105 protein-coding genes and 1 pseudogene (2 of these 106 running past the window's edge) are annotated in these 115,343 nt (G+C 49.0%); 43 read left to right on the forward strand and 63 right to left on the reverse strand.

What is annotated here, in order from left to right:
* The 9 genes from HQ393_RS06015 to HQ393_RS06055 form a co-directional block, all read left to right on the forward strand.
* Window positions 1-139, forward strand: partial view of an HDOD domain-containing protein gene (locus HQ393_RS06015; RefSeq protein WP_179357930.1) — the final stretch only. Its footprint begins 710 nt before the window's first position; only the last 139 of its 849 coding nucleotides appear in the window; the start codon falls outside the window, past its left edge; it ends in the stop codon at window positions 137-139.
* A 77-nt stretch (window positions 140-216) separates the two neighbouring features.
* Complete coding sequence (locus HQ393_RS06020; RefSeq protein WP_179357931.1) at window positions 217-2,658, forward strand: heavy metal translocating P-type ATPase; 2,442 nt, start codon at window positions 217-219, stop codon at window positions 2,656-2,658.
* A gap of 4 nt (window positions 2,659-2,662) precedes the next feature.
* A complete protein-coding gene (gene ccoS / locus HQ393_RS06025) occupies window positions 2,663-2,857 on the forward strand; it encodes a cbb3-type cytochrome oxidase assembly protein CcoS (RefSeq protein WP_179357932.1) in 195 nt (64 codons plus the stop codon).
* Window positions 2,858-3,102: 245 nt separating this feature from the next.
* Window positions 3,103-4,524 (forward strand): cytochrome-c oxidase, cbb3-type subunit I, encoded by a 1,422-nt coding sequence (gene ccoN / locus HQ393_RS06030; RefSeq protein WP_179357933.1) that lies wholly within the window; start codon window positions 3,103-3,105, stop codon window positions 4,522-4,524.
* Window positions 4,525-4,544: 20 nt separating this feature from the next.
* The gene (gene ccoO, locus HQ393_RS06035; protein WP_179357934.1) at window positions 4,545-5,159 is read left to right on the forward strand and encodes a cytochrome-c oxidase, cbb3-type subunit II; all 615 of its coding nucleotides are present in this window, start codon (window positions 4,545-4,547) and stop codon (window positions 5,157-5,159) included.
* Between the two features lie 5 nt (window positions 5,160-5,164).
* A complete protein-coding gene (locus tag HQ393_RS06040) occupies window positions 5,165-5,332 on the forward strand; it encodes a cbb3-type cytochrome oxidase subunit 3 (protein ID WP_179357935.1) in 168 nt (55 codons plus the stop codon).
* A 21-nt stretch (window positions 5,333-5,353) separates the two neighbouring features.
* Entirely contained in the window at window positions 5,354-6,265 is a 912-nt protein-coding gene (gene ccoP / locus HQ393_RS06045) for a cytochrome-c oxidase, cbb3-type subunit III (RefSeq protein WP_179357936.1), read from the forward strand.
* A gap of 112 nt (window positions 6,266-6,377) precedes the next feature.
* A complete protein-coding gene (gene ccoG / locus HQ393_RS06050; protein WP_179358414.1) occupies window positions 6,378-7,823 on the forward strand; it encodes a cytochrome c oxidase accessory protein CcoG in 1,446 nt (481 codons plus the stop codon).
* A complete protein-coding gene (locus HQ393_RS06055) occupies window positions 7,823-8,311 on the forward strand; it encodes a FixH family protein (protein ID WP_179357937.1) in 489 nt (162 codons plus the stop codon). Before ccoG ends, HQ393_RS06055 begins: the two co-directional genes overlap by 1 nt.
* Window positions 8,312-8,358: 47 nt before the next feature.
* Here the strand turns inward: HQ393_RS06055 and HQ393_RS06060 are convergent, their stop codons facing one another.
* Entirely contained in the window at window positions 8,359-8,544 is a 186-nt protein-coding gene (locus HQ393_RS06060) for a YjfB family protein (protein ID WP_179357938.1), read from the reverse strand.
* Between the two features lie 101 nt (window positions 8,545-8,645).
* Between HQ393_RS06060 and dnaE the strand changes: the two genes are divergently transcribed.
* Window positions 8,646-12,086 (forward strand): DNA polymerase III subunit alpha, encoded by a 3,441-nt coding sequence (gene dnaE / locus HQ393_RS06065; protein ID WP_179357939.1) that lies wholly within the window; start codon window positions 8,646-8,648, stop codon window positions 12,084-12,086.
* A gap of 33 nt (window positions 12,087-12,119) precedes the next feature.
* Here dnaE and HQ393_RS06070 read toward each other — a convergent pair whose 3' ends face one another.
* On the reverse strand, window positions 12,120-14,456 hold the full coding sequence (locus HQ393_RS06070; protein ID WP_179357940.1) for an EAL domain-containing protein: 2,337 nt from the start codon (window positions 14,454-14,456) through the stop codon (window positions 12,120-12,122).
* A 412-nt stretch (window positions 14,457-14,868) separates the two neighbouring features.
* On the opposite strand from HQ393_RS06070, the gene HQ393_RS06075 reads away from it, so the two are divergent.
* From HQ393_RS06075 to HQ393_RS06085, 3 genes are read left to right on the forward strand one after another with little or no spacing between them, the layout of a single operon-like run.
* Complete coding sequence (locus tag HQ393_RS06075; protein WP_179357941.1) at window positions 14,869-17,172, forward strand: heavy metal translocating P-type ATPase; 2,304 nt, start codon at window positions 14,869-14,871, stop codon at window positions 17,170-17,172.
* Window positions 17,173-17,180: 8 nt separating this feature from the next.
* Window positions 17,181-17,390, forward strand: a complete 210-nt coding sequence (locus HQ393_RS06080) for a heavy-metal-associated domain-containing protein (protein WP_179357942.1) — start codon at window positions 17,181-17,183, stop codon at window positions 17,388-17,390.
* Window positions 17,374-17,658, forward strand: a complete 285-nt coding sequence (locus tag HQ393_RS06085; RefSeq protein WP_179357943.1) for a metal-sensitive transcriptional regulator — start codon at window positions 17,374-17,376, stop codon at window positions 17,656-17,658. The genes HQ393_RS06080 and HQ393_RS06085 overlap by 17 nt, the downstream gene beginning before the upstream one ends.
* Before the next feature lie 107 nt (window positions 17,659-17,765).
* Here HQ393_RS06085 and bioB read toward each other — a convergent pair whose 3' ends face one another.
* On the reverse strand, window positions 17,766-18,749 hold the full coding sequence (gene bioB, locus HQ393_RS06090) for a biotin synthase BioB (protein WP_179357944.1): 984 nt from the start codon (window positions 18,747-18,749) through the stop codon (window positions 17,766-17,768).
* A gap of 56 nt (window positions 18,750-18,805) precedes the next feature.
* On the opposite strand from bioB, the pseudogene HQ393_RS18040 reads away from it, so the two are divergent.
* Together HQ393_RS18040 and HQ393_RS06095 are read left to right on the forward strand one after the other, a co-directional pair.
* Window positions 18,806-19,006 (forward strand): annotated as a pseudogene (locus HQ393_RS18040) (double zinc ribbon domain-containing protein); the annotation flags it as partial.
* Between the two features lie 9 nt (window positions 19,007-19,015).
* On the forward strand, window positions 19,016-19,531 hold the full coding sequence (locus tag HQ393_RS06095) for a ComF family protein (RefSeq protein WP_218871313.1): 516 nt from the start codon (window positions 19,016-19,018) through the stop codon (window positions 19,529-19,531).
* Here HQ393_RS06095 and HQ393_RS06100 read toward each other — a convergent pair.
* The 8 genes from HQ393_RS06100 to HQ393_RS06135 all read right to left on the reverse strand — a co-directional run bounded on the left by HQ393_RS06100 (window position 19,528) and on the right by HQ393_RS06135 (window position 34,834).
* Window positions 19,528-23,412, reverse strand: a complete 3,885-nt coding sequence (locus HQ393_RS06100; protein ID WP_179357946.1) for a translocation/assembly module TamB domain-containing protein — start codon at window positions 23,410-23,412, stop codon at window positions 19,528-19,530. The two genes, HQ393_RS06095 and HQ393_RS06100, sit on opposite strands and share 4 nt — an antisense overlap.
* Window positions 23,409-25,199: an autotransporter assembly complex protein TamA gene (locus HQ393_RS06105; protein ID WP_179357947.1), complete on the reverse strand. Its 1,791-nt coding sequence runs from the start codon at window positions 25,197-25,199 to the stop codon at window positions 23,409-23,411. The genes HQ393_RS06100 and HQ393_RS06105 overlap by 4 nt, the downstream gene beginning before the upstream one ends.
* A gap of 512 nt (window positions 25,200-25,711) precedes the next feature.
* Window positions 25,712-26,275, reverse strand: a complete 564-nt coding sequence (locus tag HQ393_RS06110; RefSeq protein WP_179357948.1) for a chalcone isomerase family protein — start codon at window positions 26,273-26,275, stop codon at window positions 25,712-25,714.
* Window positions 26,276-26,362: 87 nt separating this feature from the next.
* On the reverse strand, window positions 26,363-27,577 hold the full coding sequence (locus HQ393_RS06115) for an acetyl-CoA C-acyltransferase (protein ID WP_179357949.1): 1,215 nt from the start codon (window positions 27,575-27,577) through the stop codon (window positions 26,363-26,365).
* A 192-nt stretch (window positions 27,578-27,769) separates the two neighbouring features.
* Window positions 27,770-30,172: a 3-hydroxyacyl-CoA dehydrogenase/enoyl-CoA hydratase family protein gene (locus tag HQ393_RS06120; RefSeq protein WP_246307968.1), complete on the reverse strand. Its 2,403-nt coding sequence runs from the start codon at window positions 30,170-30,172 to the stop codon at window positions 27,770-27,772.
* 43 nt (window positions 30,173-30,215) lie between these two features.
* Window positions 30,216-31,646, reverse strand: a complete 1,431-nt coding sequence (locus tag HQ393_RS06125; protein WP_179357950.1) for an OmpP1/FadL family transporter — start codon at window positions 31,644-31,646, stop codon at window positions 30,216-30,218.
* Between the two features lie 71 nt (window positions 31,647-31,717).
* Entirely contained in the window at window positions 31,718-34,174 is a 2,457-nt protein-coding gene (locus HQ393_RS06130) for an acyl-CoA dehydrogenase (RefSeq protein ID WP_179357951.1), read from the reverse strand.
* A gap of 9 nt (window positions 34,175-34,183) precedes the next feature.
* Entirely contained in the window at window positions 34,184-34,834 is a 651-nt protein-coding gene (locus HQ393_RS06135) for a TetR/AcrR family transcriptional regulator (protein WP_179357952.1), read from the reverse strand.
* Between the two features lie 209 nt (window positions 34,835-35,043).
* Here HQ393_RS06135 and HQ393_RS06140 point away from each other — a divergent pair, with 209 nt between their 5' ends.
* From HQ393_RS06140 to lolD, 3 genes are all read left to right on the forward strand, one after another.
* Window positions 35,044-35,463 carry a DUF4124 domain-containing protein gene (locus tag HQ393_RS06140; protein ID WP_179357953.1) on the forward strand — a complete coding sequence of 140 codons (420 nt, stop codon included), beginning with the start codon at window positions 35,044-35,046 and terminating at the stop codon, window positions 35,461-35,463.
* 94 nt (window positions 35,464-35,557) lie between these two features.
* The gene (locus tag HQ393_RS06145; protein ID WP_179357954.1) at window positions 35,558-36,793 is read left to right on the forward strand and encodes a lipoprotein-releasing ABC transporter permease subunit; all 1,236 of its coding nucleotides are present in this window, start codon (window positions 35,558-35,560) and stop codon (window positions 36,791-36,793) included.
* Window positions 36,794-36,801: 8 nt separating this feature from the next.
* A complete protein-coding gene (gene lolD, locus HQ393_RS06150; RefSeq protein ID WP_179357955.1) occupies window positions 36,802-37,482 on the forward strand; it encodes a lipoprotein-releasing ABC transporter ATP-binding protein LolD in 681 nt (226 codons plus the stop codon).
* 59 nt (window positions 37,483-37,541) lie between these two features.
* Here lolD and HQ393_RS06155 read toward each other — a convergent pair whose 3' ends face one another.
* The 24 genes from HQ393_RS06155 to HQ393_RS06270 all read right to left on the reverse strand — a co-directional run bounded on the left by HQ393_RS06155 (window position 37,542) and on the right by HQ393_RS06270 (window position 59,858).
* Window positions 37,542-38,318, reverse strand: a complete 777-nt coding sequence (locus tag HQ393_RS06155; RefSeq protein WP_179357956.1) for a TrmH family RNA methyltransferase — start codon at window positions 38,316-38,318, stop codon at window positions 37,542-37,544.
* On the reverse strand, window positions 38,315-39,718 hold the full coding sequence (locus HQ393_RS06160; protein ID WP_179357957.1) for an HDOD domain-containing protein: 1,404 nt from the start codon (window positions 39,716-39,718) through the stop codon (window positions 38,315-38,317). Before HQ393_RS06160 ends, HQ393_RS06155 begins: the two co-directional genes overlap by 4 nt.
* The gene (locus HQ393_RS06165) at window positions 39,706-40,431 is read right to left on the reverse strand and encodes a class I SAM-dependent methyltransferase (RefSeq protein WP_179357958.1); all 726 of its coding nucleotides are present in this window, start codon (window positions 40,429-40,431) and stop codon (window positions 39,706-39,708) included. Before HQ393_RS06165 ends, HQ393_RS06160 begins: the two co-directional genes overlap by 13 nt.
* The gene (gene motB / locus HQ393_RS06170) at window positions 40,428-41,324 is read right to left on the reverse strand and encodes a flagellar motor protein MotB (protein ID WP_179357959.1); all 897 of its coding nucleotides are present in this window, start codon (window positions 41,322-41,324) and stop codon (window positions 40,428-40,430) included. Before motB ends, HQ393_RS06165 begins: the two co-directional genes overlap by 4 nt.
* 30 nt (window positions 41,325-41,354) lie before the next feature.
* Complete coding sequence (motA, locus tag HQ393_RS06175) at window positions 41,355-42,215, reverse strand: flagellar motor stator protein MotA (RefSeq protein WP_179357960.1); 861 nt, start codon at window positions 42,213-42,215, stop codon at window positions 41,355-41,357.
* A 96-nt stretch (window positions 42,216-42,311) separates the two neighbouring features.
* Window positions 42,312-42,893 (reverse strand): ribonuclease HII, encoded by a 582-nt coding sequence (gene rnhB, locus HQ393_RS06180; protein WP_179358416.1) that lies wholly within the window; start codon window positions 42,891-42,893, stop codon window positions 42,312-42,314.
* Window positions 42,881-44,062 carry a lipid-A-disaccharide synthase gene (lpxB, locus tag HQ393_RS06185; protein ID WP_179357961.1) on the reverse strand — a complete coding sequence of 394 codons (1,182 nt, stop codon included), beginning with the start codon at window positions 44,060-44,062 and terminating at the stop codon, window positions 42,881-42,883. The genes rnhB and lpxB overlap by 13 nt, the downstream gene beginning before the upstream one ends.
* 6 nt (window positions 44,063-44,068) lie before the next feature.
* Entirely contained in the window at window positions 44,069-44,845 is a 777-nt protein-coding gene (gene lpxA / locus HQ393_RS06190; protein ID WP_179357962.1) for an acyl-ACP--UDP-N-acetylglucosamine O-acyltransferase, read from the reverse strand.
* A 16-nt stretch (window positions 44,846-44,861) separates the two neighbouring features.
* Entirely contained in the window at window positions 44,862-45,278 is a 417-nt protein-coding gene (gene fabZ / locus HQ393_RS06195) for a 3-hydroxyacyl-ACP dehydratase FabZ (protein WP_246308001.1), read from the reverse strand.
* 13 nt (window positions 45,279-45,291) lie between these two features.
* Window positions 45,292-46,353, reverse strand: a complete 1,062-nt coding sequence (gene lpxD, locus HQ393_RS06200) for a UDP-3-O-(3-hydroxymyristoyl)glucosamine N-acyltransferase (protein ID WP_179357963.1) — start codon at window positions 46,351-46,353, stop codon at window positions 45,292-45,294.
* The gene (locus tag HQ393_RS06205; RefSeq protein ID WP_179357964.1) at window positions 46,354-46,845 is read right to left on the reverse strand and encodes an OmpH/Skp family outer membrane protein; all 492 of its coding nucleotides are present in this window, start codon (window positions 46,843-46,845) and stop codon (window positions 46,354-46,356) included.
* 12 nt (window positions 46,846-46,857) lie between these two features.
* Entirely contained in the window at window positions 46,858-49,149 is a 2,292-nt protein-coding gene (bamA, locus tag HQ393_RS06210) for an outer membrane protein assembly factor BamA (RefSeq protein WP_179357965.1), read from the reverse strand.
* A 27-nt stretch (window positions 49,150-49,176) separates the two neighbouring features.
* On the reverse strand, window positions 49,177-50,517 hold the full coding sequence (gene rseP, locus HQ393_RS06215; protein ID WP_179357966.1) for an RIP metalloprotease RseP: 1,341 nt from the start codon (window positions 50,515-50,517) through the stop codon (window positions 49,177-49,179).
* A gap of 8 nt (window positions 50,518-50,525) precedes the next feature.
* Window positions 50,526-51,731 (reverse strand): 1-deoxy-D-xylulose-5-phosphate reductoisomerase, encoded by a 1,206-nt coding sequence (gene ispC, locus HQ393_RS06220; protein ID WP_179357967.1) that lies wholly within the window; start codon window positions 51,729-51,731, stop codon window positions 50,526-50,528.
* 33 nt (window positions 51,732-51,764) lie between these two features.
* Window positions 51,765-52,586 carry a phosphatidate cytidylyltransferase gene (locus HQ393_RS06225; RefSeq protein ID WP_179357968.1) on the reverse strand — a complete coding sequence of 274 codons (822 nt, stop codon included), beginning with the start codon at window positions 52,584-52,586 and terminating at the stop codon, window positions 51,765-51,767.
* A gap of 3 nt (window positions 52,587-52,589) precedes the next feature.
* Window positions 52,590-53,291: a polyprenyl diphosphate synthase gene (uppS, locus tag HQ393_RS06230; RefSeq protein WP_179358418.1), complete on the reverse strand. Its 702-nt coding sequence runs from the start codon at window positions 53,289-53,291 to the stop codon at window positions 52,590-52,592.
* Between the two features lie 71 nt (window positions 53,292-53,362).
* Entirely contained in the window at window positions 53,363-53,920 is a 558-nt protein-coding gene (frr, locus tag HQ393_RS06235) for a ribosome recycling factor (protein WP_179357969.1), read from the reverse strand.
* Between the two features lie 112 nt (window positions 53,921-54,032).
* Window positions 54,033-54,752, reverse strand: a complete 720-nt coding sequence (gene pyrH / locus HQ393_RS06240) for a UMP kinase (protein WP_179357970.1) — start codon at window positions 54,750-54,752, stop codon at window positions 54,033-54,035.
* A 141-nt stretch (window positions 54,753-54,893) separates the two neighbouring features.
* Window positions 54,894-55,778 carry a translation elongation factor Ts gene (tsf, locus tag HQ393_RS06245; RefSeq protein ID WP_179357971.1) on the reverse strand — a complete coding sequence of 295 codons (885 nt, stop codon included), beginning with the start codon at window positions 55,776-55,778 and terminating at the stop codon, window positions 54,894-54,896.
* Window positions 55,779-55,872: 94 nt separating this feature from the next.
* Complete coding sequence (gene rpsB, locus HQ393_RS06250) at window positions 55,873-56,598, reverse strand: 30S ribosomal protein S2 (protein ID WP_179357972.1); 726 nt, start codon at window positions 56,596-56,598, stop codon at window positions 55,873-55,875.
* A 186-nt stretch (window positions 56,599-56,784) separates the two neighbouring features.
* Window positions 56,785-57,594, reverse strand: coding sequence for a tetratricopeptide repeat protein (locus HQ393_RS06255; protein ID WP_179357973.1), 810 nt, complete (start codon window positions 57,592-57,594; stop codon window positions 56,785-56,787).
* Complete coding sequence (locus HQ393_RS06260; protein WP_179357974.1) at window positions 57,591-58,565, reverse strand: MlaD family protein; 975 nt, start codon at window positions 58,563-58,565, stop codon at window positions 57,591-57,593. Before HQ393_RS06260 ends, HQ393_RS06255 begins: the two co-directional genes overlap by 4 nt.
* Complete coding sequence (locus HQ393_RS06265; protein WP_179357975.1) at window positions 58,562-59,158, reverse strand: P-loop NTPase family protein; 597 nt, start codon at window positions 59,156-59,158, stop codon at window positions 58,562-58,564. The genes HQ393_RS06260 and HQ393_RS06265 overlap by 4 nt, the downstream gene beginning before the upstream one ends.
* Window positions 59,159-59,162: 4 nt before the next feature.
* Entirely contained in the window at window positions 59,163-59,858 is a 696-nt protein-coding gene (locus HQ393_RS06270; RefSeq protein WP_179357976.1) for an ABC transporter permease, read from the reverse strand.
* Between the two features lie 181 nt (window positions 59,859-60,039).
* Here HQ393_RS06270 and trxB point away from each other — a divergent pair, with 181 nt between their 5' ends.
* From trxB to HQ393_RS06320, 10 genes are all read left to right on the forward strand, one after another.
* Window positions 60,040-60,993 (forward strand): thioredoxin-disulfide reductase, encoded by a 954-nt coding sequence (gene trxB, locus HQ393_RS06275; RefSeq protein WP_179357977.1) that lies wholly within the window; start codon window positions 60,040-60,042, stop codon window positions 60,991-60,993.
* A 308-nt stretch (window positions 60,994-61,301) separates the two neighbouring features.
* The gene (locus HQ393_RS06280; RefSeq protein WP_179357978.1) at window positions 61,302-61,493 is read left to right on the forward strand and encodes a hypothetical protein; all 192 of its coding nucleotides are present in this window, start codon (window positions 61,302-61,304) and stop codon (window positions 61,491-61,493) included.
* A gap of 237 nt (window positions 61,494-61,730) precedes the next feature.
* Window positions 61,731-63,584, forward strand: a complete 1,854-nt coding sequence (locus HQ393_RS06285; RefSeq protein ID WP_179357979.1) for an NAD(P)H-dependent oxidoreductase subunit E — start codon at window positions 61,731-61,733, stop codon at window positions 63,582-63,584.
* Window positions 63,581-64,318 carry a 2Fe-2S iron-sulfur cluster-binding protein gene (locus HQ393_RS06290; RefSeq protein ID WP_179357980.1) on the forward strand — a complete coding sequence of 246 codons (738 nt, stop codon included), beginning with the start codon at window positions 63,581-63,583 and terminating at the stop codon, window positions 64,316-64,318. The genes HQ393_RS06285 and HQ393_RS06290 overlap by 4 nt, the downstream gene beginning before the upstream one ends.
* The gene (locus tag HQ393_RS06295; RefSeq protein ID WP_179357981.1) at window positions 64,315-64,857 is read left to right on the forward strand and encodes an NADH-quinone oxidoreductase subunit B family protein; all 543 of its coding nucleotides are present in this window, start codon (window positions 64,315-64,317) and stop codon (window positions 64,855-64,857) included. Before HQ393_RS06290 ends, HQ393_RS06295 begins: the two co-directional genes overlap by 4 nt.
* A gap of 10 nt (window positions 64,858-64,867) precedes the next feature.
* A complete protein-coding gene (locus HQ393_RS06300) occupies window positions 64,868-66,379 on the forward strand; it encodes a Ni/Fe hydrogenase subunit alpha (protein WP_179357982.1) in 1,512 nt (503 codons plus the stop codon).
* 2 nt (window positions 66,380-66,381) lie between these two features.
* Complete coding sequence (locus HQ393_RS06305; RefSeq protein ID WP_179357983.1) at window positions 66,382-66,879, forward strand: hydrogenase maturation protease; 498 nt, start codon at window positions 66,382-66,384, stop codon at window positions 66,877-66,879.
* 143 nt (window positions 66,880-67,022) lie between these two features.
* The gene (locus HQ393_RS06310; protein ID WP_179357984.1) at window positions 67,023-68,063 is read left to right on the forward strand and encodes an efflux RND transporter periplasmic adaptor subunit; all 1,041 of its coding nucleotides are present in this window, start codon (window positions 67,023-67,025) and stop codon (window positions 68,061-68,063) included.
* The gene (locus HQ393_RS06315) at window positions 68,063-69,307 is read left to right on the forward strand and encodes an ABC transporter permease (protein ID WP_179357985.1); all 1,245 of its coding nucleotides are present in this window, start codon (window positions 68,063-68,065) and stop codon (window positions 69,305-69,307) included. Before HQ393_RS06310 ends, HQ393_RS06315 begins: the two co-directional genes overlap by 1 nt.
* The gene (locus HQ393_RS06320) at window positions 69,304-70,029 is read left to right on the forward strand and encodes an ABC transporter ATP-binding protein (protein ID WP_179357986.1); all 726 of its coding nucleotides are present in this window, start codon (window positions 69,304-69,306) and stop codon (window positions 70,027-70,029) included. Before HQ393_RS06315 ends, HQ393_RS06320 begins: the two co-directional genes overlap by 4 nt.
* 6 nt (window positions 70,030-70,035) lie before the next feature.
* Here the strand turns inward: HQ393_RS06320 and HQ393_RS06325 are convergent, their stop codons facing one another.
* Window positions 70,036-71,823 (reverse strand): ABCB family ABC transporter ATP-binding protein/permease, encoded by a 1,788-nt coding sequence (locus HQ393_RS06325; protein ID WP_179357987.1) that lies wholly within the window; start codon window positions 71,821-71,823, stop codon window positions 70,036-70,038.
* A complete protein-coding gene (gene apaG / locus HQ393_RS06330; RefSeq protein ID WP_179357988.1) occupies window positions 71,823-72,200 on the reverse strand; it encodes a Co2+/Mg2+ efflux facilitator ApaG/CorD in 378 nt (125 codons plus the stop codon). The genes HQ393_RS06325 and apaG overlap by 1 nt, the downstream gene beginning before the upstream one ends.
* A 137-nt stretch (window positions 72,201-72,337) precedes the next feature.
* Between apaG and rpe the strand changes: the two genes are divergently transcribed.
* From rpe to HQ393_RS06345, 3 genes are all read left to right on the forward strand, one after another.
* Window positions 72,338-73,012: a ribulose-phosphate 3-epimerase gene (rpe, locus tag HQ393_RS06335; protein ID WP_179357989.1), complete on the forward strand. Its 675-nt coding sequence runs from the start codon at window positions 72,338-72,340 to the stop codon at window positions 73,010-73,012.
* 13 nt (window positions 73,013-73,025) lie between these two features.
* Window positions 73,026-73,367 carry an arsenate reductase (glutaredoxin) gene (arsC, locus tag HQ393_RS06340; RefSeq protein WP_179357990.1) on the forward strand — a complete coding sequence of 114 codons (342 nt, stop codon included), beginning with the start codon at window positions 73,026-73,028 and terminating at the stop codon, window positions 73,365-73,367.
* A gap of 82 nt (window positions 73,368-73,449) precedes the next feature.
* Window positions 73,450-74,112: a phosphoglycolate phosphatase gene (locus HQ393_RS06345; protein WP_179357991.1), complete on the forward strand. Its 663-nt coding sequence runs from the start codon at window positions 73,450-73,452 to the stop codon at window positions 74,110-74,112.
* Between the two features lie 81 nt (window positions 74,113-74,193).
* On the opposite strand, the gene HQ393_RS06350 is transcribed toward HQ393_RS06345, so the two are convergent.
* The 16 genes from HQ393_RS06350 to ndk form a co-directional block, all read right to left on the reverse strand.
* Window positions 74,194-75,489: an adenylosuccinate synthase gene (locus HQ393_RS06350; protein ID WP_179357992.1), complete on the reverse strand. Its 1,296-nt coding sequence runs from the start codon at window positions 75,487-75,489 to the stop codon at window positions 74,194-74,196.
* Between the two features lie 124 nt (window positions 75,490-75,613).
* Window positions 75,614-76,756 (reverse strand): ATP phosphoribosyltransferase regulatory subunit, encoded by a 1,143-nt coding sequence (locus HQ393_RS06355; protein ID WP_179357993.1) that lies wholly within the window; start codon window positions 76,754-76,756, stop codon window positions 75,614-75,616.
* Between the two features lie 84 nt (window positions 76,757-76,840).
* The gene (locus HQ393_RS06360; protein WP_179357994.1) at window positions 76,841-77,026 is read right to left on the reverse strand and encodes a DUF2065 domain-containing protein; all 186 of its coding nucleotides are present in this window, start codon (window positions 77,024-77,026) and stop codon (window positions 76,841-76,843) included.
* Complete coding sequence (gene hflC, locus HQ393_RS06365) at window positions 77,023-77,901, reverse strand: protease modulator HflC (protein ID WP_179357995.1); 879 nt, start codon at window positions 77,899-77,901, stop codon at window positions 77,023-77,025. Before hflC ends, HQ393_RS06360 begins: the two co-directional genes overlap by 4 nt.
* A gap of 12 nt (window positions 77,902-77,913) precedes the next feature.
* The gene (hflK, locus tag HQ393_RS06370; protein ID WP_179357996.1) at window positions 77,914-79,107 is read right to left on the reverse strand and encodes an FtsH protease activity modulator HflK; all 1,194 of its coding nucleotides are present in this window, start codon (window positions 79,105-79,107) and stop codon (window positions 77,914-77,916) included.
* Window positions 79,108-80,211, reverse strand: a complete 1,104-nt coding sequence (gene hflX / locus HQ393_RS06375; RefSeq protein WP_179357997.1) for a GTPase HflX — start codon at window positions 80,209-80,211, stop codon at window positions 79,108-79,110.
* Between the two features lie 120 nt (window positions 80,212-80,331).
* Window positions 80,332-80,583: an RNA chaperone Hfq gene (gene hfq / locus HQ393_RS06380; RefSeq protein ID WP_179357998.1), complete on the reverse strand. Its 252-nt coding sequence runs from the start codon at window positions 80,581-80,583 to the stop codon at window positions 80,332-80,334.
* Between the two features lie 100 nt (window positions 80,584-80,683).
* A complete protein-coding gene (der, locus tag HQ393_RS06385; RefSeq protein ID WP_179357999.1) occupies window positions 80,684-82,036 on the reverse strand; it encodes a ribosome biogenesis GTPase Der in 1,353 nt (450 codons plus the stop codon).
* Window positions 82,037-82,045: 9 nt separating this feature from the next.
* Window positions 82,046-83,173, reverse strand: coding sequence for an outer membrane protein assembly factor BamB (gene bamB / locus HQ393_RS06390; protein ID WP_179358000.1), 1,128 nt, complete (start codon window positions 83,171-83,173; stop codon window positions 82,046-82,048).
* Window position 83,174: 1 nt separating this feature from the next.
* Window positions 83,175-83,804, reverse strand: coding sequence for a YfgM family protein (locus HQ393_RS06395; protein WP_179358001.1), 630 nt, complete (start codon window positions 83,802-83,804; stop codon window positions 83,175-83,177).
* A gap of 11 nt (window positions 83,805-83,815) precedes the next feature.
* The gene (gene hisS, locus HQ393_RS06400) at window positions 83,816-85,087 is read right to left on the reverse strand and encodes a histidine--tRNA ligase (RefSeq protein WP_179358002.1); all 1,272 of its coding nucleotides are present in this window, start codon (window positions 85,085-85,087) and stop codon (window positions 83,816-83,818) included.
* Window positions 85,088-85,114: 27 nt separating this feature from the next.
* Window positions 85,115-86,389, reverse strand: coding sequence for a flavodoxin-dependent (E)-4-hydroxy-3-methylbut-2-enyl-diphosphate synthase (gene ispG / locus HQ393_RS06405; protein ID WP_179358003.1), 1,275 nt, complete (start codon window positions 86,387-86,389; stop codon window positions 85,115-85,117).
* 3 nt (window positions 86,390-86,392) lie between these two features.
* A complete protein-coding gene (locus HQ393_RS06410; protein ID WP_179358004.1) occupies window positions 86,393-87,307 on the reverse strand; it encodes a helix-turn-helix domain-containing protein in 915 nt (304 codons plus the stop codon).
* Entirely contained in the window at window positions 87,300-88,046 is a 747-nt protein-coding gene (locus tag HQ393_RS06415; protein ID WP_179358005.1) for a tetratricopeptide repeat protein, read from the reverse strand. The genes HQ393_RS06410 and HQ393_RS06415 overlap by 8 nt, the downstream gene beginning before the upstream one ends.
* Before the next feature lie 9 nt (window positions 88,047-88,055).
* On the reverse strand, window positions 88,056-89,180 hold the full coding sequence (gene rlmN / locus HQ393_RS06420; RefSeq protein ID WP_179358006.1) for a dual-specificity RNA methyltransferase RlmN: 1,125 nt from the start codon (window positions 89,178-89,180) through the stop codon (window positions 88,056-88,058).
* A gap of 24 nt (window positions 89,181-89,204) precedes the next feature.
* A complete protein-coding gene (gene ndk, locus HQ393_RS06425) occupies window positions 89,205-89,630 on the reverse strand; it encodes a nucleoside-diphosphate kinase (RefSeq protein WP_179358007.1) in 426 nt (141 codons plus the stop codon).
* A 181-nt stretch (window positions 89,631-89,811) separates the two neighbouring features.
* On the opposite strand from ndk, the gene HQ393_RS06430 reads away from it, so the two are divergent.
* Window positions 89,812-90,570 (forward strand): SPOR domain-containing protein, encoded by a 759-nt coding sequence (locus tag HQ393_RS06430; protein ID WP_179358008.1) that lies wholly within the window; start codon window positions 89,812-89,814, stop codon window positions 90,568-90,570.
* 61 nt (window positions 90,571-90,631) lie between these two features.
* Here the strand turns inward: HQ393_RS06430 and cysS are convergent, their stop codons facing one another.
* Entirely contained in the window at window positions 90,632-92,026 is a 1,395-nt protein-coding gene (gene cysS / locus HQ393_RS06435) for a cysteine--tRNA ligase (RefSeq protein WP_179358009.1), read from the reverse strand.
* Window positions 92,027-92,301: 275 nt separating this feature from the next.
* On the opposite strand from cysS, the gene trpE reads away from it, so the two are divergent.
* From trpE to HQ393_RS06465, 6 genes are all read left to right on the forward strand, one after another.
* Entirely contained in the window at window positions 92,302-93,771 is a 1,470-nt protein-coding gene (gene trpE / locus HQ393_RS06440; RefSeq protein WP_179358010.1) for an anthranilate synthase component I, read from the forward strand.
* A 44-nt stretch (window positions 93,772-93,815) separates the two neighbouring features.
* Window positions 93,816-94,385, forward strand: a complete 570-nt coding sequence (locus HQ393_RS06445) for an anthranilate synthase component II (protein ID WP_179358011.1) — start codon at window positions 93,816-93,818, stop codon at window positions 94,383-94,385.
* A 66-nt stretch (window positions 94,386-94,451) separates the two neighbouring features.
* Window positions 94,452-95,486: an anthranilate phosphoribosyltransferase gene (gene trpD / locus HQ393_RS06450; protein ID WP_179358012.1), complete on the forward strand. Its 1,035-nt coding sequence runs from the start codon at window positions 94,452-94,454 to the stop codon at window positions 95,484-95,486.
* A complete protein-coding gene (locus tag HQ393_RS06455; RefSeq protein ID WP_179358013.1) occupies window positions 95,483-95,836 on the forward strand; it encodes a GFA family protein in 354 nt (117 codons plus the stop codon). Before trpD ends, HQ393_RS06455 begins: the two co-directional genes overlap by 4 nt.
* Window positions 95,837-95,856: 20 nt before the next feature.
* A complete protein-coding gene (gene trpC, locus HQ393_RS06460; protein ID WP_179358014.1) occupies window positions 95,857-96,660 on the forward strand; it encodes an indole-3-glycerol phosphate synthase TrpC in 804 nt (267 codons plus the stop codon).
* Window positions 96,661-96,760: 100 nt separating this feature from the next.
* The gene (locus tag HQ393_RS06465) at window positions 96,761-98,068 is read left to right on the forward strand and encodes an EAL and HDOD domain-containing protein (RefSeq protein WP_179358015.1); all 1,308 of its coding nucleotides are present in this window, start codon (window positions 96,761-96,763) and stop codon (window positions 98,066-98,068) included.
* A 53-nt stretch (window positions 98,069-98,121) separates the two neighbouring features.
* Here HQ393_RS06465 and HQ393_RS06470 read toward each other — a convergent pair whose 3' ends face one another.
* The 5 genes from HQ393_RS06470 to HQ393_RS06490 form a co-directional block, all read right to left on the reverse strand.
* Complete coding sequence (locus HQ393_RS06470; protein ID WP_179358016.1) at window positions 98,122-99,039, reverse strand: hypothetical protein; 918 nt, start codon at window positions 99,037-99,039, stop codon at window positions 98,122-98,124.
* A gap of 110 nt (window positions 99,040-99,149) precedes the next feature.
* Window positions 99,150-100,403 carry a tRNA adenosine(34) deaminase TadA gene (gene tadA / locus HQ393_RS06475; RefSeq protein ID WP_179358017.1) on the reverse strand — a complete coding sequence of 418 codons (1,254 nt, stop codon included), beginning with the start codon at window positions 100,401-100,403 and terminating at the stop codon, window positions 99,150-99,152.
* A gap of 92 nt (window positions 100,404-100,495) precedes the next feature.
* Window positions 100,496-102,148 (reverse strand): DNA repair protein RecN, encoded by a 1,653-nt coding sequence (gene recN / locus HQ393_RS06480; RefSeq protein WP_179358018.1) that lies wholly within the window; start codon window positions 102,146-102,148, stop codon window positions 100,496-100,498.
* Between the two features lie 223 nt (window positions 102,149-102,371).
* On the reverse strand, window positions 102,372-103,046 hold the full coding sequence (locus tag HQ393_RS06485; RefSeq protein WP_179358019.1) for a hypothetical protein: 675 nt from the start codon (window positions 103,044-103,046) through the stop codon (window positions 102,372-102,374).
* Window positions 103,047-103,106: 60 nt separating this feature from the next.
* Entirely contained in the window at window positions 103,107-103,982 is an 876-nt protein-coding gene (locus HQ393_RS06490; protein ID WP_179358419.1) for an NAD kinase, read from the reverse strand.
* Between the two features lie 217 nt (window positions 103,983-104,199).
* On the opposite strand from HQ393_RS06490, the gene hrcA reads away from it, so the two are divergent.
* A complete protein-coding gene (gene hrcA, locus HQ393_RS06495) occupies window positions 104,200-105,210 on the forward strand; it encodes a heat-inducible transcriptional repressor HrcA (RefSeq protein ID WP_179358020.1) in 1,011 nt (336 codons plus the stop codon).
* Between the two features lie 93 nt (window positions 105,211-105,303).
* On the forward strand, window positions 105,304-106,359 hold the full coding sequence (mltB, locus tag HQ393_RS06500) for a lytic murein transglycosylase B (RefSeq protein ID WP_179358021.1): 1,056 nt from the start codon (window positions 105,304-105,306) through the stop codon (window positions 106,357-106,359).
* A 106-nt stretch (window positions 106,360-106,465) separates the two neighbouring features.
* On the opposite strand, the gene HQ393_RS06505 is transcribed toward mltB, so the two are convergent.
* Window positions 106,466-106,654 (reverse strand): hypothetical protein, encoded by a 189-nt coding sequence (locus HQ393_RS06505; RefSeq protein ID WP_179358022.1) that lies wholly within the window; start codon window positions 106,652-106,654, stop codon window positions 106,466-106,468.
* A 97-nt stretch (window positions 106,655-106,751) separates the two neighbouring features.
* On the opposite strand from HQ393_RS06505, the gene HQ393_RS06510 reads away from it, so the two are divergent.
* Together HQ393_RS06510 and HQ393_RS06515 are read left to right on the forward strand one after the other, a co-directional pair.
* Window positions 106,752-107,666: a LysR family transcriptional regulator gene (locus HQ393_RS06510; protein ID WP_179358023.1), complete on the forward strand. Its 915-nt coding sequence runs from the start codon at window positions 106,752-106,754 to the stop codon at window positions 107,664-107,666.
* Window positions 107,667-108,002: 336 nt separating this feature from the next.
* Window positions 108,003-109,256, forward strand: a complete 1,254-nt coding sequence (locus tag HQ393_RS06515) for an IS4 family transposase (RefSeq protein ID WP_246307991.1) — start codon at window positions 108,003-108,005, stop codon at window positions 109,254-109,256.
* A gap of 606 nt (window positions 109,257-109,862) precedes the next feature.
* Here HQ393_RS06515 and HQ393_RS06520 read toward each other — a convergent pair.
* Together HQ393_RS06520 and uvrC are read right to left on the reverse strand one after the other, a co-directional pair.
* Window positions 109,863-111,185 (reverse strand): DUF6602 domain-containing protein, encoded by a 1,323-nt coding sequence (locus tag HQ393_RS06520; protein ID WP_179358024.1) that lies wholly within the window; start codon window positions 111,183-111,185, stop codon window positions 109,863-109,865.
* An 82-nt stretch (window positions 111,186-111,267) separates the two neighbouring features.
* Window positions 111,268-113,184, reverse strand: coding sequence for an excinuclease ABC subunit UvrC (uvrC, locus tag HQ393_RS06525; RefSeq protein ID WP_246307969.1), 1,917 nt, complete (start codon window positions 113,182-113,184; stop codon window positions 111,268-111,270).
* Window positions 113,185-113,360: 176 nt separating this feature from the next.
* Between uvrC and HQ393_RS06530 the strand changes: the two genes are divergently transcribed.
* Complete coding sequence (locus tag HQ393_RS06530) at window positions 113,361-114,716, forward strand: sodium-dependent transporter (RefSeq protein WP_179358025.1); 1,356 nt, start codon at window positions 113,361-113,363, stop codon at window positions 114,714-114,716.
* 133 nt (window positions 114,717-114,849) lie between these two features.
* On the opposite strand, the gene thiD is transcribed toward HQ393_RS06530, so the two are convergent.
* Window positions 114,850-115,343 carry the 3' portion of a bifunctional hydroxymethylpyrimidine kinase/phosphomethylpyrimidine kinase gene (gene thiD, locus HQ393_RS06535; RefSeq protein WP_179358026.1) on the reverse strand. It continues 313 nt past the right edge of the window, so only the last 494 of its 807 coding nucleotides appear in the window; the start codon falls outside the window, past its right edge — the gene reads right to left on this strand; the stop codon is at window positions 114,850-114,852.

A 115,343-nucleotide genomic window follows, 5' to 3' on the forward strand; every position in this document is an offset into this window, starting at 1 on the left:
CGAACATATTCTCAAAATGAATATCCAACAATATGAACATCCAGAATGGCGTGCGATTGAACCGCTCTTACTCAATCATCTGGCCCTCAAGCTAGAAGAGTATGAAGACATCGTCGATGAAGTTTCGACTCTTTTGTAGCTTAGTTAAATTACCCAAGTTAGTGCTAGCACTAGAAAATAGAACTTTACCGACGCAGTTTTAGTTAAAATAGCGGGATGACCGCACCTACTCCCTGTTTCCATTGCGCTAGCGACTGTCCAGACCCCATCGAATTCACGATACGCTATCGTGAGCATGATCAACCTGCGTGCTGCGCAGGATGCAAGGCAGTGGCCGACACTATTTTGGCCAGCGGCCTCGCCAGTTATTACGACCAAAGAACAGAAAGCGCTAGCCGCACCGAACCGCTACCTGCTGAAATTCGTGAGCAATTGCAGCTTTATGACGATTTTCAATTGCAATCTAGCTTCGTGCAGCAAGTATCAGACAATATCCGAGAAGCAGCTCTCATCCTTGAAGGGATTAGCTGCGCAGCGTGTATTTGGCTGAATGAACAACACCTTAGCAAATTACCCGGCGTTCTATCCGTCTCCATCAATTACAGCACGCACCGCGCTAGAGTTCGGTGGGACGATCAGCAAGTAAAACTATCGAGCATTTTGCAGCACATTGCCGCGATCGGTTATCGCGCACACCCATATGATCATGAGCGCAATGAAGCTCAATGGGAAAAACAGCGTAAATCGGCCTTGTTGCGCTTATGGGTTGCTGGATTATCCATGATGCAGGTGATGATGTTTGTCATCCCCATTTACATGGCGCCCACTGGTGAAATTGAAGATAACTGGCTCACCATGATGCACTGGGGTAGCGCCTTACTGACACTTCCAGTTGTGCTGTATTCATGCTGGCCGTTTTATGTGAATAGCTGGCGCGAGCTTCGGCATGGCCGAGCGGGCATGGATTTACCCGTGAGCATTGGGGTGGTTGCGGCTTTTATAGCCAGCCTATATTCATTGATTACCGCTCACGGAGAAATCTATTTCGATTCCGTATCCATGTTTGTGTTCTTGCTACTGGGCGGGCGATATTTAGAATTACAAGCACGCCGCCGCGCTGGCGCAGCGGCAGAAATGCTGGTCAAACTCGTACCTGCCTTTGCGCACAGGTTAAGTCACGACCATAGCCTGCATGAAACACCTGTTCATCGCTTAAAAGCGGGCGATCTCATTGTCAGTAAAGCGGGAGAAACAATCCCCGTTGATGGGGTCGTGCTCGATGGTCGCAGTGAAGTCAATGAGGCCATGTTAAGCGGAGAAAGCCGCCCAATCATCAAAGAATCCGGCTCAAGCGTAGTTGCAGGCAGTTTGAATCTGATCTCAGCTCTAACCATCGAAGTTAAATCGACGGGAAACAATACTCGCCTTGGCAGTATGGTGCGACTTCTCGATCAATCATTACAAGAAAAACCCTATCTTGCCCAATTAGCCGATCGCGTCGCTGGCTGGTTTATTTTTGCCTTACTACTAATTGCATCAGCGTGTTTTTTATACTGGTATCGACACGATCCAATTCATGCATTGCCACACACCGTCGCCGTGCTGGTCATCTCATGTCCATGTGCGCTTTCATTAGCAACCCCAGCGGCACTGACTGCAGCGACAGGGCATTTGGCACAAATTGGTCTTTTACTGACTCGCGGCAACAGCCTAGAAAACCTTGCGCGCGTCACAGATATTGTTTTTGACAAAACAGGTACCTTAACATTTGGCGAGCCGCGCTTAAGTCAAACCATAGCACTTGCAATGTTTGCCGATGAGGCCCTACCGATTGCAATCGCACTAGAAAACCGTTCCGAACATCCGATCGCGAAAGCCTTTCAAATGGACGGAAAAAGCAATGAGTTAATCGTTACGGACTTTTGCAATTACCCTGGCGGCGGTATCTACGGCAAAATTAATGGTGAAGATTACTGGCTGGGTTCAAGTAACTTCATAAGTAAGACACTAGGTCATCAAGAATTTGAACGAACAAAAGCGCACGAATCAGAAGGCACCATCATTTACTTGGCCGACAAAAATTCAATGCTCGCCGCATTTGTACTAGCAGATCAAATCCGGCCCGAAGCTAAAGCCGTCATAGACTACCTCAAGACTCAGCACTACCAATTGCACTTACTTTCTGGGGATCAACTCCCTATTGCCAATTTGGTTGGCGAGCAGCTTGGGATCCAGAACATTCGCGCAGCTGCCACTCCCGAAACCAAGGTCGCCTACATTAAAGCCCTGCAAGCCAAGGGACATCGCGTTTTGATGTTAGGTGACGGGGTAAACGATGCACCAGTGCTTGCGATGGCCAATGTATCGATCGCCATGGGTGAAGGTGTTGATATTGCCCAAGCCGCAGGCGATATGATTTTGCTGAATAGCCAACTTGAAACCTTACCCAAAGCACTATTACTTGCGAAAAAATGCCGCAAAATCATACGCCAAAACTTAATTTGGGCACTTGCATACAATTTAGCAGCGCTACCCATCGCGGTTGCAGGGCTTGTTACACCTTGGTTAGCAAGCCTTGGCATGGCGCTTAGTTCTTTGCTGGTTGTATTGAATGCACTCAGGCTGCTAGCTCCCGATCAATTGAAAAAAGCTAAATAATTCAATGGAAAGTCTTTATTTATTAATTCCATTATCGCTCTTAATTGCACTTGGAATTGGTTTGATATTTTGGTGGTTTATCCGCAGTGGGCAAACCGATGACCTAGAGGGACCCAGCTGGAGAATTCTTCAGGACGACGATACAACGATAGAATCAACCACGCCAGGACGCACACCACAGAAAAAAAACCCTGACTGACGCCACACAACAAGGTAAAATCGGGAAGATTGCCATTGGATTTGCTTGATGTTGATCAACATTGAGTGCAGCAAGTCTGCGTATAGTCCAGTAGGCACTTTTGTACCTGGATTGGGGATGCTCTCACCCTAATCCAATAACCGCAGATGAACTAAGCACTTAGTTTAAATGCGGCTATTTTTTTGTTTTTCAATCTTTATTTTAATTTTAATTCCAAGCAGTTGGAGATCAATCGGAGCGCTGTAATGGAAAACCAAGCCACATACAATTACAAAGTGGTGCGGCAATTTGCCATCATGACGGTCGTCTGGGGCATTGTCGGCATGCTGGTTGGCGTAATTTGCGCCGCCCAGATGTTCTGGCCAGAACTAAATATCGGGCCATACTTTCACTTTGGACGCCTTCGTCCATTGCACACTAATGCAGTTATTTTTGCTTTTGGTGGCTGTGGATTATTTGCGACCTCGTACTACGTCGTTCAACGTACCTGTAACGTACGCCTGTTCTGCGACAAATTAGCCGCTTTCACCTTCTGGGGTTGGCAGACAGTTATTTTGCTAGCTGCAATTACCTTGCCACTGGGGTATACCAGCGGCAAAGAATATGCAGAGTTGGAATGGCCAATTGATCTGCTGATCACCGTTGTATGGGTAGCGTACGCCGTTGTCTTCTTCGGTACCTTGGCAAAACGCAAAGTTAAGCACATCTATGTGGCCAACTGGTTCTACGGCGCCTTCATCCTTGCTGTTGCATTACTGCACTTGGTAAACAGTGCCGCCATGCCTGTTACAGCGATGAAATCGTACTCTGCCTATGCAGGTGCAGTAGATGCAATGGTTCAATGGTGGTACGGCCACAATGCGGTAGGTTTCTTCTTGACCGCAGGGTTCTTGGGCATGATGTACTACTTCGTTCCTAAGCAAGCAGGTCGCCCTGTGTATTCATACCGCCTGTCTGTGGTTCACTTCTGGGCATTGATTTTCACCTATATGTGGGCCGGCCCTCACCACTTGCACTACACAGCACTTCCCGATTGGACGCAATCTCTGGGCATGGTGTTCTCTTTGATTCTGCTAGCACCTAGCTGGGGCGGCATGATTAACGGCATTATGACCTTGTCTGGCGCATGGCATAAACTGCGCACAGATCCAATCTTGAAGTTCTTGGTTACCGCCCTCTCCTTCTACGGTATGTCTACGTTTGAAGGCCCAATGATGGCGATTAAATCTGTCAATGCACTGAGCCACTACACTGACTGGACTGTAGGTCACGTTCATTCTGGTGCTTTGGGTTGGGTTGCGATGATCACCATCGGTGCAATCTATTACCTCATCCCACGTCTGTTTGGTCGCGAACAAATGTGGTCGGTAAAATTGATCGAAGTGCACTTCTGGATTGCAACATTGGGGGTAGTACTTTACATCTCATCAATGTGGATTTCTGGTGTAACTCAAGGCCTGATGTGGCGCGCAATCAATACTGACGGCACATTAACTTACGCCTTCATTGATGCCGTTAAAGCGTCTTATCCGTACTACTTCATCCGCTTCTTGGGCGGCTTGATGTACCTACTTGGCATGTGCCTGATGCTTTACAACGTACTGCGTACTGTATTTGACGGCAAAGCCGTTGATGCAAAAATCCCAGCCGTTGCCGCACACGCCTGATTACGGAAGGACGAATAATAATGAATAAGATTCAAAAATTGATTGAGGAAAACGTAGTGGCCCTCATCATCCTCACGCTCCTGACAGTGAGCGTGGCGATGTTTGTCGAAATTTTGCCACTGATGTTTAGTAAATCCGTGACCCAACCCATCGCAGGCGTAAAGCCATACAGCGCACTGCGCTTGGAAGGTCGTGACATTTACATTCGTGAAGGCTGCTACAACTGTCACTCACAAATGATCCGTCCTTTCCGTTCAGAAACTGAACGCTATGGCCACTACTCAGTTGCGGGTGAATCAGTGTACGACCACCCATTCCAGTGGGGCTCAAAACGTACAGGCCCTGATCTGGCACGTGTTGGCGAGCGCTACTCTGACGAATGGCATCGCGCCCACCTGATGAATCCACGTGACGTGGTGCCAGAATCAAACATGCCTGCTTTTGCTTGGTTAGCCGTGAACAAAATTGATTCAACGGTTACACCGAAGAAAATGGAAGCACTGCGTAAACTGGGCGTTCCATACACGAACGAAGACATTGCCAACGCCAGCAAAGAAGTTGAAGGTAAAACCGAGATGGAAGCGGTTATTGCCTATCTTCAGGGCTTGGGTCTTGCATTGAAAAATAAAAGGTAAGCACGATGGATTTGCAGAACGACGTTCGTATCATAGTGACTGTATTGGGCTTTATTTTGTTTGTCGGCATTTGCTTTTGGGCCTACAGCAAATCAAGCAAGCAGCGCTTTGATGAAGCTGCGCAACAGCCGTTCCTCGACGACGACTTGCCGTCGTCGGGTAAGCAATCCTAATCGGCTAACGGAGAAAAGAGAATGACAGACTTTACGAGTGGTTTTTGGGGTCCGTTTATTGCCACAGTGGTAATTCTCGGCATTGTGTTTGTCTCTTATCTGCTTATCACGCAGATGAAAGTCAAACTCAAAAAAGGCGAGAAAGCTGAAGTTACTGGCCACAAATGGGATGGCGACTTGGAAGAGTATAACAATCCGCTACCAGGCTGGTGGGTTGGTATGTTTGTGCTGACCATTGTTTTTGCCATTGCTTACCTGTGGCTTTACCCTGGCTTGGTCGTTTTTGGTAATGCAAAAGGCTGGTCACAACAAGGTCAGCACCAAGAAGAAGTTGCAAAAGCCGATGCTAAATACCAAGCCCTGTACGACAAATATCTGGCCATGCCTATCCCTGCCGTAGCTCAAAACAAAGAAGCAAACGACATGGGTAAACGCCTGTTTCAGACTTATTGCGTTCAGTGTCACGGTGCGGATGCTCGCGGCGCGAAAGGTTTTCCAAACTTGACCGACAATGATTGGCTCTACGGTGGAAAACCTGAAAAAATCGAAGAAACAATTACTAAAGGGCGTCACGGTCAGATGCCTGCATTTGGTGCTGTTTTCGGCGAAGAAAAAGTTCGCGACGTAGCAAACTATGTGCTGAAAATTTCTGGCAACCCAGCATTTAACGATGTTCGTGCTGAACGTGGCGCTGAAACATTCAAACAAGTTTGTGTGGCATGTCACGGAGCAGAAGGCAAAGGGAACCAAGATATTGGCGCACCTAACCTGACAGACAAAACTTGGTTGTACGGTGGCTCAGAAGCTACCATCGTTGAGACCGTAACAAATGGCCGCAACAATGTCATGCCAGCCTGGAAAGAATTCCTAGGTGATGGCAAAGTACACTTGCTGTCTGCCTATGTTTACAGCCTGAGCCAAAACCAGAAGTAATACATACTAAGTAGTTCGCAAAATCGGGCAGCGTAAAAACTGCCCGATTTTCATATCAGAATCTTGATTCAATAGAGTGCTATTGAATGAATGTTTTGACCGGAGAATAAACATGAGCCAAAAGCTAAAAGACATCCCTGTCAATGTAGTCAACGTTAAAGACGATGGCGAACTCGAAGAAGTATTGCTGTATTCTGCGCATAAAAAAATCTACCCGCGATGGATTAATGGCTTCTGGAACAAATGGCGCATTTTTTTCGTTCTAGCGACTCAGCTTTTTTTCTACTGCATCCCTTGGATTCAAATCAATGGTCGTCAGGCCTTATTATTTGATTTGGTCGAACGTAAGTTCTATATTTTTGGACTTATTTTCCTGCCACAAGATTTTATTTATCTCACCGCCCTACTCTTACTTAGCGCCTTTGGGCTGTTCGCCTGGACCACAATTGGCGGCCGCTTATGGTGTGGCTACGCCTGCCCACAGACCGTATATACCGAAATTTTTCTATGGATGGAAAAATGGGTTGAAGGTGATCGCGCGGCACGCATCAAGCTCGATAACGGTCCTATCAGTGCACGAAAATTGCGCCTAAAAGCAACAAAACACGCACTTTGGATCGCTTTCGCACTTTGGACGGGGTTTACCTTCGTCGGCTATTTCACACCAATTCATGCATTATGGGCGGAGCTACTTGCCCTCACGATTACGAGCACTGAAGCCTTTTGGATATTGTTCTACGGTTTTGCAACCTATGGGAACGCGGGTTGGATGCGAGAGCAAGTCTGCAAATACATGTGTCCCTACGCGCGTTTTCAAAGCGCCATGTTTGATGCTGACACTCTGATTATCAGTTACGATAAAGAACGAGGTGAAAATCGGGGCACACGTAAAAAAGGTATAGACTACAAGTCGCAAGGTTTGGGCGACTGCATCGACTGCACCATTTGCGTACAAGTCTGCCCCGTTGGTATCGATATTCGTGATGGCTTGCAATACGAATGCATCGGCTGTGCGGCCTGCATTGATGCTTGCGACGAAGTTATGGATAAAATGCAATATCCACGTGGACTCATCCGCTACACCACGGAAAACGCACTGGAACACAAATACCCGGAAAAGGATATTCACAAACAATTACTGCGGCCACGAGTCATTATGTATGCGGTACTGCTCAGCGTAATTTTAGCGGTTACAGGGTATTCGCTCTTTCATCGTCAACCCGTTAAAGTAAATATTGAGCGTGATCGTGTCGCCTTAGTGCGTGAAGTCGAAGATGGCTGGCTTGAAAACACCTACCGAGTGCAAATTCAAAATGCCAGCGAAAAACGGCACACCTACGTCATAAGCGCCGATGGTCTTGACGGCATGAAAGTCATCGCTGAAGGTAACGGTCAATTTACACTTGAACCAACCGCAACAAGCGATGTCTCAGTTCGCTTGCAAGTCGCTCCTGAAAAAGCCAAAGCGGGCAGTCATGAAATTCACTTAATCGTTAAATCTCTCGACGACGCTGCTATTGCAGTACGCGAGAAAGCTACATTTATTGGAAGAAATTAATGGATGCAAAACCCTGGTACAAACACCCCCATGTTTGGCTTTTAATCACCTTCCCTGCGCTGGCCATCATTGGTGGCATTTACATGGCTTACCTGGCTTATACCAATAAAGATGGTTTAGTCAGTGATAACTATTATAAAGATGGGCAAAAAATCAATGAACGAATCGCACTCGATCAAAAGACGGCAGCGCAAGGCATCACAGCACAGCTACTGTTAGGAGATGATCAGCAGAGCATTCGGGTGATACTCAACCAAGCGGTTGAGGGCGAGTTGATTTTAAAAATAGCGCATCCAACCCGAGATGGATTTGATCAAACCATTGAACTCGAGCCTCAGGCCCCAATGATGTTTGCGGGTAAAGCCGACCATGTTATCGCCGTACAGCGCTGGCAAGTTGAGCTGGCTGACAAAAAAAATAACTGGCGGCTAGCCAAAGAATGGCAGGTATTACTCGGAGAGCCTTTATTAATGCAACCTTCAAAGTGATACCCAATAAAAAACCCACATTCTATGTGGGTTTTTTCTATTTCGTATCAAGCTTTTACATCGATGTTTTGCCCTAAATTCGGCGGATTATTACTTGCGGACACTTGGGGCACACTATCAAGCAGAGTCAGCACACTTTGCTCTTGAATATCCATTGCTTTTCGTAGTACTAACAAAGGCGCAATTTCCTTCGCCCCGGCGCCACTTGCGGCACTTACCAAACTTGCATCCATACTCACCTCCTACAACTTCTGTGATTCTACTCCAACTACCAGATTAGCCCGATGCGTGATTAATGCAGGCCACAAATTGAGCCAGATGTTAAAATATCGACATGAATGCTCCTTCCTTTATCCATTTACGCCTCCATTCCGAATTTTCAGTGACCGACGGTATCGTCCGGCTTGAAGATGCAGTTAAACGTGCCAAATCTGAGCACATGCCCGCCTTGGGTGTTTCAGATTTGATGAACTTGTTCGGGATGGTGAAGCATTACAAAGCTTGCCGCAACGCAGGGCTTAAACCAATTGTGGGCCTCGATGCTTGGGTAGAAAACCCAGACGATAAGGATAAGCCTTTCCGCATCCTACTCATTTGTAAAAACCGCGCTGGTTATGGGCGGCTTTGCGCTTTGCTCACACAAGCATACAAACATAATCAGTATCGAGGGCGTGCAGAGCTGCAAAAGCAATGGCTGATCGATGGTGATAATAGCGGTTTAATCTGCTTATCAGGCGCAGAGCTAGGGGAAGTTGGCCAGCATTTATTGGCCAAAAATGACGAAGCTGCATTGGATGCGGCCCAATGGTGGTCGGCGCAATTTCCAGCTAATTACTACCTAGAAATACAGCGCACAGGCCTGAGCAGCAGTGAACATAGCCTGCAAGGTCATTTAGATATTGCATCACAACTCTCACTACCTGTTGTGGCAACCCACCCGATACAGTTTATGAATCGGGAGCATTTCAAAGCACACGAAGCGCGCACCTGTATCGCAGAAGGCTATGTGATGGCGGATAAACGCCGGCCTAAGCGCTTTACTGAAGAGCAATACTTCAAATCTGTTGCCGAAATGCAGGAGTTATTTGCAGATCTGCCCGAAGCACTCGCCAACACTGTAGCGATCGCACAGGGATGCAATTTATCAATTGTCTTGGGCAAAAACTATCTTCCGCTGTTCCCAACACCAGACGGGATGACACTGGATGATTTTCTGGTGTATGAGGCTAAGCGCGGCTTAGAAATGCGCCTTGCACAGCTATACCCCGACGAGACCAAGCGTGAATCAGAGCGAGCTCGCTATTACGAGCGCCTAAAATTTGAAACGGATACCATCGTCCAGATGGGTTTCCCTGGTTACTTCCTGATCGTTGCCGACTTCATTGCTTGGGGCAAAGTCAATGGTTGCCCCGTAGGGCCAGGTCGTGGCTCGGGCGCAGGCTCTCTCGTTGCCTATAGCCTAGGCATTACCGACATTGACCCAACCGCCTACGCCCTACTGTTCGAACGCTTTTTGAACCCAGAACGGGTATCAATGCCCGACTTCGATATCGACTTCTGCCAGGAAAACCGCTGGCGCGTCATCGAATACGTGCGTGAAAAATACGGTGCTGAAGCTGTTAGCCAAATCGCCACCTTCGGTACGATGGCGGCTAAAGCGGTGGTCCGTGACGTAGGTCGTGTGCTAGATCTGCCCTATATGTTCTGTGATGGGGTTTCCAAGTTAATCCCAGCCGCACCAGGCAAGCAGTACAGCCTTGATGACGCGGTAGAAATGGTCCCTGAACTAGCTGAGCGGATCGAGCGAGAAGAAGAACTCCGTGAGCTTTGGGATCTAGCCAAAACACTTGAAGGCCTAACCCGCAATATTGGTATGCATGCAGGGGGGGTATTGATCGCTCCAGGGCAGATTACGGACTTTTGCCCGGTATACCAGGCCTCAGGTGAGGATTCATCCCCTGTTTCGATGCTCGACAAAGACGACGTCGAACAAGTCGGGCTGGTTAAATTTGACTTCTTGGGCTTGCGAAATCTAACGATTATTGAGTTGGCGCTGCAGTACATCAAAAACCAAACCGGCGAATACCTTGATCTCATGAGCCTTGGTTTTGATGACCAAGCCGCATATCAAGTTTTCCGCGATGCCAACACCACCGGCGTATTTCAGGTCGAGTCGGATGGGATGAAGCGGCTACTCGAAAAGCTCGCACCTGACCGTTTTGAAGACATTATTGCGGTATTGGCACTTTACCGTCCCGGCCCACTCGGCTCGGGGATGGTGGATACCTTTATTAACCGTAAAAAAGGCATCGAACAGCCTGATTACTTCCACCCTGACCTTGAGAAATGCCTAGAACCCACCTATGGCGTTATTGTTTATCAAGAGCAGGTGATGCAGATTTCGCAGATCATCGGCGGCTATACGCTCGGTGGCGCGGATATGTTACGTCGCGCCATGGGTAAGAAAAAACCTGAGGAAATGGCCAAGCACCGTGCGACGATCGCCGAAGGTGCTGCAAAAAAAGGGTACGACCCCGCCCTTGCCGAGCAATTGTTCGACCTGATGACCAAGTTTGCCGAGTACGGGTTTAACAAATCGCATACGGCTGCCTATGCTGTGGTTTCCTACCATACAGCATGGCTTAAAGCACATCACACTGCGGCATTTATGGCAGCAACGATGTCGTCTGAATTGGACAACACCGACCAGCTTAAAGTCTTTTACGATGATTGCATCGAAAAGAACAAGCTAGAACTACTGCCCCCAGATATCAATCAGAGCTTCTATCGCTTTGTGCCTGTGGGCAAACGGCAAATCCGCTATGCACTCGGTGCAATCAAGGGCGTCGGTGAAGGTGCGGTCAACATGATTGTGGCCGAACGCGAGAAGAATGGTCCTTTCACCTCGATTTACGATTTGTGCAGTCGTACAGATAAGAAAGAAGTTAACAAGCGCGTACTTGAAGCGCTCATTCGTGGTGGCGCATTCGATGCAATCGACGATCATCGAGCTCGTTTGATGGCCAATGTTGAGCAAGCCATGGCGGTGGCCGATGCCGAAGCCGCGAACGCGAATCAGATTAGCTTATTTGACCTGCTCGAGCCTGCCGCAGCACCTCAATTTGAAATGATTGAAGTGCAGCGCTGGGATGACAAAATCAAACTGGCGGAAGAAAAAACTGCAGTCGGATTTTACTTGTCAGGCCACCCATTCGATGCGCACGCCAAAGCCATCAAGGGCTTGATTAAAACACGCCTTGATCGGCTGCAAAATCAGCGTGAGCCCCAATTTATCGCTGGCATCGTCGCTGGCATGCGCGTCAAAAATGGTGAACGCGGACGGATGTGCTTTTTACAACTTGATGACGGTAACGGCAAAGTCGAAGTTTCGCTCTTTTCAGATTCTTTCGAAACCAACCGTACCAAACTCAAGGAAGATGCACTTCTCGTTATTGAAGCCAAAGTTTCCGAGGATCGTTTTTCGGGCGGTCAGCGCATTATTGCTGATCGCGTATTTGATGTAGCCGAAACGCGCAGCCACTTCGCCAGAGCATTAAAATTAAATTTTGGCAAAAACAACGACCACGAGAAATTTAAGCAGATATTGTCACCGCACTGCAGCGAAGAGGGTTGTGCCGTCGAAATTTCTTATCAAAATGAAATCGCACAATGCACTGTGAATCTAGGGTTTCAATGGCGGGCGCTACTGCGGGATGAATTGATCGCCGACTTAAAAGAGTGGCTTGGTCATTCAGCAGTAGAAATTAAGTTTTAATTTAGGGGGCTCTCGCCCCCTTTTTTTATTTCACTACACTAATGGTGCAGGCTTACCAAAATAAAAGCCCTGCGCATAATCGACACCAATTGCCGCCAGTTCATGCAAAATAGCCTCATTTTCAACAAACTCAGCGATGGTTTTACAGCCTAAACTATGCGCAATATCATTTACTGCAATGACCATCTGCCTACTCACCTTATCATCAGCAATATCGGTCACCAAGCTACCATCGATTTTTAGGAAATCAACAGGCAGGGTTTTTAAATAATTAAATGATGAAAAACCACTACCGAAATCATCAAGTGCAAATTTGCAACCGCGCGTACGCAAAGTTTCAATAAACACCGAAGATTCTTTCAGATTTGAAATGGCCGCAGTTTCGGTAATTTCAAAACAAATTGCATAAGGTGGCACCAGTGTCATATCCAGTTGCTGCAAAATAAAGGCCAGCGTTTGCTTATTTAGTGACTTACCGGATAAATTAATCGCCAATTGAGGCAGCGGGCTATTGCTATGCACACGGTCCGCCAAGTATTTAATACTATGCTCAATTACCCAGCGGTCAATTTGCGCCATCATATCGTAGCGCTCAGCAGCTGGAATAAATGCACCTGGCGTGATCACACGGCCGTTACTATCTATTAAGCGAATCAGTATTTCCAAATGTGGTATTTCGGCATCAATCCGATTCATTGGAGTAATAGCTTGAAAATACAGTTGGAAACGGTTTTGTTCGATGGCCTCTTTGAGTGTCGCTAAGAGTTGAATCTCATTATGACGCTCAAGCAGATCCTGATCATCACTGCTGTACCAACTCAATTGATTACGGCCAGCATCTTTGGCCGCAAAGCACGCCACGTCAGCCTGACTCATCGCCTCTTGCGGACTTGCGCAACGATGATCCAATTTCACCAAACCAATACTGACCGTGACACCATGAGGGCGGTCTTGCCAGACGAACCTAAATTGCGCCAGCGCATGCAACATCCGTTCGGCTAAGACCTGAGCTTCGGCATGGGTGGTATTTGATAATAAAACACCAAATTCATCGCCACCGAGACGCCCCAAAATTGAGCGCCCAGGCAACATCAAGCCTTGCAGCAAGGTCGTCACATGCCGCAGCAATTCATCGCCTGCCAAATGACCACAGGTATCATTGACCAGCTTAAACTGATCCAAATCGAGCAACATCAAGATGTGTGGCTGATGATCGAGTAACACCTGCTGATGCGCAATGACCAGTGCATTTTCAAAGCCGCGTCGGTTAGTAAGCCCAGTTAAATAATCATGATCCGCTTGATAAGCCAGCTTTTCAGTTAATGCTTGCGCCTCAGTCACATCATGCAATACCAAAACCAAGCCCACTACTTGTCCATCTTGATCGGTAATCGGTGCGGCGGCATATTCGACATTTAATTTTGCGCCATCACGATTGAGCAACATCGCCTTCTGTGCATTTTGCGCTTTGAGGTCATCTCGGGCACGGCCCAACACCTGATACAACTCATCCGGCGTCAAGTCACCACCCAAACACAGTAAATCAGCGACGAATCGGCCTCGTGCATCCTGTGTCGACCAGCCTGTTAGCTGCTCGGCGGCTGGATTGATCAGTTTAATTTTGAAGTCATGATCAGTGGTTAAAATCGCATCGGTAATCGAAATTAGCGTCACTTCAGCCAGCTCTTTCTCTACGTACAGCGCACGTTGCGTTTCTTCGCGCTCACGGTAGCCGCGCTGCAAATTGCCGCGCATTTCATTAATGGCATCAACTAAGGTCTGCATTTCATCGGGCTTATCCACCGTCCTTTGCAAATGCAGCGGGGACGACAACAAACCATAATTAAAATGGCGCGTGTATTCAGCGATATGGCTCAAATGCCGGGCAATCAGACGGTGATACAAGATCAAAAAGAATAAAGCCGCGGTCGCCATGCCTAAGCCTTCAAGCAGCAATAGGCGCAAAAACTGGGCATAGAGCCTAGACTCAAGCTCGCTTAAAGTTGTACTGAGTTTTAATTCCCCCAGCACGACCTCCTTATTAGTCAGCGGATGCAAATACACCACAGGAAAACTCTCTGTCACGACATCGTGGCCAATATTTAATTCTTGGCCCGAGGCATACTGCTGACCATCACTTTCCACGAGTAAAGCATGCTGAACCACTCGAGTTTGAAGCAAGGAATTGAGTTGACTATGAATTGATTCGGTATTAACCAGCCATAAATTACTGGCCAGTTGCGGTGTGGCTGTTTTGCCTAGTGTTTGTAGGTCGGAGCGAGTTTGCTGCAGGCTGCGATCATATTCGAGCTTAAGCAAGAAGAGCGTCATAGTGACGGTCACGACCAAGCCGGTCGCAAATACGGCCAAGATCAGTCTCCAAGCGAGTCGATTCGCTTGGTAGAATTGACGCAAACGCTGAAACAACGAAAAAATCACTGCGAAAATACCTGTTGCGTTTAGATTGTTTGATTGAGCATAAACGCTAGTCTGTAAGGAAACAAGCATTTGCTGATATTTGACAACCATAAAGCATCACAAATACTCGTACGTCATATTTCGGCCAGGGTTTGCAGCCCTCAAACTTACTTTTTTCTACCTTTTCAGCCTCTGTTTAGTCATTTTTTCCCTAAAGAATGCATGGACTGTTGTATCAACGATCGCCAGCGAGAGCAGCCAAATACCCCTTGCGGGTATTGGGTATTGAAGCTACTATACCCAGATGGGTACTCAATCAAACACTAATCATAGTGAAGCCTCCCTCTATATACCTATCGAGGGAATGACTTGTGCTGCCTGTGCTCAGCGGCTAGAAAAGGTACTCAACCGGCTCGAAAACGTCAGTGCGAGCGTTAATTTTGCGACCGAACAAGCGCAAATCACCGCCGGGGCTGAGCAATTCACTCTGATTGAGCAGGCCATTCATAAAGCGGGCTTTCAGATCCCCGAGCAATATTACGAATTCAATATCGCAGGGATGACCTGTGCCGCATGTGCCAATCGGCTAGAAAAAACCCTTAATCGCCAAGCGGGTATCCGTGCAACAGTTAACTTTGCCAATGAACATGCACAGATTTATACCATTGCCGGACAGTGGCAAACCGCACAGCTTATTTCACTGATTGAAAAGACGGGGTTTCAAGCGAGCGAACTAGCCCAGACTAGCAGCCAAGCTAAGCAACATACCCCTTGGACTTTATGGCTTGCCATCGCCTGCACCCTACCCTTCCTATATGAAATGGCAGGGATGCTCGCAGGACAACACGGCGTGTTAGCGCCGCTGTTGCAACTGGCACTCGCAACCATCGTGCAGTTTATCCCTGGCTGGCGCTTTTATCGTGGCGCATTTCTATCGTTGCGTGGCGGCGCAGCCAATATGGATGTACTGGTGGCGCTGGGCACTTCTGCCGCCTGGGCTTATAGCGTATGGGCTCTGCTTAGCCAGCATCACGCGCTCTATTTTGAAGCCAGCAGCAGTGTTATTACTTTGGTGCTACTCGGTAAATGGCTGGAGCTGCGCGCTAAACAACAAACTGGCGACGCATTAAAAGCACTGCTGCAATTGCAGCCGCAAACGGCCAAAGTGTTACGCAATGGGCAATGGCAAGAACTCAGTATTGCTGCAATTGCCTTGGGGGACCAGGTCCAATTGCGTGATGGCGAAACGGTGCCGGTGGATGGTGAAATTATTCAAGGCCAAATCGAGATCGACGAAGCCATGCTCACAGGCGAATCGGCCAGCATCAGCAAAGCCGTCGGCTCACCAGTCTTTGCTGGCACTCGCAATTTGGCAGGCAGCGCACAAATTAAAACGAGCGCCATCGGCAGCCAAACCCAATTGGCCGCCATTGTGAAATTGGTCAGTCAAGCTCAAGGCAGCAAAGCCCCCATACAAAAACTGGCCGATCGGATCTCAGCCATTTTTGTACCCGTTATTTTACTGGTCGCGCTCATCACCTTGCTCGCCACCTACTGGCTACAAGGCGATCTCAGCCTTGCCCTTATCCATGCGGTTGCGGTCTTGGTCATTGCATGTCCTTGTGCGCTTGGATTAGCGACACCCGCAGCGGTTATGGTGGGGGTTGGTCTGGGCGCACGGCATGGCATCTTATTTCGCAATGCCACCGCCCTAGAGCTCGCCAGCCAGATTGACACCTTGATTGTCGATAAAACCGGCACGCTGACCGTCGGCAAGCCACAAATTGCCCACATTCAGCGCTTTGACTCTAGCCCGTACACCGAGCAACAATTACTGCATTGGGCCGCCGGCATCGAAGCCAGCTCCCAGCATCCGCTCGCAGAAGCATTTCTTAAGGCGCACCAGCTTTCGTCTGGCGATCTGCCTTTGCTCAATGGCGCAGCAATCAGCACCGAAATTGGGATGGGGATTAGCGGGCAAATCGAATCGCATTTAATCCGCATTGGACGCCCTGATTGGGCTTTCTTAAGTGATACGAGCAAGTTTGATACCGCCCTTCAGTATCAGGAGCAAGGCTACACAGTCATTGGCATTAGCATCGATACCCTACCTTGCGCAGTATTTATGTTGCAGGATGAAATTCGCAGAAGCAGCTACGAAGCCATCCGCCATCTGCAAAAAATAGGCGTCAACGTCATCATGCTAACCGGTGACAACGAACATAGCGCGATACAAGTTGCTAGCCGTTTGGGCATTACCCAATATCAAGCGCAATGCAGCCCTCAGGATAAATTCCAGCAATTACTGCAATTGCAACAAGCAGGCAAAAAAGTTGCCATGGTGGGTGACGGTATTAATGATGCGCCAGCGCTGGCTGCTGCCGATGTCAGTTTTGCGATGAAAACAGGTGCCAGCGTAGCGCTGGAAACCGCCGACATTACCCTGATGCATAACGACATTAATCACATCAGCGCTGCGATTGCGCTATCTAAAGCAACGCTGCGCAAAATTCGCCAAAATCTATTTTTTGCATTCATTTACAACATTCTGGGCATTCCACTGGCCGCTGTTGGCTTACTAAACCCGATTGTCGCTGGCGCAGCGATGGCGCTGTCTTCGGTCTCTGTGATTAGCAATGCATTGTTATTAAAACGTTTTAAATGGTGAGGAAGAAGATGGAAACCATTGAAATTGGAATCGAAGGCATGAGTTGCGGCGGCTGTACCGCCTCTGTAACGCGTGTTTTAGAAGCGGTTGCGGGGGTCCAAAGTGCCACCGTCACCTTAAACCCCGGCAAAGCACAAATCGTGTTCGACGCCACGCAAACCAGCCGCGAAGTGCTGGAAACATCGATAGAGGAAGCTGGATATGACATCAACCGTTAAGCAAGATCGTCCAAACAAAGATCAACTCGTTAAACGTCTGAACCGTATTGTGGGTCAAGTGTCAGGCATTACCCGCATGATCGAAGAAGATCGCACGAGCAATGAAGTATTGAATCAAGTTGCTGCAGCGCGCTCTGCGCTTGACGCACTGGGCATGATCCTGCTCGAGCAACAAGCTCAAGATTGCATTGCACTAGGCATGAAATCTGGTAAAAGCGACGATGCTGTGGCGCAATTGCTGCAAGTCATCAAAAAAGTACGCGGCTAATCTCGCTGCCGCCCCAATTAAAAAGCCACGCTTTTATGCGTGGCTTTTTATTATGTATAGCCACCAAATCCATTCCAAGAATGGCTTTCAGCGACATACCCAAAGAATCACAAAGGCTGTAGGTTTAGTTTACGGAATAAGGCTTTATCGCCTTCAACCTCAGGGTTACCCGTAGTCAGCAGCTTATCACCGTAGAAGATCGAATTTGCCCCAGCCAAGAAACACAAAGCCTGCATCGCTTCCGGCATTTGTTGGCGACCTGCCGACAAGCGGACAAATGATTTCGGCATCGTAATCCGCGCCACCGCAATCGTACGCACAAACTCAGTCCAATCCACCTTCTCCGAGCCATCGAGTGGCGTGCCGTCAATCTGCACCAGATTATTAATCGGCACCGAATCGGGTTGCGGGTCAAGATTCGCTAACTGGCCAATCAAACCAATACGGTCAGCGCGCGTTTCACCCAAACCCACAATACCGCCCGAGCAGACATTCAAACCGGCTTTACGCGCTTTACCCAAGGTATCCAGACGATCGGCATAGCTGTGCGTGCTGACGATGTCGCTGTATTTTTCTTCCGAGGTATCAAGGTTGTGGTTGTAGTAGTCCAAACCCGCGTCTCGCAGCTGTTCAGCCTGTCCGTCTTTGAGCATACCGAAGGTCGCACAGGTCTCCAAACCTAAAGCCTTTACGCCGGCGATCATCTTTTTCACTTCATCCAGATCGCGGTTTTTCGGCCCGCGCCAAGCCGCGCCCATACAGAAACGTGAAGAGCCGTTTTCTTTGGCAATGGCCGCGGCGGCAATGACCTCATCAGCCCCCATCAGTTTTTGCTCTTCCAGACCGGTGTCGTAACGTTTGGATTGCGAACAATAGCCACAATCTTCGGAGCAGCCCCCAGTTTTCACCGACAGTAAAGTCGAAAGTTGTACGCGATTGGCATCAAAATGAGCACGGTGAACTTGTTGAGCTTGAAAAAGCAAATCATTAAATGGCAAATCGAACAGTGCTTGCACCGCGTCAGCCGACCATAACTCTTGTTCAGGATGTGGAGTATGGCGTTTAAATTCAATCGTTTGAGCTTGTGTCATGCAGCAGGATTTCCCAGTAGATTCTATGCTGCTAGTGATTGTCCGAATGGAGCGGGATGTTGTCAAATTTATTCAACGATTTTTTGAACAACTTATTACCCGTGCAATGCACCTTGTGCAGCACCATCTTGCCGAGCACTCGGTTTAGAGCGCCCTCTCAGCTCTTTTGTGCGGACTGCCAAGCGCACTTACCACGCTGGCTTGCTGCCGATAGTTGTCCGCAATGCGCCCGTCCCGGTACATATGGCCTACATTGCGGTGAATGCATGCGGCGCGCACCGGCTTTTGATCAAACCATCGCGCTCTATTTATTTGTCGAGCCGATCAAAGCATTGATACATGCAGCCAAATTTGGTGCTCAGTGGCAAATTCTGGGCAACTTGGCGCAGTTTGAATCCCTCCTAGCCCAGCTCAAGCAAGCCGACTGGATTATCCCCATGCCATTGCACGCCAATCGACTCAAAGAGCGTGGGTTTAATCAGGCAGGAGAGATTGCTCAACCTTTAAGTAGAGCAAGCGCAATTCCGATTCGACATGATGTACTGGCAAGGATCAGGGATACTGAACATCAAGCACGCCTCTCGGCCAAAGCACGCTGGAAAAATCTGCGTCGTGCATTTGCTTGTCAGTGCGATTGCACGGGAAAAACCATCTTACTTGTCGATGATGTCATGACCAGCGGCGCCAGCTTGCATGCGGCCGCGAAGGTATTAAAAGCAGCTGGGGCGGCGCGCATTATTAATGTGGTACTGGCCCGCACCCCATCACAACCCTATCCTTAATCAAAACTCAGGGTGTAATTGACATCCAAGCTGCTTTCATCAACGCCAATCCGTGAGATCACTGACCAGTGGCGCGACAATTGCAATGTAAAACTCACCGCATCGCTCAGTCCATTAAAGCTCTTTTCAACGGCTACTCGCAGATTCTTAGTGAGCCGTTTACTCACCGTCACCACCTGGGTCGTTGAACCATCATCTTCTTGTTTGGATTTATAACCGACTTCATCAATCCCAAAATTACCCAGAATCTCATCCGACAACCCTGTTCCACCACTCCCCGCCATGGCATTGAGCAATTGCAGCACCAGCGCGCTATCAGATTTTTCCATATTCTCGGAGCCATGCCCGAACAGTAGCCACGATATTTTTTCCGCATCAGGTACGCTGGGCTCGGAATAGAGGGTAACGCGGGGTGAATACGCCGAGCCCTGCACTTTCACGCCCGCCTCGACCGCCTGATTACGCCGTATTGCTAAAATATCAAGATTTGGGTTATCGATTGGCCCCTGAAAAGAAAGTATCCCGCGTTCAATTTCTAATTTTTGCCCATAGGCTTTATATTCACCGTCTTCGGTGTTCACAGTGCCTGTCACTTTCATCAGCTGCTTGGGCTGCGCACGCAAGCGCAATTTGCCAGCCAATCGGCTATCCAAACCATAACCCCGAAATTGGAAGTTATCGCCCAGATCAAAATCGAGTTGCATATGCAAATTGACGGGCTTGGCATCATTTGCCGCACTTTCACGCCCGACCACCCGAACATCAGAAGATAAGCTCGGCGTATCCGTCGCTTGAAATTGGATATCGCCTTCATCCGCCTTGAAATCGCCACTCACCTGCAGCGCGCCGTCTTTAATTTCTACGCCACCCTGCCCACTGAGAACTAGCAACATATCTGGCTTACTGATGAGAGTGAATTTATTGGCCACCAATTTCGCGCCGCCACTGGGGCTATTGCCATTAAATGCAATCAAACCAGAGCCTTTCAAATCGCCGCCACGCGGGCCTTTGACTTTGAATGTTTTCAATTCAATTTGCTGATTACTCAGCGCCAGCTCCATGACGCCTTCTTTCATTTGCACGCCAGCACTGGGGGCTGTCAAGCTAAAACCATCGACCAGCACATATCCACCCAATTGAGGCTTAACCAAAGGCCCACGCCGCTCGATATCGAGCTGCGCCTTCCCTGCCACCTTGACATCACCGCCCAGCAAGGGTCCCAATACACTCAGATCGGGCAAATTGCCTTTCAAGCTGGCATTGAGCGCAGCTTGATCGGCCAAGCCACCTTGTTCCAAATCGAGCATCGTATCGCCAGCAAAGGCCAACTGCCCAAACTTCTCAGTTTGTACTTGCGCCTTCAGTTGCAGCTTATTCATCACCACTTGGCCATTGAGGGCAAAGGTTTTCAGCGTCAAGGGCACCTTTGTTTGAGCGTCTTCACGCCATAGCACATCGCCGCTGACACGCTGCAAATTCAGTTGCGCATTGAGTACATCGGTTTTTTTAACTTGCCATTCCCCCGCCAGAATCAAATCGCTGGTCGGGTTTTTAATTTTGGCCAAATTGAGCCACTCGGCGACCAAGCCATTTTGCACTTGCCCCTGTGAATCGAGCACACCGTTTTTCCAGTGCGTATTTTTCAGCAGCAACTGACTTTGCCCAATACCTAGGGTACTGGCGCTCAGCAACACCTCATCCGCAGACAAGGTTAAATTAGGCGTGTTCTTCAAGCTAAACGGCAATCCGGCAGTGCCAGCTAGGTTGAGAATCTGCCCTTGCCAATGCGTATTGGCAATCAAGCCCCCTAGCGCGTGCAAATCAACTTGCAATGGCAAGACCTCATGCTTGCCGCTCAGTTTGAACGAGACATCATGCTGTTTCATCGTGCCTTTGACACTCAAATCGGCCTGATCGATTTGCGTCGTCCCCAAGGCCATTTTTTGCAGATGCCCCGCGATGACGATGGGGCCTTGCAGATCGCTGCTGGCTGAAATGTCGAGATGGCCCTGCTGTAATTTCACATCAAACGGCGTACTCAGTTGATTAATATCGAGCCGCGCACTTATTTTCGGCTGCGTCAGCGAGCCAGACAAGCTAGCTACGCCTTCGGCACGCCCCTGAAATTGCGGCCCAATCACGGATAAATTAGGCAGCATCAAATTCAAATCCAGCTGATCACTCGTGCGGCCCAAGCTACCTTTGGCGCTGATTTTATTAGCGCCCAAGCTTAGCCAGAAATCGCTTTTTGAAATGCGCTCGGCATCCAGTGTCAGTGCCCCCGCCCCTGCCAAGGGCTGATGATTGAATTCGCTTTGAGCCAGCTCATAGGCCAAATCAACTACAGGTATAGGCTTCAAAGCACCTTTCAAATTAGCTTTCCCAGATATACTACCCACAGGTACTTTGGAAAACTCAGCAGGATTGATTTTTTGCAGCTCCGCATCAATGGCAAATTTATTCTGACTTAATAAATCAAACTCACCTTTGGCCACTAAATGACTTTGGCCTCGGCTCAATTGCGCATGGCGGATCGCCAAACGTCGTTCCTTGTCGGGGTTGATCCAGCCCACATCCAGTTTCAGATTGGCCTTGCGCGCTAAATCGTTGATTTCGCCTTTGACACCCGGAGCCAACCACGGCCCAGCCAATTCCAGCTCACCATTCATATCACCCGCGGGCTGCGGCGACCAGAAACGCTGCGGGTCAAGATGGCTGGCCGCTACTTTTAAGGCCAACTGACCTTGGCTAATTTTGCCTTGAGCGCGAATGTCACCCGCTCCGTCAAATTGCAGCAGCAAATCATCGACATGCACCACTTGCTCATGCAGCGAAAACTGCAATTTGGCCGCTTTCAATGGCAACTTGTGCTGGTCGATTGGACCAAGCTGGTGATTTTGAATATTGATTTGACCTTCGAGGCCATTTTTGACGGGCTTAAATTGCGCAGCCAAATCCAGCGCAGCCTGCGGTGCGGCGGGATGCCATAGCGCAGGGTTCAAGCCTTTTACTTGAATCTCACCGTGGGAGATCATCTGATAGGAATAGGGTGCAAATACATCGGCCTGCAACTGCGTATGACCAGTCAGATGCGGGTGTTCAATGGTCGCCTCAACCATCAACTGCCGCAACGGCCCTTCTACTTTGCCAAAGGCGCGAATATCCTGCTCTTCGAGCTGACCGGCAAAGATAAAAGAACCGCCACTGTGAAAGGGGGCTTTTCCCGTAATATTGAGCGCGGCCGCAACATTGCCTTGCGGCAAACGCAATTGCTTGAGATTAAGTCGGTGAAAGCGCCCATTGCTGGAAATGCTGGCATCGATATCACGCAGCGCCATCCCATCGATGTCTAGAAGGGCAATTTTGAGCTGTTCGAGATGAATACCAAAAGGCAGCCGCAAACTATCAGGCGCAGTGGTGGGTGGTGCATTCGGTGGCGTTGGCGCGGTGGTAATTGCCAATTTACCCAGCGATACCAGGGGCAGGCTTAGATCCCGAAGCATTAAGGCATAAGGCTCCCAACGCAATACCCCATAGTCGAGATCTACCGTTACAGCATCGGTTTTGACGTGTAATTGTTTGATTTGCAGCTCGGACCAAAAAGAGCCCTCAATGGCAGCTAATTTGGCCACGCCACTGCGATTAATCGCATCGACCAGCCAATAACGCCCCGAATCCGAATCAAACCACGCCAAAGTGGCGGCTAAAATCGCCCCCAAGATTGAAAACGTGAGCAAAAAGCTCCAAAACACCGTACGCAATAATCGCCGCACAAAGCCATATTTTGGCTTAGGCTTAGCGATCACAGCGCCGGAATTAGCCTGATCTTCAGGCTGAGCTGGTGTGTCTGAGCTTAAATTGGGGTTTGAGTTTTCGGTCAAAATGCTAAACCCATTGCGAAATAAAAACGCACTTGTTTATATTCGATGCCATAAGCGACATCAAAGCCAATCTGCCCGACAGGGCTAAGCCAACGCCCACCCACGCCCACCCCCGTGACGGGATCGAGCGATCTCCAATCTGCAGCCGCGCCACCATAATCCACAAAGGCAGCAGCACGCCAATCTTTGAGCACGGCATACTGAAATTCCAGCGACCCCGTCGCTAACACCTGCCCCGGAAGCACCGAGCCATTACTCTTTACCCCGAGAGATTGATAGTCGTAACCACGGACACTGCCTGCACCACCGGTACGAAACAGCCAATCACTAGTAATGCCACTGGGGTTTTGAGAGAAAGTCTGGCCGAGATTAAATTGACCGAGGAACTGCCCGTCTTTGCCTAGGCGTTTATAGTAGGCTCCGCGTCCGGCCACGCGCAGGAAGGTGGCATCACTGAGAATTTGCTTGAGTGCGCCGCCCGTTTCAAGTTGAAACAAATAGCCATTACGAGGGTCGCGCTTACTATCGAGGTGGCGCTCTATCCAGTTGTAATTGAGCGTCAGAGATTGCGGATTATCTTCGGAACCGTCAGCATAGCTTCGCCGCTCAATCTGATATTGCAAATCAATCGCACGCTCGTTCTGATCCCATTTTTTCAGACGGGAGACGCCCACTTTATACAGGTGCGAATCCACACCTTCGTATTCGTTATGTAAATAAGAACCCCAAAATCGATGTTCACGCTCACTGCTCGATTTTGGAATGGTGACGCTTAAATCAACCGCTTGTTCAAGCTGCTCTAGTCGCAGCTTGCTATTAAAGATCCAGCCTTGATCGAGCAAATTCAGATAGCGATAACCCAATTCGGTTTTAAAGCGCGTATTGGTGCTATAGCCCAGACCTACATTGATGCGCTGCAACGGTGCTTCTTGCACATCGATTCGCAACGGCGCCACAAATGGCTCACTATCTGGCAAGTCCACGTCGACCAATGCAGAAGCAAATTGTGGCAAATCCTGAATGGACGCCTGCAGATCATTCAAGTCTGAACGACTATAGGGCTCACCCTCGGCAATTTTGATTTGGTCGGTAACCAATTTGGCGGGGTAACGCGACAATCCGTTAATCATATAGGGGCCAAACACATACTGCGGGCCACTATCGAGCACCAGCTTAAATTCGGCCTCATGGGTTTCTGGATTGATCGTAGCCTCACTCGAGACCATCGTCGCAGCGGGATAAGAGCGCGATTGCAGTGATAAAAGACTGCGTTTTTTGAAATCGTCCCAGGCGGCTTGAGTGAAAGGCAGATTTTCCAGCGCATCACCGCGCTGATTAAAACGCCGTGTCAAAGTTTCATAGCGTTCAATATCTTGGTTGATTGCGCCCTGCAATACCACCGAGGTATTGGTCACCATCACTTGCTGACCAAGGTCTACCGAAATATACACCACCGGGGTTTGGCCAGACTCATCCAGCCGAGTAGTGATTTTGGCGTCAAAATAACCCTGCGTCGCGAGTAAATCATGTGCATCATTGGGTAGCGAATTGAGCTCACGATGTAATAGCTCAACCGTTAGACGATTCTTTTTTTGCCACTTATAGATATTTAAGTGCTGCTCAAGCAAGCCACTCACGCTAGACGGCGCATCAAGCTCGATGCGATAACGGAAATCAGCCTCTGCAGCCCATGCTGGGCTGGCGATCACAATGGCACAAAACAGGGGCAAAGCACGCAAACTCATTCTCTGACGGGCAAAAACATAACTGTACCAAACTGCCGTCATGCCGTCGGCAATTACCACTAATTTTTGCGCAAAAAAAACCCGACTAGTTCCACATCTTGCGACATGGCACGTAATCGGGCACAGGAGGATAGAGTCGATAACGCAGCTTTCACTGCGAGGGCACTACAAAAAACAAACTACCTAGCTACTACTACTCAACAACCACTACTAACTTACAACTATTAACGTGGCAAAGTGAGTTGCCAACCGTATGATTTCACCAAGAACTGTTGGAAAGATTCGACAGTTTTTGAAAATTTAATCAGAGTACGCATGGTGTATCTCCTTAAAAACAGAGGCTCCGAATTGAGCCAACCTTGTTTTTCTTCCATGACTAAACTTTAACAAAACTACGAAATTAACGCAAGCATTTTAGTAGCATTACTACGTACATATTTGTAACAACACGCCACAAATACTACATTACGAGCCTATCAACACCTGTTTTATAAGGTTTTATATGTAGCAGACAGATATGCAAGCACCAGAAAAATGTAGTTAAAGTACATTATTTACATCCCCAGCAATTTCAGCTTCAAATGCTCTTGCACTGGTTTTTGCCCCAACCAAATACTCAAAAGTGCGCTTGAAAAATCATCACCCGCAATTTGCCCCAGCACTTTCGAGCGCAAAATCAAACGCGTTCCTTGACCTGGCAGACAATCCAAGGTAACCACATCACCCTTGTTGGCTACTTTGGCTTCGAGCAGGATTTTCTGCATTTCGGCAATCCGTGCGGTTTGGGCCGTGAATTCTGCGGCGCTCAGATTGTCTTTCAGCCCATCGACCAAGGCATCAACGAGTGTTTGCGCCTCCACATTGCGCAGCATCGTCAATTGCATACGGCGCGGCTGCTGACTCTTTATCACAGCCGCGGCATCGCTACTTTTGCCCGCCGTGTATAAAGCAGCGACATACACTTCGAACATCAACTTCTTTCGAATACCTGCGCCATTCAATTGCAGGCTTTTACCCGCCACTTCGCTTTGCTCAACAACATTTACCCCAGCCAAGTCCACCGCATGTGCCACTGGCAATGTCGCCGCCATAAGTAAGGCAATAAGAACCTGTTTCATTTGTGATTGCTCCACAAAATTTGTGATCAATTAGGACAAAAAAACCCGCCAAAGCAAAGGCGGGTTTTGATTTCATACACTGCAGAATCAGAGCACCTGCAAAATACCCGCAGCGCCCATGCCAGTGCCAATGCACATCGTCACCATGCCGTAGCTACCCGCTTTTCCTTGGCGACGCAAACCATGAATCATCGTCGCAGCCCGAATGGCACCGGTCGCCCCTAATGGATGGCCCAAGGCAATCGCGCCACCATTTGGATTAACCTTGCTCATATCCAAGCCCAAATCACGACTCACCGCCAGCGCTTGCGCGGCAAATGCTTCGTTCAGCTCGATCCATTCAAGCTGATCTAGGCTCAAACCTGCCATTTTCAAGGCCGCCGGAATCGCTTCTTTTGGGCCGATGCCCATAATTTCGGGCGGAACGCCTTTCACGGCAAAGCTCACATATTTTGCCAATGGGACGAGATTAAACTCTTTGAGGATTTTCTCGGACACCAGCACCAGCGCCGCAGCGCCGTCGGACATTTGTGAGCTATTACCCGCGGTGACAGAGCCGTTCTTCGACGGCCCGGCGAAAACAGTTTTTAGCTTCGCCAAGCCTTCGACACTGGTATCGGCGCGCGGACCTTCGTCTTGCGTCAGTGTTTTACTAACCAGCTCAACTTCGCCAGTTGCCAAATTGGGAACGCGGTAAGTCACATCCAGTGGCACGATTTCGTCGCTGAATGCGCCATTGGCTGCCGCAGCCAAAGCACGGGTATGTGACTGCAAAGCAAATGCATCTTGGTCTTCACGGCTAATCCCCCACTGGGTAGCGACTTTTTCCGCGGTCAAACCCATGCCGTAGGCAATCGCAACGTTTTCATCACGCTCGTAAATCGAGCTACCCAAGGACAATTTATTACCGCCCATCGGCACCATTGACATCGACTCAGTCCCGGCCGCAATCATCACATCGGCTTCGCCAAGGCGGATTTTGTCAGCAGCCATCGCGACCGCATTAATCCCACTCGAACAAAAACGGTTGATGGTCACCCCGCCCACGGTATTGGGCAGGCCAGCCAGCAGCGCACCAATCCGCGCCACATTCATGCCCTGCTCACCCTCGGGCATCGCGCAGCCAACGATGACGTCCTCCACCAAGGCTGGATCTAAACCCGGCACTTTCGCCATCGCAGCGCGAAGCACATGCGCGAGCAAATCATCGGGGCGAACATTTTTCAGCATACCGCGCGGCGCTTTCCCCACCGGGCTGCGCACTGCGGCAACGACATAAGCTTCTTGAATTTGTTTGCTCATTCCGAGCTCCTTATTCCAAATTTGGATAAGCATCTTTTATTTAGATGCCAAAGGCGATACTGGAAGAGAGCGAGCCCCTGTCAGGTCGTGGAGTCAGAAGCGCAGGAACCGGAATGGACATCAAGTCCATGAGGATTCCGAGCATCGCACGACGCGAGATCACAGGAGGCGCAGCCTTTTCCAGTGCGCCTTTTAGTTGCGCAGAGGTTTGTTGAACTCAATCATGTGCATGATCCGTTCCTGCGTTTTGCCTTTTTTTAGCAAGCCCATAAAACGTTCGCGCTCCAGTTTCAAGATCCAGTCTTCATTAACCAAAGTGCCCGCCTCAACGTCGCCGCCCGTAACGACATCAGCGATTTGCATGCCGATGTGGTAGTCGTATTTGGAAATAAAACCGCCTTCGAGCATATTGACCAGCTGACCCCGGATCGTCGCCGCGCCTGAGCGCCCCGCCACGGCAAACCCTTTCGGCGCTACCGGTGCGCGGTAGCCCGTTGCCGCCATCGCGCGAACTTGCGCTTGGGCCACAAACAACAATTCATTGGCGTTCATCACAACAATATCGGATTCTTTCAAGTAGCCGATCTGCTGACCTTCTTCGGCGCTCGTACCGACTTTGGCTGTCGCCATCGCGAGGTAATAATCTTTCAGCACTTCGAGGATATTGCCATTGCGCGCCAGTTTGGATGCACGCAGCGCAAACTCTTTACAACCGCCACCAGCAGGCAACAGACCCACGCCAACTTCAACTAAGCCGATATAGGTTTCAACATGCGCCACCACGCGTGCGCAATGCATCAAGAATTCGCAACCGCCACCAAACGCATAACCTTGCGCAGCGCCGACCACCGGCACTTTGGCGTATTTAATCGCCTGCGAGGTGTTTTGAAATTCGGCCACCATGTTTTCAATCGCGGCAAAGTCGCCGGTCATAAAGGCGGGCCCCATGCTCATCAAGTCGGCACCGACCGAGAAAGGGGCTTCGGGGTGCCAAATCACCAAACCTGGGTAGTATTGCTCTGCAATCTTGATAGACTCTTGCACACCAGCCAATACATTGGCACCGATGCAGTGTGCTTTGGTGGTAAATGACAGGACAGGTACATCGCCGCCGCCTGTTGACGCTGGTGGCAGCCACATGCGAACACTATCATTTTCATAAATGGTTTGCCCGAAATCGGCGGCGGCTTCACCCAGCACTAAGGGTGGATACAGCTGGCGCTGGTAAACCGGCAAGTGAGATCGCGCAACCAAAGCGCCACTCGCAGCATCCAATGAGCCATCGCTCGTATGCACGCCATCACGACTCAACACCCAACTTGGCAATGGCGTAGCGCTAAGCGTTTTACCTGCTGCAATATCTTCAGCAATCGCATTGGCCACCGCTTGCCAGCCCGCGGCTTGCCACATTTCGAATGGCCCTTGATTCCAGCCAAAGCCCCAACGAATCGCAAAATCCACATCCCGCGCATTGCCCGCGATATGTTCTAACTGCACCGCGATGTAATGCCAAACATCCCGCAAACAGGCCCAGATAAATTGTGCCTCGGGCAAGTCAGATGCACGCAGTGCGGCGATACGCTCGGCAGGGCTGCTGATTTTCAGGATCGCCTTAACGGCCTCACTGCCTTTTTGACCACCTGCGACATAATCGCCGACATTAGGATCAAGTACGAAAAGCTCTTTACCGACCTTTTTATAAATCCCCTGCCGCGTTTTTTGACCCAAAGCGCCATTGGCAATTAATTGCTGCAACCACTCTGGCGTCACAAACAAGCTATGCCACGGATCATCCCCGAGGGTATCGGTCATTGTTTTCACGACATGAGCAAAAGTGTCGAGCCCGACCACATCAGCGGTACGGAAAGTCGCCGATTTGGGGCGGCCAAGGCGCGGGCCAGTTAAATCATCGACCACATCAAAGCGCACCCCAAAAGCTTGGGCGTGCTTAATTGTGGCCAACATCGAAAACACACCGATGCGATTGGCGATAAAATTGGGCGTGTCTTTGGCTCGGACAACACCTTTACCCAAACGCATTGTCAGGAAGGTTTCTAGCTTATCAAGCAAAGCTGATTCACAAGCTTGGGTCGGAATAATCTCAACCAGATACATATAGCGCGGAGGGTTAAAGAAATGAATTCCGCAAAAACGCGATTTCACTTCGGCGGGCACGCTCTGCGCTAACGCTTCAATCGACAAACCCGAGGTATTGGTCGCCAAAATAGCGTGCGGTGCCAAATGCTGGGCAATCTTGGCGTACAAATCTGATTTCCAATCCAGACGCTCGGCAATCGCTTCAATCACCAAATCGCAATCGGCAAGCAGCGCCAGATCGCTCCCATAATTGGCGGGTGTAATCCCATCCACGCGAATTGCCGACATCAGCGGCGCAGGTTTGAGCTTTTTCAGGTTTTCAATGGCTTTGAGTGCAATGCCGTTCGCATCGCCCGATGGCGCGGGCAAATCAAATAAAACAGTGGCGATACCCGCGTTAGACAAATGCGCGGCGATTTGCGCCCCCATCACACCGGCCCCCAAGACAGCAACACGACGAATATGCGTCAACGTTGATTTATTCATAACTTCAGTCATAGCTTGACCTCAATCAGGGGCGGCCTGGCCGCCCAGTCAAAAATTAGAAGCGATAGTTGTACTGCGCGCCCAGCGTGATCGAGCTAACGTCGTAATTACCTTTGGCAATCGAGCCGTTTTGGTCTTTTTGCGACACTTTAGAATTAGCCAAATCCACATAGATGGCGGTCAAATCGATCGATTGATTGGGTGTAATGGCGTAATTGGCACCAAGTGCAAACCAAATGCGATCGCTATCTGGAATACTGGTGATGCGATTGCTATCGTTTTCTGGCGCTTGATCGTAAGCCATACCCGTACGGATCAACCATTTGTCGCTGGCTTGATACGTAGCACCGACAGAATAGCGATTGGTATTGGTCCAGTTCGTAACGGTGACAGAATCTGGTAAACCATTAGCTAATTTGACGCGAATTTCATCTAGCCGCGAATGGCGGGTCCAGGTGTAGTCCGCCATGATCGCCCATTGCTCATTGATCTGATGAAAGCCATTAATAGAGAACGACTCGGGTGTATCTACACTCAAATTAGCCGAGGTATTTTTCAGCTGCGAATTAAGAGTGGCCTGAGCTCCGCCGCCGAGCAAAGCGCCCAGCGCGCTACTTGCAAAATTTTGTGGCACGGTAAATTTCGCATCGCCTTCCAAGGTATGTGAAATGGCCGAACGATATGCCACGCCCATGCGGGTCGTGGGTGAGAAATTAACCGTGGCTCCTAAATTAAAGCCAAATGCCACATCATCACCGGTAACTTCGCTTGAGCCATCGTACGTCGGATTGCTCACCATCGTGCCTGCAGCATTTTTTACTGCCGCTGCACCGCCTTTACATTGCGGCGAAGTCGGTGCTGCAGCACAGATTTTTTTTACTGCGGCATTCGCGCCATTAACGGCAGATAAACCGAGATCTAGGTTTTTCGAAAGCTTCCCCTGAATGTATTGCACACTAACGCCACCACCGATCGAGAACATATCGTTGATTTTGTAGGCCACTGAGGGGTTAAAGTTAATAGTTTTAAGCTCGCTTTCCGTCGAGTTATACCGCCCTACCCAGCCCTTGTCGTAATCAGTATGTGAACCAAAGGGCACAAACAGCCCCGCGCCGATGGTCCATTTATCGTTCAGTTGTGACGTCATATACAGATGTGGCACCAGCGTATCGACGCCAAAGCTGCCGCCGTTATTGCCACTAATCGGTTGGCCGATGGCATTGACTGTGCCGCTGTTTGAAAAATTACCATCTGGCATGATGTAATTGAGCACGCCCGAAATCTGCGTTCCTTCGACCCGCGTCATCCCCGCAGGGTTATAAAACAACACCGAAGCATCGGTTAAGCCAGCCGCACCCGCATTGGCTACCCCTTGGTTACTGGCACTTTGCGTACCAAAGTTATAACCCGACGCCAGTACCGGCCCCGCCAATAAAACAAAAGAACTTGCGCCAATCAATTGCAATGAACGAGAGATCGTTTTCATTTTGTATTTCTCCAGTGGTTTTACATACTGTGGCTTTTAGCCTGTTATATCGACACTACCTTGTTACCAACCTAAACTACCGTTCTTGAAATCGCGTGTGGATCTGGGTTTTCTAAATGTGCATCAAAATCGTCGACCATAATCACCTCGCGTTTGAGGCGTCGGGCTCGCGTGACTGCAGCAAACTCAACATCGGTGATCAAGCCCTGATTTAAGGCTTCTTGCAGACGCTCACTACCGGTGAGTGCTTTTAACTGCCCTTCCCGTTGAGCGCGGCGTAATTTGCTCTCTAGGCCTTCGGTTTCGATCACCGCTTTAAGTGCATGCTCCAATACGCCCACCGCATCGGCTTCATCACCTGAGCGATACATATATTTCACCAAACGATCACGCGATACCGATGGCTCCATCAAGTTGCGCGCAATGCGAGTGCCCACGCGATCGGCTGGCTGGCGCATGCTCATGCCACACGGAAACACGATGCGGCGCGCACACCAGGCAATAAAGCGATTGGGATGATTAGCTAAAAAGCCGTTCATTGCCTCTTGGCAGTCATACAAAGCCGTTTCTACCGCCCAGCGCACCAATGGACGATCTTCTTTTGGCTCGCCATCGTCATGAAACTTTTTCAACGCCGCAGTAGCGATGTATAAGTTTGACAACATATCGCCTAGGCGCGCCGAGAGCTTCTCTTTGAATTTCAAGCTGCCGCCCAAAGTGCCCATACCCAAATCAGCTAAGAAAGCAAACGCACTCGAAAACCGAACAATGTCACGATAGTTTTGTGCAGTTGGGCCTGCTTTGGGCGCAGAGACAAAACGAGCCCCCGTTAAACCCAACCAAAGCGAGCGCACCGCATTAGAAATCGCAAAGCCAATATGCCCAATCACCGCCGCGTCAAAAGCGCCCAAATCCTTGGCCATAGCTGCCCGCAGCTCTTTCAATACAAAAGGATGGCAACGAATCGCACCTTGACCAAAAATAATCATGCTGCGCGTTAAAATATTAGCGCCTTCCACGGTAATTGCCACGGGTATTGCCTGGTAACCCAATGCCAGATAGTTACGTGGGCCAATACATACTGCTTTACCAGCATGTACATCCATTGCGTCATTGATGGTTTTGCGCATTTTTTCGGTATTGTGATATTTCAAAATACCGGAAAGAACGGATGGCTTTTCACCCATATCCAGCGCAGTCAAAGCCAAGCGTTGCGCAGCATCCATTTGATAGGTATAGCCACCGATGCGCGCCAAGGCCTCATCCACGCCTTCAAAGCGACCAATCGACAGGCCAAACTGGCTACGTATTCGTGCATAAGCGCCTGTGGTGTACGAGGCCAATTTGCCAGAAGCAACTGACATCGCGGGCAATGAAATGCAGCGACCCACCGATAAACATTCAACCAGCATTTTCCAACCTTGGCCGACATAATCCTGCCCGCCAATCACCCAATCCATCGGGATAAATACATCCTTGCCCCAATTTGGGCCATTTTGGAAAGTGCTGGTGCCAGGATAATGGCGACGGCCAATATTGACGCCGTCATGGTTGGTTGGGATCAAGGCACAAGTAATACCGATATCGTCCTTAGTGCCAAGTAAATGATCAGGGTCATAGAGCTTAAATGCCATCCCCAAAATCGTCGCAACAGGACCCAGCGTGATATAGCGTTTTTCCCAGGTCAGGCGAATACCCAACACATTTTCGTGACGTTCACCGGTTCGTTTATCGGTATAGCTACCGCGCGTGACAACACCGTAATCTGGGATGCCCCCGGCATCAGAGCCAGCCTCTGGGCTAGTCAGTGCAAAGCATGGGATCTCTTCGCCTTTAGCCAGACGTGGCAGGTAGTAATTTTTCTGCGCCTCAGTCCCATAATGCTGCAACAACTCACCCGGCCCCAAAGAATTGGGCACCATTACCGTAACGGCTGCACTACCCGAACGCGTCGCAATCTTGGTTACAACTCGCGCGTGGGCGTAATTAGAGAATTCTTTTCCGCCGAATTCTTTTTTGATAATCATGCCCAAAAAGCCGTTTTGCTTGATGAAATCCCACACTTCAGGCGAGAGATCTTTTTGGTTTTGTGTAATTTCCCAATCGTTGAGCATTTCGCACAAACGCTCAGTCGGGCCATTGAGAAAGGCCTCTTCTTCTGCGCTCAGCTTTGGCTCGGGGTAGTTATGCAATTGGGCAAAATCAGGTTTGCCTGAAAACAGCTCTCGATCCCACCACACCGTACCGGCATCAATCGCTTCCTGTTCAGTTTGCGACATCGCCGGGGTGATTTTGCGAAAAATGCCAAACAGTGGGCCAGTGAGCAGCATTTTGCGCAACGGGGCAATATTCAGTACGACCGCGATGGCCAAAACGAGATAGAACCAAACCGGTGATGCCCCCTGTACAAAGACCCCATAGGCCGTACCCGCCAGCACCAAAACTGAACTCAACCACAATGGCGCACTAAGATAGGCCAATGCACCGAGCAAAACCACTGCAGTAATCATACAAATCAAAATGCTCATGATGGACTCCTAAGCAATAACAGCAGCAGGACTGGCTAAGCCAGCAGCAATGAAAGGGAGCAACATGTCGGCCACCAATTGTGGATCACGAGAGTTGACCATGGGCTGAGCCATGAATAAACGCAGAACGTGATTCCCGGCAAAGGCGTTGAACATGGCGCTGGTCATAAAATGAAAGCGCCAAGCCACTTCGGCAGCGGACAAATGCGGCAAAGCGCGCTCTAATGCCGCTTGATAGCGACGCGTGAGCTCACCATAACGCTGTGGGATTTTTTCTTTCAGGATAGAATTGGGTTCAACGTAGCTGCGTGCCAGTAGTCGAACAAAGACCAAACCGCCATATTCTGGATTGCGCCCCATCTCTAAAGCCGCCGCAATAAATGATTTGGCAATGGCCATGGCATCGGCAGCCGGTTGCGCCGCTTCTAGCTCGGTGAGCTTGGCCAGCGATAAACGCGCAAAAGGTTCGGCGCGCCGTTCAAAAACGGCCTGAAACAATCCGTCTTTTGAACCAAAATAATAGTTAACAGCTGCTATATTGACTGCTGCAGCCGCAGTAATTTGCCGCATTGAAGTACCGGCAAAGCCGTGCTCGATGAATAATACTTCTGCCGCATTCAAGATGCGGGTTGCAGTATCGGGGGATTTGACTGACTCCATCAGTGCACTCCTGGCAACATTTTTGTAGTTGATCTAAATCAATTTCAAACGACTGTTTGAAAATTAAATCTCAAGTGATCATCTGTCAAGTAGCAAATGCTTAAATACAGGTAATTGCTTAGCAATGTGAGTCTTTTAAGCGATAGTGCAGCTCAGAATCTAGTAACTCCGCAGCTATAGCTACAAAAGCACGAACAAGGATATACGCGATGAAAACGCTAACCCTCTCCCTGATATTGTTCAGTTCATGCCTGTATGCCGGGGAGGTGTATAAGTGTAAAGATCAAGCAGGAAAAACTCTCTATCAAGATACCCCCTGCCAATCTGGCAAACAGGAGGTATTAAATAACCTGCCGAAAAATAGCATCAAGGGGCCAACTCCCAATCCGCAATTAGTCAGCCCCGCGAGCGAGATCAAACCCACCCCCATTGTTAAAAACGTAGACGCGGCGCCCACGCCGCGATTTTCTACTGATCCGAATGCGCCCATTACGGAAAATTGCAGCCTCGACAACCCCAATCGAGATCCCGAGTTTTGTCGCACGAGTAATCTCCCGATCAACAACACGGCACCAAACTCAAAACTCCCTATTCGTCCTCGCGCACTCCCTGCTCCGCGCAGTAAATAGTTGCTACAGATATAATCGCCAATTCATGCCACGCAGCTAAATCGCTTAGCCTGCTTGTGCTAAACTGCGACCACTTTCGATTCTGGCCGTTACTATGTACGAATTGCTAATTGGTCTCCGCTACACTCGCGCCAAACGTCGCAATGGGTTTATTTCGTTTATCTCTTTGATCTCCATCGTCGGCATCGCGCTTGGCGTTGCGGCCTTGATTATCGTGCTCTCGGTGATGAACGGTTTTCAGGAAGAAGTGCGAAACCGTATCTTAGGCATGGCCTCGCACATCACGATTACCAGCCCCAGCAATACCTTGACCCACTGGGAAGACGCAGCAAATCGCGCGCAACAAAATCCGCATGTCAAAGGAACCGCCCCCTATGTTTTAGGCCAGGGTCTATTCACGAATGGTAGCCAAGTGAAGGGGGTGATGGTGCGCGGCATCGACCCCGCAGAAGAGCCCAAGGTCAGTGAAATTACCGACAAAATGTTGGTAGGCTCCGCCAATAACTTAAAAGCAGATGATTTTTCGGTGGTACTCGGCTGGGCCTTAGCGCAAGAATTGGGTGTAAGCCTGGGCGATAAAGTCACGCTGATTACACCCCAAGGTCAAGTAACTCCAGCAGGACTGATTCCGCGTTTGCGACAATTTAATGTCGTTGGCGTTTTTAAAGCGGACTACTATCCCTACGATGCCAATTTGGCCTTGATCCATATTTCGGATGCAAAAAAACTATATCGCACCGCTGATGCGGTCAGTGGCATACGGGTGAAACTGGATGATCTTTTCCAAGCCCGTAAAGTTGCCCGCGAAATTAATCGCACCATGCCCGAATTGATCGTAGCCGATTGGAGCCAGGAAAATCCAACCTATTTCCGCGCGGTTGAAATTGAAAAACGCATGATGTTTATTATTTTGACGCTGATAGTTGCCGTCGCGGCGTTCAATCTGGTCTCAAGTTTGGTGATGGTGGTGACCGATAAACAAGCCGACATTGCGATTTTACGTACGCTGGGCGCTAGCCCTGCCTCCATTATGAAAATTTTCCTAGTTCAAGGTGCAATGGCGGGCGTGATAGGTACTGCCAGCGGCGTAGGGCTTGGCGTCTTAGTAGCCGCGAATATCAGTACGATTGTGCCATTTATAGAGCGCCTGATCGGCAGCCGTATCCTTTCTGCCGATGTTTATCTGATCAGTGAATTACCAAGCAGGATCATACCGGCGGATGTCATCAGTATCGGCGTTATTGCCCTCGTCTTAGCGCTGCTGGCGACGCTATACCCCAGCTGGCGCGCATCGCGTGTTAACCCTGCCGAAGCCCTACGCTACGAATAAGAGACCCTATGAGCGATTTGATTTTATCGGCAAGCAATCTGTGTAAAAGCTATCAAAGCGGCAAAGTCAGCACGCCTGTATTGCATGATGTCAATTTCCAACTTGCGCGCAGCGAGATCGTGGCCTTAGTTGGCGCGTCCGGCTCTGGTAAATCTACCTTATTGCATTGTCTTGGCGCGCTCGATCAGCCCAGCAGTGGCCAAATTAGTTTGATGGGTAAAGATCCATTCACCCTTAATGAAAATGCACGTGGGCAATTGCGTAATCAACACTTGGGCTTTGTGTACCAGTTTCACCACTTGCTTGCTGAGTTTACTGCCGCAGAAAACGTCGCGATGCCACTACTGATCCGACGCATGGAGAAAACTGCCGCCTTAAAACAAGCACAAGAGATGCTTGCCCGTGTAGGCCTAGACCATCGCTTTGATCACAAACCCAGTGAGTTATCAGGCGGTGAACGTCAGCGTGCGGCGATTGCTCGTGCACTAGTGAGCACACCCGATTGTGTATTGGCGGATGAGCCAACCGGCAATCTAGATCGCAGCAATGCCAGTGCCGTATTTGATCTAATGATCGAATTGGCTGGAGACCTTGGAACGGGATTTGTTGTAGTAACGCATGATGCAAGCTTAGCCGAACGTTGCCAGCGAGTCCTGCACATGGTTGATGGGCAACTCAGACAAACCTAACTATGGGTATTGCGCCAAAACACTGTAACAGGAAGGACTGCAAAGCAATACCCATCAAACTACCGATTCTGGCGCATCACTTCATACAAGGCGATAGCACTAGCGTGACCGACATTAAGCGACTCGATCCCCGCTTGCATCGGGATCAGTACTTTAGTCTTGGCCATTGCCGCCATTTCAGGTGAAACACCCTGGCCTTCAGAGCCCATCACAAAAGCAATATCGCCCCGTAAATCCGTCTGGTATAAATCAGATGCTGCCTCATCGAGTAAGCTTGCAACCACTTGCCCCTTGAAGCTTTGGGCCAAAGAGACTAAGTCGGCATTTTCAATACACGGCAAAACTACTTGCGCCCCCATCCCGGCACGCAATACTTTAGGCGACCAGATATCAGCGCATTGCGCAGAAAGCCAGACCTGCTGTACACCCGCGGCAAAAGCAGTGCGTAAAATCGCCCCGACATTTCCAGGGTCTTGCACGCCATCCAGTAAAAGACAAAAGCCATCGACCTTCGCGGCGGGTGGCGTCGGTATTTTTACAATCGCTAACAGCCCTGTTGCGCTCGGCAATTCACTCAAAGTGCTAAATAGTGCCTCGCTGATGCAGAGCGTTTTTGCTTGAATCTGCTGGAGTAAATGCTCAATCTCAGATTTTTCAGCCCCAGCCTCTGTAAAAAGCACGGTTTCAATCTCACGACCAGCATCTAACCAGGCACGAACGAGATGCACTCCGTCGAGAAGGGCTAATCCCTGCTTAGTACGCTCGCGCTTAGTTTGGCTAATTTTGAAGGCTAATTTGTACTGGGGGTTGCTGCTTGAGCTAATTATTTCTTTCATATTGAGGCCGCGTTTTTACGGCGTGCATTATGCGCCAGAGCTCGGCAGGTGAGTGTACTAATTTGCTTGAAATATTGATATTGATGCTCAGAAACTTGCGCAAGACCGCCAGCATCTGCGTATAAAACCCCAAGCGGCCTGTCACCAACAAAGATAGACATCGCACAGAAGCTCTTTACATCAAGCTGATCACGAAACTCGGCGGGCAATAATGGCTGATATTGAACCAGATTGCTGGCGTTGAGCCAGATACTGCTTTGCTTTTGTAACATGCGAGTGAAAATGTGTGGTTCTTCAAGAGAAATCACCATCTGACGCAACACATCAGTCTGCTCGCTACCATGCACATAGCGAGTCCGTAATTTATTTTCAGCAGCCATAAACAAGGCAAAAGCGATCCGATTCATTCCCAAACCATCAGCAATAGCACGGATTGCTAATGACATCACTTGGTTGGTAGGAGCGCCCTGTAAACCAGCAAGATGCAAGGCCTGCATGCGCTCGGCCAATACATCTCTCTCAATCGTCATCGCTTTTTTCGGCTCCACCGCAATCGCTTGCCGTTCTTGCGGCCAAGCGCCAGGCAACATCACCAACCAACGAGCTGGCGTAAAAAATGCAGCCTGTTCGCCCATATCTTGCGAGAGTTTGAGCAGGTGTTTTGTGATGGTATGCCAAACTGACTCGATAGGCTGGTCAAGTACCAAGCCAATTGTATTGAGCAAGGGTTGCAGATCATCCCCCCACCACCCCTTATCTAAACAATCTAATAAGGGTAATACCGCCTTTTGCAAGGCATATCGTGGCGTTGGCTCAGCCATAGTGCCTAATAAATCATAAATAGTATGAGGATATTGCCAAGCCTTCAGCAATCGTACGAGGTCCACTTTGCAAGAAGACAAGCCAATTGAAGGTGCTTTACTGATCAGAGGCAGGATATTCACTAAATTGGACAGAAGCGCGGAAACCTGAACTTCATCGACCTTGGCATCGTAACGCTGCTTTGCAAATTCTTTAGAAAGTCGGCGCAAAACACGAGAATGAAATACCCATTTCAGTAATTGAGCATATTCATTTTGCAAATCAGGCAACAAGAGGCTTTCCACCGTCGTATGGCGCGCAAAACGATCGAGGAATGGATGAACTCCAATCAATAAAATCGCACTTTCAACTGATGCGATATCTGCGGATAAACTATTTTTCTCCCGCTGATTAACTACTCTCAGTAATTGAGCAGTAAAAAGAGGGTCTTGCAATACCACATCAGCAATTTCAGCGGGCTTGATTCTGTCGGCACGGCGAACCATCGAGATAATGTGATTGCGTGAAGCCTGCAATATCGGCAACGGCTTGGCCGACCAAACATTAATGGCATCCGCTGGAGTGGCTACATCTGCCATATCAATAATTTTCCATTTTTCCAGTCGTCTAGTTCGACCGTTTGCACTGGGAGGTGATTTTGAATTTCAAATGAATTGCTAATTAGCAAGGCACCTGGTTTCATTTCTTGCTGTGCTTTACGCCATAATTCGGGCATTGCAGCAGGTGATAAATAGGCATAAATACAATCAAAATCTGAAAAATCAATTGCTTGGTAACTTTTCAATGACCAGTGCACGCCAACTGGCAAACTAAACTTGCCGATCAGCCAAGGCAAAAATGCATTTTCAACACCAAATAGCTTTAAATCTTTTCTTTTAAGACATAAATTAGCCAATACCCGCCCAGTACCAGCACCGACATCTAGAAAACGAGCGTTTTCAGGTATTAACTCATTTAATGCGGCCAAGGCTTGTGACTCACTTAGAAATAATGGCACGCGAGAAGAAGCGACTTGACCGAAAAGTAACCAGGTAATCACAAATGCAATTAAATACACATAGCTCGGTAATTCAAGCGACAGCGCCACAATAACGATGGGCAAAAACAAGCCATGAATGAAAACCCACCAAGGTTCATCGTGTAAAAATTTGGCAAATATTGCGCTTAAAATACTAACTGATAGTAAGCCGGCAGGAATAGTAACCGCATGCACTAGCCAGCCGAAAAAAAATAGCGTACCAAGACTTTGGATCAATACAAAACGAAGCCATGGCTTGATTTTTAAAATCATTTTTCAGCAGCAGGTGCGTTGGCTTCAGCAGGAGCATCTTGCTGCTCCCCTGCCTGACTGCGAATATCAGACTCAGCTTCCTTATTAAGAACGACAATACTAATGCGCCGATTAATCGGGTTGTAGATGTTATTTTTATCTAGTGGCACAACATCACCAAAACCATTTACCCGCAGTATTTTAGTCTGCTCTAGTCCGCCTAGAATTAACTCGCGTCGAGAAGCGTTTGCCCGCTCAGATGAAAGCTCCCAATTCGTAAATCCGGCGGCCCCACCAGCAAATTTACTGGCATCTGTATGCCCCGATAAAGAAACGGCATTTGGAACTTCATTCAGCAATTGCGCAATTTCTTGCAAAATTTCGTGCGCAAAAGATTCTAATTCTGAGCTCCCCGATTTGAACATAGGACGGTTTTGTTCATCTACGATTTGAATTCGCAGACCTTCGGCAACCATATCTAATTTCAATTGGTTTTTGTATTGAGCAAGTTTTGAGTTTTCCTTAATTTTATTATCCATTAAGGCTTCAAACTTTTGCTTGAGCGCAGAGAGACGACGCTTATCTTTTGCCGCTTCTGTTTGGCTGGGTGGATCACCCTTTTTTACTTGACCTGCTTGCTTGGTTAGATCGTTACCACCACCTTGGATAACCGTATCAGACTCCCCCGCTCCTGAGCCACCTGCATTAGCAATCTTGACGGGATTCGAAAAGTAATCTGAAACCCCTTTCAAATTACCTTTTGATACAGACCCCAAAAGCCACATCAACAAAAAAAAGGCCATCATCGCAGTCACGAAGTCTGCATAGGCAATCTTCCAGGCACCGCCATGATGACCGTGGCCACCCTTTTTGATTTTTTTAACGACTATCGGCCGTTGGGAATCATCACTCATGGTAAATCCAACAGTTAGGATTAATGACTATTACTTACTTTTGGCGTTCTTAACAAATTCTTCCAATTCTTTGAACGAAGGGCGCTCAGTGGAACTAAGTGCTTTACGTCCAAACTCAACTGCAACTTGTGGAGCATATCCGTTCAAACTAGCCAATAAAGTGACCTTAATGGTCTGAAGGACTTGATGCATTTCTGCATTCTTAGTTTCTAATACGGTCGCCAATGGACCGACAAACCCATAAGCCAGCCAAATACCCATAAATGTACCAACCAATGCAGCACCGATAAGCTTGCCCAGCTCAGAAGGCGGCAAATGCAATGAGCCCATTACGTGAACCACGCCCATTACCGCAGCCACAATACCAAAAGCAGGTAAACCATCCGCAAGTTTTGCCATCGCCGATGCAGGGCCCTCTGCTTCATGATGATGGGTATCAATCTCAACATCCATCAGATTTTCAATTTCGAATGGATTTAAATTACCCCCGACCATTAAACGCAGATAATCGCAGATAAATTCTGTGACATGATGATCATGAGAAATTTTGGCGTATTTTGAGAAAATCGGACTGGCATGTGGATCTTCTACATCTCCCTCGATGGACATCAGACCTTCTTTTCTCACCTTAGCCAATAATTCGAACAAGCAAGCAAACAGATCCATATAGAAGGCCTTCCCATAGGGAGAACCTTTGAAAATGCTAGGCAACGCCTTTACAAAGGCCTTCATGCCTTTTCCGCCCTGCGCAGCAATCATCCCACCAATTGCACCACCGAAAATAATAATAATTTCCGAAGGCTGCCAAAGTACACCCAGATGACCACCGTGCGACGCATATGCCCCCAAAATACAAGCGCACATGAAGATATAGCCGATAATTACGAACATCAGTCCGCACCTTATTCAAGTTTTAAGAGTAGTATCAACGTGATCCGCACTTAGTCATATTAGTGGCGGATAAAAGTACAAACAACATAAAATTGATCAGAATAAAGTTGTTTGCATTAAAGCTGCACGCACAGGCGCAAATGTCTTGCGATGACATGGACTTGCACCATACTGTTTTAGTTGTTTCAGATGTAGTGCCGTACCATAGCCTTTATGCAAGGCAAAACCATATTCAGGATATAACTGATCTAACTCCATCGCCTCCGCGTCTTTCGCTACTTTAGCTAAGACAGAGGCCGCCGATATTTGCAAAACCTTGGCATCACCTTTGACAATACATTCGGCAGGAATAGTCAACTCTGGCACACGATTTCCATCAATCAATGCCTGTTCAGCAGGAGTGCTAAGTCCTTGAATGGCTCGCTGCATGGCCAACATAGTCGCTTGCAATATATTTATACTGTCGATTTCATCTACAGTAGCGCTGGCTACGCACCAACTAATCGCATTCAGTTTAATGACTTCAGCTAAGAATTCGCGTTTTTTAGGCGATAGCTTTTTTGAGTCTGTTAAACCTTCACAAACCCAGTTTTCAGGCAAAATAACAGCGGCAGCAAATACACTACCAGCCAATGGACCTCTGCCCGCTTCATCTACACCACAAATTAACATCTTGATTTACTAGCCAACATTTTTTGAATCGCTTGGGCAGCAACAATCGATGCCGAACAGCGCATTTGCAAATGCATTTCTGTGAATTTATCTGCAATTTTCAAACGAATACTTTTATCCTCAAGATAATTTGCAATAGCTAGGGTCAAGTTTTCTTTTTTTGCTTCATGTTGTAAAAACTCAGGAACCAAAAAACGATCACTAATAATGTTAGGCAAGCTAACGAACGGCAGTAGATACTTTGATTTCACAATCCGATAAGTAAGGTTTGAAACACGATAAGCTACCACTGTTGGACGCTTAGCTAACATAGATTCAAGTGCTGCAGTACCGGAAGCTAATAAGACAACATCGGCAGCAGACATCGCCTCATGAGAATGTCCAAACATCAATCGCCAGTTCAAATTTTGAGCGCCACGTAGCCACATTTCCCTTTCAAATAGCAAACGAGTTTCACGAGTCACAAAGGGAACTAAAATCAATAACTTCGGATAACGCTCCGACAACTCAACTACTGTTTCGATAAACAAAGGAGCTAGCGCGGTAACTTCCCTCTGTCTGCTACCTGGCAGCAAAGCCAGAACCTGCGTATGCGGCGGAATATTCAATAATTCACGGTATGCTTCAGCCTTAACATCTATTGGCATTTGATCCGCTAAAGGATGTCCGACATAGGTTGCGGGGATTTCTGCCTGCTCGTATATTTTTTTCTCAAAAGGAAGTAGCAGTAATATATGATTTACGGCTTTTTTGATCTTCTTGATGCGTTCAGGTCGCCACGCCCAAATCGAAGGGCTGACATAATGAACTGTTGGAATACCTAAACGTTTGACTCTAGCTGCCAATCCCAGATTAAAGTCGGGGGCATCAATTCCTATGAATAAATCAGGTCTAGATTTTTGGCAGCTTTGAATCAATCGCTTGCGTAATGCGAGTAATTTTGGCAAGTGTTTTAGAACTTCCACAATGCCACCTACGGAGAGAGTCTCCATTGGCTCAATAGATGTTGCACCAGCAGCAAGCATTTTCGGGCCTGCTACTCCGACAAATTCAGCATTCGGGAATATTTTAAGTAGTTCAACAATCAACCCAGAGCCCAGAATATCTCCCGAAGCTTCACCAGCTACAATAGCTATTTTAGGCCATGCATGTGGGGTAAAATTAAATTCAGACATGACTAATTAGCGCACAATACCGCGGGTTGATTGCTCAAAAAACCTTATAAAAGTATCTAGAGCCTGCTCATGTTTTGCCAAAGCTTGAATTTGACTCACTGCCTCGTCATATGCCAATCCAGATCGATACAAAAGTCGATAGGCATTTTTAACTGATTTAATTTCAGCTTCAGTGAAGCCTCGACGCTTCATACCTTCACTATTAAAGCCTCGAGCGATTGCTCGATTGCCTTCGCACATCACAAACGGCGGCAAATCTTGCACAATAATTGAGCCACCGCCAGCCATTGCATGATCGCCAATAGTACAAAACTGATGCACAGCAGTTAAACCACCTAAAATGGCATAATCACCAATCGTCACATGTCCTGCTAATGTAGCGCAATTAGCCATAATGACATTACTGCCAATAACGCAGTCATGCGCAACGTGCGCATAGGCCATGATCCAATTATTGTTGCCTAGTGACGTGAGGCTCTGGTCCTGCGAGGTACCAGTAGAAATTGTTACATTATGAAAGAAGGTATTGTTGTCACCAATAATGAGGCGTGTAGGTTCATTATTATATTTCTTATCTTGTGGATCACATCCAATAGCGCAATATGGGTGAAAGAAATTATTATTTCCGATGGTTGTATAACCCGACACGACACAATGTGACGACACCGTAGTACCGGGTCCAATTGAAACATTAGCGCCAATAATCGAAAAAGCACCAATTGTTACATCGGTAGAAATAATAGCCGACGGATCCACTATTGCACTTGGATGAATGTTTGCCATGAATAAACCTGTTTAATTAAACTTCGCGCTGAGCACACATTAGATCCGCTTCGCAAGCCAATTCGTCGCCGACATAAGCCTTCGCGGAATATTTCCAAATACCACGTTTTGACGCTGTAATTTCGGCAACCAATGTCAGTTGATCTCCAGGAACGACCTGACGCTTAAAGCGTGCATTGTCAATTCCGGCGTAAAACAGAATGGTATTTTTTGAAGGCGGTGGGTTTATACTTTTAAAAGTTAAAACACCAGCAGCTTGAGCCAAAGCCTCAAGAATCAATACGCCAGGCATTACAGGGAAATTAGGGAAATGACCTTGAAAAAAAGGCTCATTCATCGTTACATTTTTAATTGCTTTTACGGATTTTCCGGGCTCCAATTCGAGAACACGATCCACCAACAAAAATGGGTAGCGATGTGGCAAATGCTCCATAATCCCAATAATATCAATTGGCGTCACAATCTTCTCCTTTCTCTAACTGCTTATTTGATAAATTTTTTTCAAGTATTTTGATTTTTTTAGCCAGTTCATCTAGTTTACGGAACTGAACCATATTTCGTAACCATTTGCTGTGTGGAACAACCGGAACTCCTGAAGCATAAACACCGGAGTCATCAAGATGATTTGGTACACCACTGCCCGCCAAGATTGTTATGCGATCTGCAATCTTTATATGTCCAGCAATAAGTACACCGCCACCAATTAGACAATTTTTGCCTACTTCAGTCGAGCCCGCGATACCAGTACATGCAGCAATTGCTGTGTTGGACCCAATTTTCACATTGTGGGCAATTTGAATTAAATTATCGAGCCTAACTCCAGAATCAATAACCGTATCATCTAAAGCACCGCGATCAATCGTTGTATTTGCACCTATTTCTACGTCATCGCCAATAACAACACGTCCAATTTGCGGGATACGCTCCCAATGATCTCCCGCCCAAGCATTACCAAAACCATCAGAGCCAATTACTGCACCGGAGTGAATCAGACATTTTTTGCCAATTACAGTATTTTCATAAATAACCACTCGAGGCATAACAATAGTATTCTCACCAACCGTGGTATTTTTACCGACAAATGCCCCCGCCTTTAGTTGTACTCCATCTGCAATAACAACACCGTCTTCAACTACAACATGAGCTGCAATTTCGACACCTTGCGCAATTTTAGCTGTAGGCGCAATGACAGCAGTGGGATGTATTGATTTCGCAGAGACAGGCAATGGATGAAAAAACTGAGCAATCTTTGCAAAATATAAAGCAGGATCTGAGCAAACGAGATAGGTCTTTGCCGGTGGTAATCCTTCAGCATTTTTAACGAGAACAGCACCTACATCGCTGGACAATAAATCAGGCAGCAATTTTGCATTTGAAAAAAAACTAATTTTATCCCGTGTTGCATTTTGCAATGATGACACGCCAGATACGACAATATCTTCACCAATTAATGTTAATGCAAATTGATTGGCTAATTCAGAAAGCAGCACACTAGAAAATTCATTCATTTATTTATCTACCAACTGGCGAAGAACCTTATCAGTCATATCCAATTTTGGATTTTTGTATAATGCATCTTGTAAAATAAAGTCTAATTTTTCTGACTCGGCTACACTACGCACGGCTATATTCACCCGTTCTTGCAGGCCTGACAATTCTTCATTTCGACGCGCATTTAAATCCTCATTAATTTCGCGTTGCATTCGCTGGAAATCTTGATTTAATTTGAGTAATTCGCGCTCTTTTATCCTGCGTTCAGCCTCAGACAGAGTACCTTTATCCAGTAACTGCTGCATTGCTTTACCCTGTACTGAGACTTTTTGCAGTTCAATACGACGCGGCTCAAATTCTTTTTCCAATTTTTTCGCAGCTCGCACCGCGGGCGCGGCCTCACGCAAAATACGCTGAATATCAACATAGCCAATTTTTGTGTCCGCTTGCACCATAGAAGATATCAGCGAAGCAATTATTATTAAAACTACATTAGCAAGCTTTAACATATTCTTTGCCTTTTAGAATACCTGACCAAGTTGGAATTGGAAGCTTTCCTTACTATCGCCAGGTTTAGCATTTAATGGATATGCATAAATTAATTTAATCGGTCCAACAGGCGAAATCCATGTAAACGCAGCACCTGTTGAATAACGCAGAGAAGTCGAATCAATTACCTGCCCATCACCCCAAACATTACCGGCATCCAAAAACACGCTTAATCGCATTGTCTTATCATCTTTCATATTAGGCAATGGACTATATAATTCAAAGTTATTGACAAACCTGGTTTGCCCACCCATTGAATCTCCATTGTTATCGCGTGGACCTAAAGAACCTGATTTGTAGCCGCGTACCGAATTTACGCCACCGGCGAAATAATTTTTATAAAACGGCAATTCACCCGATCCATATCCGCGACCATACCCAGCCTCAATATTCCATACAAATGTAACTGGCGATTTTTCATTGAATGAATAAAAAAACTGACTTTGAGCAGACAGCTTATAATAAGTTAACTCCGAAGGCGGAATTGCAACATCTGCATTAATTTTACGGTACCACCCCTTTGTTGGGAAAGTAGCGGAATCACGAGAATCAGATGCCCAGCTCATTACTGCAGAATATGTATCAGATACAGCACCGTACTTACTTAAATAATCATTTACATAAGTAGGAGAATTCTGATTTGCGTGAATTTTCAAATTCTCGTAATTCAAGCTTAAACCAAGACTGTTATAGTCACTCGTTGGCATGCCAAAATTAAGGCTTAAACCTTTCGAATCTGTAGAATAATCACCTAAATTAACTGAATTGGGATCAGTGTTTTTCTGATAAAGACTCCACCCAAAAGCCACACCATCAGTTGTTGCGTATGGATTACGCATCGACAATGAATAAACTTTTGAAGCTGTACTAGTATTCACATCGACAGAGAAACGTTTGCCTGTCCCCAAGAAATTAGCTTGTGAAACGGAGACTTGGAAAATTACACCTTCACTTTGCCCATAACCAACACCAAAGTTGAAATTACCCGTTTTTTGCTCTACAACATTTACATTCATATCAACCTGATCCACTGCATCAGGCACAATTGGCGTATCAATATTTACTTCAGAGAAATAACCTAAATTTTGCAGACGCTCTTTAGAGCGTTTTACCTTAGATAAGTCGTATTCTGCAGATTCCATTTGCCTTAATTCACGGCGGATAACTTCATCTCGCGTCAGACTATTCCCGTAAACATTAATCCGTCGGATATTTGTTTTCTTACCTGGATCAACCATGACAGTGAAGTTCACTGTTTTGCTTTCTTCGTCAATTTCAGGTAACGGATTAACATTAGCAAAAGCATAACCATGATTACCGAGCATATTTGAAATAGCTAGGCCAGACTTATTCGTGTCTTCGCGTGAGTAAACCTGCCCTGTTTTTAGCAGTAGTAATGCTTTTGCTGGCTCTTGGAACTCAGCTAATGTACTGCTGAGCGTTACTTTCCCTACTTTATACTGAGCACCCTCGTTGATATTAACCGTGAGGAACATTTCTGTCTTATCTTCAGACAATGCCACTGCAGTAGACTCAATGGCAAATTTAATATAACCATTGTCTAAATACATCGATTTGATTTGTTCCAAATCGGCGGCAAATTTTTGCTTTGAGTATTGATCCGTTTTCGTATACCAAGTAATCCAGTTACTTGTGGTCAAACCCAATGCACGTAATAACTCGCTATCTGAATAAACGGTATTTCCTACAAAGTTTATACCTTTGATGAGAGCGACATCACCCTCAGAAATATCCACCTGAATACCAACTCGATTTCGCTCTAGTTTGGTAACAGTTGCTTTAATTTCAACCGAATATCGGCCACGAGCATAATACTGTTGTTTTAATTCATTAATGGCCGCGTCCAATGCTTCCTGCTGAAAGATTTGGCTATCAGCTAAATTCTGGCCTTGGAAAGCTTTTTTAATCTGATCTTTTTCGATCAGTTTTGCTCCATTGATATTGATCTGTGAAATAGTTGGACGCTCGTCCACTGTGACAACCAATATATCTTTATCCACTTCAATTCGAACATCATCGAAAAAACCGGTTGCAAACAAGGAGCGAATCGCTTGACTCGCTTTTGCATCATCGAAATTTTCACCGACCTTCACGCCCAAGTAGTTAAATACTGTACCGGCATCAGTTCGTTGCAACCCTTCTACGCGGATGTCCCGCACGGTGAATGAATCAAAAGCCAAAGCGCTCAGGCTCAGACTAGCAAGTGCTGCACTTAGCAGCAGGTACATAGGCTTAAATTTCATTTTGATCGGCTGTGAGAAAGTAAATGATTAACCCTGAAGCAGGCGAGTCGCATCGTTAAACAAAGCGAGCGCCATTAACATGAGCAAAAGAGAGAGGCCAATTTTCTGCAACCACTCGGTAACAAGCAAGGACACTGTTTTGCCTGTAACTAGTTCGTAGCTATGATACAGCAAATGTCCGCCATCCAGAATCGGTACGGGTAGCAGATTCAATACGCCCAAACTGATACTGATCAGCGCTAAAAATTGCAGATAGGCCAACCAGCCAATTGATGCGCTTTGTCCTGCATATTCAGCAATTCCCAGCGGCCCACTCACTTGTTTTGGTGAAATAGCACCAGTGAGCATTTTGCCAAACATGCGCACAGTCATCACCGACATTTGATAGGTTTTAACGACACCCATGTGCAAGGCGTCAAGTAAACCTAATTTGACCTTAACCGCTTGCTGCGCATTTTTTGCAGAGTCAGACTCAGGCGCCAAGCCTAGACGAGGGCGTAATTGGCCATCGGAATCTTGCATCTTGGGTTTTGCCGTCAGCATCAGGTTCTGCTGCTGGCGCTTAATTTCCAATTGAAGATCTTTATGTCCTAGCTTTAAAACCAAAGCCTGTACATCAGACCAATCGTGCACTGGATTTTGATTGATTGCTAAAATTTCATCACCAACTTTCACGCCAGCCAAATCTGCAGCGCCCTGCGGCTGAACAAAAGCGACAATGCGTTGGCTAGCAAAGGGTGAAATACCAATGCGGCTAAGCAAACGTTGGTCAAATTGCTCGGCCTTAAGGCTAGACAACGATAACACTAATTGCCGTTCTTGCTTGTGAGCATCACGAACGCCGATTGTGACTTCAGGTTCACCCGCATAATCAAACAACTCAACTTGTAGCTGATCCCAAGTGTCTATTGTATTTTTACCTACTTGGGTAATTTGATCACCACTTTTGAACCCAGCTTGCTGCGCAATACTGCCGGGCATGACCGTGGCAACTTGAGCCTTAATGCTATCGACGCCATGCAAATAGCAGGCCGTAAATGCCAAAACTGCAAATAATAGGTTGGCAAAAGGTCCGGCAAACACCACCGCCATTTTCTTTAACGGATGTTGTCGATTAAAAGCCTTGGCTTGGACATTGCTCGCAACTGGCGCTTCATTTTCATCCATCATGCGCACAAAACCGCCCAATGGAATCATCGCAATTTGCCAAGTTGTATCACCGCGCTTCCATTGGAGAATGGGCTTACCAAAACCAATTGAAAAGGTTAATACCCCTACCCCGCATTTCTTTGCAACCCAGTAATGGCCATATTCATGGACAAATACCAGCAAAGCAATTGCAAATAGGAAGGAAAAAAAGGTAAGCATAGTCGCACTTAGCTCCAAGCAGCTACAGTAGCTATCGCAGTTTTTCGCGCGGCCTGATCTGCCTGCAATAAGGACTCTAAACTTTCATCGGACAAACCCGCATGACGATTTAGCGTCGATTCGATTAGCTCAGGAATTTGGGTGAACGCGATTTTCTTAGCCAAGAAGCTTTCAACGGCAATTTCATTGGCGGCGTTCAACACCGCTGGCGCAGCGCCACCTTGGCGGATTGCGTTATAAGCCAATCCTAGGCATGGAAAACGTAGCATGTCGGGCGCTTCAAAATCAAGCCTTGCAATACTAAACAAATCCAGTGGCTTTACACCGGCTTCAATACGCTCGGGATAGGCCAAACCATAGGCAATCGGTGTTCGCATATCGGGCGAACCTAATTGAGCAATCACAGAACCATCTCGGTATTGCACCATAGAATGAATCACACTCTGCGGATGCACTACAACCTCAATCGCATCGAGGGGCGCATTAAACAGCCAATGCGCTTCAATCACTTCCAAGCCCTTATTCATCAAGCTCGCCGAATCCACCGAAATCTTGCGCCCCATCGACCAATTGGGATGCTTAATGGCTTCTTCTGGGGTAATCGATGAGAGATCTGAGAGTGCGCGCGTGCGAAATGGCCCGCCCGATGCGGTGAGCAATAGTTTTTCAATGCCCGCAGCAGCAAAGCTACTTTGGTAAGGAAGTTCACGAAACTCAATAGGCAACGATTGGTAGATCGCATTATGTTCGCTATCAATCGGCAGCAACTCAGCACCTGATTGCGTAATAGCATCCATAAATAATTTACCCGCCAGCACGAGTGTTTCTTTATTGGCTAGCAGTACGCGTTTACCAGCTTTTGCTGCGGCCAGAGTAGCAGGCATGCCTGCTGCACCCACAATGGCAGCCATCACCGTATCAACTTCACTCGCAACAGCGATTTCAATTAAAGCAGCCTCCCCCACCAATACTTCTGCTTTAATTTGGCGCAAGACCAAATCTTGTCGCACTAATTGTGCATTTTGCTCTGTAAGTACAACGATGAATTTCGGATGAAATTGCGCTGCGATTTCAACCAATTTGTCACATTGTGACGCGCCTGATATTGCAAAAACCTCATAGCGTTCAGGATGACGTGCGATGACATCTAAGGTGCTTTGGCCAATACTTCCTGTGGCACCTAAAATGCTGACCACGCGCTTTTTACTTTGCATATGACAACCTATTTCCAACAAACTGGGTATCGATCAGATATATTGCGCCAGATAAATCGCAGCACTCACGGGCAAAATAGCCAATAAACTATCAATGCGATCAAGCACACCGCCATGCCCAGGCAACAGACTACTACTGTCTTTCATGCCTGCTTGGCGCTTAAACAAGGATTCAATTAAATCGCCCATCACACTTACGGCAGTCAATACCAGTGCAATAATCAACCAGCCAACTACTTGGGCAGCATCGGAGTTTAGCGCGGGAACGGACGAAAACAGCAGAAAAGGCTTTGGTAATAATTGCACGTAGATCACGACAGCCAATGTGCCGCCAAAAACACCTTCCCAGCTTTTGCCAGGGCTGATGCTGGGGGCCAATTTTCTCTTACCAAAAGCTTTGCCGGTAAAATAAGCAAAAGTATCCGCAATCCACGCGATCATCATAACCGCCAATAATGTCCAACCATCGGGATGTAAAATCACCATGGACATAGCTGCGGGGGTCAAAATGAGTAGGCCCAATAGCGCATTTAAATTACCCGCATTGGCTAAGATCCATTTCTTTTTAAGCCAAAAGGGCACCGCCAGTAGCCAGAATATGGCGGAAGCAAAGATCAAACCGATTCTGAGTTCTAACGGCAAAAAGTACCATAGCAACAGAAAAACAGCGGGCACTATAAGTGGATAGAGCTTAGCGAGCGACCCATTCATTGCTGCGAGACGCTGCCATTCCCAAGCGGCAAACCCCAATAAAGCGGCACAAAAGAGTACCCAATATTGTGGCGGTAGCATAAACATATCAAGCAAGATGATAGGTAATAAAACGCAGGCCGTGATAATGCGTGTTTTTAGCATGGTTTACTCGCTCAGCTGTTCGCTAATTCGACCAAAACGTCGTTCGCGCTGCTGATACCACGCAATTGATTCAATTAACTGGGTACGCCCAAACTCAGGCCAAGCCAAGTCGGTAAAATATAACTCGGTGTAGGCCAATTGCCACAGCAAAAAGTTGCTAATCCTTTGTTCACCGCCAGTCCGAATAAAGAGATCTGGATCTGGCGCATAGGACATTGCTAAATAAGGCTGCAGGTCTTGCTCAGTATACGTCGTGAGCATCGCAGGATTTAGCGTCAACAACTGCCTAGTGGCCTGCATAATATCCCAATGACCACCATAATCTGCTGCGATAGTTAGGCATAAACCTGTGTTAGCTGCCGTTTTTGCCTCAGCCGACTCGATCATTGCAACCAAATCAGCGGAGAACTTTTCGCGACGGCCAATTATTTTTAGGCGAATATTATTACGCATCATGCGTTCAATTTCGCCCTCTAACACCTGCAAGAACAAGCCCATTAGGAACGTGACTTCGTCGGCAGGACGACGCCAATTCTCACTTGAAAAGGCAAAAACGGTCAAATAGCCGATTTTTAACTCATCACAAGCACGAATCACATCTCGCAAAGCATCAACGCCTTTTTTGTGCCCATAAACCCTTGGCATCATGCGTTTTTTTGCCCAACGACCATTACCATCCATAATCACCGCGATGTGCTGCGGCATTTTGCCATTGAGAGCATCCAAAGATTGCTCACTGGCACGATTAAACAAAGCCACGTTCTACCGCCTTTCGATTAAACAGTCAGCAATTCTTTTTCTTTATCAGCCAACTGGCGATCTAGATCGGCAATGTATTTATCAGTCAATTTTTGGATATCATCTTGACCACGGCGCTCATCATCTTCAGAGATTTCTTTATCTTTCAAAGCGCGCTTGAGTTGATCATTCGCATCGCGGCGTACATTTCGCACCGCCACACGTGCATCTTCAGTTTCACCACGAACCACCTTGATGAGGTCTTTGCGACGCTCTTCAGTCAGCATTGGCATTGGGACACGAATCAATTCGCCCTGAGTTGCTGGGTTCAAACCCAGATCGCAATCGCGAATGGCTTTTTCTACTTTGCCAACCATATTTTTTTCATAGGGTTGCGCGCCAATCGTGCGCGAGTCAATCAGGGTAATATTCGCTACTTGATTAACAGGTACCATGCTACCGTAATACTCGACTTGCACATGATCAAGCAAGCCAGTGTGCGCGCGACCGGTACGGATCTTTGTTAAATCAGTTTTTAATTTATCGGCCGTTTTGGCCATTTTTTCTTCGGTTGATTTTTTGATATCAGCGATCATTTTCGATAACCTCTACAACGAATAAGCAAGAAAGCAGCTTGCAATAAAAAACAGGCGGGATTATACCCCGCCCGTCGTGATGGGTTTAAACCATCTTGAGTTCGATACAATCTTAGCAGTGTACCAGTGTACCCTCATCTTCCCCAAGCACAACGCGCTTCAAACCGCCTGGTTTGAAGATACTTAATACGCAAATATTCATTTTTTGGTCACGACAAAGCGCAAAAGCAGTTGCATCCATTACTTTCAAGTTGCGACCAATGGCTTCATCAAAAGTCACTGATTGATAGCGAACTGCATCGGGATTTTTCTTTGGATCATCTGTATAAACGCCATCAACTTTAGTGGCCTTCAGTACGATATCAGCACCAACTTCCATACCGCGCAACGCCGCTGCAGTGTCGGTGGTAAAGAAAGGATTGCCGGTACCTGCACCAAAAATCACGACTTTACCTTCTTCAAGGTAGCGGATTGCTTTGCCGCGAATATAAGGTTCAGCAACCTGCTGAATTGTTAGGGCTGACTGCACTCGCGAAACGATGCCAGCATGACGCATTGCGTCTTGCAAGGCCAGTGCATTCATAACCGTCGCCAACATCCCCATATAATCGGCTGTTGCACGATCCATACCAGATGCAGCGGGCGCTACACCGCGGAAAATATTACCACCGCCGATCACAATGGCCACCTGCACGCCCAGATCAACGACTTCTTTAATCTCTTGCACGATCCGGTCGATAGTGGCGCGATTGATGCCGTAGCTATCGTCCCCCATCAATGCTTCGCCGGAGAGTTTTAACAGAATACGGTTGTATTTTTTAGGCTGGCTCATACGTTTTCCTTATTAGATTACTCGGGCGTGGTCGTGTAGTAGTCATAACAACGCTGCGCGCATGGTCGTAGAAACGCCGCGCTTGGTGGCGCGGCGTTTACAATCAATCTGCGCGGCGTTAATTCAGTCTAATTTATAGACTTAAAGTTGTGCTGCTGCAGCAACTTCAGCGGCGTAATCAACCACTTTCTTCTCAATGCCTTCACCCACGGTGAACATTGTGAATGCAGTAACAGTTGCGCCATTAGCTTTAACCAATTGCTCGATAGTTTGCTTGCCGTCTTCCGCTTTAATGAACACTTGGTTCAACAAAGTCACTTCTTTCAGGAATTTAGCAACGGTACCATCAGCAATTTTTTCCAACATTTCTGCTGGTTTGCCAGATTCTTTAGCACGTTCGATTGCAACGCGACGCTCAGTTTCAACCAACTCAGCATCAACACCTGAAGCATCCAGTGCTTTTGGTTTGCTTGCAGCAATGTGCATTGCCAAATCACGGCCCAATTGCTCGTCGCCGCCAGTCACGTCAACCAATACACCGATTTTCGCGCCGTGCAGGTAAGCAGCCAATTGACCCGCAGTTTCGTAACGTACGAAACGACGCAAAGTCATGTTCTCGCCCAACTTAGCGATAATCGCGTTGCGAGCTTCTTCAACTGTTTCGCCAGAATCAGTTTTAACCGCGCCCAATGCAGCAACATCAGCTGGGTTAGCAGTTGCAACCGCTTTAGCACATGCTTTAGCGAAGGCAACGAAGTTTTCATCTTTACCAACGAAGTCTGTTTCACAGTTTACTTCGATGATCGCGCCTACTTTTTTGTCATCAGAAATGTAAGCAACAACAGTACCTTCAGCAGCAGTACGACCTGCCATTTTAGATGCTTTGTTACCAGACTTGATGCGCAAAACTTCTTCAGCTTTTTTGATATCGCCATCAGCTTCAACCAGTGCTTTTTTGCACTCCATCATGCCAAGGCCAGTCAGTTCGCGCAGTTCGCCAACCATTTTTGCAGTAATCGCAGCCATGAATTTCTCCTGAATAAGGACTTCAGTTTATTAGGTCAATGTTACAAAAAAGGGGCGAAACGCCCCTTTTTGATGTTTTCGCTTGTCGCTAGAATTACTCAGCAGCAGCTTCGCTAACTGCAGCAACCAAAGCTTGAGTCGCTTGGTTACGACCTTCCAGAACGGCATCAGCAAATGCACGAGCGTACAAACGAATCGCACGTGATGAGTCATCGTTACCTGGAATTACGTAATCGATACCTTCTGGGTTGTTGTTAGTATCAACAACACCGATTACAGGGATACCGAGCTTTTTAGCTTCAACGATCGTACCAGCTTGGTAACCAGTGTCGATAACGAAAATCGCATCTGGCAAGCCGCCCATCTCATTGATACCGCCCAATGAACGCTCAAGTTTTTCAACATTGCGTTTCATGTCCAGCAATTCTTTCTTGCCGTAGCCAGTGCCTTCTGCATTTTCCAACACAGCTTTCATGTCGTTCATGCGTTTGATCGATTGCTTAACTGTTTTGTAGTTAGTCAACATACCACCCAACCAGCGGTGATCAACGTATGGTGAATTTGCACGAGCAGCTTCTTCAGCGATGATTTCGCGAGCAGCGCGTTTAGTACCCACGAACAGTACGTTACCTTTGTTTGCAGACAATTGACGCACGAATTTCAGTGCATCTTCAAACATTGGCAATGTTTTTTCGAGGTTGATAATGTGAATCTTGTTGCGAGCGCCGAAAATGTATTTGCCCATTTTCGGGTTCCAGTAACGGGTTTGGTGGCCGAAGTGAACACCGGCTTCCAGCATATCGCGCATGCTAACAGACATTGATTTCTCCAAAGTCTCAGGGGTTAAGGTCTTCCGCCCGTAGGAACTTAAAATCAATTTAAGCACCCTTGAGATACGGACGGGAAAATTACTGCACAAACCGTTTGTACAGCTAGTCGGCGATTATAACCGCACAAGTGACTGCAATTCAAGTAAAACGCGCCGACTTTCTCCATACTAAACACATTACTTGCACGCCATAGCGGCGCACAAGCTGGCGATCCGCTTTTCGGTGCTACTGATTAATGCCGCATTTTGTTGTTGCTGCGCGATGAGCAGCAACAATCGATAATCTTCCAGCAGCCAATCTGGCCGGGCGAGCTGCCGATCTAGTAGCAGCCCCTGCTCCAGCTGAGTTTGCGCCGCGACAGCTTGATTTTGCGCTAGCAAACTTTGCGCGCTGAGGCGATAAGCGTGAGCGCGCTCGGCCGCTTCACTCTCAGGTGCGCTAGCAATCACGGACTGAGCCAGTTGTTGCACCAGCCCCCAGTTTTGCTCGACCGCCGCAATGCGTGCATTGAGATTTTTCTGTGCCCAAATCAAGCTGCATTCAGTGGGGCAAATCGCAACCGACTGATTTAGATAATCCTTAGCTTGATGGGTGTCTGGCAAAGACAATTGCGCCAGTTGAAACAGAGCTTGTGCCTGCGCAGTTGCGCCAAACAGCGGCTCGTTCTGCATCGGTAACAAAACCTCTTTCGCCGCGTTCACATCACCCAGCCGCCGCTCCGTCTGAGCTAGCCCGAGGCGAGCCATCCCCTGCCCATTCCAATCATCAAGCGCCTGATAGAGTTGCAGAGTCTGACGCCACAGCAGTTGCGCATTATCCAGATCATTGCGATGTATTGCCTGCAATGCTTTGCTATGTGTTGATTGCACATCTATACGCAAAGGGGGTATTGGCTGTTTAGCAGGGCTAACACAGCCCACCAAGGCAGCGACAACAATTGCAACGCACATTTGCTTGCCGATGTGGCGGTTTATATCATTCATCATCGACTCTCCGCGGTGGGGGCAAGCAAAGCAGGCGTGCTAAAGGCGCGACTCAATGGCCAAGTTTGTTGCAGCCCCTCGAGCGTTTGATCGCCACGTTGAATCAAAGCATCGCTATCACGAATCAAACCGGGAATATAGGGCGCTGATTTCTCGACCGTTTTGCGAGTCATATGCATCGCGGCGCTGGCATCATTGCTCAAAGCCTGCACACTCACCATCGTCGAAGCGGCCCCCGCGAATAAATGCGGCAGTTGTTTTGCCACTTCACTGGCAATGACATCCGCTCGATTGAGCAATTTATCAGCACTCGCCAAAGTAGCGCGCCCTTCCTGATCCAACAAACCATCGGCACGCAATAGCACTTGATCAACCTTCTCGCGTGTCTGCCTCACTTCGGCGGTCAATTGCTGCACATTGGTCAGCGTTTGGCGGATATCCCCTTTTGGATCGTTCAGGTAATCCAATGTTTGCTGGATTGAGTCAAAAATTGGCACCGTGCGATTGCGTAAATCCACGGCAATGTCAGCTAAACCCATGGCGGGGACAAAAGACAAAGTACCGCCTTCGGCCAATTCTTTACCAGTTTTAGTGCCGCCAGAAATCTCGATAAAATGGTCGCCAATGACGCCTTCCTGCTGCAAGATGGCGATGGAATCGCTCTTCACCCACTTCATATATTGCTGTTCAATTAATAAATCGACATCCACCATGCCGGGGCCATCAAGCGCCACTTCATCGACAACACCAATACGAAAGCCAGACAAACGCACTTGCATACCCGGCACCAGCCCAGCGCCGCTTTCGGCGATGAAATGCACGCGCGTTTTACTATTAAATAGCCCTTGCCGCTCGGCCAAAACCAAGACCAAGATCACAATAATCAGCCCGATCACGCTGGCAAACAATCCAACCCGCCAGCCTAATAACTGAAAACGCGGGTCGATGTCTTTGAGAAATTGATGCTGCTTCATAACGATGCGATTTCGCCTTGCACTTCTGTGAATAGTTTAACTGGAGTATAGCCCTCGGGGGCATGTTCAGAGCACAACACAATGACATACTCCAAGCCAGTATAATAATCGAATACCTGTGACAACAAAGACTGCCTCACTCTGGATTGCTGCAACCAAACCAACCACTCCTCATCGAGGATTAAATACTTAGGATGTTGCAATAAGGCACGCAATAGTGCTGCTACCCGGCGATGGGTGATATCCAGTTGGGCCGGTAAAAGCGTCAAATTATGACTAAATAAAGCTTGGTCAAACTCAAATGGACGCAAAAAATCCTGCAAGCGCAAATCCAGATCAGCCAGCGACTCGCCCGAGTGATACCACGAGGGCAAGACGATGTTTTCCCAAACCCGCAAATTACTAATAAACACCGGCTTGGCTTCCAAAATACCCAAAGCGCCATCGGCCTGCGCATGAATCCGCTGCGCTAACTCATCGATTACCGCCTTGCTGAGATCTTCATCATCGATCAGCAAAGCATAGCGTCCTGCCGCTGAACACGGATCAGGGGAAAATTGCCAACGACTGGCATGAGGAAACAGAGATTTCACGCGCTTACCTTACAATTGCCCAGATTAAATCGAGCGCAAACAGTGCAAACAAACCACGCATCACCGCGCGCGAAGCTGATTTGGGTATCTCAGTGGCGCTCAATTGCACATTAAGCCCGGAATGACACGCCAAAATACCGCCCGCCAGACCAAAACTGGCCGCTTTTGCCAAACACAGCAGCACATCATTCATGCGCAACACGCGTTCAATCGCCAAAACTTGATAACTCGCATCCCAGCCCGCAATAAATATCACCCCACCTAACATCGCGCCGAGCGCCATACACGCAGTCAGCAAAACAGCAGAACTCATCATACCCAACACGCGCGGCAAGACCAGATAACTCACAATCGAAATATTCATCCGCTCCAATTCGCGCACTTCACCGGTTACTCGCATTGAAGCCATTTCAATCGCAATGGCGGACGCCGAGCGCGCCATCACAATCAACACCGTCAATAAGGGGGCCAACTCGCCAAACGTCAAAGAAGCCAACAAGCGCATTGCATTATCTCGACTTTGGCCGTATTGATCGTGCAATTGGGTAACGACAATGCCACCCAGCGCAAAGCCGATAAAAAACATCAGCCAAGCGGCTTCATTCGCGGTGAAATACACTTGCTTGAGGTAAACACGGCGCACTGGCGCACGCGCAAAACCCGAAAAAGCGTGTAAATATGTTTGAAACCATCTTTTCAAATCGAAAAGCCCACCCATCTAATCAGAATAAATCGGCCAAGTGCCGATATTGCGATAGCAACTATCGCCACGATAGCAACAAACGAATAGAACGTCACCGCACAAAGCCTTAAACTAGCGGCATTCTTGCCTTTGTAGCAAATTTGAGCATTACGTTTACTCACAATAAAAGGACCCCACCATGGCGACTCAACACCATCGTTTGCTGATTCTCGGCTCTGGCCCTGCAGGTTACACTGCGGCAGTTTATGCAGCGCGCGCGAATTTGAAACCTGTATTAATCACAGGGATCGCGCAAGGCGGCCAATTGATGACGACAACTGACGTCGACAACTGGCCTGCTGATGCAGACGGTGTCATGGGCCCTGAGTTGATGAGCCGTTTCCAAAAGCACGCCGAGCGTTTCGGCACTGAAATGATCTTTGATCATATTCACACCACGCACCTGAACGAAAAACCAATCCGTTTGGTCGGTGATTCGGGCGAATACACTTGCGATGCTTTGATTATTGCGACAGGCGCCTCAGCCCAATACTTGGGTCTGCCATCCGAAGAAGCATTTGCGGGTCGTGGCGTATCAGCTTGTGCCACTTGTGATGGTTTCTTCTATCGCGGCAAACCCGTTGCGGTCGTGGGCGGTGGTAATACCGCCGTTGAAGAAGCGCTGTATCTGGCCAATATCGCCAGCCACGTGACCTTGATTCACCGCCGTGACACTTTCCGCTCAGAAAAAATCCTGATCGATCATCTGATGGAAAAAGTAGCCGAAGGCAAAATCACCCTCGAACTCAACCAAACACTGGATGAAGTTTTGGGCGACGCCAGCGGCGTGACCGGCGCGCGTTTGAAACAATTTGGTGGCGAAGCGACTAAAGACATTACTGTAGATGGCGTCTTTATCGCGATTGGCCACAAACCCAACACCGATATTTTCAAAGGCCAGCTCGATATGGATCAAACAGGCTACCTGATCACGCAAGGCGGCCGTAATGGCAACGCCACCGCCACCAGCATTGCTGGCGTGTTTGCCGCAGGTGACGTGCAAGATCACATCTACCGTCAAGCAGTGACTTCTGCCGCCAGCGGTTGCCAAGCAGCACTCGATGCTGATCGTTACTTGGAAAGCTTGCGCTAATATTTAGCGGGTATACAGCATAAAACTTTGCTAGATAAGCCCTACAGCAATATACCCACAAAGCCTGTGTAGATTTAATCGCTACACAGGCTTTTTTATTTGCGTAAAAAACTCAAGCAACAAGCACCGAATTGGTGCACCGCACCACACTGACCGAAAGCTTTCGCGACATCTGTTGCATAGATTCAATATTCGATAAAAAATGGTGTCTTGTCTTCAAATTGACATACATAATTGACATGCTTGCTGGGCTGTACTCGGGGCTACAAAGCCAAGAATTACTGGTTTAACCTTTATGAGGAATCACCATGTCTCTGCCGTCTACGTTCAAAACCTCTCGTCAACGCCGCTCGCTGGAAGAAGCACAACGCAATATGGAAATTGCAGTGATGGGCACGTATCGAAAACAATTTGAAACCAAACGCCAGATCCGCAACGCTTTGGCAGACCTTGCAGCGGAAAGAGCCGAAAAATCGCTTGATTATCTTGAGCAACTATAAAAAACACCCCGTTTAAAACCCCTTTGCAGCCAAAGGGGTTTTTTATTGCCTGACACATTCTCAAACGTGCTCGATTGATTAGTCGCGTCACCAAGCCAATTTTGCACATTCCCTTTACCTGCACCTCTTTCTAAAGCCTAGCCGTGCATCTGCTTGAGCGCCGTTGCCGCTTCCTATCCAGCCAGCGGCCAACTAAAACAAAGTATTGACTCTGGCTTACGCCAAGTGGATACATCTATGCAAGCGGCTATCAATTATCAGCGCATCAACACCCTGCTCGATGCACATCAACGCAATCCGCTCCAGCTAGTACAAATCCTGATCGCCATACAACATGAATATGGCGGCATTCCTGCGGCATTGCGGGATTACATCGCCAAAGCCCTGAATGTACCCCTCACCCAAGTGCATGGCGTGGTCGAGTTTTATCATTTTTTATCGACTGCGCGCCTTGGTAAATACCGCATTTATGTCTCGGACAACATCACCGATCGCATGCTGGGCAATGAAGCCATCATGCAAACGCTACTTACCGAGCTTGCCGTTGAGCGCAGCAAGCCGCGCACCGATGGCCGTGTTTTTGTAGATTACACCTCGTGTACCGGCCTGTGCGATCAAGGCCCTGCCCTGCTCATCAATGGCCGCCCAATTACCCGCTTAAACACCGAGCTGGCCAAGGCCATCGCTCAAAAGATTAACGCCGATCAGCCGCTCGATAGCTGGCCATCGAATTGGTTTCAGGTGGAAGAATCATTGCGCGTCGCCGGCCCCGTGTTAGCCAGTCGCATCGAGCCGGGTCGCGCATTGCAGGCGGCACTGGCCATGGGCCCAGAGCGTTTCTTGAAACAAGTCGATTTATCAGGGCTGCGCGGGCGCGGTGGCGCAGGTTTTCGTACCGCGCTCAAATGGCGGGTCAGTCGCGATGCGCCGGGCAAAGCGCATTATGTGATTTGCAATGCGGATGAAGGCGAACCCGGTACGTTTAAAGACCGCACGCTGTTGACTCGATTTGCCGACGCGGTGTTTGAAGGCATGACTTTGGGCGCCTACGTCATCGGCGCGCAACAAGGCTTTTTGTATTTACGCGCCGAATATGCTTTTTTATATCCGCATCTAGTCGCCACCCTCGCGCGCCGCCGCGCCGAGCGGCTACTGGGCAAGGGCATTTTGGGGCAGGATTTTGATTTTGACATCGACATTCATTTGGGTGCTGGCGCATATGTAGCAGGTGAGGAAAGCGCGCTGATCGAATCATTAGAAGGCAAACGCGCCGTGCCGCGCACGCGGCCACCTTATACCGCAACACACGGTTATCTCAATCAACCCAGTATTTGCAATAACGTCGAGACCTATGTCAAAACAGCGCTGATTGCGATACATGGCGCTAGCTGGTTTCTGGAAAGCGGGACCCGCCATTCGCCTGGCACCAAACTGCTATCTGTTAGCGGCGATGTAGCACGCCCCGGTATTTATGAATACCCATTTGGGGTATCAGTCCAGACGATCCTCGATGCTAGCGGAGCGAGCAATACCCAGGCAGTGCAAGTAGGTGGGCCTTCGGGTACTTGCATTACACCCATTGAGTTTTCGCGCAGTATCAGCTTTGAAGACTTATCAACGGGTGGCTCATTCATGGTGTTTAACCAAAGCCGCGATATGTTGCGCGTGGTACAAAACTTCACGCACTTTTTTGCTGGAGAATCCTGCGGCTTTTGCTCGCCCTGCCGCATTGGCACGCAACTCCTTAAGCAATCCATCGACAAGATAGTCAGCGGCAGTGCCACCACACGCGAATTGAGTGACATCGCTGAAACCGCCAACTGCATCAAAACCATGAGTCATTGCGGACTAGGGCAAACGGCGGCCAATCCCCTGCTCGATACCTTGAAACGAATGCGACCAATCTATGAGGCGCGTCTCACCTCGCTCGATTTTGTCCCCGGTTTTGATCTCGATGGCGCGCTAGTCACTGCGCGCCAACTCAGCCAGCGCAACGACGCTCAAGCTCATCTGGGGCAAATCTGTGATGAGAATGGCTGCTTAATCAATACGAGCTCGGATCAATCGCCATCCAGAGGGCCGACATCATGAATGGCAATGACTTTACCTTTGTACTTGATGGCGAAAATATCCGCTTTGAACCGGGCCAAACCATTATGGAAGCCGCATCACAGGCTGGCGCCTATATCCCGCACCTATGCTACCACCCTGAATATCGCCCGCGCGGCAGTTGCAAGCTGTGTACCGTCAAAATCAACGGTCATTTTGGCACTGCTTGCACCTTGCCAGTCCAACCCGGTATGCAGGTCGAAAACGATACGGATGAGCTCAATCTGATGCGTCGGCGCGTAGTACAGATGCTGTTTATCGAAGGCAATCATTACTGCCCATTTTGTGAAAAAAGTGGCAACTGCCAATTGCAGGCTCTGGCTTATCACGTCGGCATGCAGGACTCTCACTTCCCGCATTTTTTCTCTTTGCGTCAGATCGATGCCTCCCACCCCGAGATGTTGCTCGATCGAGATCGCTGTATTCAATGCGAACTTTGCGTGCGCGCCAGTCGCGAAACCGATAAAAAGTCCATTTTTGGCCTCGCCGGCCGCAGCACCAGCACGAATTTGGTGATAAATAGTGAATCTGGCCTGCTGGGGGACACGGATTTCAGCATTCATGATTTTGCCGCGCATATTTGCCCAACAGGGGCATTAATACCTAAGCGTGAAGGCTATCCAATCCCGATTGGCGAGCGCCTTTACGATCATCAAGACATCAGCGCCGTGGGGCATCTACATCCCAATGCAGCGCAGCGCGGAGAAAGCAAATGAGCAAAATCCGTGTCGCGACGTGTTCTTTGGCGGGCTGCTTTGGCTGCCATATGTCGTTTTTAGATCTGGATGAGCGGATTGCCGATCTGGTCGAGCTGATTGAATTCGATCGTAGCCCGCTGACCGACATTAAAATTGTCGATGCAGCCGGGGTGGATATCGGCCTGATCGAGGGCGGCGTTTGTAATGCCGAAAACGTCCACACGCTGCGCGAATTTCGCTCGCGCTGCCGCATTTTAGTCGCCGTTGGCGCTTGCGCCTTAACGGGCGGCGTACCCGCGCTGCGCAATCGCATCCCATTGCAAGAATGTTTTGCCGAAGCCTATTTACAAGGCGCAGGCATCGAAGCACCGCAAGTGCCCAATGACCCCGAGCTACCGCTTTTGCTCGATCGAGTTTATCCCTTGCACGAAGTGGTTCGTATCGATCATGTGCTACCAGGCTGTCCGCCCCCTGCCGATGCGTTTTGGGAATTACTCACCGCCCTGCTAGCGGGGCGTGAGCCCGATTTAGATTACGCGCTACGGCGTTTTGATTGAGGTTGCCGACATGTACGAACACCTAGAAAACGCCAGCAATACCGATGGACTTAGTCGCATGGTGATCGAACCCATTTCGCGGGTGGAAGGTCACGGCAAGGTCACGCTACTACTCGATGAAAATCGGCGCGTGCAGCAGGCTCGGCTGCATATTGTTGAATTTCGCGGTTTTGAGCGATTTATTCAGGGCCGACCTTTTCGCGAAGTACCGACCTTGGTGCAAAGGCTATGCGGCATTTGCCCGATCAGCCATTTACTAGCGGCCTCGAAAGCGTGCGACCCATTTATCCTTGGCGCACTGACGATCACGCCAACGGCAGAGAAACTCCGGCGCTTGCTGCATCACGCGCAAGTGTTGCAATCGAATGCGCTGCATTTTTTCCACCTGGCCTCACCGGATTTACTTTTCGGCTTTGATGATGCAGTCGCCCACCGCAATGTCGTGGGCGTAATCATGGATCAGCGTGAATTGGGTTTACGCGGGATTCGCATCCGTAAATACGGCCAAGAAGTCATCCGCATTCTGACGGGGAAACGCGTGCACGGCACGGGATCAATCCCCGGTGGTTTTTTAAAACCACTCACGCTCGCCGAGCGCGACGAAATGCTGCAAGGCATTGATCAAATTATCGACTGGTGTGTCGCCAGTAATGAGCTGGCGCGCGATTTATTTTTAGCCCATCAGCCTGAGCACCTCACTTTTGGCGCGACCGAGTCGGCTTTTCTGTCGCTCGTGACCGCCACTGGAGATTGTGAGATTTACGATGGCGTGCTGCGCGTCAAAGACGCCTGCGGAAAAATCATCGTCGATGGATTTGACCCTGCGCGCTATCTCGATTTGATCCGCGAAGAGGTCAAACCTTGGTCGTATATGAAATTTCCGTATCTGGCCCCTTTTGGTCACGAAGCCGGTTATTACCGCGTTGGGCCATTGGCACGAATTAACAACGCCGATCGAATGCCCAGCGAGCGAGCAGAAGCCGCGCGTCAAGAATTCGCAGACTTTGGGCAAGGCAAACCGGTGCAAGCGACTTTGGCGCAGCATTGGGCGCGGATGATCGATACCATCATGTGTGCCGAAGTGATTCGTTACTTACTGCTTGACGCCGAGATTCTCGGTACCGAATTGGTCTATTCAGATGAGCAACTTAAACACATCGATCCCGTGCGCGAAGGCGTTGGCGTGATTGAAGCGCCGCGCGGCACGCTATTGCATCATTACAAAATCGATGACGATGAGAACATTAGCTTTGCCAACCTGATCGTCTCCACCACGCACAATAATCGTGGCATGAATGATTCGGTGCGCGCGGTGGCGGCAGAATATTTTGACGGGCGAGCCGTTACCGAAGGTTTACTCAACCGCATCGAAGTTGCGATACGCGCGTATGACCCTTGCCTATCGTGCGCCACCCACGCCTTGGGGCAAATGCCATTGATTATTGAGGCAATCGAAGCCGATGGTCGTATCAGTAGCCAATTGGCGCGTCATGATGATGGCCGCATTGAGCAATTCATCTAGCCATGGCGCCGATATTATTTTTTGCCTACGGCAACCCAGCTCGCGGCGATGATGCTTTGGGGCCACTACTGGCCGATATGTTCAGTGCATGGATTAGCTCGCAGCAGCTCCATACCGAGATCGACGTACTGTTTGATTTTCAACTGAGCCCTGAGCACGCCTATGATATTACTGGCCGGGAACTGATTATTTTTGCCGATGCCAGCAATACCATCACCGAGCCCTGTTGCTGGCAAATCATCGAGCCTTGCCAGCCACCCACATGGCTCAGTCATGCCAGCACGCCTGCCCATGTGTTGTGGCATTGCGATACCCTACTGGGGAATACCCCTAAGCTATGCTATATAATTAGTCTTCATGGCTATACCTACGAGCTAGGCGATGCACTGAGTGCATCCGCACATCTTGCCCTCGAGCAGGCCCATCAATTACTTCAAGACTTTATCCTTTGCCATCTCAATCAACGCCATCTGAAACTAGCCATCACAGCGCAACCCTGATGCCAAATGGCCCTGTTTTACATCAAACCTCGAAAAAGAAAACCTAGCTTGCTCGATAAAATCAGCCACAATTAAACCTGATTGGGTGGCTCTGCCACGGCCAGTTCATCGCTTGAGATAAAGCACCGATTTAAAGGCTAGCAATGCAAGTTAAATGGTTGGTATTGGGTCTTGTAGGCGCAGCACTGGGCGGCTATGCCGCGTGGTATCGCTATGCGCCACTTGAAGTTCATACCATTTTACCCAAGCGTGGCGACGCCATTGAAGCCATTTATGCGACAGGTTTGGTCGAGCCGAGCGTCTTACTGCCGATCGCCCCTCGTGTCGGCGGCCACCTGACTGCGCTCAATGTGAGCGAAGGGCAAACGGTACGCAAAGGCCAAGTGCTCGCTCAACTTGAGGCGCTCGATGTCGTACGCACCGTTGATGAGCAGGCTGCACGCGCTCAATATGCCAAACAACAACAAGCTCGCACCGCCTCATTAGTGGCGCAGGGGTTTTATTCCGGCGCCGAAATGGATCGCGTGAATGCAGAAGCCAATGCGACGCAAGCCGCACTACGTCGCGCCAAAGCCCTACAAGGCTTCACGACACTGACAGCCCCCGCCGATGGCGTTATTTTACGGCGAGACGCCGAGGTCGGGCAGTTTGTGGCGGCAGGTCAAGTGCTGATGTCGATGTCCTGTTGTGCGCCGCTGCGTGTGAGCGCCGAAGTCGATGAAGAGGACATCCCCAAAGTTAAAATCGGTCAGCAAGTGCTGCTCCATGCACCCGCTTTTCCCAATCAGGTTCTTGATGGCCATGTCGAAGCCATGACGCCCAAGGGCGATCCCGTATCGCGCAGTTATCGGGTTCGGATTGCACTCGCAAAACCCGCTGATTTGCGCGTCGGCATGACAGTAGAAGCCAATTTAATTAGCCAGCAAAAAAGCCATGCCTTATTGATCCCTAGCCAGATCATTCAAGATGGCAAGGTGTGGGTCCTTGAGCAAGGCAAGGTCAAACAAAACCCCGTGAAACTGGGCATTATTGGTAATAGCCAGAGTGAGGTACTCAGTGGCATTGAAGATAAAACCCAACTGATTTGGCCAATACCCAAGGGTATATACCTAGATAGATCAGCCAATATCACCTCTGAGGCTATACCCAAAGAAAAACCCCTAGCAGCCGCGAGCACGCCCTAATGCGCCTACTGCTGTCAATCGCCCGTACCCACCTGACGAGTCGCCTGCGGGCGACGCTGGTTTCGTTGGGCGGTGTGATTTTGGGCGTGGCATTTTTTCTGGCCGTTTCAGCACTGATGCAAGGCTCGGAAAAAGATTTCATTAAACGTCTGGTCGATAGTAGCCCCCACATTACGATCTCCGATGAAAACCGAAACCCGAGCGAGCAAGCGGCTCAGCTGCGCTGGCCAGACGCCGCAGTCACCATTCGACACGTGAAACCGCTCAATGAATCGCGAGGTATCCGCAGCTACCAGCAAAAATTGGCCTATATGCAGGCCATTGCGGGCGTCAAAGTCGCGCCAGTCTTGCTAGGCTCAGCCGTGCTGCAATTTGCTGGTCGCCAGCAAGGCGTTACGCTATCAGGGGTTATCCCCGCCCTGATGCGCGAAGTGTCATTTTTAGAGGATAAATTTATCGCCGGAGACCTGGCTGCACTCGACATCGAACCGGGCGGCATTATTATTGGTGCCAATTTGGCGCAAAAATTCAGCCTGCGCCTAGGAAGTACGGTCAGCGTTGCCGCAGGTACAGATGCCAACCACACGCTACGGGTCGTCGGCATTTTTCGTTCTGGTAATGCCAATTATGATGAAGGACAAACCTTTGTGCTCTTGAAACAGGCGCAAGCCCTGCTAGAGCGACCACAGCGGGTGAATCGTTTTATTTTGCAATTGGCCGATCCCTACCAAGCACGCGATTTAGCGCAGCAATTGGAAGCCCAGTTTGGCTATAAAGCCGTGTCTTGGCTGGAAGCCTCCGAAGATATTCTGAGCCTACTGGTGATTCGTAATTTGATTATGTTCAGCGTGGTGGCCGCGATTTTGGTGGTTGCGTCTTTTGGCATCTATAACACCATCTCAACTTTTGTCATCGAAAAAACCCATGATATTGCGATCTTAAAATCGATGGGTTTTCATGCGCGCGATGTTCTGACTATTTTTCTACTGGAAGGCCTCATTATTGGGATTATTGGCAGCATTCTGGGATTAGCCCTAGGCGCGGCTTTGATGCAAGGCTTAAGTCTCGTTGAGATCAAGCCGCCAGGTGCCAGCCAGATCAGTCACCTGCCCATCTGGTGGGGAATCGAGCAATTTATCATTGCCAGTGGCTTTGCCCTGACCTCATGCCTAGCAGCCTCCTACTTGCCGGCCAAACGCGCTAGCCGGCTGCATCCTGTGGAAGTCTTGCGGGGTGCAACATGACTGAAAAGCAAAGCAGCATGCTGCGGGCCGACAATCTATTTCGTGAAATTGCGGGGGAAATCCCAGTTCGTCTCGTCGACAATGTATCGCTAGATATTGCAGCCGGTGAATTTGTCTGCATTATGGGGCCATCAGGTTCAGGCAAATCATCTTTGCTGTACTTGCTTGGGCTGCTCGACATTCCCAATCGCGGCCAGATCTGGCTTGATGGCATTGATACCAGCCACTTTAACGAAGACCAACTGGCCGAGCATAGGCTGCGTTATTTAGGCTATGTATTTCAGTTTCACTTTTTATTAGCCGAATTTACCGTGCTCGATAATGTCACATTGCCAATGAGGAAATTAGGCCAGCTCAATGCTGCTGCGATGTTGGAGCGAGCAAAAAGCTTGCTCGATAAATTAGGCATGCTGGCGCAAATGCATAAGTACCCGCATCAACTCTCAGGAGGCCAACGCCAGCGTGTCGCGATTGCCCGCGCCTTGGCCAACGATCCAAAAATCATCCTCGCCGATGAGCCAACGGGAAATCTAGATTCAGCTTCGGCCGTCAATGTGCGCGAAATCTTGAAAAATCTCGCGCACGATATGGGCAAAACGGTGATCGCAGTGACCCATGATATTCAATTTGCCACCGCGGCGGATACGCGGATCGGTTTGGTCGATGGGCGAATCAATGCCGATTGGTTCACGCGCGTAAACAGTGCGGTCATCGCGCCATAGTACGGCTTAGTCTTGCTCACCCTCTTCATGCAATTGCAAGGCCCACATTTGCGCATACACGCCATTGCTCGCCAGCAAATTGCGATGCGTGCCGCGCTCGACAATTTGCCCTTCTCGCATCACCAAGATTTCATCCGCATCTGAAATCGTCGATAAACGATGGGCTACAACCAAAGTCGTACGATTTGCCGAGATGGCTTTTAATTCGGCCTGAATCGCTTTTTCAGTGTGTGAATCTAGCGCACTGGTGGCTTCGTCAAAAATCAGAATGGGTGGGTTTTTAAGTACCGTGCGCGCGATGGCAACACGCTGCTTTTCACCACCAGAGAGCTTGAGGCCACGCTCACCCACCGTCGTGTCAAAGCCATCGGGTAATTGCATAATGAAATCATAAATATGCGCCGACTTGGCGGCTTCGATGACTTCGTCACGCGTCGCATCCGGTTTACCATAAGCGATGTTGTAATAAATCGTGTCATTGAACAGCACGGTATCTTGCGGCACGATCCCAATTTGCGCGCGTAAACTGCTCTGCACCATATCGCGAACATCGACTCCATTGATCGTAATCGCGCCAGCATTTACATCGTAAAAACGATACAGCAAACGCGACAACGTCGATTTGCCCGCGCCACTTGATCCAACCACAGCGACGGTCTTGCCCGCCGGAATACTAAAACTCACGCCATGCAGAATTGGCCGATTACTATCGTAGGAAAAATCAACCTGATTAAACTGCACTTGGGCGTCAGTTAGCGCCGCGTTTTGCGCCGCTTCACGATCTTTGACCTCGGCATTACGCCCCATCAGGCCAAACATTTTTTCCATGTCGGCCAGTGAGTTTTTGATTTCTCGGTACACAAAGCCCAAGAAATTCAGCGGACCATAGAGTTGCAATAAAAAGGCATTGACCAAGACCAAATCACCCAGTGTCATGGTGCCTTTCACCACGCCATTGGCCGCCATGCCGACCAGCAAGGTGACGCCTAAGGCGATAATCGTGGCCTGACCTGCATTTAAAAATGACAATGACACCTGATTTTTTACTGCTGCAGTTTCCCATTTGGCCAAGCTGAGATCATAGCGCTCAGCTTCCCAACGCTCATTGCCGAAGTATTTGACCGTTTCATAGTTGATCAGGCTGTCAATCGCTCTGGTGTTCGCCTTCGAATCCAGGTCATTCATCTCGCGACGGAAATGCATCCGCCACTCGGTAATCCCCAACGTAAAACCGATATACAGCACGATGGTGCCAAAAGTCACGGCAGCAAAGGTCCAATGATATTTTTGCAGTAAAATTGCCGCCACCAAGCCAATCTCGACCAAGGTCGGCAGAATATTAAACAGCGTAAAATTCAATAAAAATGCAATGCCTTTGGTGCCGCGATCAATATCCCGATTCATACCACCGGTTTGACGCTCCAGATGAAACCGCAGCGACAAGCGATGCAAATGCTCAAATACTTGCAAGGCAATTTTGCGGATTGCGCCTTGGGTTACTTTGGCAAACACCGCATCGCGCATCTCGCCAAACACAGCAGAGCTTAAACGCAGCGCGCCGTAGCCAAGGATTAAAGTCACGGGCAAAGCCAAGGCAACATCTTTGGTGCCGAGTTGATCAACAATGTCTTTTAATACCAAAGGCACGGCTACATTGGCCACTTTGGCCAGCACCAACAAAGTCAGCGCCAAAATAACTCGTGTTTTGTATTGCCATAAATAAGGCAATAAGGTGCCCAAGGTTTGCCAATTATTGGTAGTTTTGGCGCTCGATTCAGCAGTTGATGGAGGCATTAATGAAGTGTCCTTGGCATAGAAAGTACAAATTGCTCGATCTGCGCTTCAAACTCGGTGCCATCAGCCGCAATCATTTGATAAGTACCACGCATGGTGCCCACCGGGGTTTCCAGTGTCACGCCACTGGTGTATTCATAAATTTCGCCGGGTGCCAGCTCAGGGTGCTCGCCAATGACGCCAAGGCCACGCACTTCCTGCGTTTTGCCAGTGGCGTCCTCGATAATCCAATGTCGGGCAATGAGTTTTGCCGTAATCGTTCCCGTATTTTCTATCGTAATTTGATACGCAAACGTGTATTGCTCAGACGCCTCATTGGACTGCTCTGGCAAATAAAATGGGCGTGCCAAGACTCGAATATGATAGTTGTGTTCCATGTTTTCCCCTTATCCGGAGTAAATGCGGCCATGCTGCAGAATACCAAGGAATGCAACACAATTTGTTGCTAATCAGATTGCTTTTATGGCTCAGTGGCAAACTGGCATAATCAAGTCAACCCATTTGGAATTTCGATATGACCTACCGCATTGCTCCAAGTATTTTATCTGCTGACTTTGCTCGTCTGGGCGAAGAAGTGAAAAATGTGATCGAGGCTGGTGCCGATATCATTCACTTTGATGTGATGGATAATCACTATGTACCCAACTTAACGATTGGCCCCTTGGTGTGCGACGCGATTCGTCCATGGACCGATGCACCGATCGACGTGCATTTGATGGTTAAACCCGTAGATCGCATCATCCCTGATTTTGCCAAAGCTGGCGCGAATATTATTACTTTTCACCCTGAAGCGTCCGAGCACATTGATCGCTCGCTCGGCTTAATTCGTGACTCGGGCTGTAAAGCAGGCTTGGTATTTAACCCCGCAACACCGCTACATTATCTTGATTATGTGATGGATAAAATCGACATGATTTTGCTGATGTCGGTGAATCCTGGCTACGGCGGTCAATCGTTTATCCCGGCAACGCTCGATAAAGCTCGCCAAGCGCGTGCGCTGATCGACGCCTACACAGCCAAAACAGGCCGTGAAATCTGGTTGGAAATCGACGGTGGCGTGAAAGTTGATAATATCGCTGAAATTGCAGCCGCTGGGATTGATACCTTTGTCGCTGGCTCGGCCATTTATAGCCAGCCCGACTACAAAGCGGTCATCGATCAAATGCGTGCGCAACTGGCCACTGTGTAATCTAGGGAAAACAATGAAATTACTGCATAACCCGCGCTGTAGCAAAAGCCGTGAAGCACTCGCAGCACTTGAAGAGGCTGGCCATACGCCTGAAATTTGGCGTTATCTGGACGAGCCTCTGAGCGAGGCTCAAATTCGCGAATTGCTTGGGCAATTAAATTTGCCTGCTTTGGCGCTGGTCCGTAGTAAAGAAGAATTGTGGCGCGAATTGTCAGCAGGGAAAACGCTGGATGAAGAGACAATTATTCACCTGCTCGCCATCCACCCAAAACTGATCGAGCGCCCTATTCTGATTCATAATGGCAAGGCGGCAATTGGCCGTCCGCTAGACAAAATCTTCCAGCTCATCAAATAAGAATCAAAGGGTATATGCTTCAAAGCCATTTGACAATTAAACTTAAAGCATATACCCAGCCATATTTAATACAGAGAACAGCATGAGTATTCAAGCAATTGCATTTGATCTAGACGGAACACTCGTCGATTCATTGCAAGATCTAGCACGCGCGGCCAATGCAGCGCGCAGCGACTTAGGGCTGACGCCACTCGCAACCGCTACAGTCGAAAGCTACGTCGGGGATGGCGCTGCGGTTTTGGTAGCCCGTGTGTTGGCCGACGACGCCAAAGCGCAATTTACCGGCACAGCGCTACAAGAACAGGGCATGGCGCAGTTCAATCTGCATTACCGTGCAGGCCTCACGATTGCCACCAAGTTTTACCCCAAAGTGCAAGAGACGTTACATGCGTTGCACGAGCGTGGTCTGCCGCTGGCAATCGTGACCAATAAACCCGAGCGGTTTACCCTGCCGCTGCTGCGCGAGCTGGGGGTGTTTGAGCACTTTGATGTCATCGTATCTGGCGACACTTTGGCAGAACGCAAACCTTCCCCACTGCCCATGCAACACGTTGCCAATCAATTAGGCATTGAGGTGGACAACTTGCTGATGGTAGGCGATTCAAAGAATGACATCCTGGCCGCACAAAACGCGGGTTGCGCATCGGTACTGGTCAGCTATGGCTATGGCAGCGAGCTGGAAAGCATGGGTGCAGATGCGATTATTCATCGCTTCGATGAGCTGTTTGCCTTCCTGGAAGAGTAAACAATAAATAATTAGCACTGCGCTCGCAAACAAAAAGCCCCGTCGAAACGGGGCTTTTTACTACCTCAATACCCTGGCTGATTAGCCGTGGTATGGGTGACGCAATACGATAGTTTCTTCGCGATCTGGGCCAGTTGAAACGATATCAATTGGCGCTTCACAAATTTGCGCAATACGCTCAAGGTAAGCACGCGCATTGGCTGGCAAACCTTCCCACGTTTTCACGCCGAAAGTGCTTTCAGTCCAACCTGGAATTTCTTCGTAGATTGGCTCGCACAAAGCGATGTCATCCGCGCCCACTGGCAAGATGTCAGTTTCAACGCCATTAATCTTATAGCCAACGCACAATTTGATCGTTTCGATGCCGTCCATCACGTCCAGCTTGGTCACGCACAAGCCTGACACACCATTGATCTGGATCGAGCGTTTCAGTGCAGCTGCGTCAAACCAGCCGCAACGACGTGGACGACCCGTTACCGAACCGAACTCATTGCCGCGCTTAGCCAAGCCAGCGCCAACATCACAGAACAATTCAGTTGGGAATGGACCTGAACCAACACGTGTGGTGTACGCTTTTACGATACCCAATACGTATTGCAACATTTGCGGCGCAACACCTGCACCTGGTGCAGCAGCACCGGCAACGCAGTTGCTTGAAGTCACGTATGGATAAGTACCGTGATCGACGTCGAGCAGCGTGCCTTGCGCGCCTTCGAACAACAATGGCTCGCCCGCTTTGTTCATTTCGTACAAAGTGCGTGACACATCGCCCAGCATTGGCTTGATACGTTCAGCATATGCCAGTGTTTCATCGTAAATTGTTTGGTAATCCAACGTTGGCGCGTTGAAGTAGTTTTTCAGTGCAAAGTTGTACCAATCGAGGTTTTCCAGCAATTTTGCTGCGAAGCGCTCTGGATGATACAAATCTTGCAGACGAATCGAGCGACGCGCGATTTTGTCTTCGTAAGCTGGGCCGATACCGCGACCCGTTGTACCGATTTTTTTCTCGCCCTTCGCAGCTTCACGCGCTTGGTCAATGGCAATGTGGTAAGGCAAAATTAGCGGACATGCTTCAGAAATGCGCAAGCGGCTCATCACATCGATGCCAGCAGCAGTCAACTCGTCGATTTCTTTGAGCAGGGCTTCAGGAGAAATCACCACGCCATTGCCGATGAAACATGCTTTACCTGGGTGCAAAATGCCCGAAGGAATCAGACGCAGAACAGTCTTTTTGCCGCCAACAATCAGCGTATGGCCCGCATTGTGACCACCCTGAAAGCGAACCACGCCTTGTGCGTGATCAGTCAGCCAGTCAACAATCTTGCCCTTACCCTCGTCGCCCCATTGGGTACCGATCACGACTACATTTCTGCTCATTCCCAAACCTCGATGCATAAAACACAAAATAATTTGGCAATGCTACCCACGTAACATTGCGACCGAACTTTAACTTCAAAACGCTGTTTGAGCCAGCTATTTTTTTGCTAAAACGGCTTAATTTTTACAGACTTATGACTTGCCAAACACCCTCTTTTTGCTGCAGGGTGCGATCAACATGGACTTCCGATTGCTCGACACCGAGATCAACAATCACAATCTCGCCCTGTGCGCGCAAGGAGCGGATCATTTCCAGCAAGCTCGCCTCTTCGCCTTGTGGCGCCAAAATCCCGGCCTTGCGGGCTGGAAATGGCACCGAAGTTAGGCTGCGCAAATCAATGCTAAAACCGGTTGCAGGGCGAGAACGACCGAATTTTTCGCCAACACTATCGTAGCGGCCGCCACGAGCAACTGCATTGGTAAAGCCCTTAGCGTAGGCGTTAAAGACCAAACCAGTATGGTAGTAGCTGCCCGGTAATTCAGCCAGATCAAAACGCACAGCAATACCGCGTACAGTCAATGCCGCATATAACTGCTGCAGATTATCAAGAGCCACGGTAATTTGTGGTAAAGCGGGCAGCAGAGAACGAACTCGCTCTAAAATACTGACATCGCCATAACTTGTTGGCAGCGCCATTAAGCCTGTACGCAGCTCTTCGTTCAGTTTTACGGATAGCGCAGCCAAGGTAGGCGTGTCTTTTTGCTGCAAAGCATTAAATGCAGCCTGCCGTTGTTCGCCTTGCCAATTGGCCGCATCAGCGATGGCATTGAATAAACCAATATGGCCAACTTCCAAACTAATGTCTTTTATTCCTGCCTCAGCCAGACTAGCAAACATCAATTCAATAATTTCGACATCAGCAGCTAAGTCAGCGCAACCATACATTTCCGCGCCGATTTGTCGCGGTTGTCGCGTCGACAATAAGCCATCAGGGCGGGTGCAAAGGACCGAGCCGGTATAGCACAGACGAGTCACGCCTTGTCGATTGAGGATATGCGCATCAATCCGAGCGACTTGCGGCGTGATATCAGCACGCAAGCCCATCTGACGGCCAGACAGTTCATCAACCAATTTGAATGTTTTTAAGTCCAGCGCGGCGTCTTGTTGTGTGAGCAGTGATTCAACATACTCAACCAAGGGGGGTTCAACTTGCTCGTACCCATACAAGGTAAATTGATCGAGCAGGCGGCGACGCATGCTTTCAATTTGGCGCGCTTCTGAAGGTAAAACATCAGAAATATATTCGGGGAGAATCCAGTTACGCATAGTCTATACAAACCAAATGCCCACACCATGTATCAGCATGGAGTGGGCGTCATTCATAGTATTGGAGGCAATACCCCTAGAGGGCTATTTAACCGCCAGCGAAATTAATAATCCAGCTATCAATGAGCAAAAACCTATCGTACGGATCTGGCGATCACTCATTTCAGACATTCTTTTAAGGGTAGAGCGCCAAACTTGTGGCAAGGCAAAGGGCATAATACCTTCAAACACCAGCATCAAGCCCAATCCAAGCCACAACTCACTACTCATTTGCCGGAACCTGCGCGTGGATTCTTCATGTACTTAAAGAATTCAGAGCTTGGATCGACAACCATGACATCGCTCTTCTTGGCAAAGCTCTGTTTATAGGCATCCAAGCTCTTATAAAACGCATAGAACTCAGGGTTTTTACCATAAGCATCGCCATAAATGGCAGCAGCCTTACCATCGCCCTCACCCTTCATTTGCTGAGCGATATTATACGCATCTGCCAAGATCACTTCGCGTTGTTTATCCGCATCCGCTTTAATTTGTTCCGCTGCGGCACTACCTTCCGCCCGTAATTGGCTCGCAACAGCTTTACGTTCAGACTGCATGCGCTCGTAAACCGAATTTAAAGTGCTGTCTTCAAATTCAACCCTCTTGATACGCACATCAACCACTTTCACGCCAATACGTGCTGCGTCAATATCCGCCACCTTCTGGACATATGTCATCACTTCGTCACGTTTGCCAGAAATAACGTCTTGCACCGTGCGCTTACCGAACTCATCACGCAACATATTATTGACGGTATTACGCAGACGATCGACACCTTTGCGCTGATCCAGACCAACAGCCTTATAGTATTTTTCTACATCGACAATCTGAAATTTGATGTAGCTATCGACTTTCACGTTCATTTTCTCGATGGTTTGAATACGTGCAGGGACCTCTTCATCGATAGTTTGAATGCGTTTATCAAAATAACGCACTTCCTGTAGCAACGGTATTTTGAAATGAAAACCAGGATCTTTAATGACGCGCACGGCTTCAGAGAACTGAAAAACCACCGCATATTGGCGTTGATCCAGCGTAAAAAAGGTCAATGAAAACGCGAAAAGCCCCAGAAAAATGGCTGCAACGACAGTCATGAGTTTATTCATTACGCAGTCTCCTTATCGACCGTCGCGCTCACCGCGATTCGCGCGGGCAGCAGGAGTTTCGTTTGACTGAGCAGCTGGTGCTTCATCGGCCTTGGGTGCAGCAGCGGGGGCTGCAGCAGGTGCAACTGTATTTGCTGGCAAATTCATCTGCATTAATTTATCTAATGGCAGATAGAGCAGATTGCCATTTGATTTTTGATCGACCATCACCTTCGTCGTATTTTGGAAGACGGTCTGCATCGTATCCAAATACATACGGTCACGCGTTACTTGCGGTGCTTTTGCATACTCAGCGGCGATCTGGCGGAATCGAGATGCATCACCTTCAGCACGTGCCACGACTTGCTGACGATAACCCAACGCTTCTTCTTTTAAGCGCGCGGCCATACCACTCGCTTTTGGGACTACATCATTTGCGTAGGCCGTACCTTCGTTAATCAAGCGAGCACGATCTTGACGCGCTTTGACTGCGTCGCTGAACGCAGCTTGGACTTGTTCGGGGGGCTGAACATCCGAGATATTGACACGCGAAATCGAGATGCCTGCACCGTACTTATTCAAAAGATCTTGAATAATCTCTTTAGTATCTTCACCGATCTTGCCACGACCTTCATTGAGTACGTAGTCGACTTTATTTTTACCGACAACTTCGCGAATAGCGGTTTCAGCGGCCTGTTTAACAACATCTCGGCCATCACGATCAGCCAAACGATTGTTAAATAAAAAATCACGCGCTGATTTCAAATTGTATTGAATTTCAAGCTGGACTTCGATGATGTTCTGATCGCCCGTTAGCATCAAACTTTTATCACCAGCAGCACCTTCGGCAACGACGCCAACTTCGAGACTACGCAACTCGGTGACGTTAACGATTTCACGCGATTCAATTGGATACGGTAAGTGCCATTTCAAACCTGCACTTTCAACGGTTTCCATGTATTTACCAAAACGAGTAATAACCGCATTTTCTCGCTCATCAACCACATAGAATCCAGATCCAACCCACAACACTAGGAGCGCACCAGCAACCAGAGCAGCGCCTGTTGAGCTGTTTTTGTTGCTGACTGGGGGCAGACCCGGATTTGATTTCCCACCGAAAAAGCGATTAATCTTCTCGGTAACCGAGCGAAAAATATCGTCCAAATCAGGCGGGCCACCATTATTTCCTTTGCGACCACCACCCCATTGCGGATCGTTCTGACTCATTTATTCTTCCTTTTGTGATTGGCTCATTGCTTCAATCAACGCGGCACGGAGCAAATCAAGGCCATCACCATGGATTGCACTTAATTTTACTTCTTGGATTTTATCATATTCATCACGCACGATTTCTGGCGGCAATGACTTCTGATCGATCTTATTAAAGACCATCAACTGTGGAATATGTTCCGCACCAATTTCATGCAGCACTTTATTGACTTCACTAATTTGCAATTCGCGCATCGGATGGTTAATGTCTACGACATGCAATAACACATCGGCATTGATGGTTTCTTCCAATGTTGCTCGAAATGCAGCCACTAACGTATGCGGCAATTGACGAATAAAACCTACCGTATCAGATAGGACAATTGAATGCTCTGCATCTAAATACAACTTCCGACTTGTTGTATCCAACGTTGCAAACAATTGATCGGCCACATAAATTTTAGCTTTTGTTAAAGCATTGAATAATGTTGATTTACCTGCATTAGTATAGCCAACGATTGAAACCGTAAACTGCCCATTTCGATCACGTGCTTTACGCTGAGTAGCGCGCTGCTTTTGCACCACTACAAGCTGATCTTTTAGTCGCTTCACACGAATGCCAATCAGTCGTCTATCGGTTTCTAGCTGAGACTCACCTGGTCCACGCAAACCAACCCCACCCTTTTGTCGCTCAAGGTGAGTCCAGCCGCGAATCAAGCGTGTTTGAATGTGCGCGAGCTGGGCCAATTCAACTTGCAGTTTACCCTCGGCAGTTCGTGCTCGCTGAGCAAAAATATCTAAAATCAGCGTGGTACGATCTAGCACGCGACACTGCACCTTTTTCTCAAGATTGCGCTCTTGTGCCGGAGAAAGTTGGTGATTAAAAATCACGAGTTGAGCTTGATGTTCTGAAACTGCGAGCGCAATCTCATCGGCTTTACCACTACCGCAAAAGTAGGCGGGGTCAGGTCGCTGACGCTTGCCTTCAATGATCTGCAGCGGTTTAACCCCTGCCGACTTAACGAGCTCAACAAACTCGTCAATGCCATCTCGATAATCTGCCTCACCAAAATCAAGGCAAACTAAAATCGCTTCATCACCGCCCTGATGGCGTTCAAACATGCAGACCTCAATTCAAAGAGCTTATTGCAATTAGATGGGGACAAAAACTTGAATCCCAAGAAGAAAAAACCCCGAAAGACAAAATCTTTCGGGGTTTAAAAATACCCAACCAATCAAAGATCAGTCTTCAGTCGACGCTGCTGCTGGATTATCATGCGGCACATTCACCGAGCGTGACGGAACAACGGTAGAAATTGCATGTTTGTACACCATTTGTGTCACGGTATTGCGCAGCAACACCACATATTGATCAAACGATTCAATTTGACCTTGCAATTTAATACCATTAACCAGATAGATCGACACTGGCACATGCTCTTTGCGCAAGATGTTCAAAAAAGGATCTTGCAACATTTGCCCCTTAGCACTCATTTTTATTCTCCGGCTTGTTATTTAATTATCCGTCTATACGGCTTGAGTCAATACATCTTACGCTTATAGTACACTTTTCAACAGCTTACAATCAGCAAATTCACTTATTACCGCGGCGATTTAATTTTGGGGGCGCCTTACCTTCAAATGGATTACCACCCTTCTTAAACTGGACCCGCAATGGAGTACCTTGCAATTTGAACGTTTTCATAAAGAAATGTTCCAGATAACGCCAATAAGATGCAGGCACAGCCTCAAGCGCATTGCCGTGTATCACCACCACAGGCGGATTACTCCCCCCCTGGTGAGCATAGCGCATTTTGGGACGAATCTTACCCGCGATAGGCGGTTGTTGACGCTCCATAGCCAACTGCAAAGCACGGGTCAATTTTGGCGTTGGAATCTTAATCATTGCCGCGTCATACGCTTGATGAATAGATCCGAACAAATCACCAACACCCTTACCCTGTAATGCAGAAATATAGTGGAACTTAGCAAAATCAAGGAATGCAAGCTTGCGAGCAATCTCACGTTTGATTTTATCTCGCTGCTCTTCATCAGCAGCTTCCCACTTATTAATGGCCACCACCAAAGCGCGTCCAGACTCTAATACAAAACCAGCAATTTTTGCATCTTGATCTGACACATCTTGCGTTGCATCAAGCACCAAAATAACCACATTACAGTCTTCGATCGCCTGCATGGTTTTAATAACCGAGAATTTCTCGATCATATCAGTCACCTTGCCGCGGCGGCGCACGCCAGCGGTATCGATCACTGTATAGTTTTGACCATTTCGTTCAAAATCAATAAACACCGAATCTCGGGTTGTACCTGGCGCATCAAAAGCAATGACACGCTCCTCTCCCAAAATCGTATTTACTAGCGTTGATTTACCCACGTTAGGGCGGCCAACGATAGCAAACATTGGGTGAGTAATTTCTTCTTCCGGCTCAGGCTCAGGAAACCCTTCCAAAATTTCGTTAATTAGGTCACGAACACCTTCACCGTGAGTAGCTGAAATCGCGACAGGATCACCCAAGCCCAACTCATGGAACTCAGCAGTCATCACTGCACGATTCATGCCTTCGATCTTGTTAACCGCAACCCAAACTGGGCGGTCACCTTGACGCAGACGATTTGCAATAATCTTATCTTGCGGCGTCAAACCATTGCGACCATCAACAATAAATACAATCGCATCAGCCTCATCCACGGCCTGCAGTGTCTGCTTGGCCATTTCAAACATGATACCTTCATCAATAACCGGCTCAAAACCGCCGGTATCAATCACTAGGTATGGCTTTTCACCCACTTTCCCATGGCCATAATGGCGGTCGCGCGTTAAACCCGGTTGATCAGCAACCAGCGCATCACGCGTCTTGGTGAGACGATTAAATAATGTAGATTTGCCCACATTTGGGCGGCCAACTAAGGCGATAGTAGGTTTCATTCAATTCTCTTACTGTGCACCAAGCAGATACAATCCGCCTTTACTCGTCTGAACAACAGCTTGCGAGCCATTGGACTGAGGTGCTAAATAGATACGACTGCCATCGGTGGCCAATCGACCGACCAAAGACCCATCTTCAGGGTCAAGATAGTGCAAATAACCTTCAAGATCACCTACTACAACCTGATTACCCAATACTGCAGGACCACTTACAAAGCGATATGCAAGTTTTTCCTGCTTCCAAACAGAACGACCCGTGTTGCGCTCAAACGCACTGATATGACCCTTTACATCGGACACATACACATATCGTTCATCAATTGCTAAACCCGACCAACTCGAAACGTCACGAGTCCAGATCAAAGAGCCATTTTTCGTATTTATGCACGCTATCCGACCTTGGAAAGCAACTGCACATACCATATCAGCATGAACCACAGGTGGCGCAACAATATCGGTTACGCGCTCTAATTCGCTTGCACCGCGTGGCAATGCAATTGGCGCCTCCCAAAGCACGCGACCATCATCCACAGCCAGCGCAGAAAGACGTCCCGCCGCTTGTCCAACATAAACGATACCTTCAGCAACAATTGGAGCAGCATAATTACGCAATTGCAATGGAGGTTGCTGGCGCTGATAGATCCATTTCATTGTGCCAGTACTGGCAGAAAATGCAGTCACTTTCCCATCATTGGAACGAACAATTACCAAATCATTGGCAACGACTGGCGCTGAAATGACTTCACTCGATGCTTTTACCGTCCAGACTATTTTGCCATTGCTGACATCCAGCGCAGTCACATCGCCCTTCAGACTACCAACTGCTAATAAACCTGAGCCAACTCCGACGCCACCAGCCACCTCTTGTGGCAGTGTGATTTTCCACTTTGTCTGGCCTGAATTACGATCAAGCAATGCAACTTGACTCTTTCCACCGACAACAGCCACCAAATCACCGCTAAACACAGGTTGAAAGCGAAATTCAGTTTCACTACCAATCTCGTTTTTCCAAACAAGTTTTGGCTGCACTTTTGATTCAATGACAGGCAAAGGCGATGGATCTGGCTGATTGCTCACCGAGGAACAAGCGGTCAGAGCCACTACGCTGACCAACAAAGCAAAACGCAAACCGCGCATATTACTTCACTCCAAGCACATCAAGCTTCACTTCAACTAGCTTCAAATTAGGAGCATCTTTAGGCAATTTTGCAATTGCTTGGCGATATGCATCAGCTGCCGCGGCATTATCTTTTTTCGCGACCATTAAATCACCACGCATCTCTGCAAACAGCGCGGAGTAGCTTTCTTCTTCCGGTGTTTTGATCAGCGCGAGTGCTTCATCGTATTTTTGGCCATCCATCAGGATACCGGCTAGTCGTAATTTCGCAGTATCGCGCAAGGTGACTTCTTTGGAGTTGCTAATGACCCAATTTAGTTCAGTCGTCGCCTTCACTGGATTGCCTTTCATATAGGCCATTTTCGCGGCAGCTAAGGCTGCGCGTGAGGAATAAGGCGTGCTTGAGTATTCAGTTTTCAACTGACTTAAAGCCGAGTTAAATTTCACCTCATCCATGCCCTGTGCCTGCATCTGAGCATAGATTTCAGCCGCCTGTGCAACCTGGCGTTTTTGCCAAGTTTGCCAACCAGTCCATGCGGCATAAGCGATCAGCGCTGCGCCGAGTACCAGCGCCAATGCTTGACCCCAGCTTTGCCACCAAGCTTTAAGCTCGGCAATCTGTTCTTGTTCTTGTAAGTCAAAAGCTGCCATGTTGTCCTCGATTATTTAAGACTACAAATCAAATTTGCCAACTGATCTTGCGCTACAGTTTGTTGTTCGCCCTGTTTAACGCCCGTCAGTGTTTTAACATTTACCGTACCAGCTTGCATTTCACCTTCGCCCACAATGACAGCAAACTGCGCCCCTGATTGATCGGCTTTTTTAAATTGTGATTTAAAGCTGCCGCCGCCAGCATGATATATCACATTGAGCCCTAAAGCTCGCATCTGACGCGCTGCGGTAAATGCATAGCGTGCCGCCTCGTCACCTTGGCTAATGACATAAACATCAGGAGCCGATGCGGGGGCGGTTATTTTTTGGGCTTCAAGCAGCAAGAGCAATCGCTCAATCCCCATGGCGAAACCGACGCCAGGACATGGCTTGCCGCCCAATTGCTCAACGAGCCCATCATAACGTCCACCAGCGGCAACCGTACCTTGTGCACCAAGCTCAGTGGTTACCCACTCAAAAACCGTGCGATTGTAATAATCCAGCCCACGCACCAAGCGCGGATTGATTTTATATTCAATCCCAGCATCATCAAGAAGCAATTTCACGCCTTCAAAATGAGCTTTTGATTCATCACCCAAAAAGTCACTTAGACGCGGTGCATTCTCAGCCATTTGCTGCAACGCTGGGTTTTTTGTATCTAATACGCGTAATGGGTTGGTATATAAACGACGACGGCTGTCTTCATCGAGTACATCAACATACCCCTCAAGGTATTTGATTAACTCTGCACGATGCGCAGCACGCTCGTCGGCATTACCCAAAGAATTTAGCTCTAAACTCAGCCCAGTCAAACCTAAGCGTGGCCATAGGTCGGCCAACATTAAAATCATCTCGGCATCGACATCTGGCGTGGCAAAACCAAAGGCTTCAACACCAAGTTGATGAAACTGACGCAAGCGACCTTTTTGCGGCCGCTCATGGCGAAACATCGGGCCGATATACCATAGGCGCTGAGTTTGGTTATACAGCAATCCATGTTCAATACATGCCCTCACACATCCGGCAGTACCCTCAGGGCGCAGCGTGAGTTTTTCACCATTGAGGCTATCTTCAAAGGCATACATTTCTTTTTCAACGATGTCGGTGTGCTCACCAACCCCGCGCACAAATAAATGCGTCGACTCTACAATCGGCATGCGGATTTGCTTATAACCATAAGCAGCCAGCCACTCGCGAGTAACACGTTCAAAAAACTGCCATTGCGGCGTTTCATCCGGCAGCGCATCGTTCATGCCGCGGATACCTTGAATGGTTTGAGCCATTTTTATTGTTCTACCTAAAACTAAAGATTAAATTTGAGCCAATGGAATAATTTTTGGCGCATCCAATCGACGTTTAGCGCCATTTTCTCCATAACGGGTCAAGACGTAATTTTCAACGATCGCCTGAAACTCTTGGGCAACATTATCACCCTTGAGCGTGACATCTTTTTCGCCATCGACATACACGGGGCAGACAGGCACCTCGCCAGTACCAGGCAGGCTAATACCAATATCCGCCAATTTAGATTCACCAGGACCATTTACAACACAGCCCATGACAGCAACTTTCATATCCTCAACACCAGGATATTGCGCACGCCAAATCGGCATTTGTTCACGCAAGAAATTTTGAATATCTTGCGCCAACTCTTGAAAAACCGTCGAAGTTGTACGACCGCAACCAGGGCACGCGGTCACTAAGGGCGTAAAGCTACGCAAGCCCATCGTCTGCAATAGTTCCTGCGCGACAACCACCTCTTTGGTGCGATCACCATTGGGCTCTGGCGTCAAAGAAATACGGATTGTATCGCCTATCCCTTCTTGCATTAATACCGCCAAAGCAGCACTCGAGGCAACAATACCTTTTGAACCCATACCCGCTTCGGTCAAACCCAGATGCAGTGGATAATCGCAACGAGCACCCAAATCACGATACACCGCGATCAGATCTTGTACGTGAGAGACTTTACACGAGAGCAGGATTTTATCTGGCGATAAACCCCAAGCAATGGCCTGATCAGCAGACTCTAGTGCCGAAACAATTAAGGCTTCACGCATGACCGCTTCTGCAGTCATAGGCTGCGCTCGTTTTGAGTTTTCATCCATCATGCGCGCAGCAATACTTTGATCAAGCGAACCCCAATTAACACCAATACGGACCGGTTTATTGTATTGAACGGCTTTTTCAATCATGAACGCGAATTTCTCATCGCGTTTACTACCTTTACCTACATTACCAGGATTAATGCGATATTTTGCCAAGGCTTCAGCACAGTCGGGATAGTCGCGGAGCAGACGGTCACCATTAAAGTGAAAGTCCCCTACCATCGGTACTTTACAACCCCAATTTTCGAGCTTGGTTTTGATATTTGCGACCTGAGCAGCAGCTTCAGCACTATTGACCGTAATTCGAACTGCCTCAGAGCCCGCACGCCATAACTCAAACACCTGACGCGCAGTTGCTTCTGCATCAGCCGTATCAGTATTGGTCATTGATTGAACCATAACGGGGTGATCACTACCTACCCAGACATTTCCAACGAGTACTTGACGAGTTTTACGACGCAAAATCGGGCTAGACATGAATTATTTCAGTTCCAAATTAACAACATCCGAGCCAGGTTTGATATAGCTATTCAAATCAACTGGCTGACCATGCATAAAAAGTTTAGTTTTTGGCGCATTGCCGATTTTTACTGAAAATGGCGGCTTTCCTGAGGCTTTGCGCTCAAAGCCAGGACGTACAATTTCAGACATCACTTTATTACCATTCGCATCAACAATTTGCACCCAGCTATCTGATTCTGTCATCAAAGCTAGCTCAACTTCGCCTGCAACAACCGAAGCAGCTTGAGTGACTTTGCTGGCCACGGGTGTCGCAGCCAATACAGCACTTGCTACGACAGCTGCATTAGGGCTGACAATGGGTGCAGAAGCTACCGCAACTGTAGTAGCCGCGCTTGCCACTGACGCGACGGCAGCCACCTCTACCGAAGATGCTTGTGCCACAACGGAAGCATCAACTACTTCCGGCGTAGACACTTCGGCCAATGCAAGGTCTGGGCTTGAAGGTTGCTGCAAATACCAGTAAACAGCAGCAACTCCAATAAACATGCCAATCAGGGACATGATCAGCAATAAGCTTGAGCGAGAACCTGATGATCGTTCACTAAGCATAACAGTCGAGCCATCTTCGGCACTTGAGCTGGGAAGTACACTTTGCACTCGCTCTTCAGGCAATACCGTTGCAAGATATTGCAGCAAAGGTTCTACATCTAAGCCTACCAATCTTGCATAGTTGCGCACAAATCCACGAATAAATAGATTACTTGGCAACTCATCAAAAGCTTCTTTTTCAATCGCCTCAATTTGGCGACGAGCTAGTTTTAATTGCCCTGCAATGTCGTCAACCGATAAACCCTTGGCCTCACGAGCAAGACGTAACTGCCGCCCAGCAGGTAAAAAAGTATTATTAGCAGTATTTTCTATCTGATCAGTCATAACGTCCGGTCTGGAGCTTGGTTGCTTCTAATGAATCAGGATACATCCGGCGCAATTCGTTTGCGTAGCGTGCCTCAGATTCTTTGTTGCCAATTTTACGTTCGATTCTTACCCCCAGCCAGAGCAATTCTGGCGGCGACTTTGGAATGGCACGTAAAACTTCGATAAATAACTGTTTCGCTTGAGGTAAATCACCCTCTTCAAGCAGTACATTGGCTAACTGAAACTTCACCTGTAAATTTTGTGATTGCTGCTTATTCGCACGAACCAGATATTGCCTCATCAAGGCCTTATCACCTGCTTTTTGAGCGCAATTTGCAGCGGCAAGCATGGTTGCTTCAGGCGTAGGATACAGCGGATTACCTAATGCGATTTCGTATCGTGTAAATGCGTTTTTGAAATCACTACGATCACACAAGTAATTTGCATAATTGTGATTAATATCCGGATCTTTTGGTGCTGCTTTAATCGCAAGCTCGAAATATGATTTCGCGGAAGCTTCATCTCTTAAAGCCAAATAAGACAAGGCCAATACATTGTAGGCCTGCGCATAATCTGGCACGGCTTGCAAAGCCTTTTTGGCCTCATCAATGGCAACTGCGTATAAAGTACGTTTATAGTACTCAGAAGCCAAACTGGTTCGTGTCGCAGCGCGCTGCTCCGGAGGGCCAACATCATCATCCGCAAAGGCAACTTGCATCAGCAAAACAGATAAAGCAACCATCCAGAATTTTTTCATTATTTAGCCTTATTTTTGTTGAAACAAAATCGGGCGCGTCTCTGCCATTTTTTCAGTTCTGCGAGTTTTATCCAGCACCTGCCCCGCCAACTGACCACACGCGGCATCAATTTCATCACCACGTGTTTTGCGCACTGTCACAATGTAGCCTGCCTGAGTGAGAATATCACGGAAACGCGCAATTGCTTCACGCCCAGAGCGAGCATAGCCTGAATTGGGGAATGGATTAAACGGTATTAAGTTAAATTTACAAGACACCGAACGCGCCAAATCCACCAGTTGGCGAGCGTGCTCTGGTTGATCATTAATCCCTGCCAACATTACGTACTCAAACGTCACGAAATCGCGCGGCGCTTTTTCCAGATAACGATTACAGGCATTAAGTAATTCTTTTAATGGGTATTTTTTATTAATCGGGACAATTTCGTCACGAATTTTATCATTCGGCGCATGCAAACTCACCGCCAATGCCACTGGGCAATCTTCACGCAGGCGATCAAGTTGCGGCACCATCCCCGATGTAGACAATGTCACACGACGGCGCGACAAGCCATACGCGTTATCATCGAGCATCAAACGCATTGCGGCGACAACATTATCGTAGTTAGCCAGCGGCTCACCCATACCCATCATCACAACATTCGACACGATACGGGTATCGTCATTGACCGCATTACCCAAGCGAGCAGCGTCAAATGACAAGCGCTGATTGGCCCACCACAATTGGCCAATAATCTCGGCCGTACTTAAATTACGATTAAAACCTTGGCGTGCCGTCGAACAAAACGTACAGTCGAGCGCGCAGCCAACCTGACTCGACACACACAAAGTCCCGCGGTCGTCTTCAGGAATAAAAACAGCTTCCACACCGTTGCCAGTACCCACATCAAGCAACCACTTGCGGGTGCCGTCTTGGGCAATTTGTTCGGCCATCATCGATGGCGGAGCAACACAGGCCTCTGCAGTCAGTTTCTGACGAAACGACTTGGCAATATCGCTCATCACGTCAAAATCAGCGGCGCCGCGCTGATGAACCCACTTGAGCAATTGCTTGGCGCGAAAAGGCTTCTCCCCCATTTGCACCATCAATTGGCCGAGTCTCTCAGCATCGTAATCCAACAAATTTAATGACATGATCGTGTGCTCCGCAGCGTTCAATTAAGCGCCGTAAACTTCTGAAGCAGCAAAGAAATAAGCAATTTCAATCGCTGCATTTTCCAAACTATCTGAACCGTGAACTGCGTTCGCGTCGATGCTCGCAGCGAAATCAGCGCGGATCGTGCCAGCAGCCGCTTCTTTCGGGTTAGTTGCGCCCATCAATTCGCGGTTTTTCAATACGGCGTTTTCGCCTTGCAATACTTGAATCATGACTGGACCAGAGATCATAAAGTTCACCAAATCATTAAAGAAAGGGCGTTCTTTGTGAACTGCGTAAAAGCCTTCAGCTTCAGCGCGTGACAGTTGTTTCATTTTTGCAGCAACGACTTTCAAGCCAGCAGACTCGAAACGGTCGTAAATTTTACCGATTACATTTTTTGCAACTGCATCTGGTTTGATGATGGAAATAGTACGTTCGATTGTCATTTTTTATGCTCCAGTGGGTTTATATGTTTAGTTTTGTTAACAAACACGAAAGAATTTTGCTGCCCAAGCTCAATATCAGATAGCCTTTGGCCAGTGCATTTGCTTGGCAAGGACATTCAATTGACTAAAGTTTAGGCAAATAGCCGACCATTATAACACTTACAAATGGCATGCAGAGAGAATGAGTGAAGGTCTAGACCCAATCCTTCAGCAAAAAGAGCAGCAACAGCTGAAAACCCAGCTACTTTGGCGCCTTGGTATTGCGGGCGGATTAATCGCCGCCATTCTATTTGGTATCGCATGGCTAGAAAAAAGCCAGGAAAATGCCGCACCCAATCTGCAAATTCCACAAATTGCACCAGAACTCAACGCCAGCGAAGCAGCAGAAGTCGCCTCTAGCGTAGCCAGCGCGGTGGCGAGCGCTTCTCCAAATCCAAGTCCGACTGCAAATCCGACTGCCAGTGCTGTCATTGCTATTACTTCAACCCCAAGTCCTGTTGCAACGGCCGTGATAACGACTTCACTTCCCGCGACTAAAATTCAAAAAATCGAAAATATCCCGCAAGCAATACCAACCCCACGTATTGAGCCAAAAGCAAATAAAACCATCATTGCTACAGCGATACCCCTTGCAAAACCACTACCCACAGCAGAACCTCAGCCAGCAACGCCAAATACAACAAACAGCCCGATCATTAGCAAGCCTGCGCTTGCCTATCCAGCACCCGTGAATAGCACTCGCGGCTATAGCGTACAAGCTGGGGTATTTTTACTCTCGAACAACGCCGAGAAATTACTTGGGCAACTGCAACAAGCTGGAATTCCTGCATATCTCGAAACACGCGTTCAAATTGGGCCGTTTAAAACCAAAGCAGAAGCCGATGCAGCAGTAAAAAAACTCAAAGCACTGGGCATTACACCGGTCGTTAAAACCGAATAAAATGAAGTCACATAAAAAAAACCGCCTTGATGGCGGTTTTTTATTTTCACTAGCCAGCAAATTAGTTACGACGCCAAGTCGTCTCACCCGCTTTATCTTCCAGCACAATACCTGCCGCAGCCAATTCATCACGAATTCGATCGCCTTCTGCCCAGTTTTTGTCAGCACGCGCTTCACGACGCGCCACGATGGCGGCCTCGATTTTTTCCGCAGTCCACTCACCTTCCGCCCCAACATCAGCCTGCAGGAAAGATTGCGGATCGCGCTGCAGCAAGCCAAGCACGCCGCCCAAAGCCTTGAGCAAACCGGCTTTTTGCGCACCCAATTCAGTACCGGCGTGTTTATTGGCTTCAGCGGCCAATTCAAACAACACCGCCACCGCTTCGGTCGTCGCAAAGTCATCATCCATCGCCACTTTGAAACGTGCCGCCAATGGATCATTCCAATCAATGGCAACGTCCGCAGGCGACACCGTTTTCAGCGCCGTATACAGGCGTGTCAGCGCGTTTTTCGCATCATTCAAGTGCACATCGCTGTAATTGAGCGGACTGCGGTAGTGGGCGCGCAAAATAAAGAAACGCAGCACTTCAGCATCAAACTTTTGCAGCACTTCACGAATAATGAAGAAGTTGCCGAGGCTTTTCGACATTTTTTCGTTATCGACATTGATAAAGCCGTTGTGCAGCCAGTAGTTCACATATTGCTGGCCGTGCGCGCCTTCGGATTGGGCAATTTCGTTTTCGTGGTGCGGGAATTGCAAATCTTCACCGCCACCGTGAATATCGAAATGCTCACCCAAATGGTGGCAAGACATTGCCGAGCATTCGATATGCCAGCCCGGACGACCTTTGCCCCATGGCGAATCCCATTTCACGTCGCTCGGCTCATCGGCTTTAGCCGCTTTCCACAGTACGAAATCGCGCGGATCGCGTTTATTTGAATCGACCTCAACACGCTCGCCAGCGCGTTGCTCGTCAAAATCTTTGCGCGACAATTTGCCGTAGCCGTCGAAATCTTTCACCGAGTAATACACATCGCCATTCGGTGCGTGATACGCCAAGCCTTTATCAAATAGCTTGCTGATAATCGCTTGCATCCCGCCGACGTGATCTGTGGCGCGAGGCTCGTGATCGGGGCGAATAATGCCCAGCGCCGCGAAATCTTCATTCATCGAATCGATAAAACGCGAAGTCAGACTTTGGATCGACTCACCATTTTCGACCGCACGCTTGATGATTTTGTCATCAATATCGGTAATGTTGCGCACGTAATTCACGTGAAACCCACTCTCGCGCAACCAACGCGCGACCACGTCAAACACCACAACCATCCGTGCATGGCCGATATGACAGTAGTCGTATACGGTCATGCCGCAGACGTACATGTTCACATGACCTGGAGTAATGGGTTTGAATTCCTGCTTTTCGCGGGCGAGAGAGTTATGCAATGTCAGCATCGTGAGTTCACATTGTTTGCACTAAAAATGAGATTCTACCAAAGCTGTCAAGCCGCGCTGTAACTAAAGTGCGCCCTGACACCCAAAACACAGGAAAAAATCGAGATTATTTGACGCTCCAAGCCGCTTGCAGCACAATCGATGCTGTTTATTGCAAACCAATCTATAGACCTACAATCATGGCATTCCACTCCGCAGAAATCTGGCTTGAATGGCGATGGCGTCGCTGAAATCGCGTCCACACGCTCTTCTCATCCATAACCGGAGTTAAATCCATGATTTCGCGTACCGAATTTGCAGACCTTGCAGCGCAAGGCTACAACCGCATTCCTTTGATTTCCGAGCTATTTGCTGATCTTGATACGCCGCTTTCGGTGTATTTGAAGCTCGCCAATCGCCCTTATTCTTATCTGCTTGAATCTGTCGTGGGTGGCGAGCGTTTTGGCCGCTACTCATTTATTGGCTTGCCTGCACGTACCCGCATCAAAGTCTGTGGCACACGCACCGAGCTGATTCACGATGATCAAGTCATCGAAACGCACGATGGCAACCCGCTCGATTTTATTGAAAGCTATCAAGCGCGCTTTAGAGCGCCGCCCACCAAAGGCCTGCCGCGCTTTATGGGCGGACTGGTTGGCTATTTCGGCTATGAAACGATCCGCTATATCGAGCGCAAACTAGCCGAGTGCAACAAACCCGACCCAATCGGCGCGCCCGATATTCAATTGTTACTGTCCGAAGAAATCGTCGTCGTCGACAATCTATCGGGCAAGCTGTATCTCGTCGTGTATGCCAACCCAAGCAATGACAATGCCTTTGATGTGGCCGAAGCTCGCTTGCTTGAACTGCGGATGAAACTGCGCGAGCCAGCACAAATCCCCTTCTCGCTGCCCGTTCAAACGCATGGCACGCCGGTTTCCGAATTTGGCGAACAGCCATTCAAAGACGCCGTACTGAAAGCCAAGGAATACATCAAAGACGGCGACGTGATGCAGGTTGTACTGGCACAGCGCATGAGCGCACCATTTGCCGCGTCGCCGATGTCGCTGTACCGCTCGCTGCGCAGCATCAATCCATCGCCGTATATGTTCTATTACGACTTTGGCGATATGCATATCGTCGGCGCGTCGCCTGAGATCTTGGTTCGCCTCGAAGACGACACCGTCACCGTGCGCCCAATTGCTGGCACTCGTCCGCGCGGCAAAGATCGCGCAGAAGACTTAGCACTCGAAACCGAATTGCTGGCCGATGAAAAAGAAATCGCCGAGCACGTGATGCTAATCGACTTGGGCCGCAATGATGCGGGCCGCGTCGCTCAAACTGGCTCAGTCAAACTGATCGACAAAATGATCGTTGAGCGCTACTCACATGTGATGCACATCGTTTCTAGCGTTGAGGCCAAACTCAAACCAAAACAAACCGCGATTGACGTACTCAAAGCCACCTTCCCCGCCGGTACGGTCTCTGGTGCGCCGAAAGTGCGCGCGATGGAAATCATCGACGAGCTGGAACCGACCAAACGCGGCGTGTATTCAGGCGCGGTCGGTTATCTGGGCTTTAACGGCGATATGGATGTGGCAATCGCGCTGCGCACCGCCGTGATCAAAAATTCAACACTGTATATGCAAGCAGGTGCCGGCATCGTCGCCGATTCGGTACCGCAAAGTGAATGGCAAGAAACGCTCAATAAAGCCCGCGCCGTGTTGCGCGCCGCTGAATTAGCCAGCCAAGGCCTCGACGCCTAATTTGTATCGAGACCGCCCCGCACTTGCACACAAAGGATTTAGCCATGCTCTTGATGATCGATAACTACGACAGCTTTACTTACAACCTCGTGCAATATTTTGGCGAACTGGGCCAAGACGTGCATGTGCATCGCAACGACGAAATCACCATCGAACAAATCGAAGCGATGAAGCCCAAATACTTGGTGATTTCACCCGGGCCATGCTCACCACTCGAAGCCGGTATTTCGGTTGCCGCAATCAAGCACTTTGCTGGCAAGCTACCGATCATGGGCGTTTGCTTGGGCCACCAATCGATTGGTGAAGCCTTTGGCGGCAAAATCATCCACGCCAAAATACTGATGCATGGCAAGGTATCGCCTGTAATCCATAATGATGTCGGGATGTTCAAAGACATACCCTCCCCAGTCACGGTCACTCGCTATCACTCGCTGGCCATTGAGCGCGAATCACTGCCCGATTGCCTTGAAGTAACGGCGTGGACGGAAGACGGCGAGATTATGGGTGTGCGCCACAAAACTTTGGCAATCGAGGGCGTGCAATTTCACCCCGAATCGATACTGACTGAACACGGGCATAAAATGCTCGAGAATTTCCTAAAAGAATGGGCGTAATGCCAGACTCAAGCCGACCCAAGGTCGGCTTCTTTACGTCCTCAACATAAAAACTAGGGATAGCAAATGATCACCATCCAAGCCGCACTGAACCGCCTGATCGACAATAACGAGCTGTTTTACGACGAAATGCTGCATCTGATGCGCCAGATTATGTCAGGCGAAATGACACAGGCACAAACTGCCGCACTGCTGATGGGCTTGCGCACCAAAGTTGAAAGCGTATCCGAAATTGCAGCCTCGGCAACCGTCATGCGCGAGTTTTCAACTAAAGTCGCAGTGCAAGATCGCAGCCATCTGGTGGATACCTGTGGCACCGGCGGCGATGGCGCGCACACATTCAACATCTCGACCTGCTCGGCCTTTGTCGCCGCCGCAGCGGGCGCGAAAGTGGCGAAACATGGTGGCCGTTCAGTCTCGTCGAGCTCAGGCTCAGCCGATGTGCTCGAAGCTTTTGGCGTGAATCTGAGCCTCTCTGCCGAACAAGTCGGCCAGTGTATCGACGAAGTCGGCCTAGGCTTTATGTTTGCGCCCAATCATCACAGCGCGATGAAATACGTCGCGCCTGTACGCAAAGAGCTCGGCGTGCGCACGATTTTCAATATCCTTGGGCCACTGACCAACCCTGCGGGCGCAGACAATCAAGTGATGGGCGTTTTCCACCCTGATCTGGTGGGTATACAGGCGCGAGTCTTAAAGCAATTGGGCTCCAAGCATATACTGATCGTACATGGCAAAGACGGCATGGACGAAATCTCGATCAGCACGCCAACGATGATCGCCGAATTGAAAGATGGTGAGATTGTTGAATACGAATTCGATCCACGCGAGTTGGGCTTTGAGCTGGCCGACATCAAAACACTACACGCCAGCAATGCAGCTGAATCCAAAGCGATTATCGAAGGCATCTTGAACGGCTCACTCACAGGCCCCTGCCGCGACATCGTCTTGCTGAATGCCGGCGCAGCGATCTACGCCGCCAACTTGGCCGTAACGCTAGAAGACGGCATCAACGCCGCGCACGAAGCGCTGGCCAGCGGCGCAGCCAAAGCCAAGCTTGATGCGCTGATCAAATTTACCCAAAGCTTGGCGCAAGCATGAAAACCTACCACGGTAGCTGCCATTGCGGCGCGATAAAATTTCGCGTTGTTTCGCCCGAAATCACCTCCGGTGTGCGCTGCAATTGCTCGATCTGCCAACGTAAAGGCGCACTGATGACGCCACATATTTATTCACCTGAAGAATTGGTGATTGAATCAGGCGCAGAGCAACTGAGCGTGTATCAATTTGGCAGCGGCGTGGCCAAGCATTATTTCTGCGAAGTGTGTGGCATTTACCCTTTCCATCAAACGCTACGCAAAGCGGGCTACTACCGCGTGAATGTGGGCTGCCTTGAAGGCCTTGAGCCGTTGGAACTAACGGTAGAAGTCTTTGATGGGCGCAGCCTTTAATTTTATTTTGAGCAAAGAATATGTCTGACATCCTGAAAAAAATCTGGGCGACGAAGTATGAAGAAGTCGCTGCAGCCAAAAAACTGATCCCGCTCGCCGAAATTCGCGCACAAGCTGAGGCGAACAAAGACCACCGCGATTTTGTCGGCGCGATTCGCACCAAGCATGCCATCAAACAGGCGGCGGTGATTTCCGAGATTAAAAAAGCCAGCCCTTCGAAAGGCGTGATGCGCGATCCGTTTGTACCGGCTGAAATAGCCCCCGATTACGAAGCCCATGGCGCGGCGTGTTTGTCGGTATTGACCGATGTGCAGTATTTCCAAGGTCATGCGGATTACCTGAAAGCAGCGCGTGCGGCGTGCTCGATTCCCGCCTTGCGCAAAGACTTTATGGTCGATGAATATCAGTTTTATGAAGCGCGCGCTTGGGGGGCGGATTGCATTTTGCTGATTGCCGCCGAGCTCGATGTGAAGCAAATGCAGGATTTTGAAGCGATTGCACACGGTCTGGGCATGGGTGTGTTGGTGGAAGTACACAATGCAGAAGAACTCGATGCGGCGCTGCAGCTAAAAACCCCGCTCTTGGGTGTAAACAACCGCAATCTACGCACCTTTGAAGTCAGCCTGCAAACGACGATTGATTTGCTGCCGCGCATCGTCGCCGATGGCCGCATTGCCGTGTGCGAGAGTGGCATTCATACCGCCGCCGATGTGCAATTGATGCGCGATCACAATGTGCACACTTATCTGGTCGGTGAAGCGTTCATGCGCCAGCCTTCACCAGGCCAGGGTTTGAGTGATTTATTTAAACCTGTGTACGGTTAATCGAATAAGGGCCAGCGCAATGCTGGCCCTTGTTGCATTGCACTAGCGATCAAGCTATTGACTCTCTATGCTGAAAACATCAAACGATGGAAATTTTGGCATGTTTCGCTGGCTGATCGACAAACTTGCACCGCCCCCAAATCAATCGCCCCCTCAAGATGCGACAGTTGCAGTAACGGCTGCGCCAAGCAAGCCCGACTACAGCGGTTTATTGCGCCGTCGTGCAATTTATAATCGGCACTGGCAAATTGCCGCCTACGCATTAACCTTGCGTGAACTGCCGCATGCCAAACACAGCACTCATGCTTATCGGGATGATGAAGTGCTGCTATGCCAAGTCGAGCGATTACTGGCCAATCATGATTTTAAGCACACCGACATTTGGGTTGAGATGGCGTGGTCTAATATCGCGCAATTATTGCTTCATGATTTTTCAAATTTGCCCGTATTACGTGTCATCGCGCATGGGAATGTGAATCTAAGCGCTGCCGATCTTATCGAGCTACTGCCCCAAATTAGCCAACGCAATATCATCCTCGGCGCCACGGCCAAACATTGGCATCAATCGCATCCTACCTTGGGTGAACAGCTAAAAATTGTGGCGCTTTCGATTCAATCACCTGACTTTGCGGTGCTCAGCCAGCAAGTTGCGATTTGCCGCCAAATTGCACCGCATGCGCAACTTTGGATCAACGATGTCGATAGCCGTGAAGCGGCCGAGGCGTGTTTTCAATTGGGCGCCGATTTTGTCAGTGGGCAGGTATTTACTTGGCCAGAAGCGCAGCAAATCCATTTTCCGGATAGCTTTATCCGGCTCAATCAAATATTGCAGTTGGTTCGCCAGAATGCTGATGCCAAGCTGATTGCGGATGAATTAAAAAGCGACCCGGCCTTAAGTGCTCGCCTGCTTCGCTATGTGAATTCTGCGGCACTGGGTTTATCTCACCCGATTAGTAATCTGGATCAAGCTATCGTCGTGGTCGGCAATCAACGCCTGTATCGCTGGCTGTCGCTATTGCTATTTTCAAGTAAAGGCGAGCAAGAGCTGGATGAAACACTGCTTGAGGCCGCACTCAATCGGGCGCGTTTGATGGAGCTGGCAGGGCAAAAGCAGTTTAATCACGTTGAATGCGAGCTACTATTTCTAACGGGGTTATTTTCGCTGCTCGATTTTCTATTGCGCGTGCCCCGCGCCCTCTTACTCAAAGAGCTCAACCCTCCAGAGCAAGTCATCAAAACCCTGCTGGGTGATAGCACGCCATTTACGCCCTACTTTGAGCTGGCACTGAGTAGCGAGCTGGCTGGGCCTTCGATAGATCAATTGGCAGCATGCCAGCTCAGTGCGGGTGATTTCAACCGCCTGCAAATGGAAGCTACACTGTGGACCTTTTCAGCCCTAGCCACCTAGTGCCAATGTATATCCATACAGACTAGATATACATTGGCCTTAGAAGCGATACCCTAGGAATGGCCTCCGCCTTTACCACCTTCTCCACCGCCGCCTTTACCGCCACTTCCGCCGCTACTTCCACCGCCACTTCCGCCACTACTTCCGCCACTACTCCCGCCACTACTCCCGCCACTACTCCCGCCACTACTCCCGCCACTACTCCCGCCGCTACTCCCGCCGCTACTCCCGCCGCTACTCCCGCCGCTACTCCCGCCGCTACTTCCACCGCTACTTCCACCGCTACTTCCACCGCTACTTCCACCGCTACTGCCGCCTTCACCACCTTTACTGTCAGATTTTCCTGTGCTTTTGCCAGAATCCTGGCTTTGCTCAGAATGTTCGCTCGCATCGCCTGAGTGATGAGTTTCTACCCCTTCTTGGTGTTTGGCCTCAACACCATGCTCTTTTTCCGACTGTTTTTCAGATGAATGATGAGCCAGCCCTTCGATGGAACGATTGGTCGCCCGACTTGCAGATTCGACCTTGCCCAGATTGAGCCCCAAATCATGCGCGATTTCTCCCCATCCCAAACCTTCGCTACGGCTGCGGGTAATACTCTGGACTGCGGCGGCTAATTGACTGGTCGTTGGATTGCTAATGCCTTGTTTTTGCAATAATCCTTGTGCCAAAGCCAAGGTATTGTTGACTCCGCCCCAACCCATGGTTTTTTCCGAGCCTTTGACTTCCACTTTTGCGCCATCTTTACTCGTTAGTGTGGCAGCAGTGCCGTTGCGCAAGGCCGTCGTCAAAGCTGAAGCATTGTCTTTGGACCCCGCCAATTTGCTGTAGTGATTCGCCAGTGTGTCATTCACTTGCTTGCTGTCGAGCTGGCCGGCTAAATGATTGGTTTGCTGCGCGCTATCGTCCAAAGCATCGGCCCATGCAGGCGATGCCAGCATCAACGATGCGGCAATAATCAGACGTTTCATGATGGCCTCCTTGTAAGAACATCAAATCCAGTATGAACCGATGCACTTTAAAGCGGCACTTAGCTACGCTAACTAACTGATTAAAGTTCAATTTCGCTCGATCTTGACTGCTAATCTGCAGCTTGCAATAAAATCGTTTGGATTTGGCGCTGCTGCGCAGGATTGATTTTTAACACATGACTTAAATAGCGTGACATTGTGCCCGCTTGCTTTTTGACTTCATGCAGCGCGGCTTTCAGATAGCGGGCTTGAACACCAAAAATCGCGTGTAATATTTCTCGATCACCACCCGCCGCGACACAGTGCTCAATTAAAGTTTGGTATTTCTGAATCACCCGCTCATGGCTTAGCATATAGTCGCGCAAAATACGCTCATGCGGCACACCCAAGATACTCAGCAGCAGCACCGTCGCCCAACCGGTGCGATCTTTACCCGCCGTACAGTGATACATAATTGGGTATTGCTCGATAGAGCATAGATTATTTAGCCAATCAGCATATACCTGCTGAGCAGTCGGGCTGGCAACCATATCACGATACAGTGCTAGCATCATCTGCTCGGCCTGACCTTGGCCTAAATGCTGCTGCATTAACTCGGGCTGCTCGAGTAATTGCACCAGATTAAACGCAATTGTCTGCTCGGTATCGGCCAGCACATCGCGCCAGTAGTTTTCCACTAGAGGCAAATGTGGATCGGGATGACGGGTTTGTTCGCTAAAAGAGCGAAAATCCCACACGCTGCGCAAATTGAGCGCACGCGCTTGCTCCAATGCCGTCTCGCTTAAGCCAAACCATTGCTCAGAGCGAAATATCATGCCGTGTTTGATTACGGAACCATCTGCCGTTTTTAGGCCGCCCAGATCCCGAAAATTGAGTAAACCATCAATCTGAATCGGCGTGGGTTTTGCCTTTTGTTCACTGCGACGCTGGGCAAAAAAATCACTGATCATTTGGCTGGCCTCTTGCGCGTAAGGGCCAGTTTCAATATGCGTTTGATGATTAAGCTGAGGATTGGCAAAGGGGTTGATGACGCTACCGGCCGCGCCAGTTTTGGCATCGCTCGTTGCGTAGACCACGCGCTTGAGACGCGAGTGCAAGATTGCGCCTGCGCACATCAGGCAAGGCTCCAGCGTCACGTACAGCTCGCAATCACTGAGCCGGTAATTACCCAAATATTTAGCTGCATCGCGGATGGCCAGCATTTCAGCATGAGCGCTCGGGTCGTGCGAGCCGATCGGCTGATTATGACCGCGACCGATGATTTGCCCCTGATAGACGACGACAGCGCCAACGGGCACCTCACCTTTGCTTTGCGCCAGCGCCGCTTCGGCGAGCGCTGCTTGCATAAAGTCGATATCGCTCACAGGGTATATCCATCAAATCATTTGATTACATGATACTACGCGCGATACCCGTCGAGAAACTAAGCATAAGCTTCACGCTGCACCCTGCCAAGTTAAGCCAGCATTTCCGCTGCATGCTGGCGCGTCGTTTCGGTAATTTCCAGCCCGCCGAGCATACGCGCGATTTCTTCGATGCGTTCGGTGTGGCTCAGCTGCGCAATGCTGCTGTGAACGCCGTCTTTGGCCTGCGCTTTGGCCACCTGCAAATGCTGCGCGCCACAGGCGGCCACTTGTGGCAAATGCGTGATGCACAGCACCTGACGGCTTTGGCCGAGTTCGGACAATAGCCGCCCAACAATCTCAGCCACGCGCCCGCCGATACCGACATCGACCTCGTCGAAAATCAGCGTCGGCACATTGGCCACTTGGCTGGTCACTACTTGCAGCGCCAAGCTAATGCGCGACAATTCGCCACCTGAGGCCACTTTCGCCATTGGGCGCAATGGTGATGCAGGGTGATTGGCTGTTTGTAATTCGATTTGCTCTAGACCAAACGCCGCAGGCTGCGTTTGCTCGATGAGCACAACTTCGCAGCGGCTGCCCGACAGCGCCAGCGTTTGCATTTGCTCAGTCACGAGCTTGGATAAAGTTTTAGCGGCTTTGGCGCGCTGCTTCGATAAATTTTCTGCGTGTTTGCGGAACTGTGCTTCGGCCTGCGCGACTTGTTTGCGCAATGCATCGAGTCCCTCTGCGCCGCCCAGCTCGGCCAAACGCGCCTGCCATTCGGCGAGTTGCTCAACCAAAAGCGATGGATCAACACGGTATTTGCGCCCGGCGCGATACAGCGCATCCATCCGTGTTTCGACATCGGCTAGGCGGCTTGGGTCCAGTTCGAGTCGATCGGCATAATGGCGCAGACTCGAAACCGACTCGGCCAACTGCGCTTCAGCACCAGCGAGCAATTCCAGCGTTTCATTGATCGCAGGGTCAAATTCGGCGAGCTGACTCAGCCGATGCGCCACAGTCGCCAGCCAGCTTTGGCAATTTTCATCACCATCGGCCAGCGCATCCAAGCCACCTTGTACGCCTTCGATCAAACTCGCGGCGTGATGCAAGCGTTTGTGCTCAGCCTGCAATTCGGTCCACTCATCAGCGGCAATCGCCAGCCCGCCAATTTCGTCAATTTGCCATTGCAGCCGCTCGCGCTCGGCTTCAAATCGATCAGCATTTTGCTCAGCCGATTGCAATTCGTTCGCAAGGCTGTGCCAATGCTGATAACGCTTGGCCACGTCACGCGCCAAATTGGTCGCGCCCGCATATGCATCGACCAATTCGCGCTGCGCGTCATGGCGCAAAAGCGATTGATGCGCATGCTGGCCATGAATATCCACCAACCATTCACCGACGGCTTTTAATTGATTCAGCGTTGCCGGACTGCCGTTAATAAAAGAACGCGATTTGCCGCTAGCATCGATAATCCGGCGCAGCAGTAATTGATCACCCTCGTCGCTAAAGCCCTGCTCCGCCAACCACGCTGCCACTTGCGGCAGATTGCTGGTCGCAAACTCAGCCGACAATTCAGCGCGCTCGCAACCATGGCGCACGACGCCGGCATCAGCGCGCTCGCCGAGCAGCAAACCCAGCGCATCGATAATGATCGATTTACCCGCGCCGGTTTCACCGGTTAGCACCGTTAAACCGTTAGCAAAATCCAGATCGAGTTCACAAACAATGACAAAATCGCGTAAATGCAGAGCAGACAGCATGGAGCGGAAAGCCTCAATAAGAACGAACGTTCACTTTAGGGTAGATTGAAGTTTGAAGCAAGTAGCAAGGTAAGGTGTGTTGAGGATATGCGAATAAGTACTTTGAATGGATCAGTATGGCCTAGTTAGCCGAACGCGCTTCCCCGAGAGGAAGTTCCCTTAGGGATAACAGGCTTGCTGCCAAAGAAAACAATCCCCTCGGGGTACGATCAGCCCAACCAGGCTACACCTCAGAAAGTGATGCCAAACTTGCGGGCAACGCCCCAAAAAACTCTGTTCGGTGCAAAACAGAATGGTTTGCAATTAAAGCCGAATTAAAAAGCCATTTGAGGTTGTGTAGCCATGCAAACAGAAACCATGGGCCATCACCATCTTCACCATGATAAGCAACTCGCGTGAGCATTGATTCCTTATTACACAAAGGAGGATTTTTAATAGCCTCTAATATTTCCTGTTTATTTGCATAGTAACCAAGATATTCTGGTTGACTAAGAAAATCTAAATTTTGCTCAGCCCATAGAAATACTTTCTTTATTGAATTAATTCCATTTTTACAGGCATTAGCATCTAGCAAAAAACCAAGACTATAATATTCTTCGTAATTTTCTTGTTGAAAAACCCACTTTATCTTGTCGGAGTCTACACTATACAAAAACTCCAAGCCTTTCACATCAGCCTGATTACATAACCATTCAACTAAAGTAATAGCCCAATTACGCCGGGTGCTCATATAGATTGAATTTACAATGGTTTGCCGCTCATCCTCAGACAATGAATCTCTAATTTGAGTTGGAACAGGATGCCCCCAGAATTGGGTTAAGGATTCTTCATCAACAACTTTGGGAACAAATAACTCTGCTTTTACTAACATCGTATTTGCGCTACTTGACATTGCCATAAGTAAATCCTTCGCTTCTATTCAGAATGAATATTTAATTTATTTAGACTTCCATCAGGATCAAAGTAATTTTTCGCCCCAGCGCAATTTAGCCCGCAACATATCGTAATAGCTATACCCATGCGGATGCAGAATCCGCAACGAATTGGTATAGCGACGGATCAGCACTTTATCCATTTCCTGCAATTCAAAATCGGATTGATTATCGAAATACACCCGCGCGTCTTGGCCGCGGGTGAGTAGGAATTCGACCTGGGCGTTTTCAGAGACGACAATCGGGCGATTCGATAGTGATTGTGGGCAGATTGGCACCAAGGTAATCGCCGGTAGCGATGGGTGCAAAATCGGGCCGCCGGAGGCGAGCGCGTAGGCGGTTGAGCCGGTTGGCGTTGATACGACCAGACCGTCCGATCTCTGGCTATATACAAACTGGCTATCGACAAAAATCTCGAATTCAATCATCGAGCCGATCGAGCCGCGGCTAAATACCACGTCGTTGAACGCCAGCGAGGTATTAATCGTTTTGCCTTCGCGCAGCACGCTGGCTTCGAGCAAGATGCGCTCTTCGGGCACAAACTGGCCGGCCAGAATATTGGGTACTGATTTTTCCATTTCGTGTAATGGAATATCAGTCATAAAACCCAGCCGCCCCTGATTGATACCCATCAGAGGTATACGATACGGCGCCAATAAGCGTGCAACGGACAGCATGGTACCGTCGCCACCGAGCACAATCACCAAATCTGCCAGCTTGCCGATATGGTCACGATCAACGCATTGATACGCGCTAATCTCGTGCTCTTGCGCGATTTTGCCTTCAATCAGGACTTTGACATCGCAAGACTCAAGCAAAGCCGCCAAGCGGCGAATCGGGTCGCCCAAGGATGGGGTGTTCAGGCGGCCGACGAGGGCGATGGTTTTGAATAGGCTATGCATGGCGTTGGAGGCTTGAATTAATAGAGTCGCAGCCGCATTAATATACCAAAGAACAGGTAAAATCTCGCGAAAATCGGCGACCAAGTCGCTATTGCGATGTTTAAAACGGCGCAATAGCTTGCTTGATTTGAGTAAACTCTGGTTTTTCGCTATTTTCGAGCTGACATAGTCGTTTTTTCGTTCCTTGTTGATCGTCCTCGTAGACCCTAGGTAAGCCATGCATCTGAACGACCGATCTCAAATCCTGCTCAAAACTCTGGTTGAGCGCTATATCGCCGACGGCCAGCCGGTCGGCTCAAAGGCCTTATCGCAGTTTTCGGGGCTGGATGTCAGCTCGGCCACCATCCGCAATGTGATGGTCGATTTGGAGCATCTGGGTCTGGTCGCTAGCCCGCATACCTCGGCCGGGCGTATTCCGACCGCGCAAGGCTATCGGCTGTTTGTTGATACGCTGTTGTCGGTGCAGCCTTTTGAGGCGCATCCCAGCCACTTGCAAATCGGCGCGCTGCCCAATGACAACCCGCAGCACAGCATTATTGCCGCGTCACAATTACTCTCGCAGCTGACGCAATTTGCCGGCGTGGTGATGACGCCCAAGCGCAGCGAGCTGCATTTAAAACAGATCGAATTTTTGCCGCTCGGTGACAAGCGCGTCTTGCTGATTTTGGTAACGAGCGATGGCGATGTGCAAAACCGCATCGTGCAAACTGATCGCCATTTTGGCCCGAACGAATTGGTCAATGCCGCGAATTTTCTCAATGAACACTGCGCAGGCAAAACGCTGAGCAACCTATTGAGCTGGCTGCAAAGCGATGTGATCCGCGTCAAGCAAGATCTGACCAGCCTGATGAATGCCGCCGTGGCAGTCAGCGCGCACCTCAATCAAGAGCATATGGTGATTGCCGGTGAGCACCAATTACTTGGCCTGCATGATTTTTCGGGTGATATGCAGCGCATGCGCCAGCTCTTTGAACTTTTCGAGCAGAAAACCGCCTTATTGCAATTGCTTGAGCAAGGCCATCATGCCGAAGGCGTGCAAATATATATTGGTGGCGAATCGGGGCTAGCGCCGCTCGATGAATGCTCGGTGATTACCGCGCCGTATCAGGTCAATGGCGAAGTGGTCGGCACGCTGGGCGTGATTGGCCCGACACGGATGGCGTACGAACGGGTGATCCCGATTGTCGACATCACCGCCAAATTGCTCGGCAGTGCCTTATCCAACTAATTAATTCATGCGCCAGTTAATATTAACTGGTGTGTCAGCTCCGCTCGCTGCGACAATAGCAGCGGTATTTTTCAGATCAGATTTGAGTAAAACATGAAGCTTAAAACCCTTGCGACGGCGTTCATACTAACCTTGAGCAGCAGCTTGGCGCTGGCCGATGCAGAGCTGGTCAGCCGCCCAGACGTACAAGACTACATCAAGAAAACCGCTGCCGAGCAAGGCTTTAGCCCCGAAGAAATCGCCGGCTGGCTCAATCAGGCGGAGCTAAAGCCCAATATCATCACGATTTTGGATAAGCCGTCCACCAGCCGCCCTTGGCATGAATTTGAAGCCAATTTCGTCAATAAAACGCGGATTATGAATGGTGCCAAATTCTGGCGCGAAAACGCGATTTTGATTGGCGACATCACGCGAAAATACCAAGTCGCCCCCGAGGTATTGCTCGCTATCCTAGGCGCAGAAACGAATTACGGCCGATACACCGGCTCATTTCGCATTGTCGATGCCTTATCGACCATTGCGTTTAATTACCCACGCCGCGCAGAATATTTCCAAGGCGAGCTGACGCAACTCTTCCTACTAGCACGCGAAGAAAAGAAAGACCCGCTGAGCTTTAAAGGCAGCTACGCCGGCGCAATGGGCTGGCCGCAATTTATGCCCAGCTCATTTAGGAAATGGGCGCAAGACTGGGATAAAGACGGCTTTCACGACATCTGGAATAACCCCGGTGACGCGATGGCCAGCGTCGCTAATTACCTCAATCAGCACGGCTGGCAAGATGGTGGCGACACCTATACCGCGGTCAATTTCAATGGCGACCCGGCCGAATTACTGGCCGACAAATTCAATATTCACTTCACCGTGGATGAGTTGATCGCCAAAGGCGTGATGCCGATTAATGAGCTCAATACCAAGCAGCCCGCGGTACTGTATACGCTGGAAACCGAGCCCGGCTTTACCCAGCATTTCCTCGGCTTTAATAATTTTTACGTGATTACGCGCTACAACAAGAGCACGCTGTACGCCACCGCCGTACTCAAGCTCGCCGATGAAATCAAAAAAGCCTACGTCAATGGCGATGACTTAGTCGCAAGCAGCAAAGCGAAACCCACGCCCAGCGCCAAACCCGCAAAGAAAGGCTGGAAATAATAGTCGAGGTATATTTAGCAAAACCTCAATTAAACTGGCCCTCATAGACATACCCAAAGCCGTTTAGCATTTCATGCTAAACGGCTTTATTACATCACACCGCGAATCAATGGAAACGCCAACGATCGCGCAATTGCTCCAGCGTTTCTTCTTCGCACGACATGGGCGTGCTGCGACGTGGCTCATTGAGCTGATTATTTAAATAGAAGAAATGATCGTGAGAGAAAGCATCGTATTTCGAGCCACTCAATACATTCCGTAAGCTATGCAGTATTTCCGTCAGAAAGCGCAGCATTTTGTTGACCTATTTGTTTTTAATTCTTTAGATGTTGTTATGATAGATAGCTAATGACGGGCTGATAAGCGCCAAAAATGGAATACACTGTTCTGATATGAAAACAATACTCGACCCCGAATCTTTATTGGCTTTCGAGGCACTTTCTCGACTTGGTAGTTTTACCGCCGCCGCGCAAGACCGTGGCTGCGCCAAAAGCCATATCAGCCAACTGATCCGCGAATTAGAAAAAGAGCTCGCCACCGTATTGGTATTGCGCAGCACACGCAGCATGACGCTAACCGAAGCGGGGCAAAAACTGCTGCCGCACGCCGTCGCACTGCGCGAGCTACTCGGCCAAGTTCGGCTTGATATTGAAGACACGCAGCAGCACATCGAAGGCGAATTGTGGATTAGCACCACGCCCTCGCTGTCGCAATACGTCGTCGGCCCGCTGATGGCCGAGCTCGCCAAGTTGCACCCTGGCCTGCGCATTCGCGTGGATTCGAACAACCGGCTGATTTCACCCGGCGCCGACGGCGTCGATTTCTGTATCCGCGTCGGCCGCGTCGGTGACGAGCGCCTGGTCGCCAAAGAGCTGGGCTACGCCCACGACAAACTCTTTGCCGCCCCCAGCTACCTCGCCCAAGCGCCCGCGCTAAACCACCCAAGCGATCTAATCCATCACGCCTCGCTGATTAACGATGATTACCAGTACACACGCCAATGGCATCTGGTCAACGGCAGCGAAGAAGTCAAAGCCGCGCTGAACCCATTGCTATGCAGCGACACCAACCCGACCTTGGCAATTAGCGCGATCAATGGCTACGGCATCGCCCTATTGCCGCAATTTGTCGGTGAAACCTACTGCAAATTTGGCCTGCTCGAACCGATTCTGAGCGACTGGAGCGCCAACCCAACTCCAGTCTTTTTGGTCTACCCATTCCGCTCCGCGATGCCACGCAAGCATCGAGTATTTATTGATTTTATTGTTGAGGCATTACGGGAAAGATTGACGAGTAAGGCGGATTAATAGAGATTTCAAGCCTCACCTCGAACAAACCCAACGCCCCCATCGACGCGAAACCCAGTCTGTCTAGCACTTGGCAAGGCGCAGCAAAACTCGCTGCGGCGTAGGGTGCAATAAGCACAGCGCATTGCACCATCGGCTGTGGTATTTGCCTGCTACGCAGGCGGTGAACCGGCCGTTTCGCCGGCCAAACGAGTTAGGGGTGGGTCTTGCCCCCACTGCCGCGAAAATAAGCCTTTCCCAGGTCGCCCGATCATGGCATTATGTGTTATCTTATTGTTTTATATAACTAATAGACTATGAATCCGACCCTCCCTATATTCCAAATCAATCTATAAAATCCAGCAGTTACTTCATTCTCTTGAATTTCGTTCCCGCCACCGTCAACGCCCGCAAGATTTCACTCGCAACACCACTTTTACCTTTCCACGCGTAGCGGGCATTTTGCTCGCTGGACTTCAGCAATCTTTGCAAGTCGAAGTCGATCAGTTCTTTGATCATTTGGATCTGCCTGATGGCCGTTTACCCAATGACGACGCCTTTCGAATGGCGCGTAAGAAGCTCAAAGAGTCTGCTTATATCGAGCTGCGCGACCAAATCAACCATGATTTACCAAGCGATTTGGCTCAACGTTGGCATAGCTGGAGAATCATTGCCGCCGACTCAACCACTTTGTATTTGCCCAACCATGCAGATATTCGCAAGCCTGAACACTTCAATGTTTATGATGGCGCAAATGCGCCCCCTTATTCCTTGGCACGTGCTGCCGCCTTGTGCGAAACCAGTACTGGATTGATTCTGTGTGCGGATCTTGATGCCGATCGCGTCAGCGAGCGTGAGCTGCTGCTCCGGCAGTTACCCATCCTCAAACAAGACGATTTATTGGTGCTTGATCGAGGCTATCCTGCGCATTGGCTGTTTGCCTTGCTGCTTGAACGCCAACAAGCGTTTTGTATGCGACTCTATAGCTCGTCCTACAATCCACTGGTCACCGCCTTTGCGCGCTCAGATCGGATGAGCGAAGTCATCACCATTACACCTAATCGAGCGCAATATAAGTCCTTCAATACTCATGGTATTGCCATTAAACCCTTTAAAATCAGGCTGGTTAAGGTGATACTTCAGTCGGGTATGATCGAAATACTGGCCACATCGCTCTTAAATGAAGTGCAGTATCCTCACGCGGAATTTGCCGCGCTCTATCACCGTCGTTGGCGAATTGAAGAGGCATTCCGCAATCTCAAGTGCCGCTTAAAGCTGGAACAATTTGGTGGTGAAACCCCACTGGCTGTACGACAGGAGTTTCATGCCGCCATTTTGTTACATAATCTGGCGAGTCTAGCTTGTGAAGATGCATTGCGAGCATTGCCTGCAGAGCAGCAGGCCTTATTTCATGCCAATTTAAGTTACGCCGCTTCGCAACTGCGACACCAGTTGCCTCGCTTGTTGAGTGACCCTAAGCGGTTTGGTGCCTTGTTCGATAAAATAATTGTCTTATTAATCAAGCAAGTCGAACGATTACGCCCCGATAGATCTGGCCCCCCACGCAATCCAAGTCGCATTAAGCCTCGCTATCACCGAGCCTACAAGTGATTGAATATGAAAGAATTAGCTTATTTTCGCGGCAGTGGGTCTTGCCCCACCCCTAACAACCCCAGCGCGCCCGATCGACGCGAAACCCCGCTTGAAAAAAGCCCGTCAGGGCGCCGCTACAACTCGCGTTGCGCTATCGTCGCAACGCTCAAACACTACGCGGCTTAAAACCCTGACGGTCATTTTTCAAACGGCGCGTCTCCACGGGCAATCCGCCCTAATTAGAGCAGGGGTATATCTAGCAAAAACAATTCAGAATTGATCTTCAGAGCAACACTACGGCATGTATACGCCTCAATCGTCGGGCTGCGCCAATTCCCCTGCAGCTGCGCCGAGCGAGGAACAAGCGGCGAGGGGTTTCGGCGGGCTCTGTTTTGTTAAAGCCCGCCGCCTTGCCGATTGTCCGCAGCGAGGGTACGGGCGCAGCCCGCGCAGATGCCGGGGTCGCCTTTCTTTGCTGACTTTCTTTGGCGAAGCAAAGAAAGTCAGTGCCGCGGCGCATAGCCGCCAATCCATGTTTGCAAAACAATTACAAGCGATCGCAGCTTAGGCTTGATACTAGCGGCATAATTACTACGGCAATTACACCCTACAGAACAGCAAAGCCTAATCCACCATTAGTAGGTGAATATAATTAGGTTCAATTTTGTGCATTCTGCACCAAGCATCAAATCTATTCTTATCAGTCGCAAGATAACCAGTTCCATCATCATTCGGTAAAATCATTGTTGAATTATTTACAGGGAACAGATAATCACCATCTTTTGCAAAAACCATTGTTAAAATCAAATTATTAACGACAGAATCAAGAGATAGTCCATGCTCTTTCTGAATGTAATCTTTCATACTTTCATCTAAAAGGAGTTGCCCACCATAAAAAAACATATGGTTAACAAGAGTCATTCCAGCTGCATCCAGCTTTTCAGGATCCCATTTCTTTACAGCATCACGATTCAAACTAGCCTCTTTGTATTCTAAAGACTCAAAAAACCATCCAATTTTTCCATGAAATTCTATTGGTTTTGCAAGCATTAAGGGACTTAAATTTTCAAAATCCAAATCATCTCCCCATGGCATGGAAACATCAAAATGCTGAGATATTTTTGACCAAATAAGTTCCAGCATCATTTGCAAAGGATTATGCCTTGAAGACAACAATGCGACCCATGAACCATCTGAGCGTGTAGCTATGAAAGGTGAGCCATTACCTTTTACAATACAAAACTGATTCGATGTTACTAGGGTGGGGATTCCTGGATAGCCTACATTCAGTGAAGCATCATTCTTAATTGAATCTAGAATATCCATAAATGCAGACCTAATCCCTTCCTCTCTTTTATAACCACCGTAGCCATGAATAATACTAATCGGAGCATATTGCTCTTGCACAAGAGAGTAAAAAAGCACTCCATGCTCTCTTGAAAGGTTATGTATGTCACTGTACGTTTTAGGGGCAGCAACACCAGTAATTTGAGAAAAATACTTTGCAGCCCTTGAAATATCAGGCTCGAAGCCTTCATTAATTAGCCTATCTTCAAAACTTTCTGAAAATGCCTTTCGTATCTTTGCTAGATGCAACATTGCATCTAAATAATCACTTTTCGTTAGTGTTTTCTTTACTTCAAAAATGCACAACACAGATTCAATTGGATATATGTATTTTTCCGTTCTTCCATATTGACGCCCCACCCCACAAACCAGCATACAATCAATTTGTTCTGGTAGCATTTCTTGTTTAATTTCAATAAAGCCAGAAACGACTCTTAGGTCAAGTCCTTTTGGAATAACAAAGCCCTGATCGATGCCATCTTTAGTAATAGACTCATATGCTTCACCCAAAGTAGGCATGTGCGGCATACTTATGCCAACAAGTTTCCGTTTTTCTTCGTCAATAAATCTCGCAAGCAATTCTGATGCCAATGAAATCATGCAATTCTCCATTCGTTTGAGACGAAGGGGTTAACCTCACTTGCCAAAAGGTTAGTAATTACCCCCAAAATCCAGCCCCATCTCACCCCCTTAACGCCGCATAAATCTTCTCCGCCAGCGCTTCATTAATCCCCTCCACCGCCGCCAAATCATCGACACTAGCCGCCTTCACGCCTTGCAGGCCGCCAAAGCGGGCGAGCAGTTTTTGGCGGCGTTTGGGGCCGATGCCTTCGATGTCTTCCAGTGTGCTGGCAATGCGCGCTTTGGCGCGGCGGGCGCGGTGGCCGGTGATGGCGAAGCGGTGTGACTCGTCACGAATCTGTTGAATCAGGTGCAGACCGATGTGGTCGCGTTTGAGCTGAATGGTTTTACCAAGGCGCGGAATGATCAGTTGCTCCAAGCCGGCTTTGCGCGTTTCGCCCTTGGCGACGCCGATAATCCACGGCTCATTCAGACCAATCTCCTCCATCACTTCGAGCGCAACGCCCAATTGCCCTTTACCGCCGTCGATCAGGATGACATCCGGCACTTTGCTATCTGCACTGCCTTCCCCCGCCGCCAGTTTTTCATAGCGGCGTGTCAGTACTTGGCGCATCGCGGCGTAATCGTCACCCGGTGTGATCGGCTCAAAGCCGGCATCGCCCTTCCCTGGAGACGTCGTCGTCGCGATATTAAAGCGACGATATTGCTTGGGTTGCATGTCCTGATTGTCGTAGACGACGCAGGAAGCAACGGTCAGCTCGCCCATGGTGTGCGAGATGTCGAAACATTCAATCCGCTGCGTTTCATCGGGCAGGCCCAGCGCTTCAACCAAGGCGGCGAGCCGCCCTGCTTGCGAGGCTTGCTGGGTTTTGCGCTGGAGTATAGCCAGCTGCGCGTTCTTGGCTGCCATCTCCAACCAGATACGTCGCTCGCCATTTGGATTGCTATTGATAATCACGCGCCTACCCGTTTGTTCCGACAATGACGCCATCAGGATGCTGGCGTTTTCCGGCTCGGGGCTACAGAAAATCAGCGGCGGGACGGTGCGTTCCAGATAATGCTGGGCGATAAAGGCGTGCAGCGCCTCGCTGGGAGTGTATTCGTCGGCGTGGCTGGGGAATAGGTTTTTGTCCCCCACATGCCGCCCGCCGCGCACCATGGCCAAATTGACGCACAGCACGCCGCCTTCTTCGACGCAGGCCAGAATATCGGCGTCACCGTCCGAGCTATTGCTCGATACAAATTGCTTCTCTTGCACCTTGGCTAAGGCCTGTATCTGATCGCGCACCGCAGCGGCGGCTTCGAATTCCCAGTTGGCCGACAGTGTTTGCATCCGCGTTTCGAGTTGCTGCAACACTTCGTTTTCTTTACCCGATAAAAACAGCATCGCGTTATTGACGTCGCTGCGGTAATCCTCGGGCGAAATCGCATTTATGCACGGCGCGGAGCAGCGCTTGATCTGGTGCAGCAAACAGGCGCGCGAACGGTTGGAAAACACCGAATCTTCACAGGTACGCAACTGAAACACTTTTTGCAATAACTGGATGCTCTCTTTGACCACATAGCCATTCGGAAACGGGCCGAAATAGGTATGGCGCTTATCGAGCGCACCACGGTAATAGGCCAAGCGTGGCGAGGCGTGGCCGGTGAGCACTAGGTATGGATAACTTTTGTCGTCGCGAAACAAAATGTTGTAACGCGGCGACAGCGCTTTGATCAGATTGTTTTCCAGTACCAGCGCTTCGGCTTCCGAGCGCACGACGGTGGTTTCCAAGCTCGCCACCTGCGCCAACATCAGGCGAATCCGTGGGCTGTGGTCGTTTTTGATGAAATACGAGCCGACGCGCTTTTTTAGGCTAATCGCCTTGCCGACATACAGCACGCTGCCATCCGCACCGATGTAGCGATACACGCCGGGCAGATCGGGCAAGTTTTTAACTTGGATTAATAAAGCTTCGCGTTGCGGGTCGATCTCGGGAACGGAAGGTGTATCGTCGGGCATTTCGCTGATGGTCATTGTGTTCGGTGGCTACTCAATAGATCAGCTATTGTACTGTCAGCGAAAACGGCTGAGTAAAATCAAATATTACGCAGATACACCTTCGCCAGCGAGGCAAAACGGGATTTCCCGCATGGACAGCCCGTAAGCTAAAAATGATGATGACAATACCGCAAAATAATAGGGGGAAGGCCATGAGCCAAAACCGTGATGGTTTCACATCGACATTCGGCGTTTTAGTCGCCACTTTGGGCTCGGCCGTTGGGCTGGGCAATATCTGGAAATTCCCCTATCTGACCGGCACGAATGGCGGAGCGAGTTTTCTGGTGGTGTATTTACTCGCCACCCTGCTTGTTGCCTTGCCGGTGATGATTGCCGAAATCATGCTCGGCCGCGCTTCTCGCTCCAATGCGGTAAGCGCGTTTGAAAAGCTGGCGCCAAAAAATCAGCAATTCTGGAGCATCATCGGCTATATGGGGCTGGTGTCGGCAATTTTGATTTTGGCCTTTTACACTGGCGTAGCGGGCTGGGTGTTTGCGTATATTTTCAAATCCCTGATGGGCTCAATCAATAGTACCGACCCCGCGACAGCCAAAGCCGCGTTTGGTGATCTGGTTTCCAACCCAACACAAGCGCTGTTTTGGCAGTGGGTGGTGCTGATCTGGGCGGGTTCGATCATTATGATGGGCGTGTCCAAAGGCATTGAAGCGGTTGCGAAAAAGCTAATGCCGCTACTGTTTTTGCTGCTGGTTCTACTCTGTATTCGCAGCCTGACCTTGCCCGGTGCAATGGAAGGCGTGAAGTTTCTGTTTGCGCCTGACTTTAGCAAAATCACTGCGCCGGTGGTGCTAACGGCGGTAGGATTGGCCTTTTTCAAGCTATCGATCGGTATGGGCACAATGCTGACCTACGGCAGCTATTTCCGCCAAGAGCAAAACATCCCCGCCACCGCCACGCGCGTGATGTTGGCTGATTTGTCGGTGTCGATGCTGGCTGGTTTGGCGATTTTCCCTGCGGTATTTGCTTTTGGCTTTGAGCCATCGGCGGGCCCTTCGCTGGTGTTTATGACTATTCCCGCCGTGTTTGCCAGCATGCCGTTTGGCAATGTGTTTATGGCGCTGTTTTTTGTGTTGGCGGCTATTGCCGCTACGGGCGCGATTTTGTCGATCTTGGAAGTGCCCGTTGCGATGCTCAGCGAGCGCTTTAATTTCAGCCGCAAAAAAGCCACCTTGGTGTCAGTCGGTATCATCGGTCTGTTTGGCGTGCCGGCAGCGCTGTCGTCGTCGCTGACCGCCGATTGGACGCTGTTTGGTCTGAATACTTTTGATCTGTTTGACTACATCAGCTCGAATATTCTGCTGCCGCTGGGCGGAATTTTGATTAGCTTGTTTGTTGGCTGGGTGTATGGCTTGCCACAACTGAAACAGCAATTGAGCAACGAAGGTAAGCTCAATAATGGCCTGCTGATCAATGCGCTGTTTATCTTGGTGCGCTATGTGACGCCAATTATTATTACGGTGATTATGCTCAAAGGCTTGGGATTAATCTAATTGCAACTAATGGTATCTTCATCTGATCAATACCATGATTGGTTTTGATGAATATACCCCGGCAAGAAATTTCAACACTCAAAAAATAGCCCGCTTTACGCGGGCTATTTTTATTTCAGTCCGCGCAAACGCGCTACCACCATTGATGAAAATGGTGAACTGGCCCAATGCCCTGCCCGACTTGTAGTTTTTCGGCATGGGTAATGGCTTGCAAAAGCCAAGCCTTGGCATCGCGCACCGTACTTTCCCAATCCACACGCTGCGGGCGTAGTGCGGTCAACGCCGCTGACAGCGTGCAACCCGTACCGTGCGTATGGCGCGTCGCGATACGCAGCGCGGGGAAATTGAGTTCCAGCTCAGGCGTGATTAGCCAGTCCGGGCATTGCTCGCCCGCCAGATGACCGCCCTTCATCAGCACCGCCTTTGCGCCAGCAGCAAGCAGTGCTCGCCCCTGCTCGCGCATTTGCTCTTCACTCTGCGCCTCACTACATTCAAGCAAGGCTGCGGCTTCGGGTAAATTGGGCGTAATGATACTGGCCAGCGGTAATAGCTCGCGCCGTAGCGCATCCACTGCAGCAGGGTCTAGCAGGGCATGTCCGCCTTTGGCAATCATCACGGTGTCTAGCA

It is taken from the genome of Chitinibacter bivalviorum (assembly GCF_013403565.1).
Taxonomy (GTDB): domain Bacteria; phylum Pseudomonadota; class Gammaproteobacteria; order Burkholderiales; family Chitinibacteraceae; genus Chitinibacter; species Chitinibacter bivalviorum.

What these genes read in the sequence shown, in the direction of transcription:
- HQ393_RS06280 (WP_179357978.1), top strand. Translation starts at nt 61,302, where the DNA reads ATGTCTCTGCCGTCTACGTTCAAAACCTCTCGTCAACGCCGCTCGCTG.
- HQ393_RS06485 (WP_179358019.1), bottom strand. Translation starts at nt 103,046, where the DNA reads ATGGCAATGTCAAGTAGCGCAAATACGATGTTAGTAAAAGCAGAGTTA.
- HQ393_RS06225 (WP_179357968.1), bottom strand. Translation starts at nt 52,586, where the DNA reads ATGCTAAAAACACGCATTATCACGGCCTGCGTTTTATTACCTATCATC.
- HQ393_RS06020 (WP_179357931.1), top strand. Translation starts at nt 217, where the DNA reads ATGACCGCACCTACTCCCTGTTTCCATTGCGCTAGCGACTGTCCAGAC.
- HQ393_RS06095 (WP_218871313.1), top strand. Translation starts at nt 19,016, where the DNA reads ATGCGGCGCGCACCGGCTTTTGATCAAACCATCGCGCTCTATTTATTT.
- HQ393_RS06310 (WP_179357984.1), top strand. Translation starts at nt 67,023, where the DNA reads ATGCAAGTTAAATGGTTGGTATTGGGTCTTGTAGGCGCAGCACTGGGC.
- HQ393_RS06490 (WP_179358419.1), bottom strand. Translation starts at nt 103,982, where the DNA reads ATGCATAGCCTATTCAAAACCATCGCCCTCGTCGGCCGCCTGAACACC.
- lpxD (WP_179357963.1), bottom strand. Translation starts at nt 46,353, where the DNA reads ATGAATGAATTTTCTAGTGTGCTGCTTTCTGAATTAGCCAATCAATTT.
- rpsB (WP_179357972.1), bottom strand. Translation starts at nt 56,598, where the DNA reads ATGTCTGTTAGCATGCGCGATATGCTGGAAGCCGGTGTTCACTTCGGC.
- motB (WP_179357959.1), bottom strand. Translation starts at nt 41,324, where the DNA reads ATGAGTGATGATTCCCAACGGCCGATAGTCGTTAAAAAAATCAAAAAG.
- frr (WP_179357969.1), bottom strand. Translation starts at nt 53,920, where the DNA reads ATGATCGCTGATATCAAAAAATCAACCGAAGAAAAAATGGCCAAAACG.
- HQ393_RS06120 (WP_246307968.1), bottom strand. Translation starts at nt 30,172, where the DNA reads ATGACTGAAGTTATGAATAAATCAACGTTGACGCATATTCGTCGTGTT.
- dnaE (WP_179357939.1), top strand. Translation starts at nt 8,646, where the DNA reads ATGAATGCTCCTTCCTTTATCCATTTACGCCTCCATTCCGAATTTTCA.
- lpxB (WP_179357961.1), bottom strand. Translation starts at nt 44,062, where the DNA reads ATGTCTGAATTTAATTTTACCCCACATGCATGGCCTAAAATAGCTATT.
- ispG (WP_179358003.1), bottom strand. Translation starts at nt 86,389, where the DNA reads ATGTCTAGCCCGATTTTGCGTCGTAAAACTCGTCAAGTACTCGTTGGA.
- HQ393_RS06085 (WP_179357943.1), top strand. Translation starts at nt 17,374, where the DNA reads ATGACATCAACCGTTAAGCAAGATCGTCCAAACAAAGATCAACTCGTT.
- tsf (WP_179357971.1), bottom strand. Translation starts at nt 55,778, where the DNA reads ATGGCTGCGATTACTGCAAAAATGGTTGGCGAACTGCGCGAACTGACT.
- HQ393_RS06105 (WP_179357947.1), bottom strand. Translation starts at nt 25,199, where the DNA reads ATGACGGCAGTTTGGTACAGTTATGTTTTTGCCCGTCAGAGAATGAGT.
- HQ393_RS06160 (WP_179357957.1), bottom strand. Translation starts at nt 39,718, where the DNA reads ATGGCAGATGTAGCCACTCCAGCGGATGCCATTAATGTTTGGTCGGCC.
- HQ393_RS06445 (WP_179358011.1), top strand. Translation starts at nt 93,816, where the DNA reads ATGCTCTTGATGATCGATAACTACGACAGCTTTACTTACAACCTCGTG.
- arsC (WP_179357990.1), top strand. Translation starts at nt 73,026, where the DNA reads ATGAAATTACTGCATAACCCGCGCTGTAGCAAAAGCCGTGAAGCACTC.
- HQ393_RS06135 (WP_179357952.1), bottom strand. Translation starts at nt 34,834, where the DNA reads ATGGAGTCAGTCAAATCCCCCGATACTGCAACCCGCATCTTGAATGCG.
- hflK (WP_179357996.1), bottom strand. Translation starts at nt 79,107, where the DNA reads ATGAGTCAGAACGATCCGCAATGGGGTGGTGGTCGCAAAGGAAATAAT.
- ccoP (WP_179357936.1), top strand. Translation starts at nt 5,354, where the DNA reads ATGACAGACTTTACGAGTGGTTTTTGGGGTCCGTTTATTGCCACAGTG.
- HQ393_RS06040 (WP_179357935.1), top strand. Translation starts at nt 5,165, where the DNA reads ATGGATTTGCAGAACGACGTTCGTATCATAGTGACTGTATTGGGCTTT.
- HQ393_RS06325 (WP_179357987.1), bottom strand. Translation starts at nt 71,823, where the DNA reads ATGCCTCCATCAACTGCTGAATCGAGCGCCAAAACTACCAATAATTGG.
- apaG (WP_179357988.1), bottom strand. Translation starts at nt 72,200, where the DNA reads ATGGAACACAACTATCATATTCGAGTCTTGGCACGCCCATTTTATTTG.
- HQ393_RS06350 (WP_179357992.1), bottom strand. Translation starts at nt 75,489, where the DNA reads ATGAGCAGAAATGTAGTCGTGATCGGTACCCAATGGGGCGACGAGGGT.
- HQ393_RS06355 (WP_179357993.1), bottom strand. Translation starts at nt 76,756, where the DNA reads ATGCGTAACTGGATTCTCCCCGAATATATTTCTGATGTTTTACCTTCA.
- uppS (WP_179358418.1), bottom strand. Translation starts at nt 53,291, where the DNA reads ATGCCGCAGCACATCGCGGTGATTATGGATGGTAATGGTCGTTGGGCA.
- hfq (WP_179357998.1), bottom strand. Translation starts at nt 80,583, where the DNA reads ATGAGTGCTAAGGGGCAAATGTTGCAAGATCCTTTTTTGAACATCTTG.
- lolD (WP_179357955.1), top strand. Translation starts at nt 36,802, where the DNA reads ATGAGCGATTTGATTTTATCGGCAAGCAATCTGTGTAAAAGCTATCAA.
- bamA (WP_179357965.1), bottom strand. Translation starts at nt 49,149, where the DNA reads ATGAAATTTAAGCCTATGTACCTGCTGCTAAGTGCAGCACTTGCTAGT.
- HQ393_RS06315 (WP_179357985.1), top strand. Translation starts at nt 68,063, where the DNA reads ATGCGCCTACTGCTGTCAATCGCCCGTACCCACCTGACGAGTCGCCTG.
- HQ393_RS06300 (WP_179357982.1), top strand. Translation starts at nt 64,868, where the DNA reads ATGTACGAACACCTAGAAAACGCCAGCAATACCGATGGACTTAGTCGC.
- HQ393_RS06470 (WP_179358016.1), bottom strand. Translation starts at nt 99,039, where the DNA reads ATGAAACGTCTGATTATTGCCGCATCGTTGATGCTGGCATCGCCTGCA.
- HQ393_RS06465 (WP_179358015.1), top strand. Translation starts at nt 96,761, where the DNA reads ATGTTTCGCTGGCTGATCGACAAACTTGCACCGCCCCCAAATCAATCG.
- lpxA (WP_179357962.1), bottom strand. Translation starts at nt 44,845, where the DNA reads ATGGCAAACATTCATCCAAGTGCAATAGTGGATCCGTCGGCTATTATT.
- trpD (WP_179358012.1), top strand. Translation starts at nt 94,452, where the DNA reads ATGATCACCATCCAAGCCGCACTGAACCGCCTGATCGACAATAACGAG.
- HQ393_RS06145 (WP_179357954.1), top strand. Translation starts at nt 35,558, where the DNA reads ATGTACGAATTGCTAATTGGTCTCCGCTACACTCGCGCCAAACGTCGC.
- HQ393_RS06080 (WP_179357942.1), top strand. Translation starts at nt 17,181, where the DNA reads ATGGAAACCATTGAAATTGGAATCGAAGGCATGAGTTGCGGCGGCTGT.
- HQ393_RS06140 (WP_179357953.1), top strand. Translation starts at nt 35,044, where the DNA reads ATGAAAACGCTAACCCTCTCCCTGATATTGTTCAGTTCATGCCTGTAT.
- HQ393_RS06075 (WP_179357941.1), top strand. Translation starts at nt 14,869, where the DNA reads ATGACTTGTGCTGCCTGTGCTCAGCGGCTAGAAAAGGTACTCAACCGG.
- motA (WP_179357960.1), bottom strand. Translation starts at nt 42,215, where the DNA reads ATGTTCGTAATTATCGGCTATATCTTCATGTGCGCTTGTATTTTGGGG.
- HQ393_RS06510 (WP_179358023.1), top strand. Translation starts at nt 106,752, where the DNA reads ATGAAAACAATACTCGACCCCGAATCTTTATTGGCTTTCGAGGCACTT.
- cysS (WP_179358009.1), bottom strand. Translation starts at nt 92,026, where the DNA reads ATGCTGACATTGCATAACTCTCTCGCCCGCGAAAAGCAGGAATTCAAA.
- ccoN (WP_179357933.1), top strand. Translation starts at nt 3,103, where the DNA reads ATGGAAAACCAAGCCACATACAATTACAAAGTGGTGCGGCAATTTGCC.
- ccoG (WP_179358414.1), top strand. Translation starts at nt 6,378, where the DNA reads ATGAGCCAAAAGCTAAAAGACATCCCTGTCAATGTAGTCAACGTTAAA.
- HQ393_RS06205 (WP_179357964.1), bottom strand. Translation starts at nt 46,845, where the DNA reads ATGTTAAAGCTTGCTAATGTAGTTTTAATAATAATTGCTTCGCTGATA.
- HQ393_RS06110 (WP_179357948.1), bottom strand. Translation starts at nt 26,275, where the DNA reads ATGAAACAGGTTCTTATTGCCTTACTTATGGCGGCGACATTGCCAGTG.
- HQ393_RS06130 (WP_179357951.1), bottom strand. Translation starts at nt 34,174, where the DNA reads ATGAGCATTTTGATTTGTATGATTACTGCAGTGGTTTTGCTCGGTGCA.
- pyrH (WP_179357970.1), bottom strand. Translation starts at nt 54,752, where the DNA reads ATGAGCCAGCCTAAAAAATACAACCGTATTCTGTTAAAACTCTCCGGC.
- hflC (WP_179357995.1), bottom strand. Translation starts at nt 77,901, where the DNA reads ATGAATAAACTCATGACTGTCGTTGCAGCCATTTTTCTGGGGCTTTTC.
- ccoO (WP_179357934.1), top strand. Translation starts at nt 4,545, where the DNA reads ATGAATAAGATTCAAAAATTGATTGAGGAAAACGTAGTGGCCCTCATC.
- HQ393_RS06360 (WP_179357994.1), bottom strand. Translation starts at nt 77,026, where the DNA reads ATGAGTAGTGAGTTGTGGCTTGGATTGGGCTTGATGCTGGTGTTTGAA.
- HQ393_RS06505 (WP_179358022.1), bottom strand. Translation starts at nt 106,654, where the DNA reads ATGCTGCGCTTTCTGACGGAAATACTGCATAGCTTACGGAATGTATTG.
- fabZ (WP_246308001.1), bottom strand. Translation starts at nt 45,278, where the DNA reads ATGGAGCATTTGCCACATCGCTACCCATTTTTGTTGGTGGATCGTGTT.
- der (WP_179357999.1), bottom strand. Translation starts at nt 82,036, where the DNA reads ATGAAACCTACTATCGCCTTAGTTGGCCGCCCAAATGTGGGCAAATCT.
- HQ393_RS06115 (WP_179357949.1), bottom strand. Translation starts at nt 27,577, where the DNA reads ATGAGCAAACAAATTCAAGAAGCTTATGTCGTTGCCGCAGTGCGCAGC.
- HQ393_RS06345 (WP_179357991.1), top strand. Translation starts at nt 73,450, where the DNA reads ATGAGTATTCAAGCAATTGCATTTGATCTAGACGGAACACTCGTCGAT.
- hisS (WP_179358002.1), bottom strand. Translation starts at nt 85,087, where the DNA reads ATGGCTCAAACCATTCAAGGTATCCGCGGCATGAACGATGCGCTGCCG.
- HQ393_RS06165 (WP_179357958.1), bottom strand. Translation starts at nt 40,431, where the DNA reads ATGATTTTAAAAATCAAGCCATGGCTTCGTTTTGTATTGATCCAAAGT.
- HQ393_RS06305 (WP_179357983.1), top strand. Translation starts at nt 66,382, where the DNA reads ATGGCGCCGATATTATTTTTTGCCTACGGCAACCCAGCTCGCGGCGAT.
- uvrC (WP_246307969.1), bottom strand. Translation starts at nt 113,184, where the DNA reads ATGACCATCAGCGAAATGCCCGACGATACACCTTCCGTTCCCGAGATC.
- bamB (WP_179358000.1), bottom strand. Translation starts at nt 83,173, where the DNA reads ATGCGCGGTTTGCGTTTTGCTTTGTTGGTCAGCGTAGTGGCTCTGACC.
- HQ393_RS06255 (WP_179357973.1), bottom strand. Translation starts at nt 57,594, where the DNA reads ATGATGAATGATATAAACCGCCACATCGGCAAGCAAATGTGCGTTGCA.
- ccoS (WP_179357932.1), top strand. Translation starts at nt 2,663, where the DNA reads ATGGAAAGTCTTTATTTATTAATTCCATTATCGCTCTTAATTGCACTT.
- hflX (WP_179357997.1), bottom strand. Translation starts at nt 80,211, where the DNA reads ATGTTTGAACGCCATCAGGGCGGTGATGAAGCGATTTTAGTTTGCCTT.
- HQ393_RS06285 (WP_179357979.1), top strand. Translation starts at nt 61,731, where the DNA reads ATGCAAGCGGCTATCAATTATCAGCGCATCAACACCCTGCTCGATGCA.
- trpE (WP_179358010.1), top strand. Translation starts at nt 92,302, where the DNA reads ATGATTTCGCGTACCGAATTTGCAGACCTTGCAGCGCAAGGCTACAAC.
- bioB (WP_179357944.1), bottom strand. Translation starts at nt 18,749, where the DNA reads ATGACACAAGCTCAAACGATTGAATTTAAACGCCATACTCCACATCCT.
- HQ393_RS06155 (WP_179357956.1), bottom strand. Translation starts at nt 38,318, where the DNA reads ATGAAAGAAATAATTAGCTCAAGCAGCAACCCCCAGTACAAATTAGCC.
- HQ393_RS06410 (WP_179358004.1), bottom strand. Translation starts at nt 87,307, where the DNA reads ATGACTGATCAGATAGAAAATACTGCTAATAATACTTTTTTACCTGCT.
- mltB (WP_179358021.1), top strand. Translation starts at nt 105,304, where the DNA reads ATGAAGCTTAAAACCCTTGCGACGGCGTTCATACTAACCTTGAGCAGC.
- trxB (WP_179357977.1), top strand. Translation starts at nt 60,040, where the DNA reads ATGGCGACTCAACACCATCGTTTGCTGATTCTCGGCTCTGGCCCTGCA.
- HQ393_RS06125 (WP_179357950.1), bottom strand. Translation starts at nt 31,646, where the DNA reads ATGAAAACGATCTCTCGTTCATTGCAATTGATTGGCGCAAGTTCTTTT.
- hrcA (WP_179358020.1), top strand. Translation starts at nt 104,200, where the DNA reads ATGCATCTGAACGACCGATCTCAAATCCTGCTCAAAACTCTGGTTGAG.
- HQ393_RS06430 (WP_179358008.1), top strand. Translation starts at nt 89,812, where the DNA reads ATGAGTGAAGGTCTAGACCCAATCCTTCAGCAAAAAGAGCAGCAACAG.
- recN (WP_179358018.1), bottom strand. Translation starts at nt 102,148, where the DNA reads ATGCTGTCTGCTCTGCATTTACGCGATTTTGTCATTGTTTGTGAACTC.
- HQ393_RS06055 (WP_179357937.1), top strand. Translation starts at nt 7,823, where the DNA reads ATGGATGCAAAACCCTGGTACAAACACCCCCATGTTTGGCTTTTAATC.
- ndk (WP_179358007.1), bottom strand. Translation starts at nt 89,630, where the DNA reads ATGACAATCGAACGTACTATTTCCATCATCAAACCAGATGCAGTTGCA.
- rpe (WP_179357989.1), top strand. Translation starts at nt 72,338, where the DNA reads ATGACCTACCGCATTGCTCCAAGTATTTTATCTGCTGACTTTGCTCGT.
- HQ393_RS06530 (WP_179358025.1), top strand. Translation starts at nt 113,361, where the DNA reads ATGAGCCAAAACCGTGATGGTTTCACATCGACATTCGGCGTTTTAGTC.
- HQ393_RS06455 (WP_179358013.1), top strand. Translation starts at nt 95,483, where the DNA reads ATGAAAACCTACCACGGTAGCTGCCATTGCGGCGCGATAAAATTTCGC.
- HQ393_RS06415 (WP_179358005.1), bottom strand. Translation starts at nt 88,046, where the DNA reads ATGAAAAAATTCTGGATGGTTGCTTTATCTGTTTTGCTGATGCAAGTT.
- HQ393_RS06295 (WP_179357981.1), top strand. Translation starts at nt 64,315, where the DNA reads ATGAGCAAAATCCGTGTCGCGACGTGTTCTTTGGCGGGCTGCTTTGGC.
- HQ393_RS06395 (WP_179358001.1), bottom strand. Translation starts at nt 83,804, where the DNA reads ATGGCAGCTTTTGACTTACAAGAACAAGAACAGATTGCCGAGCTTAAA.
- HQ393_RS06520 (WP_179358024.1), bottom strand. Translation starts at nt 111,185, where the DNA reads ATGATTTCATTGGCATCAGAATTGCTTGCGAGATTTATTGACGAAGAA.
- trpC (WP_179358014.1), top strand. Translation starts at nt 95,857, where the DNA reads ATGTCTGACATCCTGAAAAAAATCTGGGCGACGAAGTATGAAGAAGTC.
- HQ393_RS06060 (WP_179357938.1), bottom strand. Translation starts at nt 8,544, where the DNA reads ATGGATGCAAGTTTGGTAAGTGCCGCAAGTGGCGCCGGGGCGAAGGAA.
- HQ393_RS06290 (WP_179357980.1), top strand. Translation starts at nt 63,581, where the DNA reads ATGAATGGCAATGACTTTACCTTTGTACTTGATGGCGAAAATATCCGC.
- rseP (WP_179357966.1), bottom strand. Translation starts at nt 50,517, where the DNA reads ATGCTTACCTTTTTTTCCTTCCTATTTGCAATTGCTTTGCTGGTATTT.
- rlmN (WP_179358006.1), bottom strand. Translation starts at nt 89,180, where the DNA reads ATGTCATTAAATTTGTTGGATTACGATGCTGAGAGACTCGGCCAATTG.
- HQ393_RS06260 (WP_179357974.1), bottom strand. Translation starts at nt 58,565, where the DNA reads ATGAAGCAGCATCAATTTCTCAAAGACATCGACCCGCGTTTTCAGTTA.
- ispC (WP_179357967.1), bottom strand. Translation starts at nt 51,731, where the DNA reads ATGCAAAGTAAAAAGCGCGTGGTCAGCATTTTAGGTGCCACAGGAAGT.
- HQ393_RS06320 (WP_179357986.1), top strand. Translation starts at nt 69,304, where the DNA reads ATGACTGAAAAGCAAAGCAGCATGCTGCGGGCCGACAATCTATTTCGT.